Source organism: Mucilaginibacter phyllosphaerae, from assembly GCF_004378255.1.
In the GTDB taxonomy this organism is placed as follows: domain Bacteria; phylum Bacteroidota; class Bacteroidia; order Sphingobacteriales; family Sphingobacteriaceae; genus Mucilaginibacter; species Mucilaginibacter phyllosphaerae.
Genome location: NZ_SNQG01000007.1, coordinates 57,672 through 173,014, shown reverse-complemented (window position 1 = coordinate 173,014; position 115,343 = coordinate 57,672). Strand labels below are relative to the sequence as shown.

Annotated in this window: 106 protein-coding genes and 2 riboswitches (2 of these 108 cut by a window edge); of the genes, 62 read left to right on the top strand and 44 right to left on the bottom strand. The window is 42.3% G+C overall.

Annotated features, from left to right (window positions below):
- The 4 genes from E2R65_RS17930 to lepB all read right to left on the bottom strand — a co-directional run.
- On the bottom strand, nucleotides 1-52 hold the 5' end (the start) of the coding sequence (locus E2R65_RS17930) for a S9 family peptidase (protein ID WP_134337871.1). 2,756 nt of this gene lie to the left of the window's left edge; only the first 52 of its 2,808 coding nucleotides appear in the window; its start codon is at nucleotides 50-52; its stop codon lies off the left edge, out of view.
- A gap of 96 nt (nucleotides 53-148) precedes the next feature.
- A complete protein-coding gene (locus tag E2R65_RS17925) occupies nucleotides 149-478 on the bottom strand; it encodes a hypothetical protein (RefSeq protein WP_134337870.1) in 330 nt (109 codons plus the stop codon).
- Nucleotides 479-756: 278 nt separating this feature from the next.
- A complete protein-coding gene (locus E2R65_RS17920; RefSeq protein WP_134337869.1) occupies nucleotides 757-939 on the bottom strand; it encodes a hypothetical protein in 183 nt (60 codons plus the stop codon).
- A 77-nt stretch (nucleotides 940-1,016) separates the two neighbouring features.
- Nucleotides 1,017-2,117: a signal peptidase I gene (lepB, locus tag E2R65_RS17915; protein WP_134337868.1), complete on the bottom strand. Its 1,101-nt coding sequence runs from the start codon at nucleotides 2,115-2,117 to the stop codon at nucleotides 1,017-1,019.
- Between the two features lie 170 nt (nucleotides 2,118-2,287).
- Between lepB and E2R65_RS17910 the strand changes: the two genes are divergently transcribed.
- Nucleotides 2,288-3,130: a phytanoyl-CoA dioxygenase family protein gene (locus tag E2R65_RS17910; protein ID WP_134337867.1), complete on the top strand. Its 843-nt coding sequence runs from the start codon at nucleotides 2,288-2,290 to the stop codon at nucleotides 3,128-3,130.
- A gap of 23 nt (nucleotides 3,131-3,153) precedes the next feature.
- Here E2R65_RS17910 and E2R65_RS17905 read toward each other — a convergent pair whose 3' ends face one another.
- The 4 genes from E2R65_RS17905 to E2R65_RS17890 form a co-directional block, all read right to left on the bottom strand.
- The gene (locus E2R65_RS17905) at nucleotides 3,154-6,195 is read right to left on the bottom strand and encodes a GH92 family glycosyl hydrolase (RefSeq protein WP_134337866.1); all 3,042 of its coding nucleotides are present in this window, start codon (nucleotides 6,193-6,195) and stop codon (nucleotides 3,154-3,156) included.
- A 200-nt stretch (nucleotides 6,196-6,395) separates the two neighbouring features.
- A complete protein-coding gene (locus tag E2R65_RS17900) occupies nucleotides 6,396-7,175 on the bottom strand; it encodes an amidohydrolase (protein WP_134337865.1) in 780 nt (259 codons plus the stop codon).
- A gap of 53 nt (nucleotides 7,176-7,228) precedes the next feature.
- The gene (locus tag E2R65_RS17895) at nucleotides 7,229-8,374 is read right to left on the bottom strand and encodes a methionine aminotransferase (RefSeq protein ID WP_134337864.1); all 1,146 of its coding nucleotides are present in this window, start codon (nucleotides 8,372-8,374) and stop codon (nucleotides 7,229-7,231) included.
- A 71-nt stretch (nucleotides 8,375-8,445) separates the two neighbouring features.
- On the bottom strand, nucleotides 8,446-9,702 hold the full coding sequence (locus tag E2R65_RS17890; protein WP_134337863.1) for a TPR end-of-group domain-containing protein: 1,257 nt from the start codon (nucleotides 9,700-9,702) through the stop codon (nucleotides 8,446-8,448).
- Between the two features lie 115 nt (nucleotides 9,703-9,817).
- On the opposite strand from E2R65_RS17890, the gene E2R65_RS17885 reads away from it, so the two are divergent.
- The 4 genes from E2R65_RS17885 to E2R65_RS17870 are packed head-to-tail and all read left to right on the top strand — an operon-like array spanning nucleotide 9,818 to nucleotide 12,687.
- Nucleotides 9,818-10,792: an ABC transporter substrate-binding protein gene (locus E2R65_RS17885; RefSeq protein ID WP_134337862.1), complete on the top strand. Its 975-nt coding sequence runs from the start codon at nucleotides 9,818-9,820 to the stop codon at nucleotides 10,790-10,792.
- Entirely contained in the window at nucleotides 10,792-11,658 is an 867-nt protein-coding gene (locus E2R65_RS17880; protein ID WP_134337861.1) for an ABC transporter permease, read from the top strand. Before E2R65_RS17885 ends, E2R65_RS17880 begins: the two co-directional genes overlap by 1 nt.
- A complete protein-coding gene (locus E2R65_RS17875; protein ID WP_134337860.1) occupies nucleotides 11,655-12,404 on the top strand; it encodes an ABC transporter ATP-binding protein in 750 nt (249 codons plus the stop codon). Before E2R65_RS17880 ends, E2R65_RS17875 begins: the two co-directional genes overlap by 4 nt.
- 34 nt (nucleotides 12,405-12,438) lie before the next feature.
- Nucleotides 12,439-12,687: a hypothetical protein gene (locus tag E2R65_RS17870; protein WP_134337859.1), complete on the top strand. Its 249-nt coding sequence runs from the start codon at nucleotides 12,439-12,441 to the stop codon at nucleotides 12,685-12,687.
- 81 nt (nucleotides 12,688-12,768) lie between these two features.
- Here the strand turns inward: E2R65_RS17870 and E2R65_RS17865 are convergent, their stop codons facing one another.
- The gene (locus E2R65_RS17865) at nucleotides 12,769-14,094 is read right to left on the bottom strand and encodes a Gfo/Idh/MocA family protein (protein ID WP_134337858.1); all 1,326 of its coding nucleotides are present in this window, start codon (nucleotides 14,092-14,094) and stop codon (nucleotides 12,769-12,771) included.
- A gap of 141 nt (nucleotides 14,095-14,235) precedes the next feature.
- Here E2R65_RS17865 and E2R65_RS17860 point away from each other — a divergent pair, with 141 nt between their 5' ends.
- From E2R65_RS17860 to E2R65_RS17810, 11 genes are all read left to right on the top strand, one after another.
- On the top strand, nucleotides 14,236-14,721 hold the full coding sequence (locus E2R65_RS17860) for a DUF421 domain-containing protein (RefSeq protein ID WP_134337857.1): 486 nt from the start codon (nucleotides 14,236-14,238) through the stop codon (nucleotides 14,719-14,721).
- A gap of 52 nt (nucleotides 14,722-14,773) precedes the next feature.
- Nucleotides 14,774-15,466 carry a class I SAM-dependent methyltransferase gene (locus E2R65_RS17855; protein WP_134337856.1) on the top strand — a complete coding sequence of 231 codons (693 nt, stop codon included), beginning with the start codon at nucleotides 14,774-14,776 and terminating at the stop codon, nucleotides 15,464-15,466.
- A 162-nt stretch (nucleotides 15,467-15,628) separates the two neighbouring features.
- Complete coding sequence (locus E2R65_RS17850; RefSeq protein ID WP_134337855.1) at nucleotides 15,629-16,186, top strand: hypothetical protein; 558 nt, start codon at nucleotides 15,629-15,631, stop codon at nucleotides 16,184-16,186.
- Nucleotides 16,187-16,414: 228 nt separating this feature from the next.
- A complete protein-coding gene (locus E2R65_RS17845; RefSeq protein ID WP_158285295.1) occupies nucleotides 16,415-17,311 on the top strand; it encodes a hypothetical protein in 897 nt (298 codons plus the stop codon).
- Nucleotides 17,312-17,318: 7 nt separating this feature from the next.
- Complete coding sequence (locus E2R65_RS17840; RefSeq protein ID WP_134337853.1) at nucleotides 17,319-18,872, top strand: phosphatase PAP2 family protein; 1,554 nt, start codon at nucleotides 17,319-17,321, stop codon at nucleotides 18,870-18,872.
- 12 nt (nucleotides 18,873-18,884) lie between these two features.
- Nucleotides 18,885-19,682 carry a hypothetical protein gene (locus tag E2R65_RS17835; RefSeq protein WP_134337852.1) on the top strand — a complete coding sequence of 266 codons (798 nt, stop codon included), beginning with the start codon at nucleotides 18,885-18,887 and terminating at the stop codon, nucleotides 19,680-19,682.
- A gap of 109 nt (nucleotides 19,683-19,791) precedes the next feature.
- Nucleotides 19,792-20,889: a hypothetical protein gene (locus E2R65_RS17830; RefSeq protein WP_204986331.1), complete on the top strand. Its 1,098-nt coding sequence runs from the start codon at nucleotides 19,792-19,794 to the stop codon at nucleotides 20,887-20,889.
- Nucleotides 20,890-21,049: 160 nt separating this feature from the next.
- A complete protein-coding gene (locus E2R65_RS17825; protein ID WP_134337851.1) occupies nucleotides 21,050-21,514 on the top strand; it encodes a RidA family protein in 465 nt (154 codons plus the stop codon).
- On the top strand, nucleotides 21,514-22,635 hold the full coding sequence (locus E2R65_RS17820; RefSeq protein ID WP_134337850.1) for a D-TA family PLP-dependent enzyme: 1,122 nt from the start codon (nucleotides 21,514-21,516) through the stop codon (nucleotides 22,633-22,635). The genes E2R65_RS17825 and E2R65_RS17820 overlap by 1 nt, the downstream gene beginning before the upstream one ends.
- 66 nt (nucleotides 22,636-22,701) lie before the next feature.
- Nucleotides 22,702-23,772, top strand: a complete 1,071-nt coding sequence (locus tag E2R65_RS17815; RefSeq protein ID WP_134337849.1) for a dipeptidase — start codon at nucleotides 22,702-22,704, stop codon at nucleotides 23,770-23,772.
- An 11-nt stretch (nucleotides 23,773-23,783) separates the two neighbouring features.
- The gene (locus E2R65_RS17810) at nucleotides 23,784-26,381 is read left to right on the top strand and encodes an MGH1-like glycoside hydrolase domain-containing protein (protein ID WP_134337848.1); all 2,598 of its coding nucleotides are present in this window, start codon (nucleotides 23,784-23,786) and stop codon (nucleotides 26,379-26,381) included.
- Nucleotide 26,382: 1 nt separating this feature from the next.
- On the opposite strand, the gene E2R65_RS17805 is transcribed toward E2R65_RS17810, so the two are convergent.
- Nucleotides 26,383-27,645, bottom strand: coding sequence for a TlpA family protein disulfide reductase (locus E2R65_RS17805; RefSeq protein ID WP_134337847.1), 1,263 nt, complete (start codon nucleotides 27,643-27,645; stop codon nucleotides 26,383-26,385).
- A 185-nt stretch (nucleotides 27,646-27,830) separates the two neighbouring features.
- Between E2R65_RS17805 and E2R65_RS17800 the strand changes: the two genes are divergently transcribed.
- A complete protein-coding gene (locus E2R65_RS17800; RefSeq protein ID WP_134337846.1) occupies nucleotides 27,831-28,763 on the top strand; it encodes a sugar phosphate isomerase/epimerase family protein in 933 nt (310 codons plus the stop codon).
- Nucleotides 28,764-28,787: 24 nt separating this feature from the next.
- On the opposite strand, the gene E2R65_RS17795 is transcribed toward E2R65_RS17800, so the two are convergent.
- The 6 genes from E2R65_RS17795 to E2R65_RS17770 all read right to left on the bottom strand — a co-directional run bounded on the left by E2R65_RS17795 (nucleotide 28,788) and on the right by E2R65_RS17770 (nucleotide 35,319).
- Nucleotides 28,788-29,054: a hypothetical protein gene (locus E2R65_RS17795; protein WP_134337845.1), complete on the bottom strand. Its 267-nt coding sequence runs from the start codon at nucleotides 29,052-29,054 to the stop codon at nucleotides 28,788-28,790.
- Nucleotides 29,055-29,061: 7 nt separating this feature from the next.
- Nucleotides 29,062-29,604 carry a DUF4251 domain-containing protein gene (locus E2R65_RS17790; RefSeq protein ID WP_134337844.1) on the bottom strand — a complete coding sequence of 181 codons (543 nt, stop codon included), beginning with the start codon at nucleotides 29,602-29,604 and terminating at the stop codon, nucleotides 29,062-29,064.
- A 289-nt stretch (nucleotides 29,605-29,893) separates the two neighbouring features.
- Nucleotides 29,894-31,777 (bottom strand): molecular chaperone HtpG, encoded by a 1,884-nt coding sequence (gene htpG, locus E2R65_RS17785; RefSeq protein WP_134337843.1) that lies wholly within the window; start codon nucleotides 31,775-31,777, stop codon nucleotides 29,894-29,896.
- A gap of 213 nt (nucleotides 31,778-31,990) precedes the next feature.
- Nucleotides 31,991-32,593, bottom strand: a complete 603-nt coding sequence (locus E2R65_RS17780) for a thioredoxin family protein (protein ID WP_134337842.1) — start codon at nucleotides 32,591-32,593, stop codon at nucleotides 31,991-31,993.
- Nucleotides 32,594-32,621: 28 nt separating this feature from the next.
- Complete coding sequence (locus E2R65_RS17775; RefSeq protein ID WP_134337841.1) at nucleotides 32,622-33,971, bottom strand: sensor histidine kinase; 1,350 nt, start codon at nucleotides 33,969-33,971, stop codon at nucleotides 32,622-32,624.
- Complete coding sequence (locus tag E2R65_RS17770; protein WP_134337840.1) at nucleotides 33,961-35,319, bottom strand: sigma-54-dependent transcriptional regulator; 1,359 nt, start codon at nucleotides 35,317-35,319, stop codon at nucleotides 33,961-33,963. The genes E2R65_RS17775 and E2R65_RS17770 overlap by 11 nt, the downstream gene beginning before the upstream one ends.
- A 310-nt stretch (nucleotides 35,320-35,629) precedes the next feature.
- Between E2R65_RS17770 and E2R65_RS17765 the strand changes: the two genes are divergently transcribed.
- The 5 genes from E2R65_RS17765 (at nucleotide 35,630) to E2R65_RS17745 (ending at nucleotide 45,090) form a co-directional block, all read left to right on the top strand.
- Nucleotides 35,630-36,883 (top strand): efflux RND transporter periplasmic adaptor subunit, encoded by a 1,254-nt coding sequence (locus E2R65_RS17765; protein ID WP_134337839.1) that lies wholly within the window; start codon nucleotides 35,630-35,632, stop codon nucleotides 36,881-36,883.
- A 134-nt stretch (nucleotides 36,884-37,017) separates the two neighbouring features.
- On the top strand, nucleotides 37,018-37,695 hold the full coding sequence (locus E2R65_RS17760) for an ABC transporter ATP-binding protein (RefSeq protein WP_134337838.1): 678 nt from the start codon (nucleotides 37,018-37,020) through the stop codon (nucleotides 37,693-37,695).
- Between the two features lie 109 nt (nucleotides 37,696-37,804).
- Nucleotides 37,805-40,240, top strand: a complete 2,436-nt coding sequence (locus E2R65_RS17755) for an ABC transporter permease (RefSeq protein WP_134337837.1) — start codon at nucleotides 37,805-37,807, stop codon at nucleotides 40,238-40,240.
- A 68-nt stretch (nucleotides 40,241-40,308) separates the two neighbouring features.
- Nucleotides 40,309-42,675, top strand: coding sequence for an ABC transporter permease (locus E2R65_RS17750; RefSeq protein WP_134337836.1), 2,367 nt, complete (start codon nucleotides 40,309-40,311; stop codon nucleotides 42,673-42,675).
- A 21-nt stretch (nucleotides 42,676-42,696) separates the two neighbouring features.
- Nucleotides 42,697-45,090: an ABC transporter permease gene (locus tag E2R65_RS17745; protein ID WP_134337835.1), complete on the top strand. Its 2,394-nt coding sequence runs from the start codon at nucleotides 42,697-42,699 to the stop codon at nucleotides 45,088-45,090.
- Between the two features lie 81 nt (nucleotides 45,091-45,171).
- Here E2R65_RS17745 and E2R65_RS17740 read toward each other — a convergent pair whose 3' ends face one another.
- Nucleotides 45,172-45,822: a hypothetical protein gene (locus E2R65_RS17740; RefSeq protein ID WP_134337834.1), complete on the bottom strand. Its 651-nt coding sequence runs from the start codon at nucleotides 45,820-45,822 to the stop codon at nucleotides 45,172-45,174.
- A 288-nt stretch (nucleotides 45,823-46,110) separates the two neighbouring features.
- Here E2R65_RS17740 and E2R65_RS17735 point away from each other — a divergent pair, with 288 nt between their 5' ends.
- The 7 genes from E2R65_RS17735 to E2R65_RS17705 all read left to right on the top strand — a co-directional run bounded on the left by E2R65_RS17735 (nucleotide 46,111) and on the right by E2R65_RS17705 (nucleotide 55,840).
- On the top strand, nucleotides 46,111-48,513 hold the full coding sequence (locus tag E2R65_RS17735) for an ABC transporter permease (protein ID WP_134337833.1): 2,403 nt from the start codon (nucleotides 46,111-46,113) through the stop codon (nucleotides 48,511-48,513).
- 100 nt (nucleotides 48,514-48,613) lie between these two features.
- Nucleotides 48,614-49,642, top strand: coding sequence for a DUF4097 family beta strand repeat-containing protein (locus E2R65_RS17730; protein ID WP_134337832.1), 1,029 nt, complete (start codon nucleotides 48,614-48,616; stop codon nucleotides 49,640-49,642).
- A 263-nt stretch (nucleotides 49,643-49,905) separates the two neighbouring features.
- Nucleotides 49,906-52,374 carry an ABC transporter permease gene (locus E2R65_RS17725; protein ID WP_134337831.1) on the top strand — a complete coding sequence of 823 codons (2,469 nt, stop codon included), beginning with the start codon at nucleotides 49,906-49,908 and terminating at the stop codon, nucleotides 52,372-52,374.
- Between the two features lie 52 nt (nucleotides 52,375-52,426).
- Entirely contained in the window at nucleotides 52,427-53,041 is a 615-nt protein-coding gene (recR, locus tag E2R65_RS17720) for a recombination mediator RecR (RefSeq protein ID WP_134337830.1), read from the top strand.
- Nucleotides 53,041-53,886, top strand: a complete 846-nt coding sequence (locus E2R65_RS17715; RefSeq protein WP_134337829.1) for a glycosyltransferase family 2 protein — start codon at nucleotides 53,041-53,043, stop codon at nucleotides 53,884-53,886. Before recR ends, E2R65_RS17715 begins: the two co-directional genes overlap by 1 nt.
- A complete protein-coding gene (locus E2R65_RS17710; protein WP_134337828.1) occupies nucleotides 53,870-54,685 on the top strand; it encodes an SDR family oxidoreductase in 816 nt (271 codons plus the stop codon). The genes E2R65_RS17715 and E2R65_RS17710 overlap by 17 nt, the downstream gene beginning before the upstream one ends.
- A gap of 69 nt (nucleotides 54,686-54,754) precedes the next feature.
- Nucleotides 54,755-55,840 (top strand): DNA topoisomerase IB, encoded by a 1,086-nt coding sequence (locus E2R65_RS17705; RefSeq protein WP_134337827.1) that lies wholly within the window; start codon nucleotides 54,755-54,757, stop codon nucleotides 55,838-55,840.
- A 57-nt stretch (nucleotides 55,841-55,897) separates the two neighbouring features.
- Here E2R65_RS17705 and E2R65_RS17700 read toward each other — a convergent pair whose 3' ends face one another.
- Both E2R65_RS17700 and E2R65_RS17695 read right to left on the bottom strand, forming a co-directional pair.
- Nucleotides 55,898-57,790 (bottom strand): M56 family metallopeptidase, encoded by a 1,893-nt coding sequence (locus E2R65_RS17700; RefSeq protein WP_134337826.1) that lies wholly within the window; start codon nucleotides 57,788-57,790, stop codon nucleotides 55,898-55,900.
- Nucleotides 57,791-57,794: 4 nt separating this feature from the next.
- Complete coding sequence (locus E2R65_RS17695; RefSeq protein ID WP_134337825.1) at nucleotides 57,795-58,157, bottom strand: BlaI/MecI/CopY family transcriptional regulator; 363 nt, start codon at nucleotides 58,155-58,157, stop codon at nucleotides 57,795-57,797.
- A 218-nt stretch (nucleotides 58,158-58,375) separates the two neighbouring features.
- Here E2R65_RS17695 and E2R65_RS17690 point away from each other — a divergent pair, with 218 nt between their 5' ends.
- Nucleotides 58,376-59,218 (top strand): SDR family NAD(P)-dependent oxidoreductase, encoded by an 843-nt coding sequence (locus E2R65_RS17690; RefSeq protein WP_134337824.1) that lies wholly within the window; start codon nucleotides 58,376-58,378, stop codon nucleotides 59,216-59,218.
- Nucleotides 59,219-59,293: 75 nt separating this feature from the next.
- A complete protein-coding gene (locus E2R65_RS17685) occupies nucleotides 59,294-59,815 on the top strand; it encodes a c-type cytochrome (protein ID WP_134337823.1) in 522 nt (173 codons plus the stop codon).
- A 107-nt stretch (nucleotides 59,816-59,922) separates the two neighbouring features.
- Here E2R65_RS17685 and E2R65_RS17680 read toward each other — a convergent pair whose 3' ends face one another.
- Nucleotides 59,923-61,137 (bottom strand): BaiN/RdsA family NAD(P)/FAD-dependent oxidoreductase, encoded by a 1,215-nt coding sequence (locus tag E2R65_RS17680; RefSeq protein ID WP_134337822.1) that lies wholly within the window; start codon nucleotides 61,135-61,137, stop codon nucleotides 59,923-59,925.
- Here E2R65_RS17680 and E2R65_RS17675 point away from each other — a divergent pair.
- From E2R65_RS17675 to accC, 3 genes are all read left to right on the top strand, one after another.
- Nucleotides 61,136-61,750 (top strand): NADH-quinone oxidoreductase subunit A, encoded by a 615-nt coding sequence (locus E2R65_RS17675; protein WP_134337821.1) that lies wholly within the window; start codon nucleotides 61,136-61,138, stop codon nucleotides 61,748-61,750. The genes E2R65_RS17680 and E2R65_RS17675 overlap by 2 nt on opposite strands.
- Nucleotides 61,740-62,240 carry an NADH-quinone oxidoreductase subunit B gene (locus E2R65_RS17670; RefSeq protein ID WP_134337820.1) on the top strand — a complete coding sequence of 167 codons (501 nt, stop codon included), beginning with the start codon at nucleotides 61,740-61,742 and terminating at the stop codon, nucleotides 62,238-62,240. Before E2R65_RS17675 ends, E2R65_RS17670 begins: the two co-directional genes overlap by 11 nt.
- A gap of 202 nt (nucleotides 62,241-62,442) precedes the next feature.
- Nucleotides 62,443-63,921, top strand: a complete 1,479-nt coding sequence (gene accC / locus E2R65_RS17665; RefSeq protein WP_134337819.1) for an acetyl-CoA carboxylase biotin carboxylase subunit — start codon at nucleotides 62,443-62,445, stop codon at nucleotides 63,919-63,921.
- A gap of 115 nt (nucleotides 63,922-64,036) precedes the next feature.
- Here the strand turns inward: accC and E2R65_RS17660 are convergent, their stop codons facing one another.
- Nucleotides 64,037-64,492, bottom strand: a complete 456-nt coding sequence (locus E2R65_RS17660; protein WP_134337818.1) for an NUDIX domain-containing protein — start codon at nucleotides 64,490-64,492, stop codon at nucleotides 64,037-64,039.
- An 84-nt stretch (nucleotides 64,493-64,576) separates the two neighbouring features.
- Between E2R65_RS17660 and E2R65_RS17655 the strand changes: the two genes are divergently transcribed.
- The 7 genes from E2R65_RS17655 to rplT all read left to right on the top strand — a co-directional run bounded on the left by E2R65_RS17655 (nucleotide 64,577) and on the right by rplT (nucleotide 70,073).
- A complete protein-coding gene (locus tag E2R65_RS17655) occupies nucleotides 64,577-65,074 on the top strand; it encodes an SRPBCC family protein (RefSeq protein WP_134337817.1) in 498 nt (165 codons plus the stop codon).
- A 151-nt stretch (nucleotides 65,075-65,225) separates the two neighbouring features.
- Entirely contained in the window at nucleotides 65,226-65,966 is a 741-nt protein-coding gene (locus E2R65_RS17650) for a hypothetical protein (RefSeq protein WP_134337816.1), read from the top strand.
- Between the two features lie 105 nt (nucleotides 65,967-66,071).
- A complete protein-coding gene (locus tag E2R65_RS17645) occupies nucleotides 66,072-66,656 on the top strand; it encodes a riboflavin synthase (protein WP_134337815.1) in 585 nt (194 codons plus the stop codon).
- A gap of 150 nt (nucleotides 66,657-66,806) precedes the next feature.
- On the top strand, nucleotides 66,807-68,732 hold the full coding sequence (gene thrS / locus E2R65_RS17640; RefSeq protein WP_134337814.1) for a threonine--tRNA ligase: 1,926 nt from the start codon (nucleotides 66,807-66,809) through the stop codon (nucleotides 68,730-68,732).
- 1 nt (nucleotide 68,733) lies between these two features.
- On the top strand, nucleotides 68,734-69,300 hold the full coding sequence (gene infC, locus E2R65_RS17635; RefSeq protein WP_134337813.1) for a translation initiation factor IF-3: 567 nt from the start codon (nucleotides 68,734-68,736) through the stop codon (nucleotides 69,298-69,300).
- A gap of 151 nt (nucleotides 69,301-69,451) precedes the next feature.
- Nucleotides 69,452-69,652 (top strand): 50S ribosomal protein L35, encoded by a 201-nt coding sequence (gene rpmI, locus E2R65_RS17630; protein ID WP_067193247.1) that lies wholly within the window; start codon nucleotides 69,452-69,454, stop codon nucleotides 69,650-69,652.
- Nucleotides 69,653-69,728: 76 nt separating this feature from the next.
- Nucleotides 69,729-70,073 carry a 50S ribosomal protein L20 gene (rplT, locus tag E2R65_RS17625; protein ID WP_067059791.1) on the top strand — a complete coding sequence of 115 codons (345 nt, stop codon included), beginning with the start codon at nucleotides 69,729-69,731 and terminating at the stop codon, nucleotides 70,071-70,073.
- Between the two features lie 132 nt (nucleotides 70,074-70,205).
- On the opposite strand, the gene E2R65_RS17620 is transcribed toward rplT, so the two are convergent.
- On the bottom strand, nucleotides 70,206-71,057 hold the full coding sequence (locus E2R65_RS17620; RefSeq protein WP_134337812.1) for an SRPBCC family protein: 852 nt from the start codon (nucleotides 71,055-71,057) through the stop codon (nucleotides 70,206-70,208).
- 112 nt (nucleotides 71,058-71,169) lie between these two features.
- A riboswitch (cobalamin riboswitch) is annotated at nucleotides 71,170-71,377 on the top strand.
- A gap of 110 nt (nucleotides 71,378-71,487) precedes the next feature.
- Here E2R65_RS17620 and E2R65_RS17615 point away from each other — a divergent pair.
- The 4 genes from E2R65_RS17615 (at nucleotide 71,488) to E2R65_RS17600 (ending at nucleotide 76,041) form a co-directional block, all read left to right on the top strand.
- Nucleotides 71,488-73,521 (top strand): TonB-dependent receptor plug domain-containing protein, encoded by a 2,034-nt coding sequence (locus E2R65_RS17615; RefSeq protein ID WP_158285294.1) that lies wholly within the window; start codon nucleotides 71,488-71,490, stop codon nucleotides 73,519-73,521.
- 9 nt (nucleotides 73,522-73,530) lie between these two features.
- Entirely contained in the window at nucleotides 73,531-74,595 is a 1,065-nt protein-coding gene (locus tag E2R65_RS17610) for a DUF5074 domain-containing protein (RefSeq protein WP_134337810.1), read from the top strand.
- 55 nt (nucleotides 74,596-74,650) lie between these two features.
- The gene (locus tag E2R65_RS17605) at nucleotides 74,651-75,217 is read left to right on the top strand and encodes a DUF6580 family putative transport protein (RefSeq protein WP_134337809.1); all 567 of its coding nucleotides are present in this window, start codon (nucleotides 74,651-74,653) and stop codon (nucleotides 75,215-75,217) included.
- Nucleotides 75,218-75,351: 134 nt separating this feature from the next.
- A complete protein-coding gene (locus tag E2R65_RS17600) occupies nucleotides 75,352-76,041 on the top strand; it encodes an SIR2 family NAD-dependent protein deacylase (protein WP_134337808.1) in 690 nt (229 codons plus the stop codon).
- 316 nt (nucleotides 76,042-76,357) lie between these two features.
- On the opposite strand, the gene E2R65_RS17595 is transcribed toward E2R65_RS17600, so the two are convergent.
- Together E2R65_RS17595 and E2R65_RS17590 are read right to left on the bottom strand one after the other, a co-directional pair.
- Nucleotides 76,358-76,606, bottom strand: coding sequence for a hypothetical protein (locus E2R65_RS17595; protein ID WP_134337807.1), 249 nt, complete (start codon nucleotides 76,604-76,606; stop codon nucleotides 76,358-76,360).
- A 9-nt stretch (nucleotides 76,607-76,615) separates the two neighbouring features.
- Nucleotides 76,616-77,314: a DUF3291 domain-containing protein gene (locus tag E2R65_RS17590; protein ID WP_134337806.1), complete on the bottom strand. Its 699-nt coding sequence runs from the start codon at nucleotides 77,312-77,314 to the stop codon at nucleotides 76,616-76,618.
- Between the two features lie 75 nt (nucleotides 77,315-77,389).
- Here E2R65_RS17590 and E2R65_RS17585 point away from each other — a divergent pair, with 75 nt between their 5' ends.
- The 9 genes from E2R65_RS17585 to E2R65_RS17545 all read left to right on the top strand — a co-directional run bounded on the left by E2R65_RS17585 (nucleotide 77,390) and on the right by E2R65_RS17545 (nucleotide 84,392).
- The gene (locus E2R65_RS17585) at nucleotides 77,390-77,872 is read left to right on the top strand and encodes a GAF domain-containing protein (RefSeq protein WP_134337805.1); all 483 of its coding nucleotides are present in this window, start codon (nucleotides 77,390-77,392) and stop codon (nucleotides 77,870-77,872) included.
- Nucleotides 77,865-78,515 carry an alpha/beta hydrolase gene (locus tag E2R65_RS17580; RefSeq protein ID WP_134337804.1) on the top strand — a complete coding sequence of 217 codons (651 nt, stop codon included), beginning with the start codon at nucleotides 77,865-77,867 and terminating at the stop codon, nucleotides 78,513-78,515. The genes E2R65_RS17585 and E2R65_RS17580 overlap by 8 nt, the downstream gene beginning before the upstream one ends.
- A gap of 58 nt (nucleotides 78,516-78,573) precedes the next feature.
- Entirely contained in the window at nucleotides 78,574-79,200 is a 627-nt protein-coding gene (locus E2R65_RS17575; RefSeq protein ID WP_134337803.1) for an alpha-ketoglutarate-dependent dioxygenase AlkB family protein, read from the top strand.
- Nucleotides 79,197-80,069: a hypothetical protein gene (locus tag E2R65_RS17570; protein WP_134337802.1), complete on the top strand. Its 873-nt coding sequence runs from the start codon at nucleotides 79,197-79,199 to the stop codon at nucleotides 80,067-80,069. The genes E2R65_RS17575 and E2R65_RS17570 overlap by 4 nt, the downstream gene beginning before the upstream one ends.
- Nucleotides 80,070-80,078: 9 nt before the next feature.
- Nucleotides 80,079-80,681 carry a DNA-3-methyladenine glycosylase gene (locus tag E2R65_RS17565; RefSeq protein ID WP_134337801.1) on the top strand — a complete coding sequence of 201 codons (603 nt, stop codon included), beginning with the start codon at nucleotides 80,079-80,081 and terminating at the stop codon, nucleotides 80,679-80,681.
- Between the two features lie 42 nt (nucleotides 80,682-80,723).
- Entirely contained in the window at nucleotides 80,724-81,221 is a 498-nt protein-coding gene (locus E2R65_RS17560) for a pyridoxamine 5'-phosphate oxidase family protein (RefSeq protein WP_134337800.1), read from the top strand.
- A gap of 111 nt (nucleotides 81,222-81,332) precedes the next feature.
- Nucleotides 81,333-82,607 (top strand): kynureninase, encoded by a 1,275-nt coding sequence (gene kynU, locus E2R65_RS17555; protein ID WP_134337799.1) that lies wholly within the window; start codon nucleotides 81,333-81,335, stop codon nucleotides 82,605-82,607.
- A 19-nt stretch (nucleotides 82,608-82,626) separates the two neighbouring features.
- The gene (locus E2R65_RS17550) at nucleotides 82,627-83,484 is read left to right on the top strand and encodes a bestrophin family protein (RefSeq protein WP_134337798.1); all 858 of its coding nucleotides are present in this window, start codon (nucleotides 82,627-82,629) and stop codon (nucleotides 83,482-83,484) included.
- 5 nt (nucleotides 83,485-83,489) lie between these two features.
- On the top strand, nucleotides 83,490-84,392 hold the full coding sequence (locus tag E2R65_RS17545; protein WP_134337797.1) for a histone deacetylase family protein: 903 nt from the start codon (nucleotides 83,490-83,492) through the stop codon (nucleotides 84,390-84,392).
- Here the strand turns inward: E2R65_RS17545 and E2R65_RS17540 are convergent.
- The 4 genes from E2R65_RS17540 to E2R65_RS17525 are packed head-to-tail and all read right to left on the bottom strand — an operon-like array spanning nucleotide 84,381 to nucleotide 87,364.
- Complete coding sequence (locus tag E2R65_RS17540; protein ID WP_134337796.1) at nucleotides 84,381-85,757, bottom strand: MATE family efflux transporter; 1,377 nt, start codon at nucleotides 85,755-85,757, stop codon at nucleotides 84,381-84,383. The two genes, E2R65_RS17545 and E2R65_RS17540, sit on opposite strands and share 12 nt — an antisense overlap.
- A 41-nt stretch (nucleotides 85,758-85,798) precedes the next feature.
- On the bottom strand, nucleotides 85,799-86,422 hold the full coding sequence (locus E2R65_RS17535) for an AlbA family DNA-binding domain-containing protein (RefSeq protein WP_134337795.1): 624 nt from the start codon (nucleotides 86,420-86,422) through the stop codon (nucleotides 85,799-85,801).
- A 9-nt stretch (nucleotides 86,423-86,431) separates the two neighbouring features.
- Nucleotides 86,432-86,875 (bottom strand): GNAT family N-acetyltransferase, encoded by a 444-nt coding sequence (locus E2R65_RS17530; RefSeq protein WP_134337794.1) that lies wholly within the window; start codon nucleotides 86,873-86,875, stop codon nucleotides 86,432-86,434.
- Nucleotides 86,876-86,890: 15 nt separating this feature from the next.
- Nucleotides 86,891-87,364, bottom strand: coding sequence for a DUF4442 domain-containing protein (locus E2R65_RS17525; RefSeq protein WP_134337793.1), 474 nt, complete (start codon nucleotides 87,362-87,364; stop codon nucleotides 86,891-86,893).
- 181 nt (nucleotides 87,365-87,545) lie between these two features.
- On the opposite strand from E2R65_RS17525, the gene E2R65_RS17520 reads away from it, so the two are divergent.
- A complete protein-coding gene (locus E2R65_RS17520; RefSeq protein ID WP_134337792.1) occupies nucleotides 87,546-87,752 on the top strand; it encodes a coproporphyrinogen III oxidase in 207 nt (68 codons plus the stop codon).
- 196 nt (nucleotides 87,753-87,948) lie between these two features.
- Here E2R65_RS17520 and E2R65_RS17515 read toward each other — a convergent pair whose 3' ends face one another.
- The 12 genes from E2R65_RS17515 to mqnE all read right to left on the bottom strand — a co-directional run bounded on the left by E2R65_RS17515 (nucleotide 87,949) and on the right by mqnE (nucleotide 100,748).
- Nucleotides 87,949-89,193: a tetratricopeptide repeat protein gene (locus E2R65_RS17515; protein ID WP_134337791.1), complete on the bottom strand. Its 1,245-nt coding sequence runs from the start codon at nucleotides 89,191-89,193 to the stop codon at nucleotides 87,949-87,951.
- Nucleotides 89,194-89,241: 48 nt separating this feature from the next.
- Nucleotides 89,242-90,351: a tetratricopeptide repeat protein gene (locus tag E2R65_RS17510; RefSeq protein WP_134337790.1), complete on the bottom strand. Its 1,110-nt coding sequence runs from the start codon at nucleotides 90,349-90,351 to the stop codon at nucleotides 89,242-89,244.
- 3 nt (nucleotides 90,352-90,354) lie between these two features.
- On the bottom strand, nucleotides 90,355-92,997 hold the full coding sequence (gene gyrA, locus E2R65_RS17505; RefSeq protein ID WP_134337789.1) for a DNA gyrase subunit A: 2,643 nt from the start codon (nucleotides 92,995-92,997) through the stop codon (nucleotides 90,355-90,357).
- A gap of 252 nt (nucleotides 92,998-93,249) precedes the next feature.
- On the bottom strand, nucleotides 93,250-93,648 hold the full coding sequence (locus E2R65_RS17500) for a hypothetical protein (protein ID WP_134337788.1): 399 nt from the start codon (nucleotides 93,646-93,648) through the stop codon (nucleotides 93,250-93,252).
- A 3-nt stretch (nucleotides 93,649-93,651) separates the two neighbouring features.
- Nucleotides 93,652-94,566 (bottom strand): oxygen-dependent coproporphyrinogen oxidase, encoded by a 915-nt coding sequence (gene hemF / locus E2R65_RS17495; RefSeq protein WP_134337787.1) that lies wholly within the window; start codon nucleotides 94,564-94,566, stop codon nucleotides 93,652-93,654.
- A 122-nt stretch (nucleotides 94,567-94,688) separates the two neighbouring features.
- A complete protein-coding gene (locus E2R65_RS17490; protein ID WP_134337786.1) occupies nucleotides 94,689-95,933 on the bottom strand; it encodes an MFS transporter in 1,245 nt (414 codons plus the stop codon).
- A 117-nt stretch (nucleotides 95,934-96,050) separates the two neighbouring features.
- Entirely contained in the window at nucleotides 96,051-96,248 is a 198-nt protein-coding gene (locus E2R65_RS17485) for a cold-shock protein (protein ID WP_067061679.1), read from the bottom strand.
- 225 nt (nucleotides 96,249-96,473) lie between these two features.
- Nucleotides 96,474-96,947, bottom strand: coding sequence for a hypothetical protein (locus tag E2R65_RS17480; protein ID WP_134337785.1), 474 nt, complete (start codon nucleotides 96,945-96,947; stop codon nucleotides 96,474-96,476).
- Between the two features lie 259 nt (nucleotides 96,948-97,206).
- Nucleotides 97,207-98,013 (bottom strand): SDR family oxidoreductase, encoded by an 807-nt coding sequence (locus E2R65_RS17475; RefSeq protein ID WP_134337784.1) that lies wholly within the window; start codon nucleotides 98,011-98,013, stop codon nucleotides 97,207-97,209.
- A gap of 88 nt (nucleotides 98,014-98,101) precedes the next feature.
- Nucleotides 98,102-98,845 carry a menaquinone biosynthetic enzyme MqnA/MqnD family protein gene (locus E2R65_RS17470; protein ID WP_134337783.1) on the bottom strand — a complete coding sequence of 248 codons (744 nt, stop codon included), beginning with the start codon at nucleotides 98,843-98,845 and terminating at the stop codon, nucleotides 98,102-98,104.
- A 12-nt stretch (nucleotides 98,846-98,857) separates the two neighbouring features.
- Complete coding sequence (locus tag E2R65_RS17465) at nucleotides 98,858-99,484, bottom strand: histidine phosphatase family protein (RefSeq protein ID WP_204986329.1); 627 nt, start codon at nucleotides 99,482-99,484, stop codon at nucleotides 98,858-98,860.
- Between the two features lie 70 nt (nucleotides 99,485-99,554).
- Nucleotides 99,555-100,748 carry an aminofutalosine synthase MqnE gene (gene mqnE, locus E2R65_RS17460; RefSeq protein WP_134337782.1) on the bottom strand — a complete coding sequence of 398 codons (1,194 nt, stop codon included), beginning with the start codon at nucleotides 100,746-100,748 and terminating at the stop codon, nucleotides 99,555-99,557.
- Between the two features lie 196 nt (nucleotides 100,749-100,944).
- Here mqnE and E2R65_RS17455 point away from each other — a divergent pair, with 196 nt between their 5' ends.
- From E2R65_RS17455 to E2R65_RS17435, 5 genes are all read left to right on the top strand, one after another.
- Nucleotides 100,945-102,060 (top strand): trans-sulfuration enzyme family protein, encoded by a 1,116-nt coding sequence (locus E2R65_RS17455; RefSeq protein WP_134337781.1) that lies wholly within the window; start codon nucleotides 100,945-100,947, stop codon nucleotides 102,058-102,060.
- Nucleotides 102,061-102,203: 143 nt separating this feature from the next.
- A riboswitch (SAM riboswitch) is annotated at nucleotides 102,204-102,315 on the top strand.
- 232 nt (nucleotides 102,316-102,547) lie between these two features.
- A complete protein-coding gene (locus E2R65_RS17450; protein ID WP_134337780.1) occupies nucleotides 102,548-103,861 on the top strand; it encodes an O-acetylhomoserine aminocarboxypropyltransferase/cysteine synthase family protein in 1,314 nt (437 codons plus the stop codon).
- Between the two features lie 102 nt (nucleotides 103,862-103,963).
- Complete coding sequence (locus E2R65_RS17445) at nucleotides 103,964-105,019, top strand: homoserine O-acetyltransferase family protein (protein WP_134337779.1); 1,056 nt, start codon at nucleotides 103,964-103,966, stop codon at nucleotides 105,017-105,019.
- Nucleotides 105,019-106,251: a homoserine dehydrogenase gene (locus E2R65_RS17440; RefSeq protein WP_134337778.1), complete on the top strand. Its 1,233-nt coding sequence runs from the start codon at nucleotides 105,019-105,021 to the stop codon at nucleotides 106,249-106,251. The genes E2R65_RS17445 and E2R65_RS17440 overlap by 1 nt, the downstream gene beginning before the upstream one ends.
- A 108-nt stretch (nucleotides 106,252-106,359) precedes the next feature.
- Nucleotides 106,360-107,568, top strand: a complete 1,209-nt coding sequence (locus E2R65_RS17435; protein ID WP_134337777.1) for a glycosyltransferase family 87 protein — start codon at nucleotides 106,360-106,362, stop codon at nucleotides 107,566-107,568.
- Nucleotides 107,569-107,648: 80 nt separating this feature from the next.
- Here E2R65_RS17435 and E2R65_RS17430 read toward each other — a convergent pair whose 3' ends face one another.
- The 3 genes from E2R65_RS17430 to E2R65_RS17420 form a co-directional block, all read right to left on the bottom strand.
- On the bottom strand, nucleotides 107,649-109,178 hold the full coding sequence (locus tag E2R65_RS17430) for a dihydrolipoamide acetyltransferase family protein (RefSeq protein WP_449406717.1): 1,530 nt from the start codon (nucleotides 109,176-109,178) through the stop codon (nucleotides 107,649-107,651).
- 80 nt (nucleotides 109,179-109,258) lie between these two features.
- A complete protein-coding gene (locus tag E2R65_RS17425; protein ID WP_134337775.1) occupies nucleotides 109,259-110,500 on the bottom strand; it encodes a competence/damage-inducible protein A in 1,242 nt (413 codons plus the stop codon).
- Nucleotide 110,501: 1 nt separating this feature from the next.
- Nucleotides 110,502-113,210 (bottom strand): putative LPS assembly protein LptD, encoded by a 2,709-nt coding sequence (locus E2R65_RS17420; protein ID WP_134337774.1) that lies wholly within the window; start codon nucleotides 113,208-113,210, stop codon nucleotides 110,502-110,504.
- A 94-nt stretch (nucleotides 113,211-113,304) separates the two neighbouring features.
- Between E2R65_RS17420 and E2R65_RS17415 the strand changes: the two genes are divergently transcribed.
- Together E2R65_RS17415 and E2R65_RS17410 are read left to right on the top strand one after the other, a co-directional pair.
- Complete coding sequence (locus tag E2R65_RS17415; protein ID WP_134337773.1) at nucleotides 113,305-114,234, top strand: N-acetylmuramoyl-L-alanine amidase family protein; 930 nt, start codon at nucleotides 113,305-113,307, stop codon at nucleotides 114,232-114,234.
- A gap of 21 nt (nucleotides 114,235-114,255) precedes the next feature.
- Nucleotides 114,256-115,200 (top strand): MlaD family protein, encoded by a 945-nt coding sequence (locus tag E2R65_RS17410; protein ID WP_134337772.1) that lies wholly within the window; start codon nucleotides 114,256-114,258, stop codon nucleotides 115,198-115,200.
- Between the two features lie 56 nt (nucleotides 115,201-115,256).
- Here E2R65_RS17410 and E2R65_RS17405 read toward each other — a convergent pair whose 3' ends face one another.
- Nucleotides 115,257-115,343 carry the end of a ribonuclease Z gene (locus E2R65_RS17405; RefSeq protein WP_134337771.1) on the bottom strand. It continues 831 nt past the right edge of the window, so only the last 87 of its 918 coding nucleotides appear in the window; the start codon falls outside the window, past its right edge — the gene reads right to left on this strand; it ends in the stop codon at nucleotides 115,257-115,259.

Genomic DNA, 115,343 nt, shown 5'->3' with positions numbered 1-115,343 from the left:
CCGAAGCGTTTAGGCATAATACTATAAGGGCAGGCAGTAAAAATCTTTTCATAGAGCGTGATTGAGGTATCCAGCCCTAATATCCTAATTTAAATACCTAAACCGGTACTGAAATGAAAAAGTTACATCTTGTTTAATTAAGATGACGTTAATGATGGATAGCAGATGGTGAATTTAATAATACATTAACCATATGGAATATACGATTTAGAAGAGCCTTAATTCTGGCAAGGATATTTTGGTGGGTTACATGTGGCTGGGCTATCATCTGCTGCGCGTTGTTATTAGGTTCAGAATCTTCCAAGTGCTCCATTTCTTCCAGCACAAAACGGCGCACACCCGGGTCTCTGTTAATGATCTCGTCCATTTCAGCCAGGTCGCGCAGGGTTGCCTGCCCTTGGGCACGTTTTTTCCAAAGCACTTCAAAGCGTTCTTGCGATAGGGTACGCCTGATGATATACCTGTGATCTCTGCTCATAGCATTGTTATTGGTTTATTAGCCATCAAACAAAATGCCATACACGCAAAGTTTTAGTTATCAGCAATTTATAGATTGAATTAATAGACTACTGGCCGTTTTTATTACAAATGGTGTACGTAGCCGTACAGTTTAATATTATATGATGAACAAAGGTTACTGGCAGTTATCCCAGAAGCAAATAATTACAATATCTTGTTCGTTTATTTTGTAAAACATTGAACAGTTTATGTAATATGCATCTAAGTCAAAACTTTCTTCAGCTTCTGGTGTGAACCTTATATTAAGATTCCATTTTTTAGAAAAATGCTTGCCGGTAAACTCATCCATAGATATTGTTTGCCCGGCTTCGCATTGACTGATACTTTTATTAATGCTATTTGTAACATAATTAGGTAACCAAAGGGCTTGTGGCTCAAAGGCACCTTCAAAGCCTTTAAAACAGCTTTGATAGCTTTCATCTGATCTGTATTTTCAGGATGTATCAGTGTGCTTTCTATATACAATCCCTGTGAAAAGATTTTTATAAAAATCCTAATTAATGTATTGCCCTAAGTACCCTGTTCCAGCGTATCTTGTTAACTGTGCTTTGGGTGCTGTCTATACTCATCCAGGTTATCATGGCTTTACCTACAATATGGTCTTCGGGTACAAAGCCCCAAAAGCGGGAGTCTTCTGAATTATGGCGATTGTCTCCCATCATCCAGTAATAGTTCATTTTAAAGGTATAGGTATCCGCTTTTTTACCATTGATAATGATAGCATCGCCTTCACGGGTAACTTTGTTATGCTCGTAAACCTCAATAGCGCGGCCATACAAAGCCAGGGTAGAGTCGTTCAATTGTATATTAATACCCTTTTTAGGGATCAATAATGGGCCGAAGTTGTCCTCGTTCCATTTAAATTTTTCGTTATGCGGAAAGATCTGCGGGCTGTATTCGCCTTTAGGCTCAATTACTTCTTTAACAGATACGATGTTAGAATAGCTTTTAAATTCGTTATAACTATCCGGCGGGATGATCATTTCGTAAATAGTTGGGTTATACTGGTACCGCACATCTATTTTAAGGTTATGGATCATTTCGGGGTTCAGATCGGCCGAAGTGGTGGTTACCCGATAGGATGTTTGCGCTTTAGGCGCGTTAGCAACTAACTGACCGCTTGCATAAACTTTACCGTCTTTTATTTCTATGATATCACCTGGCGTACCTACGCAACGTTTTATAAAGTGTGTGCGCATGTCAACAGGGCGGTTAACAAGTTCTGCCGGGTAATTAAATACAACTGCATCGCCTTTTTTTACTTCGCCCAAGCCAGGCAAACGGAAATAAGGAAGTTGTAAACCATCCCAGTAGGTTTTAACTTTAGCATCAAACACGGTCGACTCTAAAAACGGGATAGATATGGGTGTCATAGGCATCCGGGCACCATAAGCCATTTTACTTACAAACAGGTAATCGCCGGTAAGCAGGCTGCCCTCCATCGATGCGGAGGGGATGGCATAAGCCGAAAATAATAAACCGCGTATAATAGTAGATGCAATCAACGCAAATAATATCGCATCGAGCCATTCGCGCGCTGCGCTTTTTTTAGGTTTATTTTCGTCTTTATTTTTGCGTGATAAAAATTTCCAATTCATGGCTGTTTTGGGGTTATGTTAGCTATGGGTGATGCTTGGACTATAGCAACACCATTTTGTTACATGATATGATGATAAAATACCACACAATTACATTAATTATTTAAGCCAAATTATGCTATTAGAACAAATACTTGCTTAAATTTACCTAACCGGTTAAAATTAATATTATGGCAGGTAAAGCATTATCCGCAAAGCAACTAAGCGATTATCATCGCAACGGCTATATTGTAGTGAAAAATTTCTGTTCGGCAGATGAAACAGGCAGGTTGTACAGTACTGCCTTAAATGATGATGCCATGCGCAAGAACGCGCTCGACCTGAACGACCAAAGTGGTAAAAAAACACGTTTGTCGTTGTGGTTTACACCGGGTAACGATGTATTTGGATACCTTACCCGCAGCGAAAGGATGATTATACCGGTAAGGCAATTGCTTGACGGCGATGCGCCGGTTTGCCATTTCCACTCCAAGCTGATGCAAAAGGAACCTAAAGTTGGCGGTGCCTGGGAATGGCACCAGGATTACGGCTACTGGTATAAAAATCAGTTTATGTTTCCGGATCAGCTAATGAGCGTGATGGTGGCACTTACTAAGGCAAACAAGCAAAACGGCTGTTTGCAGGTGATCAAAGGATCGCACAAGCTGGGCCGGATGAATCACGGCTTTTCGGGCGAACAGGTAGGGGCAGATATGACCATGGTAAATAATGCCCTGCAAACTATGGACCTGGTGTATTGCGAATTGGAACCTGGCGACGCCTTGTTCTTCCACAGTAATTTACTGCACCGATCAGAGGCAAATTTATCTGATGAGCCCCGCTGGAGCATTATTTCCTGTTATTCGCTGCAAAGTAACCTGGCTTATAACGAAACTTCCACCTCCTGGAAAACACCTGTTAACGTAGTACCCGATGAAGCCATACTGGAGTGGGATGCGGGCTCGCTTTCTAACAATGATTTTTTGGCTAAAGAAAATGATCCTGCATTAAAAGAAACCGGCTGGGAGAAGTAGGCTATTCTCAAATTAGTAGTTAATTACTCCACCGTTATCTCATCAGCAAATATATATGACGGGCTGCCTTTGCTTTCATGCCATTCAGGTAAAGGGCCAAACTGTTTGGCTACCAGCTTAATATATCTTGATTTTTTATTTATTATGGCCGTGTATTGCTGTGTTTGCGGTTCCAGTTCTTTAACATCTACCTGGCTGTTAACGGTTGCGGCTAATTTATAATTTTTGCCGTCGTCAGATAACCAATACTCCACCTTTGACGGGAAAACTATCCAGGAACGTGTATCTTGCAGGGTGCCAATGCCAACCTGTTTTACCGGCTTTACCTGCCCCATATCTATTATCGCTTCCAAATCATTCCCCTGGTAACCTTGCCAGTTGCCAAGCCGCCAGTTAGCTGTACCATGTATGCCGTTTATCAGCGTTTCATCGCCCTGTGCAGAATAGTTGGGCAGATATTTATTAACCAGCGTAAGTTTAATATCGCCGCGTATTTTAGTAAAGGTGGCCGCATCTACAAAGCTGCTTTTACCATCATGTTTAGCTATGGCTTTTACAGTTGTGTTTACCACTATACCAATGGGCTTAACATATTGTGTAGAGGCAGCCGTAGGGGTGCTGCCATCCAGCGTGTAATAAATTTTTGCCAGGCTGTCGGCACAGCCAATTTCTGCAGTGATGGACTGCTTGAAGGTTTTGGTACCCGATATAATGTATGGGTTCGGAACGATCAGTTCATCGCTGATCTTAGAGGTGGGCATCTCTAACTCCTGCATAAAAAGCTTGTTAGCTAATGAGCCTGTAAACACTTCAAAATCGCCTCCTTTGGCTATATCATCATAATTGATATAAAGTTTATTATAAGGCTTTTTATCGAGGCTGATACCCTGTATATAAAAATTATTGCGGCTAACGGTGGCACCGGGGTTGCTAATAGTGAACTTTTTACCATTCTCCAGGTTAATAACCATTTTGGCAAATTGCGGCGCACCTATCTGGAATTGTTGTTGGCCCGGTGCTATATTATAGATGCCTAAACAACTCATTACATACCATGCCGACATTTGCCCGCAGTCTTCATTTCCAGATAAGCCGTCGGGCTTGTCGGTGTACTGTTCGCGCAGTATTTTGTTTACATAGTACTGCGTTTTATCGGGCGAATTAGTAAAATTATATAGGTAAGCAATGTGGTGGCTTGGTTCGTTACCATGCGCATACTGGCCTATAAGGCCGGTAACATCGTCCTGCTGGCGGCCGCTTAGTTTGGCATTTGTACTAAATAGTTCATCAAGTTTAGCTTCAAAAGCTACTTTACCGCCAAGGCTTTTCGCCAGCCCTTCTACATCCTGCGGCACCAGGAAACTGTATTGCCAGGCATTACCCTCTGTGTAGTTGTTATTGATCTCGGTGGGCTCAAAAGGCGTGTACCAGCCGCCATTATCGCGCGCCTGCATAAAGCCGTTCTGGTTGTTGTGCACGTTTTTCCAATACTGGGCACGTTTAATATATTCGGCGTAGTCCTGCGGCTTGTTAAGCATCTTGGCCATTTGGGCAATACACCAATCGTCGAAGGCGTAATCTAATGTTTTGGATACCGATTCGTGTTCTACATCGGCATTTACGGCACCCGTGGCCCTGTAATTGTCCAGCCCGAACTGGTTGCGGTTTACAGCGGCCTTCATAGCCGTAAAAGCTTCTTCGGCATTAAAATCGCGGATGCCCTTGGCATAGGCATCTACAATAACAGGGATAGAGTGGTTGCCTACCATACAATAAGTTTCGGTAGTGGCCAGCGGCCAGATAGGCAGCAGGCCTCCCTGTTCGTAAATAGCTAAAAAAGTTTTAATAAAGTCGAGTGTCCGCTTACGGTCAATAATATTCAGCAACGGGTTTTCGGCCCGGTAAGTATCCCATAAAGAAAATGCCGTATAATAATTAAACCCTTTAGCGGTATGTATCTGCTGATCCAGGCCGCGGTACTGCCCGTCTGCATCGTTATAAATACTTGGGGCAACCATACAATGGTAAAGCGCAGTATAAAACATGGTTTGCTTCTGATCTGCATAATCCGGAATTTCTACCTTTTTTTTATTGCGTGCAGGCGCAACAGCATTATACCCGTAAGGATTATACATGGTGTTAGTTTCCCGCTGTGAGGATGCATCGGGCGCACCGCCTTCTACCTGAATCCTGGAGAGCTCTTCGTTCCAGGCAATTTTAGCTGCCTTTGCCACTTTTTTAAAGTCGAAATCAGGAACCTCTGCATCCATGTTTTTCAAAGCTCCTTCGGCACTTACCGATGATATAGCCACCTTTGAGATCACTACACCGGGGTCATCAAACCGGATATACATTTTTACATTTTTACCCTGCACCTTCTTTTGTCCTTGCTGCACCTGATCATTCAGGGCGATACCGTAGCTGGTAAATGGCTTAGAAAACTTAGCGTAAAAGTATAGGTGCTGATTGGTAGCCCATGATTTGGAACGCCGAAATCCGCGGATCTCATGGTCGTTAACTACCTCTATCCAGCTATCCAGCACTTCATCACGGTGCTGCAGATCTATCATAATATTACCTTGCGCGGCATTGTTGTAATTGTATTTATGCACGCCAACGCGGGTAGTTGCGGTAAGCTCTACACCAATGTTATACTTATCTAAAAAGGTTGAATAATAGCCGGGTGATGCTGTTTCGTTCTTTTTCTGAAAGCCGGACCGGTAACCGGTATTTTTAAATTGTGGTTCGCCGGTGGTTGGCATAAAAAGCACATCGCAAAAATCGGCTATGCCGGTGCCGCTTAAGTGGGTATGCGAAAAACCGTAAACCACGGTATCGGCATAATGATAACCCGACACACCGTCCCAGCCCTCTAAACGCGTATCCGGACTAAGCTGCACCATACCGAACGGCGCAACAGCACCCGGGTAGGTATGGCCATGGCCACCGGTACCTATAAAAGGATCAACAAACCGGGTAAGATCTTTTTTTTTCTTTTGAGCCGATGCGTTGAACGCAGCAAACAGGTACAGCACAATTATAACACCACGAACGATCACTCTCATTTATAATCCAGGTTTTTAACTTAACGCAAAATAGTAAGATTAGTATGGATATGAAAGGGGAATATCATATCAACTTTCGGCACTATTGCGATCAATCACCTCTTAATATAGATGAGTTGATGGATTTAGAATAATTGATGGATTAGCTACTATGTATATGTTAGTTTGTATCAGGCAAAAATTGCAGGAAGTAAAAATATCTATTCTTCAATTCTGAATTTATCTGCATCCCTCAAAAAAGGCAATGCGCGGCGGGCTTTTTTTACTTCATCGCCAATGATAGAGAAGGTGTACACATCTTCTTCATCGCGCTTATAATACACCACGTTACCATTAGGGTCTATACAGGTAGAGTCGCCGGAATGGTAAATTTCGTTGCCATCGTGGCCAACGCGGTTAACGCCAATAACATACGCCTGGTTCTCTACTGCCCGGGCTGGGATAAGTGTGCGCCAATGCAGTGCACGTTTTTCGGGCCAGTTGGCTACAATCATCAGCAGATCATAATCTTCATCAACGTTACGCAACCATACCGGGAAACGCAGATCGTAGCAAATGGCCGGGCAAATTTTCCAGCCATTTAGTTCAACAACAAGCTTTTTGGTGCCCGGCGTATAAACAGTATGCTCTTTACCCATTGCAAACAGGTGCCGTTTATCGTAATGCTCATACGTGCCATCGGGGCGCACCCAAAGCAGGCGGTTATAAAACTTATCGTCTTCTTTAATAATGATACTGCCTGTAACTACTGCATCAAACTTTTGGGCAGTTTTTTGCATCCATTGCATGGTTTTGCCATTCATGGTTTCGCCCAGTGCTTCGGCATTCATGCTAAAGCCGGTATTAAACATTTCGGGCAGGATAATGAGGTTTGTTTTTTCGCGTATATTAGATAATCGCAATGTTATATTTTGCAGGTTCTTATCTGTGTTTTCCCAAAATAAATACCCCTGGTAAACCGTAATTTTCAGATTATCCATAAACAAGCTTTTAATAGAGCGGCAAATAATTATACGTAAATATTGCTGTAAGGTTAAACCTTTACCAATTTATCAACGGCTTTATCCAGGGTTTCTTGCCTTTTGGCGAAACAAAAACGCAATACATGCCTGTCTGTACCCTTACGGTAAAATGCCGAAACCGGTATCGCCGCAACACCCGTTTCTTTCGTTAAACGTATCGCAAAGTCGGTATCTTTTTCATCTGTAATGGCATCATAAGTAACAGATTGAAAATATGAGCCGGAACAAGGCAACAGCTGAAACCGGCTTTGTTCTAAACCTTTACGAAAATGATCCCGCTTTTGCTGAAAAAGCAGGGGCAGGTCAAGATAGGTGTTTTCATCCTTTAAATACTCGGCAATAGCATATTGTAACGGGGTATTTACGCTGAACACTAAAAACTGATGTATTTTTCTAAACTCTGCCATCAAATAAGCAGGGGCAAGGCAATACCCCATTTTCCAGCCGGTAGCATGGAAGGTTTTACCAAACGATGCCACAATCATGCTGCGCTGCTGCAACTCCGGGTAGCGGGCCATGCTGTGATGCTCCTGCCCGTCAAACACCAGGTGTTCATAAACTTCATCGCTTAAAATCAGTATATCCTGGTTTTTTACCAAAGCGCTTAACTCATCAATATCCTCACGGCTTAAAATTGTAGCTGTGGGGTTATGCGGCGAATTCAGGATGATCATTTTTGTTTTATTATTGATCAGCCTTTTTACCATATCCCAAGCAATACGATAGCTGGGCGGTTCCAGTTCCAATGATTTTACCACACCGCCCATCAGCTTAATAGCAGGCGCATAACAATCATAGGCAGGCTCAAACATAATCACCTCATCATTCGGGTGAATAACCGCGCTGATAGCCGTAAACACCGCCTGCGTGCCGCCGGCAGTAACAGTTATCTCGGTATCGGGGTTATAACGGGCGCCGTAAAGTTTTTCTGTTTTTATTGCAATCTGCTCGCGCAGGGCCATTACACCGGCCATTGGCGCATATTGGTTGTGCCCATTTTTCATGGCTGTGTTCACCAATTCTATTAATTGGGGAGCGCAATCATAGTCGGGGAAACCCTGCGACAGATTAATGGCGCCATATTCGGCAGCCAGGGCAGACATGGTGGTGAATATGTTTGTCCCGGTTTGGGGTAATTTAGAAATAACAGGTATCATGCAGGGGCAAAATTAACCAAAAAACACAAGCAAAAACCGATTGTTTAAAAAATGACAGCAATAAGCAGCCGTTATTTACCTGTTGGCAGCTTCCAAAAAGCATCGGCATTATTGGTGCGGTAACGCTCGATAACCAGGTTTGTCTGGCTGTTTTTATCTTCACTCTTATCCGGCGTTTGCTTAAAGTATTCTACCGGCAAAAGGCTGATGTAGGTGATGGTTTTATCTTTTTCGCGGGTTTCGTAGTTATATTCATTACGCAGCGGGCTGTAAACGCGGTACAGGTTTTTGGCCATATACCTGTCCAGGTAATCGTCTTTGGTTACCTTAAAGCGGTTGTTCCAGTTGGCATCATCGTTTATAAATAACGGCTGGTTTTTAATGAGGCGCTCGCGCACTTCAGCAATACCTAAAAGCTTTTTGTTTTCATCTGTTACGTAGGCATTATTAGTAGGGTCCATCCATACCCATTTACTCAGGGTTGGCAAATAAACCACATTGATCACATGCGAATCGTAATCAACATTCAAACTATCCTTAGGGAAACAATATACCTTGCGCGATTTCCATCCCATGGCCAGATAGCATTCGTTAAGGGTGGTAGCCAGTTCTCCGCATGATACGCCTATATTTTTGGCTGTTGCCTTGCTAATGATCTCGTTGGCGTTTATCATGCTGATACCACTTTCATGCTGCCCGTCGTGCTTAACCGTATTATGCACCCATTTCAGTATATTGATCGCTTTTGAGGCTTCATCACCTTTACCGCCAATAGAATCCAGCTTAAAGTTTTTCCTGATGGCCACTAAATTGCCATTGCTTGCAGGTTGGTAGGTAAAGGCCGGTATTTTACGTGCATCCCGTGCGTTAAATTTTTCTGCTTTTTGCAAAATATATTTATAATCACCCACGGCGCGCATTCCCTGGGCTATCTGCTTAAATTTTGGCTCGTTTTTGATATTGGCAAAATCACTATCCTCCATTAAGTGGCTGTAATTGGTATAGCCGTAATGCACTGCGCTATCTAATGTGCTTAAGGCCTCGGGCTTTTTATTAAGGAGGGAGTAAAGGCAGCTTACGTTGTACCAATTATTGGTTAAGTATCCTTTATACATCCGTTTATCATCCGCGTTTAACTGGTTATATTTAACCATCAGCTCGGTTATTAACTTTAAGCCTTCGGTATCGTTGCGTTGATCATAAGCTTTTTGGATCAGCCCGCCCTGGTTATTGGCAAAACCATCAAAAGGGTTGGTTGATACATTTTGGGCAAACAGGCTGCCTGCCGAAAAATACAGGATGGAGGTTAATGTAAGTTTAAGTTTCATGCTGATGGTATGGTAAAACAAATATAAACGAATATGCTATTTTAAGATGCTTTTTAGTGCTAAAAGGTTGCGTTTATATGTTTTAATTTTTAGGTTGATTACATACCTTAGCAATATGAAATTTGCACGCGTTTTATTTGCAGTAGCAACTGTTGCCATTATCATCATATCCTGCTCATCATCTAAAAAAGGCAATACGCCCGTTGTGGGTTTTGTAGATGCCTTTGAAGATGCAACCATAGCACAAGCTAAATATGGGTTTATTGATGCCCTGAAGAAAAACGGTTTTAACGAAGAGCAAAAAACAGTTAAAATTGAATATCGTAATGCACAAGGGAGTATCCCAACGCTTACTCAAATAGTAAACTACTTTGTATCAAACCAGGTAACCCTGCTGGCTACCTCTACCACATTATCTACTGTGGCGGCCATCCAAAAAACCAAAATCATCCCCATTTTTCAGATGGTATCGCCCACGCCCGAAAGAATGAAGGTAATTAGCGCGAACGGCAAAGCCCCGGCAAACCTGTACGGCACCATGGAGGAATTGAATTATATTGACACTTCGTTTGCTATTATACCCCAGTTATTAAAACCTAAAGGTGCACAGCTCATCATCGGGATGATCTACAATCAATCGGAGCCGCAATCGGCAGATGCTTTGCAGCGCATACAGGGGCTTGCGGCCAAACTGAATGTGAAGGTTATTGCCCTGCCGCTAAATTCATCTGCGGATGCACAACTGGTAACGCAAGCCTTATTAAATAAAAACATCGATGCGTTTTTTGCCAACCCCGATAATACCGTTTTTGCCGCCTTTGAAACGATATTAAAAAGCTGTAATGAAAAGAACATTCCCATTTTTACCAGCGAGGCCGGATTGGTACAGCGGGGCGCGGTAGCCGCCTTTGGTGCCGATATTTATCAGTGGGGCTACCAATCGGGCCTGCAGGCCGCCCAATATCTTAAAACACATAAAACAGACGGATTGAAACTGGAGATGGTGAAAATTCGCAAAAGGGTTTATAACCCGGCTGCCGCCAAAAAGTATCACATCAGTATCCCTGCTGATTTTGAAGCTGTGAAATAATGGATTTTTACCTCACAGCTTTATTACAGGGACTATGCTTTGCGGGGATAGCGTTCGGCATCTATATTTCCATGAAGATATTTAACATTCCAGATATTACCACAGACGGCAGTTACACGCTTGGCGGCGTGGTAAGCGGGGCTATGCTTACACACAATTTATCAGGATACCTTATCTTACCTGCGGTGCTTTTAGCGGGGGCATTGGCAGGCGCGCTTACGGGCATCATCCACACCAAATTAAAAATAAACGCGTTGCTTGCCGGCATTTTGGTAATGACGGCCTTATACTCGGTTAACCTTACTATTCTTGGCCGGTCTAACCTGCCCTTGCTCAACATGCCCAACTTGTTTACATTAATAACATTTACCACTAATATCAATCAAAATTCATTAATTATTTTAACAGGGTTTGTGTTGGTTTTTACGCTGCTTATCGGCTACCTGTTAAAAACAGATTTTGGGATAGCCATGCGCGCCACCGGCAACAGCGAACCCATGATTCGTGCCCTGGGCGTAAATACCGACAGGATGAAGATCACCGGGCTGGCCCTTGCCAATGCCTTAACGGCTTTAAGCGGCTATTTAATAGTGCAATTGCAGGGTTTTGCCGATATCAGCATGGGGATTGGGATTGTGATAGTAGGCCTGGGATCGGTTATTATTGCCGAAACCATTATTAACTGGCTGCGTATCACATCGGTTTGGTGGAGTTTGGTTTTGGTAATGGCAGGGGCGGTAATATTCCAGTTTGTGCTGGCCTTTACGCTAAATATTGGGATAGATGCCAACCTGCTTAAATTGGTTACCGCTGTATTTGTATTACTGATTGTGGGCTTACCGCGTTTAACCGGGAGGCAGGCATGATACAGTTAAGCAACGTTCATAAAACTTTTAATACCGGCAAACCTAACCAGGTTGTTGCTATAAACAACATAAATTTACAAATAAATGCGGGTGAATTTATAGTGATAGTTGGCGCTAACGGTTCCGGTAAAACTACCCTGCTTAATTTACTTGCGGGTAATATTTTGCCAGATTCGGGTTTAATAAGTATTGATGACAATAACGTTACCCGCCTGCCCGAATACAGCCGCAGCAAATGGATAGCCCGGATCTTCCAAAACCCTTTATTGGGTACAGCCGCCGACCTGAGTATTATAGATAATTTCCGTTTGGCTGCATTGCGTACGCAAAACAAGGGCTTATCTATCGGCAAGAACGATAAATTTAAATCCCTGGTGAAAGAGCGGATAGCCACTCTGAACATGGGGCTGGAAGATAAAATTGAACAACCCATCGGTACACTGTCCGGCGGGCAGCGCCAGGCGCTTACCTTGCTCATGAGCGTGATGGATACCTGCAAAATATTGCTGCTTGATGAGCCAACTGCCGCGCTCGACCCACGATCGGCAGAACAGGTGTTGCGCATAGCTGATGACCTCATCAGGCAGTACCAGCTTACGGCGATAATGGTAACGCATAATTTAAAGGACGCCGGTAAATACGGTTCGCGCATCATACAGATGGGAGAGGGAGAGATTTTAAAGGATGTATCGGGCAGCGAAAAACAAAATTTAAAACAAAACGATATTTACGATTGGTTTGGATAATAAATGGCAAAGAAATTGTATTGCCATTTGTAACATGAAAAACACAACATTCGAAAATATATTTGACGCCTACCAATTGGTAAGCGGCGCAAAAATAAAAGCCAAAAAGTATGACGAAGTTTACGAATTGGGGCAGTACGACGGCACCAAACGCGGCTATGTTTTATACGCATTTGAAAACGGTGTACGTTTCGAAGATTTTAGCGTTATCATCTCCGAAAACGAACTGATGAACAACTACCAGATAGAAAAAGGTAACGTAAACCAGGCTATAGCAGCATAATCCATTTATGCTGGATTATGCTATTAAAGCTATAGAGATTACTAATACCGTATCTATTATATATAGAAATTAGCCGGCCTGTTAAAACTCATCCTTTGGTGCCGATCCGCGAAATGCATCGGGCTTATCAATTTTATTAAGTTTTACAGGCTTACCTGTTCTTGCAGATTCATATATAGCCTCCATAATAATATGATCCTGCAGGCCTTCCTCGCCGGGGGTATAGGGCGTTTTGTTTTCAAGAATGCATTGCGCCATATGGTCAAGTTCTAAGGTAAACTGGTCTTTTTCGCCCATATCGGGGCTTTGTTTTACTTCCAGGTTGCCTTGTGCCTGCGATGCCTCTATTTGCAGCCGCTGATAATCAAAGGCAGGGTCGAGGCCAAACCAGCCGCCGTTATCAGCATAGCAACGGTACCTTCTGGATTTATGCGTACCATAAGAGGTAGTTGCATTTACCAATGCGCCGCTGGGGAAGTGCATTTGCCACAATACACTTTCTTCAACCTCTTTAAATCTTGGGTCGCCCGGTGTACTGTAAACAGTGGCCATGACCATCTCGGGTTCCTCGCCCAGTATAAACCGCGAGGTGTTAAGGCAATATAAGCCTATATCAGGTAAAGAGCCGCCACCCGCCAAAGCTTTCTTCAGTCGCCATTGGCCGGGGGCGCCTGCATTTTGCGTATTGGCCAATTCTATGATCTTAACCCTGCCAAAATGCTTATCACGCGCCCATTTCATAGCCAGCCGGTTATGCGGCTCGTATTGTATGCGATAAGCTATCATCAGCTTTTTACCTGCGTCTTTACAGGCCTTTATCATTCGGCGTGCCTGTTCAGCCGAGTTGGCCATTGGTTTTTCGCAAAGTACATGCTTGCCAGCTTTTGCTGCCCTTATGGTAAACTCTTCGTGCATGCTGTTGGGCAACACAATGTACACTGCATCAATATCAGGGTTATTTTTTATCTGATCGAAATTTTGATAGCTGTAGATATTTTTAGGGGCAATACCATACTGCGCTGCAACTTTTTGTGCTTTATCAGGATGCCCGCTTACCAGGGCAACGGGCTTGGCATATTTACTGCTACCAAAAGCGGGCATGATCTGGTTTAATGCCAGGTCGCCCAGGCCTACAATGGCAAAGCCAATACGTTTTTGCGGCGGCAGAAGTGCAGGCGGCCCGCTCAACTTTTGCTCTGAAAGAGCGTCGCGCGGGGGGAGGTTTACGGAGATCGTATCTGCCAGTGATTTACCCCCGTTAACGCTTTGTGCGCTTGACGAGCACGAGGCTAACTCACCAATTACGGTTGCTGCTAAAATGCCTATGCCCGCATCTTCCATAAACCTGCGGCGGTTGTAGCCTATGGCCGGCGTATTATTGGTATTTGTTGGCTCATTGTTTTCCATTGTTGCGTGGTATTTATATAATCACGCATTTTGCAACAGTTTGTTTGCGGTTATTTTATTTATTAGATAATTAATAAATCATTAAGCAATATTTCTATTAAAACAATTATCCGCATCACTTAATTATATCTGATACTGTTTATGGAAACTATTATCAAAATATTTGGCGAGGGGAAAGATCTAACCCTGCTGCAGATGAGTGCACGCGCGTTAGTGGTTTATTTTATTGCATTGGTGCTGATACACATTTCGGGTAAAAGAACCTTTGGTAAAAAATCGGCCTTTGATACTACTATCACCATTATACTTGGAGCCATACTCAGCAGGGCAGTAGCTGGCGCTTCACCATTTTTAGCAACCGTTGCGGCTTGTTTGCTGCTGGTATTGATCCATCGGCTTTTGGAATGGCTGATATTAGGTAGTAAAGGCTTTAGTAAAGTTTTAAAGGGCGAAAAGATTTTGCTTTACGGGGATGGTAGTATTAAAAGGCAAAACCTGCGTAAATGCCTGATGACCGAAGATGACCTGATGAGCGATGTACGGCTTAAAGCCAATGAAGGTACACTCGAAAATATAAAAGAAGTATATATGGAAAATACCGGCGAATTAAGTGTTGTAAAGAAATAGAGTTGACACTTTAATATGCAATGCTTTTCTTTGATTAATAAACTCCCAACTTTTGAAAGATATATTTGGCCAGGCGCTGTTTGATCATTACAAACAAAACGGCAAGCATAAATTATGGATCAACAACACTTACGGCCCTAAAGAAGAAATGCCGCTGGATGTGTACCTGCGCACCGTGGATGAAATGCCAGATCTTGAAATTATTGCCCTTAATAATTGCAGTGGTAAAATACTGGATATTGGTGCCGGAGCAGGGAGCCATGCTTTAGTTTTACAAAACAAAGGCCTGGATATAACCGCAATGGATATATCTGAACTTGCGGTTACCATTATGCTGCAACGCGGCGTTAAGCGGGCTGTTGCCGCCGATATTTTTAGTTACAGGCAGGATACTTATGATACCTTGCTTTTAATGATGAATGGTATTGGCTTGTGTGGCACTGTAGAAGGTTTACGCCGTTTTTTACAGCATGCTAAAATACTGCTGAACAAAGGAGGGCAATTGTTATTTGACTCATCAGATATTGCTTATCTGTATGAGGAAAATTTGCCAGGGGGTAAAACTTATTATGGCGAATTATCCTACCAGTATATTTATAAAGGCAATAAAACCGACTGGTTTAAATGGCTATATATTGATAAGGATAATCTGACAGCTATAGCAGCCGAAGAAGGCTGGATAACCCAGGTTTTATATGAAGATGATATGGACCAGTATCTGGCAAGGCTAACGTGTTTTATTTAGCGTTGCAGAATATCCGTTTACTGTGTTTATAGCCAAACCTTTGTGCAGATGATAATTTTTTTACAATTTAATACACATCTTGTTTTAGATATTTGTAATTTTTTTGCGATAATTAAATATTTATATATATTTACAACTGTAAGTCCCTAATACTAATAACCGGTGAGAAGGTTTTTCGCTTTATTTTTACTAAGCATACATCTATTTAATATAGGTGGTTACAGCCTTGCCTTACAATATTTCATTCACCGGTCCGAAATAACCATCGTAAAAAACATCTACGAAAACAAAGTTGATGCCACCCAGCTTGTGCAAATAAAGGTGCCTGTAAAAAATAAAGTTATTACAGATTGGCCCGACTACGAGCGCATACAAGGGCAGATACAACTTAAAGATGGCTTTTATAACTATGTAGGTGTAAAAATGACCAGGGACACCATGTACCTGGTTTGCGTTGCCAACAGCACCAAAACCAAGCTTTTTAATGCCAATATTATTATGGCTAAAAATGTGAGCGATGCACCGTTAAGCAAAAAAGGTGAACAGGCGCCTGTTAAAAAGCTTTCATCGCCGGCATCATCAGAGTATAATAACCCCGAGGTTAACTTTGTGTTTTTAAGTTTTACAGACGCTGTAGACAAACGTGAAAACCCTATATCTTCCAAACTAACCCATCCTTACATCGAATCTCCGGGCAAACCGCCAAACTATATCGGTTGATTGATATATTCCTTATAATTTATTTTTCTGATTGGGTAAGGTAAAACCTGTGTTTTGTCGTAACGCAGTATATTATCTATACGCCCCCGTCAGAATGAAATTGAGTATCAGCCATTATTTTGTGAGATTTTTAGTGGCTGATGCTTAATTAAAAAGATCATTCCTATCACTTTAAAACTTAATATGAAACACTGTTTACATTATATAAGCAGGTGTTACTTATGCATTTTGGCTTGTGTTGCTTTTACGCAAACGGTTAGCGCACAAACAGAAAATGATGCATTGATGATACCTAAAAATTACTTTTGTGCCGCCGGCGTTTATACCCACAACAGCTGGGATAAATACTGGGAAGGTACTTTTAAACGCGAGAACCTAAATCTGGGCACCATTAGCAGCAATGTTTATGCTGTTGGCGGTAATTATGGTTTAAGCAACAAGATTAACCTGTTGTTTATGATACCTTTTGTTCAATCTAACGCATCTGCAGGTACCCTGAGGGGCCAGCGTGGTGTGCAGGATATAAATCTTGCCGTTAAATGGATGGTCGTAAGGCAGGAGGTAGGTACCGGCTTGCTAAGTTTTCATGCTATTGCAACAGGCAGTATCCCCGTGGGTAATTACCAGGCCGATTTTTTGCCGCTTGCTATAGGTATGCGCAGCAGGAGCATTGGCCTGCGCGGTTTATTTAACTACCAGGTGGGCAGGTTTTTCGTTGCCGGGTCGGGCCAGTATGTGCGTAAAGATAATATCACTATCGACCGCGATTCGTACTACACCACCCAAATGCATTATACCAACCAGGTTGCTATGCCAAATGCAACCAACTTTTTGGCCAGTGCAGGTTACCGCAGTTTAAAGTTTAATGCCGAAGCTACCTTTACTAAGGTTAATACCATTGGCGGGTTTGATATCACTAAAAACAACATGCCTTTTCCAAGTAATAATATGGATGCAACCCTTGCCGGTGCTATTTTTAAATATAGCTTTCAATCGGTTGCCGGGCTTGAATTCACCGCCGGCGGCAATTATGTTTTAAAAGGCCGTAATGTTGGCCAAAACACATCCTTTTTTGGTGGTGTGTATTATGTGTTTTCGGTTAAAAAGGATAAATCTGAAAAATAACAAAGTGATGAAAAAAATTATACACTATATATTGCCCGCGGTATTATTAACGGTATTGTTATTTAATTCGTCATGCAAAAAAACAATTGAAGAACGTAACCAGCAGTTCCCGGCACTGGCGCCGGCTAATATCGATCTGAATGCTGATACCTGGACACCCATTTTAACTGCAGGCACCACTTTTACTGTAGCCACGCCGGATGCCGTTACCACACCCAATTACCTGGCCGATCTTAACGAGATCAAAAGCTATCAGCGTAACCTTACAGGTGCACAAAAGGATATCATCAAATACTGGAGTGCCGGCTCTGTTTTACGCTGGAACGAGATCCTGCGCGAGTTAGTTGCCAAACACAACCTGCCGCCATATCAAAACGCAGATAACACATACCCGTTTCCTAATGCGGCTAACCCGCTGGCATATCCGTTATTTCCATTCTCTAACCCGCCCTATGCGGCACGTGCCTATGCCTATGTAAGCGCAGCGCAATATGATGCATTGGTTGCAGCCTGGAAGTTTAAGAAGCAGTTTAACCGTGCAGCGCCGTACAAAAACGATGCGGCCGTGCAGGCGCTTATACCCAAGTCAGATCTGCCGTCGTACCCGAGCGAAGATGCGGTTGTAGCCGGTGTTACCGCCAAAATGATGGAGCTTTTATTTCCTGGTGACCTGGATTACATCCAGCAAAAAGTTGCCGAAGAGAAATTATACCGCATTATGGCCGGTGCCAATACGCGGTCTGATATGGATGCAGGCGAAAATTTAGGCAAACAGGTTGCTGCCGTATTTTTAGCGCGTGCCCGTGCAGATGGCGCCGGTAAAGCTGCCGGTGCAAAAGAAGATTGGGACAAACTGGAGGCTGATACCAAAGCAGCCGGCAACACCCCTTGGATAAGTTTAGAATTGCCTAAACGCCCGCCAATGCTGCCCATGTTCACAAAGGTTAACCCGTTTTTATTTAACACCGCTACGGTGGTATCCTTACGCCCGCCTGCCCCTTATGCAACCAGCTCGCCGGAGTTTAAAAAGGAAGCGGATGAAGTGTTAGCCATGAGCCAGAACCATAGCCGCGAACACGAACGTATTGTTGCTTTTTGGGCCGATGGTGTAGGTACAGTAACCCCGCCGGGCCACTGGAACAGTATTGCCGCCGAAGAGTTTGTGAAGCACAGTTATAGCGAAGTACGCTGGGCACGCAATTTTGCGTTGTTAAACATGGCCGAAATGGATGCCGCTATTGTTTGCTGGGATGCCAAGTACTATTACTTTAACCCGCGCCCAACACAGATGGTGTTAACTATAAAAACCTTAACAGGCATACCCAACTTCCCGTCGTACACTTCCGGCCACTCTAACTTTAGCGGTGCCGCAGCAACAGTTTTAGGCTACCTGGTGCCAGAAAAAGCATCTGCCTTTATGGATATGGCGCATGAAGCAGCCATGTCGAGGTTATATGGTGCTATTCACTACCGCAGCGATTGCGAGGTTGGTTTGCAAACAGGTATCAAAGTGGGCCAATTTGCAATTGCCAGGGGCAAGGCAGACGGTGCATCAAACTAAGTGAAGGTAACAATGGTAAAAACCGAACAAAAAATACATTACGTTTTACGTTTAGCGGTAGCTATGTGCTTTATAGGGCACGGTGCTTTTGGCATTATTACCAAGCAAATATGGTGTAACTATTTTGCCGTATTTGGCATCGGTACTCAAACTGCTTATAAACTGATGCCCTGGGTTGGGGCAGCAGATATTGCTTTGGGCGTTATGATGCTGTTTCGCCCAATGCGCGCTATCGCGTTGTGGCTGGTTATCTGGGGCGCATTCACAGCGTCGCTGCGCCCGCTGTCCGGCGAGCCATTTGCAGAGTTGATTGAACGTGCGGGTAACTTCGGTGCACCGCTTGCACTTTTAGTTCTTTCTGGGGGTGTAAAGAACTTCCGGCAGTTATTTGAACCGATAGATCCTGCAAAAGATGTTGATGCCAAAACCGTTAGTAATGTTTTTACCTGCTTAAAATTAGTTGGCTTTCTGCTGCTTATGGGGCATGGCTGGTTAAACATCATTCAAAAAAAAGGGCTGTTAAACCAATATGCATTTATTGGGTTTAGTAACCCGGCCAGGGTTGCACAGCTTGCAGGCGTTTTTGAAATAGCTGCAGCCTTTTTAGTTTTAATAAAACCTGTTCGCAGTATTTTATTAGTGCTTATTATCTGGAAGATCTCCACAGAATTGCTGTATCCGCATTATGAAGTTTTTGAATGGATAGAACGTGGCGGCAGCTATGGCACACTGATAGCGTTATGGTTTACAAGTAAACAAATCTCAACAAATCTCAACAAATCTCACTATACCGTTTTTACAAAAAACTAAATACACAAGCGCACTTTAAACCTATTAATAAACCTGTTTACAGGTTACAGCCAGCCTTTGTTGGGTTGGTTGTATGCTTATATTTTACCAATATTAACCTATTATAATTATGAATTTTTTTTACAAATTCCTTACGGGGATTGCTGTATATATACTTTTTTTTAACACATATGTAAACGCACAGGGCTGTGTTGCCATCAGGGGTAATGGCTCATTCCTTACTATGGAGCACCCTATGCTGGATACCACAGTTGCATCAGAATCGAGCTGGTATTTTACCTCTTCTTACCGATACTTTAAGTCCTTCCGCCACTTTAAAGGCACCGAAGAACAAAAGCAAAGGCAAACCCTGCATAATGAAGTGGTTAATTTTCAAAATACAATTGATCTGGCACTTACCCGCAATTTCAACAAATACTGGTCGGTAACGGTGGGCATACCTTATCTTATCAATACCCGCTCATCATTATATGAACACGGCGGAGCAGAACGAAACAGATCCTACTCGCATGGCTTTGGTGATGCGCGCATCGTAGGTAACAGGTGGCTATTTGACAGCCATACAGCTAAACGTGGCAACATACAAATAGGCTTAGGTGTTAAGTTGCCAACAGGCAATTACAATTACATGAGCGAGTTTAAAAATGTTACGCCGTCAGAGCGCCCCGTAGATCAGTCAATCCAATTAGGCGATGGGGGTGTGGGGATCATTGCAGAGATCAATGGCTTCATGAATTTTGGGAGCAGGTTTGGCGGTTACACCAATCTGTACTACATGGCAAACCCGCGTAATACAAATGGCACCCGCACCTACCGCGAAACCCTAAGGGCCACATTAGCCAATGAAAGCATCATGAGCGTGCCAGATCAGTTTTTGGCGAGATTGGGCGTTAATTATACGTTAAGTGGCGCTTTTAGGGCGTTAACGGTATCTGCCGGGGGCCGTATAGAAGGTATCCCGGTACGCGATCTGATAGGCAAAAGTGATGCTTTCCGCCGCCCGGGTTATGTGCTGTCTGTCGAGCCATCTTTAAACTATAGCTTTAAAAGATTTAACCTGTTTGCGAATGTGCCAATTGCTGTAAAAAGAGACCGTACACAAAGCGTAACCGATAAAGAGAACTCTGTTAAATCGGGCACTTATGTTATAGGTGATGCAGCTTTTGCAGATTACTCTTTAAACTTTGGCGTATCGTTTAAATTATAATAATATAGTTATGTGAGTGAGAGGCTGGGGTGGTTCCCGGCCTTTTTTGTTTGATGTTGTTAAAAAACCAATAATTAGCTTTAGGCATAGTAAAGGCCTTTTTTAAATGCTTTGTGTTAAAAAAACACTATGTTTTATTAAAAAATTATAGATTTACAAAATGAACTCACCTGAACAAAATTTTGAAGCATTAGGCTTAAATCTGCCGCCTGCACCCAAACCCCTTGGCGTTTACAAACCTTGTTTAATTGACGGAAAATATCTGTATCTATCCGGCCACGGCACCGTGCAGGATGACGGCAGCCTGATCATTGGCCGCATAGGTGATACCATTAGCCAGGAAGACGGCAAGCTTGCTGCAAGGCAGGTTGGTTTAGCCATGCTGGCAACTATAAAAGCAAATATTGGCAGCCTGGATAAAGTTAAACGTGTTATAAAAGTATTAGGCATGGTTAACTGCACACCCGATTTTGAAAAGCACCCGTTCATTATAAATGGCGCAAGCGAATTGTTTGCTAAAGTATGGGGCGAAGAGAATGGCATTGGCGTACGCAGTGCGGTAGGTATGGGTTCGCTGCCGGATAATATCCCTGTGGAGATAGAAGCTTTATTTGAATTGGTGTAATGAATAGCACTGCATCAGACTGGTATATTATCAGCAATACTGATGAACTGGATACCCCTGCATTGGTGGTATATCCCGATAGGGTGATAAGTAACATCAACCTGTTAAAAACAATGGTTGATGATATATCCCGTTTACGGCCGCACGCTAAAACCCATAAAAATTCGGATGCTGCAAAATTAATGCTGCAGGCAGGCATCACCAAATTTAAGTGCGCTACCATTGCCGAAGCAGAAATGCTGGGCATGGCCGGCGCACCTGATGTGTTGCTGGCATACCAGCCTACAGGGCCAAAACTAAAGCGGTTTGTACAGCTAATAAAGGCTTATCCCCAAACGGCATACTCTTGCCTGGTAGATAACGATGTTACAGCCCATGCCGTTGCTAATGAAGCTACGGCAAGTGATGCGGTAATATCTGTTTATATAGACATGAATGTAGGCATGAACCGTACGGGGATCATCCCCGGTGCGGATGCACTGGCTTTGTATAAAAAGTGCCTGCAACTACCGGGTTTAAATATGGCAGGCCTGCATGCTTATGACGGGCATATCCATGATAGTGATTATTCCGTTCGCCAAAAGCGTAGTGATGAAAGTTTATCGCCGGTATTTAAGTTGATGGATGATATTACGACAGCAGGCTATGCCCGCCCGCAATTGATTGCCGGCGGCTCGCCAACGTTCCCTATCGTATCAAAAATAAAAGGCATACAAGTTAGCCCCGGTACTTTTGTTTATTGGGATAAGGGGTATCAGGCAGCCTATCCCGAACAACCTTTTTTACCCTCGGCCCTGCTGATAGCGCGTGTAGTTTCGTTGCCCGAAGATGGGAAAATATGTATTGATCTGGGCCATAAATCGGTATCGGCAGAGAACGAACTGGCTAAACGCGTGTACTTTTTAAATGCTCCGGAATTAAAATTCATTAGCCATAGCGAAGAGCACCTGGTAGCTGATGCAGGTAAACATCATCACTATAAAGTAGGTGATGTATTGTATGGGTTGCCTTATCACATATGCCCATCAGTTGCTTTATATGAGTGTGCTTTAACTATTGAAGATAAGTTAGTTACCGGTGAATGGAGAACGATTGCCCGCGACAGAAAAATAACTATTTAATCAATCGGTAAAATGATTACACAATCGATGCCATCATTAATCAACCGCAGTAACACCCCTTAATCTATGTTCATAATTGATGCCCATTTAGACCTTAGCATGAACGCGCTGGAATGGAACCGCGACCTGCAAAGGCCCGTTACCGAAATAAACCACCGGGAAAAAGATTTAACAGATAAGCCCGACCGTGCTAAAGCGGTAGTGTCATTACCAGAGCTTCGTAAAGGCAACATCGGCCTGGTAGTGGCTACCCAAATTGGCCGTTATGTAGCGCCTGATAACAACTTACCCGGCTGGCACTCGCCACAACAAGCCTGGGCGCAAACACAGGGCCAGCTTGCCTGGTATAAAGCCATGGAAGATGCCGGGCAGATGACACAGGTAAATGATTTGCAAACCCTGGATAAGCACCTGGCCACATGGTGCAATGGTGAAGATAACACAAACAAACCTGTAGGCTATATTTTAAGCCTGGAAGGTGCCGATTCTATTGTGAACGTAAGTTACCTGGAAGGTGCCTATCAAAACGGGTTACGCGCTATAGGGCCTGCACATTACGGGCCGGGGCGCTATGCCAATGGTACGGATGCAACGGGTAAAATGGATATTAATGGTATTGAATTATTAAAAGAGATGGAGCGTTTGAATATTATTTTAGATGCCACCCACCTATGCGATGATGCCTTTTGGCAGGCGCTTGATAATTTTAACGGGCCTGTTTGGGCCAGCCATAACAATTGCCGTGCGTTGGTGAACCACAACCGCCAGTACAGCGATGAAATGATAAAAGCGCTTATTGACCGCGGTGCAGTAATAGGCGCCGCTTTAGATGCCTGGATGATGGTACCCAATTGGGTGAGGGGGCAATCAACTCCCCGCCAGATGAACTGCAACCTGGAGGTGATGGTAGATCATATCGATCATATTTGCCAGATAGCCGGTAATACGCTGCATGTAGGTATGGGCACCGATCTGGATGGGGCTTTTGGCCGCGAGCAATGCCCTTATGACCTGGAAACCATTGCCGATATGCAAAAAGTGCCCGCTTTATTGCAAAAGCGTGGCTATAATATTACGGATATTGAAAACATGATGCATGGTAATTGGTTACGTTTCCTGAAGAATAGCTGGAAATAAAGATCAAAACTATGGGGACAGAACAGGAACGCTTAAAAGAAACCGGTTGGAAAAAATGGGGCCCTTATGTAAGCGACCGCCAATGGGGTACCGTACGCGAAGATTATAGCGCCAATGGCGATGCCTGGAACTATGTTACACATGATATTGGCCGAAGCAAGGCATACAGATGGGGCGAAGAAGGGATTGCCGGGATTTGCGACCTGGAACAACGCCTTTGTTTTGCCTTATCGCTTTGGAACAAAAAAGATGCAATACTAAAAGAACGCTTTTTTGGATTGAGCAACGCCGAAGGTAACCACGGCGAAGATGTAAAGGAACTGTATTATTACCTGGATAATACGCCAACACATTCTTACATGAAAATGCTGTACAAGTACCCGCAGCAGCGTTTCCCTTATGAGGCTTTGGTAGCCGAGAGCAAAAAACGCAGCCGTACGCAATCAGAATATGAACTGATAGATACCGGCATTTTAAACAACGACGAATATTTTGATATTTTTGTTGAGTATGCCAAGCAGTCGGCTAATGATATGCTGATTAAAATAACCATAAGCAACCGCAGTAAACAACCCGCAAGTATAAATGTGCTGCCAACCGTTTGGTTTCGTAATACCTGGGAGTGGGGCTATGATAATTATAAACCGCAATTATCTGTGGCAAATAATGCTATTCATATCAGCCATAAAGATGTGGGGGAGATGAACCTGGTGGCAGAAGGTAACCCCCAAATGCTTTTCTGCGATAACATAACCAACACCAAAAGGTTTAATAATATCGATGACGGCAAATCTTTTTATAAAGACGGTATAAACGATTATATTATTAATGCGGCTGCTACGGTTAATCCGGCAAATACCGGTACTAAAGCTGCCTTTAATTATGATATAACCGTCCCGGCAGAAGGAAGCACCATCATTCGCCTAAAGCTTATTGAAGGCGAAGTAACAGCGTTTGATGATTTTGATGAGATGGTTTCTTCGCGTGTGCAGGAAGCGGATGAATTTTACCAGGCCCTGCATCCTCAAAATAATCATGAAGATACCGCTCGCATACAACGGCAGGCTTTTGCAGGGATGCTTTGGAATAAACAATTTTATTATTACAATATCCATCAATGGTTAGCCGGCGACCCGGCAGAAGCAGCCCCGCCGGCAGAGCGACAACACCAGCGCAACAGTAAATGGGAGCATTTTAACAGCCAGGATATTATTTCTATGCCCGATAAATGGGAGTATCCCTGGTTTGCAGCCTGGGACCTGGCCTTTCACTGTATCCCGCTGGCCGTGGTTGACATGGCCTTTGCCAAAAAACAGTTAAGCCTGCTGGTGCGCGATTGGTATATGCACCCTAATGGCCAGCTACCTGCCTACGAATGGGATTTTAGCGACGCCAACCCGCCTGTGCTGGCCATGGCTACCTGGAAGATCTATCAGATGGATAAACAGGCAAATAACGGCCAGGGCGACGGCTTTTTTTTAGAGCGCATTTTTCATAAACTGATGCTGAACTTTACCTGGTGGGTAAACCGCAAAGATGAAGCCGGCAATAATATATTTGAAGGGGGCTTTTTAGGGCTTGATAATATAGGCGTGTTTGACCGTAACACACGCTTTGCTAACGGCGCCCATCTGGAACAGGTAGACGGCACCAGTTGGATGGCCATGTATTCGCTGAATTTATTACGTATAGCAGCCGAACTTGCTGTTACCAACAAAGCCTATGCAGATATCGCCTCAAAGTTTTTTGAACACTTTATTTATATATCTGCGGCCATGTCGAGCCTGGGCGAGGGCGGTAACAGCGGCTTGTGGGATGAGGAAGATGACTTTTTTTACGACCAGTTGCGGATGGCCGACGGCACTGCCGAAAAAATGAAGGTACGCAGCATTGTAGGGTTGATCCCGCTGTTTGCTACCGAGGTTTTGGATGATGCGGATATTACCGGTAATCCCATTTTCAGGGACCGCATGAATTGGTTTGCAGCCAACCGCCCGGATCTGGCCGACCTGGTGTCCCGCTGGGATAAAAAGAGTGCTACTGGTAAACACCTTATTAGCTTATTACGCGGCCACCGCATGAAAGGGATCTTAAAATACATGCTGGATGAGAACGAATTTTTAAGCGAATACGGTATCCGGTCATTATCAAAATATCATTTAAATAATCCGTTCAGTGCTAATATCAACGGTACTAAATTCAGCATCAAATATGTACCTGCCGAAAGCGACAGTGATATGTTTGGCGGTAACAGTAACTGGCGCGGCCCGGTGTGGGTCCCAATCAACTATTTGATCATTGACAGCCTGAATGATTTTTACCAGTATTACGGAGACGACTTTAAGGTAGAATGCCCAACAGGATCTGGTAATATGATGAACTTGAAAGATGTTGCCAACGAGATCTACCGTCGCATCTCCAAAATATTTTTAGCCGACGAAAACGGACGCAGGCCGGTTAGCGGAACAGATGAGAAAGTACAAACAGACCCCAACTTTAAAAACCACATACTTTATTACGAATATTTTGACGGAGACACGGGCCGTGGCTTAGGCGCCGCCCACCAAACCGGCTGGACGGGATTAATTGCTAATTGTTTGTATCATTAAATTAATAAAAGGTAATGTTTAACAATTGTACGGTATCTTCTATCCCTACTAATTTTAAACCATGAAATATTAAGTTTTTGTTTAGTGTCTTAAAATCCATAATATTTAGTGACAGATCGTAAAGACTCTTATCTTTAATATTAGTTGTGATTATATAATTTGTATTGCTTTCTAAATATGAGGTTATCTTACTTAAATTATATCCAATAACCTCAAAATTGGGATAATGATCAAAATCGTAACTATGATGCTTAGGGTTAAGAGACTTGAATGTATTCAATTTGGTTGTGTCAACAATAATTAATTCGTAATGCTGAAGTTTTTGAGGCTCAACTTTTACTTCAAATTTAAAAGCTTCACCAACAAGCCCAAGAATAAAGTTCTTTCGTGGAGCATTTTCAAATATCGTGCTTTTATAGTTTTTAAACCGGGAACTGTCTGATCCAATTTTAAAATCTACACCAACATGCTGTCTTAACTTTTCTACGCTATTTGTCTTGAACCTTACTTTACTAACGTTACTTAAAAGTTCAATTAAATCATCCAACGGTTTGTTTTTTGATGTAAATTCAATAATATCATTGTAATAAGAACGATATGTTTCACCATCATCTATATTGCTTATTCCGGTATCAGCTTTGATAGCATTAAAAGAGAAGAATGAGTATTTGTTAATTGGCTTTATACTATTAGGTATGTTAGTTTTAAATGTACTTTTATTTTCATCAATTGGTTTAGATTTAATTATGCCATTTATAATGCTTTCACTAAGATCAAAAGTGTTACCCTGCCATCTCACCACATTATTTTTATCAATTATTACACAATAAGGTATTCCTTGTGATAAAGATGGAGTAAGTACTCCAAAAGCGTTCATTGTATATTTGGTAGTATCAATGAGTTTTAAGGCGTTTAACTTTTTACCTGTTCTTTTAAAAAAGGTTTTTACTGTATGTATTGGCTCGTTTGTAATACTCGCAAATATCACATCACTATTTGAATATTTTCTTGACAGATCATTATATCTTGGAAATCCTGCGATACAAGGAGCACACCATGTTGCCCAAAAATCAAGCACTAAAATTTTATTTCTATAGAAATCGGCACGAATCTGTTTATCTAAAGAATATTGAAATCTTATTTGTACAGCTTTATTATTTATAAGTGTATCTACTTGCGTTGCGGCGAATGAAGTTGAAAAATTAGCCGAATTAAATAATGAAATTAATACAAAGATTATAAGAGACTTACTTTTATGATTCATAACAGAAAGATGTATTTAATTCAAAGAGATTTGAGGCCTTCAAATTAATATAATTATTATAGAATTATTTTTTGTAGTTCAGTTAGTTTTATATGTACTAATGCGTTATTTTGACACAATATATTTCATATTTTGATTTTATTGGTTTAGATTTACTTACCAAGTAAATTTAATAACCAATTAGAATGAATTTTAGCAGGCGCAAGTTTTTGCAAAGCACCGGCACTTTGGTGCTTAGTAGTGCGGTTTTGTCGGGTAAAGCGGCATCTTCTTATCTCAATATGATCAAACACCCGGTTGGGGTACAGCTATTTACATTTTTTAATGTGATAGACAGCGATGTTAAAGGCACTTTAACTAAAATAGCTGCTGCAGGATATAAAGAGTTAGAATCGGCCTTTAGCAAAAAGGGCGGTTATTATGGTATGAAGCCTAAGGAATTTAAAGCCATGGCAAATGGTTTGGGCTTATCGTGGAAATCTCACCATGTACTGGGGGCACCGTTTAAGCTACCTGCAGGCGCTAAAATGCCAACCACACCCGATGGTAAGCCTATGGTAATACCGCCAATGAAAAACTTACAGGATGATATGCAGCAACTGGTAGATGAAGCCGCCGAAGGAGGGGTGAAATACTTGGTTTGCGCCAACACCCCAACAGGCAGTATGGAAGAACTGAAAGCTTCTATAGCGGTATTGAATAAAACTGCCGAGGCGGCAACAAAGGCCGGTTTAATATTTGCCTATCATAATCATGATGCAGAGTTTAGGATATTGAAAGAGGGGGTGATACCTTATGATATGCTGCTGTCAGAAACCGACCCGCAGAAAATGAAAATGGAGCTTGATCTGGCATGGGCAATTAAGGCCGGTAAAAATCCGGTTGATCTGTTTAAACAAAATCCGGGGCGTTTCCCTTTATGGCATGTAAAGGATCTTGACGCAGGCAAAGAGAACATCCTGCCTGTTGGCAGTGGTACTATAGATTTTAAACCCATTTTTGCTGCTGCATTAACCGCTGGCATGCAAAGCTTTTTTGTAGAACATGATATGCCTAAAGATGCTTTTGCAAGCATCAATAGCAGTATGCAGTACATCAGTAAAAATATTAACGTATAATGTAAAATAATGAATTTGTACAGGCTATTGCAGATAAGCCTGTACAAATTCGTCATTAGTTATAGCGCTTACTAAAGCGTTAACACTGGTTTTTTCTGGTGATCCGCCGTCTAATTCCGCTGCGTAATCTTCCAGCTCATCTAAATAGGCTACGGCCTCCGCTTCGTCTTCAAACAGCAGTATCAAATCGCCGTTTATTTCGGTTTCTGTACCGTTAGGCGGTGTTGGCAGGGTTTCTTGTGTAAATACATTGGCAGCTATCGCTGATGACGGAATATCTATCCTTAGCATAATTTGTTTAATTAATTTCTTTAATGATGCCCGAGAAGCGCATCCTCTCGCGGTTATTGCTTAAAACGGTAAGGTCTGCACTGCCGCCCGGCGATATATCTATGCCTATCTGATTGGCATTTCTTACACCTTTGGGCTTAATCAGTACATAAAACATGCCGTTCTTTTTAGCCTGATAGGTGTAGGTAAAATCGGTAGATGTAAATTTAATACCATCATCATTAGGGCTGTTATATCCCGATGCTGAATAAGCAACACCAATAAACGGCAGGTAGGATACAAGGGAATCCTGAGTAATGCGCAGATCATATCCGGGTGTTAAATAGCGCTGCCCGTTTAACGGCTGCCCGTTAAAGGTGGGATAAGTAAAATTGCCCTGTGAAGGGTAAATAAAATTAGCCTGAAAGGTGAACTTTTTTGATTCTACCAGTTGCTTTAATGCAGCTGCCTGCGCTGCTTTTTTATCGCTTTTTTTATTTTGTGCATAAGCCGGGTTTAGCCCCCAATTTGTTATACACAAAACTAAAAGTATGTTGAGTAAACGTTTCATTGTTATAAATTATAATAGCCTAAAACTTATATTATTTAGACATTTAATGAACCAATAAGTTTAATTTATTTGCACGCCAAATTTATAATTGATATACACGGCGGCCCTTTAGTATTAACATAAATCGCCCGGTGAAACGTTCCTTTAAGCTGTGCCTGTGCTACTATCATATTTGGTTTTTATGATAAGATGCAGCTATGTTTAAATTTCCATAAATAATTCAACAAAAAAGCCACCCGTAATAACGGATGGCTTTATATTCAGTCTACTTTTTAAGGAATAAAGCTGATCAGATCAGGCTAACGCTACGGTTAACAAACTCCGTAAGTTCTGCACCGGTCAACAAACCCTGCGACAAAAGGGCCAGATCAAACGCTTGCTTGGCCAGTTGTGCCTGCACTCCTTCGTCTTCGCCATCTAAAATACGGCTGATCAGTTTGTGGTTACCGTTTACAATTACTTTATAATTGTCTGGCATGTTGCCATAAAAGCCCATTCCGCCACCCATGGCAGCCATATCTTTCATCCGGCGCATAAACTCGTCCATAGTTACGGTTACCGGTAACTCATCCGGGCTAAGGCTTTCCAGTTCTACCCGGTAAGCCGGCTTGTTAATAGCTTTATTAAAAATCTCTTTTACTTTGGTTGACTGTTCTTCCGTTAAAACATGCTCAGGTGCGTCATCTTTTTTGATCAGTTTATCAGCAACATCAGCATCAACACGTTTAAGCGAGGTTTTTTCAAGTTTCTGCTCTAACTGGCTGATGAAGTGGTTATCGATAGGAGAGTTCATGACCAATACATCATAACCCTTTTTACCTGCCGACTGGATAAAGGCATCCTGCTTCTCGGCATCATTAGTGTAAATGTATATCAATTGTCCGTCTTTATCGGTTTGTACCCCTTCTACCTTCTCCTTGTATTCGCTAAGGGTAAAGTTTTCTTTAGCAGTATTGGTCACCAAAACAAAATCTTTGGCTTTATCGTAAAACTTCTCTTCGCTTACCATACCGTATTTAACAAACAGGCCAATGTCGTTCCATTTTTCTTCAAAACCTTTGCGGTCTGCTTTAAACAGTTCGGCAAGTTTGTCAGCCACTTTTTTGGTGATATAGCTGTTTATTTTTTTAACGTTGCTATCGGCTTGTAAAAAACTACGGGAAACGTTCAAAGGGATATCCGGTGAATCGATAACACCATGCAGCAACATCAAAAATTCCGGAACGATATCTTTTACCTCATCTGTAATAAATACTTGGCGCGAGTATAATTTTATTTTATTACGGGTTATCTCAAAGTCGTTCTTCAGCTTAGGGAAGTACAGTACACCCGTAAGGTTAAACGGATAATCTACATTCAGGTGGATCCAGAATAACGGATCTTCACTGTAAGGATAAAGTTCTTTATAAAACTTCAGGTAATCCTCGTCCTTCAGTTCGTTTGGTGCTTTAGTCCAGATAGGGTTGGTATCGTTAATGATGTTATCAACCTCAACAGATTTGTATTTTGGTTTGCCTTCTTCGTCAACACCATCTTCTTCCTCTTGTGTAGTTGTACCGAATTTAATAGGTACCGGCAGGAATTTGGCATATTTATCCAGTATCTCCTGTAAGCGGTTCTGGTTTAAAAATTCTTCAGATTCGGCATTAATGTGCAGGGTAATTTCGGTCCCGCGTTCTTCCAGGCTGCCTTCGCTAATTTCAAATTCGGTGCTGCCATCACATACCCAATGGGCAGGGGTGGCGCCGTCCTGGTAGGATAAAGTTTCAATTTCAACCTTATCAGCCACCATAAAGGCCGAGTAAAAGCCTAAACCAAAGCGTCCGATGATCTCGTTGGCATCTTTAGCTTCCTTAAACTTTTCCATAAACTCGGTAGCGCCCGAGAATGCGATCTGGTTGATATATTTTTTTATTTCTTCGGCCGTCATCCCTATACCGTTATCAGATATGGTGATGGTCTTTTTGTCGGCATCAAAAGCAACTTCCACGCGAAGGTCGCCCAGTTCGCCTTTGTATTGGCCTAATGCCGCAAGGCGTTTTATTTTTTGGGTAGCATCAACCGAATTGGACACCAGCTCGCGCAGAAATATCTCGGTATCAGAATATAAGAATTTTTTAATTATCGGGAAGATGTTTTCGGTGTGGATCGAAATTGTTCCTTTTTCTTGCATAGTAATAACTGTTTAGAAAATTTGAAATGATTTACAGCAAGTGAATATCAATGTGCGTTCCAAAGGGGATGGAATTGCCAAATTGGCAGAGAGGAGTAGAAGTGTAAGTGTGCGGATGTGCAGATATGCAGATGAGAAAAAAATGTCAGTCTGAGCATGTCGAAGGCCTATACATTTGGTTGACAGTTCGACAAACTCAGCCTGACTGATATATTATTTAGACCCAACAGTAGCCGGCGAAGTTGGTTCAACAGCTTTTGCAGGGGCAGGGGCATTTTGTGCAAAACGTTTAGCAATTACAGCCAGCTGTGCGTCGGTTAATTTAGAGGTAGATTTAAGTATTTTGGTGAAGAAAGTTACTTCATCCGGTGCACCGGGGCAGCCTACATTCTCTCCATAAGTATCTAATGATGCGCCGGCTGGCCTAATCTGGCTATCGGCTAAAACTTTGCCTTTGGCATCTAATATTACCCAGAAAGGCAAGCCGGATTTTTCGCCTTTCAATTTGGTCATCACTTCTAAAGATCCCGGGTTTTCAAGGTTTTTTTTGGCGGGTTGCTCCATAACGTCAAACGTGGCAATTACATAGTTGGCATCAACCATTGGCTTAATAGCTGGGTCGTTAAGCGAGGCCTCCATTTTTTTACACCAGCCACACCACGATGCATGAAATATCAGCATCACTTTTTTATTTTCTTTAGCAGCCCTGGCATAAGCATCTTTTAAAACGGTTTCGCTGGCAGGTAAGGCAGCAGTTTGTGCAAAGCCGGCTTTGGCAATAAGTACAACAAATAATATAAGCAATGATTTTTTCATAGTGATTGATTTTAAAGCAATTTACTAATTAATTATTAGCAAACTGCAATATAAATGACGAACCCTTACCCTCGGTAGATTGTACCTGAATATTGCCTTTATGCAGCAGCATAATCTGTTTACACAGGCTTAAACCTATACCGCTGCCTGTTTTGCGGGTACTAAAAAACGGGATAAAGATCTTATCCAGCAGTTCGGGCGGCATGCCTAATCCGTTGTCGGTCACTTTTACCAGGGTACGGTTATTTTGTACCTCGGCAGATAGGATGATGCGTGGCTCTTCGCGGTCTTTAACGGCTTCAATAGCGTTTACCAGCAGGTTTATCATCACCTGGTCTAACAGGTTTATGTCTGCTTCTATGGCAAGCCCGGGGTCGCGCAAAATAATATCCAGTTCAATATTTTTCTTGTCCAGCGTTGGGGTCATCAGGCTGTTCAGGTTCTCGAACATATTGCGTACCAGTATCTTGTTCAGGTCCAGCTTGGTTATCTTATTCAGGCTGCGGTAGCTTTCGGTAAATTTAAGCAGGCCTTCGCTACGGCGTTTAATGGTATCAATGCCCAGTTCTATATCTTCCAGGTCAACACCTTCCAGGTTTTCGGTGATCTCCGGACTTTGCAGGCGGTTCTTCAGGGTGTCAGCTAATGACGAGATAGGGGCAACCGAATTCATGATCTCGTGCGTCATTACGTTCAGTAATTTCGACCATGCGTTTGATTCTGTTTCATCCAAAGCTTCGCTCACATTCTGAAAAGCGATCAGCTTATACATTTTATCATCGCTGCGCATAATGCTGGCCGTTACCAGCATTTTAACCTGCTGCTGATCGCGGGTGATAGAGAGCACCTTTGTTTCGCCGGGTTTAAGCTGTATCACATCTTTATACAAAACAGGTTCACGCTTTTCAAGCGAGTGAATGGTTTTTAGATAAGGTATGGTGATCAGCGATTTAAAAGCCTCGTTTATCCAACTGATCTCGCCGGTTTCCTGCTCGTAGGATAGTATGCCGGTATCTACCAGTTCCAGTATCTTTTGCAGGTAATGGAACTGCGTCTCGCGTTCGCGGCTAATGAGTTTAAATGTAGTGTTAATATCATTAAAGCCTTTTCGCAGTGGTTTTAATTCGTTTGGTGCCTTGCGCACATCAAAGTGGCGAGAAAAATCGCGGTAATGTATCGACTCTACAAACTGGTTCACCTCGTCCTGTGCCTTTTTGTTAAAACGGATCAGGTCAAGCACCGAATAAATTACCAGGGGCACCGTAATAACACTATACATGGGCTGGCTGCTTACCACAATTACAGCAGTAGCAGTTAACGCCAAAAACAAGAAAAGCACACGCAGCACCAGCCGCCATTCGTAACGGTTAAATATCATATTTGCTTAATCTGCGGTACAGGGCCGTACGGGTTAATCCTAATTCTTTGGCGGCGCGTGTAATATTGCCGTTATGCTTGTCAATTACACGGAGGATAGCATTTTTTTCTAATGTGCTTAATTGTATGTTATCTTCATCAATAATGCTTTCGCCCGGCGATTCCAGAACCGAGAAGATCAGGTCATCCGCTTTAAGTAAGGCATCATCTGCCATAATTACGGCCCGCTCAATAGTATATTGCAGTTCGCGCACATTGCCCGGGTAGCTGTAGCTTCGCAATTTGTTCAATGCCGTAATATCAAAATCTACGGCGGGCTTAAGGTATTTACCGGCATACATTTTAGCAAAATGCCGGGCCAGTACCACAATATCTTCGGCACGTTTACGTAGCGGCGGCATATTTATTTCTACGGTGTTGATACGGTAAATTAAATCCTTTCGAAATTTATTCTCATTTGCCAGTTCCTGCAAAGGCACGTTGGTGGCACATATCAGGCGGATATTAATATCTACTGCTTTATTGGTACCCAAGCGGGTAACCTGGCGGTTTTGTAAAACGGTTAACAGCTTGGCCTGCTGCTGCAGGCTGATGTTACCTATCTCATCCAAAAACAGGGTGCCGCCTTCGGCTTCTTCAAAACGGCCCATGCGGTCTTCTCGGGCATCAGTATAAGCACCCTTTTTATGGCCGAACAATTCACTTTCAAACAGCGAATCTGTCAAAGCGCCCACATCTACCTTAATAAAAGGTTTATCGGCACGTAAAGAACGTTCATGAATGGCCTTTGCCATCAGATCTTTACCTGTACCGTTTTCCCCCAATATTAAAATATTGGCATCGGTAGGGGCTATCTTATTTACTTTATGAAAGATGTCTTCCATCACATCGCTATCACCCAGTATTGACGTACCGGCGGCACCCTTAACAGATGGTTTGGCTGATTTACCGGCGCCGCCTTCTTTTTTATCCAGCAGATCCTTAATAGTATCTATTAATTTCTCATTATGCCATGGTTTCACAACAAAATCATTAGCGCCTTCCTTTAACGAACGTACGGCCAGGTCAATATCCCCGTAAGCCGTTATCATAATAACACAAACGTTGGGTTTCCATTCCTTTATTTTACGCAGCCAGTAAATGCCCTCGTTGCCGGTATTTATAGCACTGTTAAAGTTCATATCCAGTAAAACCAGGTCAACCTCATTACGCTGTAAAAGCCAGTTCAGGTTTTCGGGGTTCTTTTCGGTAATAATTTCTTTGGTTTCTGTTTTAAGCAATAACTTAACAGCCGTAAGCACATCGGGGTCGTCGTCAACAATTAAAACGGTTGCTTTTTTAAGTATCATTTATGGTGAGTGATTAGTTCCTGGGGTTATAGATCATGGTATATCTGCACGCGCATTATAGCTATGCAATTTAAATATTTTGATACGAAATATCATACCATTTAGCTTATATTAAGTATTATACTGATAATCAACTATCAACTAAAGGCACTTAACTATTTGCAAAAAAACGCACTGTATCATAACCGAACACTTGCTGTAACAGAAGCGTACGGTGTAATTATGGCTTTTGCGCTTAACGTGTTGTAATACAGTAAATTAATTTGTGGCATGTGTTTTTGTATCTGTTTACCAAATATTATTAAACACAGTGGATAGAGTTATACAAAAAAAGAAATGGAGCACTAAGCGCCTGATGACCATAGCCGGTATTGCGGGTGTTGTAGTTTTAGTTGCCGGCAGTATATTTTTTACATCGGGCAAAAGCAAATTAAATGTTGATACCGAGCGCATCACCGTTAGCGAGATCAAAAAAGGGGCTTTCCAGGAGTTTATCCCGGTGAATGGTGTGGTATTACCGCTTACTACTATCTATCTGGATGCGGTTGAAGGCGGCCGTGTAGAAGAAAAGTATGTAGAGGATGGCGCCAGCCTCAAAAAGGGCGACCCGATCATCCGTTTATCCAATACCGATCTGGAACTGAGCCTGGCCAATCAGGAAACTGCGGTTTACGCGGCACAAACCCAAATGCAGATCTCGCATAACAATGCACAGCAAAACACCATCACCAAATTAAACCAGATGGCCGATGTAGATAATGCTTACAAAGAGGCAGAACGCGTTTACAACCTGGATAAAAAACTGTTAGATCAAAAAGCCATCGGCTTGCAGGAATTTAAAGCAGCAGAGAATGCTTACATCTACCAGCTGCGCCGTAAAAAACTAACCACACAGATCTTAAAACAGGATACCACCCTAATACGCCAGGAAGACGAGCAGGCGCGCGAGCAATATGCCCACAACAAAAGCACGCTGCTTTTAATGCGCAAAAAAGTAGCCGACCTAACCGTTCGGTCGCCTATAGACGGGCAATTAACCTCTATGGATGCCGAAGTTGGCCAGAACAAGAATAAAGGTGAGCACTTAGGCCAGATAGATGCACAGGGCGGCTTTAAGGTGCAGGTGGATGTGGAAGAACATTACCTATCCAGAATTTACAATGGCTTAATGGGCGATTTTAGCTTCGCCGGTAAAACGTATAAATTAACCATTAAAAAAGTGTTTACACAGGTTACCAGCGGCCGTTTTAAGGTAGATATGCAGTTTGTAGGCGATGTGCCTAAGGGGATCCGTAAAGGCCAAACCCTGCAGATCCGTTTAGCGTTGAGCGACGAAACGACAGCTACCCTGGTACCTAAAGGTGGTTTTTACCAGCAAACAGGCGGTAACTGGATCTTTAAAGTAAGCGAAGACGGCAAAACAGCCTTTAAAACAGATATACAAATAGGCAGGCAAAACCCTGATTATTATGAAGTACTACAAGGTTTAAAACCTGGCGACAAAGTAATTACATCAAGCTATGAGAATTACGGCGACATACAGGAACTGGTGCTAAAACAATAGCTACGCAAGTGTAACCTTCTTCAACTTGATGCGTCTTGTACAAGAGGATTGAAAGATAAATTAATTATAATAAAAATATAAATCACAATTAAACAAAAGGCACGGAGGCGAAAGCCCCGTGCTGGGGAGGCCAAATGATAAAAATTACAAATCTTGAAAAATTTTACCGCACTGAAGAGGTAGAAACTATCGCGTTAAACAAACTGTCGATGCATGTGGATACCGGCGAATTTGTGGCCATCATGGGCCCGTCTGGTTGCGGTAAATCAACCTTGTTAAACATCCTGGGTATGCTGGATGACCCGGATGAAGGCAGTTATGTTTTCAATGGCATAGAGGTGGCGCAGTTTAACGAGCGTAAACGTGCCGACCTGCGTAAGCACAACATTGGTTTTGTTTTCCAGAGCTTTAACCTGATAGATGAGCTTACCGTTTTTGAAAACGTGGAGTTGCCGCTCATCTACACCGGCGTAAGCGCTGCCGAACGTGTTAAAAGGGTAGAAGAGGTGTTGGATAAAATGCAGATCATGCACCGCCGTAACCACTACCCGCAACAGTTATCGGGTGGTCAGCAACAGCGTGTGGCTATTGCCCGTGCGGTTGTAAACAAACCTAAACTTATATTGGCGGATGAGCCGACAGGTAACCTGGATAGCAGCAACGGTAACGATGTAATGGAACTGCTTACCGACCTGAACGAACAAGGTACTACCATTATCATGGTTACCCACTCCGAGCATGATGCCCGTTACAGCCACCGTATCATCCGCCTGCTGGATGGCCAAACTGTAATGGAAAATATCATGGTATAACCGTACTGATCTTTAGTTAATTAATATAGTTAAGTGTGACTCTTGCTTACCCTCTCTGCCGCCCCACGGCGGAGGGGTTAGCCTGAGAATTGCCTAAAAAATTAGCATTATGTTTAAAAATTACATCAAAACAGCCTACAGAAGCCTTTATAAAAATAAAGGCTTTACTGCTATTAACATATTAGGTTTGGCACTGGGCCTGGCCACCTGCCTGCTTATTGTTTTTTATGTAGTTGATGAATTAAGCTACGACCGTTATAACACCAAAGCCGACCGTATTTACCGCGTAAACGAAGATTTAAAACTGGGCGATAACCAGGTACAATACGCTGTTGCCATGCCGCCCTTAGCCAAAACTTTAAAGGCTGAATATCCTTATGTAGAAGATGCAACGCGCATAAAACCTGCCGGTACCACACATGTAAAAAAAGGCAACAGTAATATTGTAGAGAACAAGGTAGGCTTTGTAGATGCCAGTATCTTTAACGTGTTTACCTTACCCATGATAAGCGGCGACCCTAAAACCGCCTTGCTGGAACCCAACACGGTAGTAATTACCGAAAGCACTGCTAAAAAATATTTTAATACAACCGCTGCTTTAGGTAAAACTATTATATTTAATGATAAAGAGAACTTTAAGGTAACAGGTGTAATTAAAGATGTACCCAAAAACTCGCACTTTAACTTTGATTTTTTTGTATCGCTGGAGTCGTTTCCGGATAGCCGCTCAAACGAGTGGTTACGAAGCAATTATAATACCTATGTGCTATTAAAGGATGCCAAAGACCACACCAAACTGGCCGCAAGCTTCCCGGCGTTTTTGCAAAAATTCAGCGGCGCACAAATGCAGTCGGAACTGGGGATGAATATCGCACAGTTTGAAAAAGGCGGCAGCTATTTCAGGCTTAATTTAACCGCACTTACAGATATCCACTTAAACTCAAACCTTACCGGCGAACTTGGCCCTAACAGCACCAAAGAGTACGTTTATATATTTTCGGCTATTGCCATATTTATATTGCTGATAGCATGTGTAAATTTTATGAACCTTAGTACCGCTCGCTCATCAAACCGTGCGCGCGAGGTTGGTGTACGTAAAGTGTTAGGTTCATCACGTAAAAACCTGATATTCCAATTTTTAGCAGAATCTATCCTGATCACCTTTATCGCTACTATTATTGCTGTGATTGCAGCATCAGTGCTTTTGCCTGCTTTTAACCAGATTTCCGGTAAAGATATCATATTAACAACACAATCGCTTAAATGGCTTGTGCCGGCGTTATTGCTTATAGTATTAGTTATCGGGTCGTTAGCGGGCTCATATCCGGCCTTCTTTCTGTCAGCATTTCAACCAATAGCAGTATTGAAAGGGAAACTAAGCGCAGGTTTTAAAGGAGGTGGCTTACGTAGCTTTTTAGTAGTGTTTCAGTTTTTTGTGTCGATATTATTAATTGTAGGTACTTTGGTTATCTACAATCAGTTAAACTTTATACAAACCAAAAATCTGGGTTATAACCGAAACCAGGTACTTATTGTTCAAAACTCGGGCGAGTTAAATCAGCAAGCAGGTGTATTTAAGCAGGAGCTTGCCCAACTCCCGGGTGTAAAAAGCGCCACAATGACGGGCTTTTTACCAACTAACGGCTGGCGCAATACGCGCATCTATTTTAAAGATGCTTCCTACGATCAAAAGAAATCGCTCTTCCCGCAAAGCTGGGAAGTAGATGCTGATTATATCCCTACTATGGATATGAAATTAGCTGCCGGACGCAACTTCTCCAAAGAAATGCAAACAGATTCATCTGCCATTATTATTAACGAGGCGGCTGCGAAGTTTTTGGGCTTTGCAGATCCGGTTGGTAAAACAGTTTACCAATCTTTAGGCGGAGATCGTAAAGGCAATACACCAAATGTTAAGGAATGCCATATTGTAGGTGTTGTTAAAGATTTCCACTTCAACTCGTTACGTCAAAAGATAGAGCCAATTGTGTTAACTTACGGCCAAAACGCCGGGGCATTAGCTATACGCGTTGGCTCTGCAGATATCCAATCCCTGATGAGCCAGATAAAAGCTAAATGGAACAGCTTATCACCGGGCGTGCAGATCAATTATTCTTTTATGGATCAGGATTTTGATTTATCTTATCGTTCGGAGCAACGTATTGGAAAAATCTTCGTCATATTCACATCACTGGCTATAATCATTGCTTGTTTGGGCCTTTTTGGACTTGCCGCTTATGCTGCCGAACAACGTACCAAAGAAATAGGAATAAGAAAAGTTTTAGGTGCAAATGTAACCTGGATAGTTACCATGTTGTCAAAGGATTTTATAAAGTTAGTGTGTATCGCAATTGTAACTGCATCACCCATAGCCTGGTTTGTAATGAACAAATGGTTACAGGATTTTGCTTACCGTATAACCATACAATGGTGGGTAATTGCAGCTGCCGCTGTAGGATCGTTATTGATAGCATTTATTACGATCAGTTTTCAATCTGTAAAAGCCGCAATTGCCAATCCGGTCAATAGCTTACGCAGCGAATAAAGAGTAAAAGTAGTTTACCTGGCGCTTAACGTTTCGAAATTAGAATTTAGGGATTTGAATTTAATACGATGTTTAAAAATTACTTAAAAATAACCTGGCGCAACCTGTTAAAAAATAAAAGTTTTACCAGCATAAACATTGCTGGCTTAGCAGTAGGTATGGCAAGCGCAGCACTTATTTTGTTTTGGGTGCAAAATGAGATGAGTTACGATCAGTTTCATGAGAAAAAAGATCGCATCTATCAGATGTATAACAGATCGTTTTTTGATGGTAAACTAATTTGTTGGGGCACTACACCAAAGCCTATGATGAAGGCTTTAAAGCAAGACTACCCGCAGGTTGAGCAAGCCGCACGTACTAATAATGCAAACTACCTATTTACCTTAGGTGATAAACGACTTACTTTAACCGGTTATCATACTGATGCTGATTTTTTGACAATGTTTAGCTTTCCACTTATCAAGGGTAACATTAACACGGCTTTAAACAGTATGAAAAATATAGTTATTACCGAAAAAACAGCAAAGAAGCTTTTCGGTGATACAGAAGCAATGGGCAAAACCATAAAAATTGACAGCGTAGATTATTTTACGGTAACCGGCGTAATGAAAGATCTGCCAAATAACACACGGTTTAGCTTTGAATATTTAATGCCGTGGAGCTACTGGGAAAAGATCAATGGGCGTGAGGATAAAAACTGGGGTAATAATTCTGTACAAACCTATGCTTTACTAAAACCGGGCATTACCGAAGCGTATGTAAACAGCAGGGTAAAAGATATTACCCGTACGCATTCAGATATCAAGGATATTGATGTGTTTATGCATCCGCAGACCAAATGGCGTTTATATTCTAAATTTGAGAATGGCAAACTGGTAGGCGGCAGGATAACCATTATCAGGTTGTTCAGTATCATAGCAGGGTTTATATTGCTGATAGCCTGTATCAATTTTATGAACCTGAGCACGGCACGCAGCGAAAAACGGGCTAAAGAGGTCGGGATCCGTAAGGTTGTCGGTGCATCAAAAACCAGTTTAATAGTGCAGTTTCTGGGCGAATCTATTATGATCGCTTTAATATCGGGCGTAGTGGCACTGATACTGGTAGCCGTAAGTTTACCATCGTTTAATCAGCTTACCCAAAAGCAATTATTTATACCATTCGGCAACCCGTTTTTCTGGCTGGTCATGGTATCGTTCATTCTTTTTACCGGGGTTTTATCCGGTAGTTATCCGGCTTTGTTCCTCTCTTCATTTGCACCGGTTAAGGTTTTAAAAGGGACGTTTAAAGCCGCTCAATCGGCGTTTTCGCCACGTAAAGTTTTGGTGGTAACGCAATTTACGTTTGCCATCGTGCTCATCATTTCTACCATTATTGTAAAGCAACAGCTTGATTTTGCCCAAAACCGCGATACCGGTTATAAAAAAGATAACCTGGTGTACACGTTTATGAGCGGTACGGTTGATAAGAACTACGCCCTCATCCGTAATGAATTAATTACCAGTGGGGCAGCTACATCTGTAACCAAAACCAGCGCACCCATGACAGAGGGCTGGAGCGATACCTGGGATTACACCTGGGATGGCAAACAGGAAGGGGCAAAGCTTGATTTTAATATGTTTAACGTGGATGCTGATTTTAGCAAAACCATGAACCTTAAATTAGTTGCAGGCAGGGATATTGATGTAAAGGCATATCCTTCAGATTCTACAGCAATATTATTGAACGAAGCAGCCGTGAAAATTATGGGCTTTAAAGACCCCATAGGGCAAATAGTTAGAAATAGCGATAATGGCGGAAGTAAGTTTAAGGTTGTAGGCGTAATTAAAGATTTTATCTTGCAATCGCCTTATGAACCGGTAAAACCTATGATCATACAGGGGCCCAAAGCCTGGTTCAATGTTATTCACTACAAGCTTAATCCTAAAAATACCACGGCAGAGAACCTGAAACTGGCCGAAGATATATTCAAAAAATATAATTCAGAATACCCGTTTGATTACCACTTTGTTGATGATGAGTACAGCAAGAAATTTGCCGATGAGAAACAGATAGGCACACTGGCTACATTATTTGCCGGATTGACCATATTTATCTCCTGCCTGGGCTTATTTGGCCTGGCAACCTACATGGCCCAAAACCGGATCAAAGAAATTGGAGTGCGCAAAGTGCTGGGGGCATCTGTATTAGGGGTAACCACTATGCTCTCTAAAGATTTTCTGAAACTTGTTGGGGTATCGTTTTTAGTAGCAACCCCACTTGCCTGGTACTTGATGCACATGTGGTTGCAGGGTTATTCGTACCGTGTGGATATAAGTGTATGGGTGTTTGCCATAGCTGCATTCATGACTACGTTGATATCAATTGTAACAGTAAGTTTTCAGGCGGTTAAGGCGGCTTTAACAAACCCTGTTAAGAGTTTAAGGAGTGAATAATCTGTAAATGACTAAAACATCATGTTTAAGAATTATCTAAAAATCGCCCTTCGTAACCTGCAAAAGCAAAAGCTTTACAGTTTAATAAATATTGCCGGCCTTGCCGTAGGATTAGCCGTGTGTATGATGATCATGTTATATGTTACGCACGAAATGACCTACGACAGGTTTCACACCAATGCCAAACGTATTTACAAACTACAGGCAAGCGTTAAGATTGGCGGTAATACCATGAACATGAACTACATGAGCTATGCATCCGGCCCTTTGGTAAAACAAAGCCAGCCCGGTGTAGAAGGCTACATGCGTACTTTAGATTATTTTAAACCGGTTGTTGTAAGTAACCCGCTAACCCCCGAAACTAAGTTTAAAGAAGATAAATTAATATTTGCCGATCCTGCCTTTTTCAATTTCTTCACCTTTAAACTAAAAGAAGGTAGCGCTAACGATGTTTTGAATAAACCCTTCTCGGTTGTGCTATCACAAGATATGGCTAAAAAGTATTTTGGTGACACCGACCCTATAGGCAAAACCATCAAACTTAAAACAGATAGCGTTTACACTTACCAGGTAACCGGTGTTGCCGAAAATACACCATCAAACTCATCTGTAGATTATAACTTTGTAGCATCGGCCAATAGTTTGCTTGCCATGAAAGAGGCAGCTAATTATACAGGCGAGCAACGCATTGCTTCCGGTTCTTTCAACCTATTCCTGCTTCTTAAAAGCCAGTCGGATACATTAGGGATCCGCAATGGGCTGCAACGCATGGCCGATAAAGAAAAAGATGATTTTAAAACATTCTACAATCTATCATCCCTAACCAGCTTACATCTAAGCAACAATTTTGGCGATTTTTCTAATCTTAAATATCTTAAAATATTCCCGTTAGTAGCGGTATTGATATTACTACTGGCATTGGTTAATTACATGAGCTTAACAACGGCTCGTGCCACATTACGGGCTAAAGAGGTTGGGGTACGTAAAGTATCCGGCGCAAGCCGTAAAACCATAGCGGCCCAGTTTTATGTAGAATCGGGTTTGTTCACGCTGATCTCTTTTAGTTTGGGCTACGCGCTTTGTTATGCATTTAAACCCTGGTTCCTAAATATTTTACAGCTTAAAATAGATAATTCATTTTTATACAGCCCTACGGTATTGCTGTTGTTATTTGGCTTGTTATTATTAACAGCATTAATCTCTGGTATATATCCGTCGGTTGTGTTATCATCATTTAAACCTGTTATTACACTTAAGGGCAAAACCAGTAAACAATCTGGCGGCACAGCCGTACGCAAGGTGTTTACCACATTGCAGTTTAGTATTGCCGTTGGTTTAATTATTTGCGGTGTGGTGATAGACAGGCAGCTGTACTATCTGCGTCATGCGGATACCGGCTTAGACCGTGAGAACGTGGTGATGATACCCGTTAGCAACAGCATTGGCAAAAACTACCCGGCATTTAATAAAGATGTGCAGGCATTGGCGGGCATCAGTAATGTGGCTACCTCACACTATGCTATGTATGGCGGGCATGATATGTACTTTATGGAAGGCAAAACTAAAGAAGAAAGTGTTGGCCTGGCAGCACTGTCGGTAGATGATAAATTTATCCCCACGCTTGGTTTGAAGTGGAAGTATGCCCCTGTAGCCGGCAAACAACTGGCTAATGCTAATTCCATTGTAATAAACGAAACGGCTATTAAAGAATTGCACTTGCCGGCCAACCCGGTTGGTAGTTTCATAAACACCGGTAACGGAAAACTTGAAGTAGCAGGTGTGGTTAAAAACTTCAATTTCAGTTCGATGGAAACAACTATAGGGTCGTTGGGGCTATTTATAAAACCAGATACCACACAGGTATGGGGACAGGAAGGTTGTAATTTATTTGCCCGTGTAAAACCGCATACCAATATGCCATCGGTTATTAACGCTATACAGGCCATTTACAAAAAGTATGATCAGGATACCCCGTTCAGCTACTCGTTTATGGATGAGGCTTTTGATAAACAATACAAAGCCGAAGACAGACTTGCATCTATATTTAGCACATTTACTTACATAACCATTTTGCTGGCTACATTGGGCTTATTTGGCCTGGCTGCATTTACCATAGAGCAGCGCACCAAAGAAATTGGCATTCGCAAAGTGTTAGGTGCCAGTATGACTACTATTACCACCTTATTATCAACAGATTTTTTAAAACTTATTGTACTATCGGTTATCGTAGCATCGCCCATTGCCTGGTATGCCATGCATAACTGGCTGCAAAATTTTGCTTACCGTATTGCCGTGCCATGGTGGGTGTTTGTGCTGGCCGGGGCAATGGCCCTTATTACGGCGGTGGTTACTATAAGCTACCATGCCATAAAAGCTGCATTGGCAAACCCGGTGAATAGTTTAAGAAGCGAATAGCATTAAGGATACTATAAAGCAATTAATAGATTACAGGTATTGTACAGAGCCTGTAATCTATTAAATTATGTATGCATCAGGCTATGGCTGGCTTACAATATAAGCATGGTTAAACGGTGTATTCAAGAACCAGGTATGCCAGGCTTCTAAAAACAGCGGTATGGCAATTTTGGTCATTTTGGGGTAATTGGCCACCCAAACCTTATCTGTTTCAATTCTGTACACAATTAACCAATGCGCCCCAAAATTATCGCCGCCAAGTTTGCCTGTATCAACACAGCAAATGGCAGGATGACCCGCATTTACCCATGTTTGCACTTGTTGCCAGCATTTTTCCCAACCGGCTGATGCCAAACCCGAAAAGCCGCAAAAAGCCTTAAATTTATAATGCTGCAGCGCATCCCTGATGCGCATTGGGGAGGTGCCGATAACATCCGGCGGGAAATCCTTTTTAATTGCAGCGATAAGCTGGTTATCATCAAAATGTTTTTTATCATCTCCCGGATCAGGAGGGGAAAGCCGGGGAAGGTTGTATGGGTTTTTATTATAAAAATCTAAAATTGCACCAATGGATGCCTGTCCGCAGGTGTTCCAATCCTTTTGATAATACGTATGTACATAATTGCGGCCGCCTAAAGCATTGGTAGTAATAAGCGTGGCTTCATCGGGTTTCGCCCAGGAGGTTTTTTCTGCTGCATCATTGGTCGCAGCATTAATTGCTTCATTTGTCATATAATTTAGGTTTAGTTTCCTAAATGTACCGATGGTTAAGCACAATAGCAAATTTACCATGTTATATTTATGATTTATAAACACACTCAGCAACATACGCTTTAAATTATCATCCGGTAAAGGTTTGATAATTGTCCGGTCATGATGTAAAATACTGTATCATAACCGAACACCCAACTGTTACGCTTGCGTACGTTTGTTGTAGTAGATTTTATTTTAACTGTTTGATTATTAAATAATTAAATCTGTGGCATTTTATTTAAGTTTATCTGGTTAAACAATAGCGCCATGATCAGAAACTATTTTAAAATAGCATGGAGAAACCTGCAGAAACACAAGGCCTTCTCTTTCATCAATATATTTGGTTTGGCTATGGGCATCGCTGCTTTTTGGCTGATAACCCTTTATGTAACCGATGAGTGGAGTTACGACCGCTATAATACCAAAGCTGATCGTATTTTCCGGGTAGCACAACACGGCAGGTGGAATGGCGGTAAATTTGATATTGCTGTTACGTCACCGCCTTATGCGCCAACGTTAAAGGCCGAGTTTCCGCAGGTTACCGATGCCGTGAGGATAGATGCAGAGGGTGGTGGTAAAATAACCTATCAGGATAAAACCATTAGCGAGGGTAGCATTATGCTTACTGATAATAGTATTTTTAATATTTTTAGCTATCAGTTTTTACACGGCGATGCAAATTATGCCCTGGCAAAGCCGCAAAGCATCGTACTAACCAAAACCTTTGCCGAAAATATATTTGGTGATGCAGCTAACGCCATCAACAAAACAATACAGATTGAGGGCCAACCTACAACTGTAACAGGCGTTATTACCGATGTACCGGTAAATTCACACTTTACCTTTAAAGCCCTGCGCAGTTTCCCGGCAGATTATACGGCTGGCTATGGCGGCAACTGGGGCAATTCCAGTTTATACACTTATCTTTTATTGAAAAATCCGGGCGATCATAAAATCATCGAGGCAGCCGGCGAATCATTTTTTAATAAGCACATCAAAAACGATCTCGGCCCCATGAAGTTTACCATGCAGCTGCAGCCATTAACGGATATCCACCTGCGCTCAAACTTAAGTTACGAGATCGGCTCAAACGGTAACATCACGTATGTGTATATATTCAGCATTACGGCATTGCTGATATTGGTTATCGCCATTATTAATTACGTTAACTTAACTACTGCGCGTTCATCTATCCGTATCAAAGAGATTGGTGTGCGTAAAGTTATCGGGTCGGGCCGGGCACAGCTCATGGCTATGTTTTTTGCGGAATGCATCCTGTTAACCTTTATTGCTACCATCAGCGCGGCCGTTATCATTCAGTTGGTGTTGCCTTATTTTAACCAGCTATCGGGCAAAAGCCTGGTGCTGATGCAGTTTGGTACTTTTAAAACTATAGCAGCCTTTGCAGCGTTTAGTTTAATTGCCGGTGGCTTAAGCGGCATTTATCCGGCCTTATTCTTGTCAGGCTTTAAAACCATACCGGCCATGAAGGGGCAGTTGGGCAACCAGTTCTCCACTATCCTGTTCCGTAAATCGTTGGTAGTGTTTCAGTTTGTGATCACTATCGTGATGATAGCCGGGTCGGTTATTATTTACCAGCAGCTTAACTATTTTCAAAAGCGCGACCTGGGTTTTAATAAAGCGCAAACGCTTACCTTCCACATCAACAACCGCCAGGTTAGGGGCAAAGTGGATGCGCTTAAACAACAACTTTTGTTAAACCCGGCTATCGAAAGTGTTGGTGTGGCCGGTAACCCAATTGGTAATAACAACATTGGCGGCGGCGATTTCAATCTCGGCCCGGATGGTAAGCCAACATCCGAATCTAAAATTGTGCAAAACCTGCAGATAGATGAAGATTTTGTGCCAACGCTTCAAATAAAAATGGCGGCCGGCCGTAACTTCTCTAAACAGGTTACCAGCGATGTTACAAATGCTATTTTAGTGAACCAAACCCTGGTGAAAGAACTGGGCTGGAAAGATGCTGTTGGCAAAACCGTGCGCACCGGTGTAAATGAACAGGGAAAAGTGATAGCGCAAACCATTGTTGGTGTGGTAAAAGATTTTAACACTTATTCGCTGCAGCATAAAATTGCACCCATGGTAATGCAGTTGCCCGCCGAAGCGAAGGACAAAGACAATTTGTACATCCGTATCCGTAAGGGTAACATACAGGCATCGTTGGATTATATCAGCAAGGTTTACAGCACGTTTGATATAGAAGATAAAGCGGAGTTTCATTTTCTGGATCAAAATTTTGCCGCTCAGTATCAAACCGAAAAAAAGCAGGGTACTATTCTGCTGATATTTACCATACTGGCTATCAGCATTGCCTGCCTGGGCCTTTTTGGCCTGGTAACCTTTACTGCCGAGCAGCGCATTAAAGAGATAGGCATCCGCAAGGTATTGGGGGCAAGTATAACCAGCATTGTAAGCCTGCTATCAACAGATCTGATGAAATTGGTAGCCATTGCTGTGCTGATTGCCAGCCCCGTTGCCTGGTTTGCCATGGATAAATGGCTGCAGGATTTTGCTTACAAAATAAGCATAAACTGGTGGGTGTTTTTATTGGCAGGGGGCGGTGCAGCTTTAATTGCATTGGCTACGGTTAGCTTTCAATCTGTAAAAGCAGCGTTAACTGACCCTGTAAAAAGTTTAAGGAGCGAATAAGCTGTTGCCCCATACCACACAGCAATAATGAATGATTTTTTTAAAATACATGCAACCTATTTGCTAAAAAAGCAATCTTGTTATAAACACAAAATAATTTATGAAAAAGTATTTCCTGTTACTCTTACTGGCATCCCCGGTTTACTTTGCATCCGCACAGGATAGCAAAACCCCATATTATAGCCGTTCATTAAGTAATGATGGCATCAAACAGGTATTTGTGAGCACCAGCGGCGGCAGTATATCCGTAAGCGGCGCAGGTGTGCAGCAACCGCACATTGATGTTTATGTAACGGGGAACAATAACCAGGGCCTTACTAAAGACGAGATCAAAAAACGACTGGAGGAAGATTACATACTGGATATCGATATCCACGACGGCGAACTGCATGCTACCGCCAAAAGCCGCAGAAACAACATGAACTGGAGGCGATCATTAAGCATCGGTTTTAAGATCTATGTAAATAAACAAACCGCTACCAGCTTAAACACCAGCGGCGGAAGCCTGCACCTGGATAACCTTACAGGCGAACAAACATTTGAAACCAGCGGCGGCAGTATCAGTGTAGATAAGTTAACAGGCCCCGTAAAAGGCGAAACCAGCGGCGGCAGTATCAGCGTATCAAACACCAAACCGTTAATTGACCTGCAGACCAGCGGTGGCAGCATCACCGCCCTGAACTGCGATGGCAACATCAAGCTGGAAACCAGCGGCGGATCCTTAAGCTTAACCAACCTTAAAGGCAAGGTGAACGCCCAAACCAGCGGCGGCAGCGTACGCGGCAACAATATTGATGGCGAACTTACCGCAGGCACCAGTGGCGGCAGCGTGAACCTATCGGCTATATCCGGCAGTGTAGATGCCTCTACCAGCGCGGGCGGAATGCATGTGCAAATGCTGCGGGTAGATAAATTTGTGAAGATAGATGCCAACTCCGGCCATGTAGACCTGGAATTGCCGGCTAACCAGGGTGTAGATGTCGATCTGCGCGGCAATAACGTTAATTTTAACATTAACGGCAAATTTGAAGGCCATAAAGAAAAAGAGCGGGTAAACGGTAAACTAAACGGGGGCGGCCCAATGGTAGAGGTACGCGGCGACGGTACCGTAAATGTATCATTTAAATAGCAGTTATAGTAATCATACTAAAACCGGCAAAAAACAAGAGGTTAGTTTTAAGTAACTAACCTCTTGTTTTTTGCAGCCGGTTTAAACTTAACAATCTTAGCTGATCATCATGCTTAACTGTATCATAACCGTACAATGGCTGTTACATATGCGAACACTTTTCAGATACCAGTATCTTATTAAATAATTAACTATCAATTACTTATAATTTTGGTAGTTTTTTAGACAATTAAGGTATCATAAGCATTTATTGTTTTAAAAGTATGATAAAGAATTACTTTAAAATTGCGTTTCGCGGGTTCAGGAAACACAAATTGTTCACCCTGATTAATATAATCGGTCTGTCTATAGGAATCAGTGCCGCATTGGTTATCTATCTTATTGTCCATTTTGATTTTACATTTAATAAGTTTAATGGCGATAGTAAGCAGATTTACCGGGTAGTATCTAACTACACTTTTGCGGGCGAACCAAGTTACAATAGCGGCGTTTGTGATCCGCTTACACTGGTGATACAATCTGAAGTGCCTGGTATAGATAAGTCGGCGCCGTTCTATACTATGTACGAAACCAGGGTGCTTATTCCTGTTACAGATAATAAAGAAGTTAAATTAAAAAAAGAAACAGGTATTATACTTGCAGATGGAAGGTATTTTGACATTTTTAAATACAATTGGTTAAAAGGCTCTCCCCGCACTGCACTAAGCACACCATACCAGGTAGTGCTTACCTCCGAAAGTGCCAAAAAATATTTTCCTAAACTATCTTACAGCGAGATGATAGGCAAAGAGATTATTTATGAAGACTCGGTAAAAACAACGGTTTCGGGAATTGTAGAATCATTAAAGCAAAATACTGACTTCATATTTCATGATTTCATTTCTTACAGTACAGGCCTCGCCAGCAAGCAGATGAAGGATTATTTCCAAATGACAAATTGGGGCAGTACCAGCTCTTCGTCTCAGCTTTTTATTAAATTGAATGAGAACACGTCGGCGACCACGGTCACTAAATCATTGAACCGGCTGCTTAAAAAATATGACCCGCCAAAACCGGAAGATAAAGGCAGTACCAAATTGTTTGGCTTGCAGAAATTAGCAGAATTGCATTTCGATCAAAGATACGGTTCTTTTGACAGCACGCGTACTGCAAACCGCAGTACGCTATATAGTTTGTTATTAATAGCTGGCTTTTTGTTACTGCTTGGCTGTATTAATTTTATAAACTTAACCACTGCACAGGCATCACAACGGGCCAAAGAGATAGGTATCCGCAAAACTATGGGTGGCAAACGCGGCCAGTTGATAGCCCAGTTTATGAGCGAGACTTTTTTAATATCCCTTTTAGCAATGCTGATATCAGTTGCGTTGGCCCCGGTTATTCTTAAACTATTTGCAGATTTTATTCCAGAAGGTGTTTCTTTCAATATTTTATCTCAGCCCCACATTATTGTATTTTTAATATTAATTACCTTGTTGGTAAGCGGCATGTCAGGTTTTTACCCGGCACTTGTATTATCCAATTATAAGCCGGTTACGGTGTTAAAAGGCCAATTGGGCAGTAACAGCAGTAAAACGCGCAACGCATGGTTGCGCAAATCGTTAACTGTAACCCAGTTTGTGATAGCACAGTTTTTTATAATGGCCACGCTATTGGTAAGTAAACAGATCTATTATGCACTGCATAAAAATCTGGGCTTCAAAAAAGAAGCTATTTTAAATATATCTACCCCGTATAAAAGTATCGGTACCGGCAAGCAGCAAGTGTTTTTGAATAAGGTGTTTCTGATGCCACAGGTACAATTGGTAAGCATAGGCGGCGCACCCCCATCGTCCGGCGGTACCAATTCAAGCACTTTTGAGTTCAAGGATGGCAAAAAAGAAATCGCCACCGAGGTAGAACTTAAATTTGGTGACGAAAATTATGCTAAAGTGTATGATTTAAAACTATTGGCAGGCCGTAATCTAATCCGGGCAGATACAGCTAAAGCTTTAATTATCAATAATACTTACGCCAGGGTTTTAGGCTTTGGTACCCCTATAGATGCCATTGATAAGCAAGTTATATATAATGGTAAAAAGATGGAGATTATTGGCGTTGCGGCGGATTTCTTTCAAAAGTCATTACGCTCGGCCATTAAACCGCTGGCCATCTTACAACCTGTAAATAACAAGTGGAACAACCGTACATTTCATATTGCGCTAAAACCGCAAAGTGCCGGTGGGGCCGAGTGGAAAATGGCCATAACAAATTTAGAAAAAATCTGGAAAGAAATTTATACCGAAGATGATTTTGAATATGGTTTTTTTGATGAGAATATTAAAAAATATTATGATGCTGAACAAAATACGGCCAAGCTATTAAACTGGGCTACCGGTTTATCCATTTTTATCAGCTGCCTGGGTTTACTGGGGCTGGCCATATATACCACAACCTTGCGCACTAAGGAGATTGGCGTACGCAAAGTATTAGGTGCATCGGTATCACAAATTGTAACCCTCTTATCTGCCGAACTGATCTGGCTTATTGTATTGGCCTTTGTGTTGGTTACCCCAATGGCTTACTACGCCATGCATAAATGGATGGAAAACTTTGCCGACCACACTACCATCAGCTGGTGGATATTTGTACTTAGTGGTGCAGGTATGTTAACCGCTGCGTTGTTTACTTTAAGCCTTCAAACTGTAAAAGCGGCTATTGCCAACCCGGTTAAAAGTTTAAGAAGCGAATAACCGCCATTGTTATTGTAGATGAAGCTTATCTATATTTCCGTATTTTCGTGTCATGAATTTTTCGTCGAAATTGCTGGAGAATGCCGTTGCCGAATTTGCCAAACTACCCGGCGTGGGCCAAAAAACTGCTTTGCGCCTGGTGCTGCACCTGCTAAACCGCGATAAGCAGGAGGTACAGCAATTTAGTACGGCCATCAGCAAATTACGTAACGAAATTCAGTTTTGCCAAACCTGCCATAACATATCCGACCGGCAGATTTGCGAGATCTGTGCATCGCACAAGCGCGATCATAGCCTGATATGTGTGGTAGAAGATACCCGCGATGTAATGGCTATCGAAAACACCAATCAATACAACGGCGTTTACCATGTGTTAGGCGGTTTAATATCGCCTATGGATGGTATAGGCCCGGCCGACCTGCAGGTAGATTCGCTGGTAGAAAGACTGAAGGATAATGCTGTTAAAGAAGTTATTTTTGCCCTTAGCGCTACAATGGAAGGGGATACCACCATTTTTTATTTAAACAAAAAGCTAAAGCAGTTTACAATAAATATCTCAACTATTGCCCGTGGCATAGCTTTTGGAGGTGAATTGGAGTATGTTGACGAGATTACGTTAGGACGGTCTATCGTAACCCGTGTGCCATACGAAAATTCTTTATCCTGATGCTTATGAAACTGTCTGTTGTTGTAGTTAATCATAATATGTGCGCACTGTTAAGGCAGTCTTTATTTACATTAGATAGGGCATGCAGGGATATTGATTATGAGGTAATTGTGATAGATGATGCATCAACGGACAGATCAGCAGCTATGGTACAGCATGATTTCCCGGAAGCCTCGCTTATCCAAAATACACAAATGGCCGGTATGGCTAAAGCCCGCAACCAGGGCATCCAGCAAGCAAGCGGTGAGTATGTTTTACTGGTCAATGCGGATACAATTAGCGGCAAAAAAACAGTAGAGCATGTATTGCAATTTATGGATGCACATGCTGATGCAGGCGGTGTTGGCGTACGTATGCTTGACCCGCGCGGGCGCTTCCTGCCACAATCCAGAACCGGTTTTACAAGGGCCTGGGGCGCTGTATTAAAATTGAGCGGCCTGGCTAAATATTTCCCAAAATCGCGGTTGTATAAAAGTGATGATAACTGGGTAGAGGAGGAGGAATTTGCCACTACGGAGGTTGACGTAATAAACGGTGCCTTTATGCTCATTCGCAGATCGGTACTCAGCCAAATTGGCTTGCTGGATGAGCGTTTAGCCATATTTGGCCATGATATTGATCTGTCGTTACGCATCCGTTTGGCAGGCTATAAAAATTACTATTTCCCCAAAACCTATATTCTTAATTTTAACAGCCAGCTTAAATCTAAATTAAGCTGGGGCTACATCAGGCAATTTTATGGCGCGATGATTATCTTCGCTGCGAAGTATTTGCTGCACATGCCGGAGATAAAAATACCGGGCATCCCGCAGATCTTCGCCCCGAAATATGAAATTGAAAGATAAGGTTATCATCATCACCGGTGCATCATCGGGCATTGGTAAAGCCCTGGCTGCAGAACTTGCCCGGCGCGGCGCTAATTTGGTACTGGCCGCCCGCCAATATGTAACTTTATGCGAAATAGCCCAACAGCTTAATGCCCAACATCCTATAAAAGCTATTGCCGTGCAGTGTGATGTTACTTTAGAAGAAGATTGCGCCGCATTGGTTAAACAGGCTATACTCACCTTTGGTAAAATTGATATACTGATCAATAACGCCGGTATTAGTATGCGCGCCTTGTTTAAGGATGTAAACCTGCAGGTAATGCAAAGCCTGATGGATGTTAATTTTTGGGGTACCGTTTACTGTACCAGATACGCCCTGCCAGAGGTGATCAAAACCCGCGGCAGTATTGTTGGCGTATCCTCAATAGCCGGTTATAAGGGCCTGCCCGGCCGTGCCGGGTACTCGGCATCCAAGTACGCCATGAATGGCTTTTTAGATGCTTTAAGGGTAGAGAACCTGCGCACCGGCATACATATTATGGTAGCCTGCCCGGGGTTTACGGCATCCAACATCCGTAATACGGCACTTGATAAAAACGGCAGGCAGCAAGGCGAAAGCACCCTGGCAGAAGATAAAATGATGCCGGCAGAAGAAGTAGCCCGCATCATTGCCAACGGCATCGAAAACCGCAGCCGTACCCTGGTAATGACATTGCAGGGCAAGCTAACCGTATTGTTAAGTAAATTTTTACCTGCGTTTTTAGATAAGCAGGTATTTAAGGTTTTTGCCCAAGAAAAGAATGCTCTTTTGAAATAAAACATCAGCGCTATAATTCACGCAGCGGTAGCTAAAACTTATCCCTATGTTGCATGTTGTACCTTACACATGAACCGCCTGGTAAAAAAACTCGAAAAAATTGGCCGCGATCCCAAAATAACAGCAAAGGCTGTTGGGTTGAGGTATGTATCAGATGCGATGCCCGGTTATACCCGTAAAAAAAGTGGTAAAGGCTGGTCTTATTTGGATGCTGATGGCAACGTGGTGAAGGATAAGCAACTGATAGATCGTTTCAATAAACTGGTTATACCGCCTGCATACACCAACGTTTGGATCTCGCCGCATGATAACGGCCACCTGCAATTCACCGGCACAGATGCAGCCGGGCGCAAGCAATACCGCTACCATACTTACTGGAACAAGATCCGCAATCAGTCTAAATACTATCGCCTGCAAACTTTTGCAGCCCACCTGCCTGCCATACGTAAACAGGTTGATGAGGACCTTGCGCGCCGCAAGCTCGATCATGAAAAGGTTGTTGCCCTGGTGGTAAGGTTAATGGAGCTCACCAGCATCCGTGTGGGTAATGAATCGTATAAAAAGCTTTACGGCTCGTTCGGCTTAACCACCCTGATGGATAAACATGTGAAGATAGAAGGCAGCAAAATGAATTTTGAATTTAAGGGCAAAAAAGGCGTAATGCACAAAGTAGCCCTGCAAAGTAAAAAGCTGGCCAAACTGGTTAAGCAATGCCGCGACATCCCGGGGAAGGAGTTATTCCAGTTTTATAATGACGATAACGAACGCTGCACCATCGGTTCGGGCGATATCAACACCTATCTTAAAAAAATAACCGGCGAAGATTTTACCGCTAAAGATTTCCGTACGTGGGCGGGCAGCGTAAGCGCCTTGTATGCCTTTAAAGAAGCCGGGCAGTTTAGTACCGTATCTGAATGTAAAAAGAAGATTGTAAGTGTGCTGGATGAAGTGGCTGTTAATTTAGGCAACACCCGCACAGTTTGTAAAAAATATTATGTGCATCCAACGGTGATCAAAAGCTACGAAGAGGGTACCATTTTTAAATATATTGATAAACTGGACGAAGATAAAGACGTTAGATCTGCCGAGTTGAATTTGGCAGAAAAGGCCCTTTTAGAAATACTGGACAAAGAAAAACTGGCAGAAGCAAGTTAAAAAAAAGGTTGACCAGGCTTGCCCCGGTCAACCTTAAACTATTAACTGATCTGATTATTATTTCCCTTTTTTAGTGTAGATGTAAACCACACCGTATTTAGCCTTATCGCCATATTTTTTTACCGTATCTGCGCTGTTGCTTACACTCATCCGGTCAATATCAAAGGCCGATAACTTTTTCATTTCTTTCTCGCTGGCAACTTTGCCGTCAATCATGATCAGCTTATCAGATATACGGTTAACGTTGGTGGTGTTAATGTCATATACAAAGCTGGCGTTGGTGCGGTAGCCTTTTACAGCCACTGCATTGTTGCTGTTGGTAGAAGATAATGCTATAACATTACCATTACCTGCGTTATTTCTTATTTGTGCCCCCATACGGCTAACAACCGAACTTTTAACACCATTTACGATCACTGTACCCGAATCCAGCACAACCTCCCTTATTTGGTTTGCCGGGGTAGTAGATGCGCTGCTGTAACCTGTAATAACAACGTTATTTACAGATCCTTTTGTACCAGGCAAGGCATTGATAATGGCCAGTTCCTTTTCAGTCAGGTTTTTAGTGGCTTTATTTACACCATTTATCCTGATGTTGGTTAACTGGTTGTTAGTACCAAGCTGATTTGCCAGGGCTTGCCCCACTCCGGAGCCTTTTGTAGTTATAAAAACTACTTTATCACTGTTAGGAGATGAAGAACCATAATTCAGATTAAGCTTATTTTTAACATCATCTACCGACATGATATTGACAGACGCAATTGTACTTGGGTCGAGGGCGTTTAATTCGTTCTTTGTTATCTTTTTACTGTTTAATATTATATCCATCGAATCCAGGCTGTGGTTTTTGTCGAAACTGAAGGAGAAAGCCTGTTTTTTAAGTGTATCAAGTTTAATGGTAAAGGGCTGCACAGATTTTTGTTTAAAAGTATCGGTATAAACAGGTTTGGTGGCCGGTTTTACTTTTTCAGATGGTACCGTATCCGAAAATGTTACCGCATTTTGGGCCGCAATTTTTAGAGCAAGGGTAACCGGCTTTATGGCAATGGCAATTTTATGGGTAATAGGTTTGGCAATATCTGCCTTTGATAAGGTGAAAACCAATAACAGGGCAATAACTGCCGGTACAACAAACGCATAACGCGTTAGTGTAAACTTCGAAGATCTTTTAGCGTTCATCATAATAATGCGTTTTTTTATGGTTGATATATTAAAGTGATTTACAATGCCGGGGGTGCTGGTATTAAAGCTTACGTTAACCAGGCTGTACTGATAGGTTTTACTGTCAAAGCCTTTGGTTAATATTTTACGGTCGGTTATAAATTCTATATTCTCGCGCACGGCCTTTTTCATCAGCCAGATACCGGGGTTAAACCAGTAGAATATGCTGCTTAGTTCGGCCAGTAAAATATCAATGGTATGCCAGCCGTTTACGTGTACCTGCTCGTGCAGTAAAATAGCTTTAAGATCGGCAGGGGTGTGGTTGGCCGGGTTTACATATATATTACGCCAAAAAGAGAATGGGGCAACCTCACCCTCGATGATCCTCACATCATGCTCATGGATCCGCGCCGGCCACGACCGCCTGTACAGCATAAATAACGAGAACAGCTGCATCAGCAAACGCACCCCCAGCAAAGCGGCGCCAAACCAGAATATCGCCGTTGCCCATTGCCAGTAATTGGGTTGTGCAAGGGGCTTTATCAGGCTTACTGCCGGGGCTTGCCAGTTTAAAATTACATTTTGCACGGGCTTGGCAAGGGTTTCGTGCCGTTGGGCAAAATCGCTCAGGTCTATTTTAGGGTAAAGGGTGGCAAATATAATGGCAGCCACCAGGTATGCCCTGTTTAAGGTGTAAAAAGTAAGGTGGCGTAACACCAGGTAATAGCCCGCGCAAAATAGCAGCAGTGCAATATTCACTTTAAGCAAAAAAACAAATAAGGCAGGCATATTATTAAGGTTTAGGTTTTTCGATAAGGTTAAGTATCTCTTTTAGTTCGCTGGCGCTGATCTTTTTTTCGTTGGCAAAAAAGGTAACCAGTTCTTTGTACGAGTTTTTAAAGTAGTCGCTTACAAAGCCGCTCATAAAACGTTTTTTATATTCTTCCTCTAAAATAGCAGGGGTGTAGCGATAGGAATTCCCCATTTTTTCGCCGCTTACAAAACCTTTGCGTTCCAGGTTTTTTATGGTCGATGCCAGGGTGGTATAGGGCGGTTTAGGGTCGTTTATAAGATCCAGAAAATCCTTAATAAAACCTGCACCTGCCTGCCAAACCGCCTGCATGGCTTCTTCTTCCTGTTGTGATAATTTCTCCATTTCAATCTACGATTATTTCGTAAATATACGACACTTTCGTAAATATGCAAATATTTTAATAGAATTTAACAAAAATATTTTTGAATGCATATTAACCGTTGCCTGGGTTAAACATATCTTTTTAAACATCATTACCTTTAAATAGAAAGATTTGTTGCTTTAACAGATTATAGTAAATTTGGATACCAGTTTCCCTGAAAACCCAATTATTTGAATTTATGCCGATCACAACTACTGTTATAACCGGTGCAACATCCGGCATAGGTAAAGAGACCGCATTGGCGCTTGCCAAAAAAGATCATGCCATTTATATGCTTGTGCGCGATACGCAAAAGGCAGAAGAAATAAGGCAGGAGATCATAAGCATTACCAAAAACAAAAATATATACATAGTACCCTGCAACCTGGCCGATATGGAAAGCGTATGTAACGCTGCCAATACTTTAATGCATAGCGTTACGGCCATTAATGTGCTGATAAACAACGCCGGCGGCATTTTTGCCGATCGGCTGGAAAGCAAAGACGGCTACGAAATGACCTTCGCGGTGAATCATTTAAGCCATTTTTTATTGTTTAATAAGCTGCTGCCCTTGCTGCAAAAGGGGCAGGCGCGCATTATTAATGTAAGCTCGGAAGCACACCGCATAGGCAAGCCGGATTTTAATGACCTGCAGTGGACAAAACGCCCATACTCTGCCTGGAAAGCTTACGGTATGGCAAAACTTTTTAATATATACTTTACCAGGGCCGTAGCTACCAGGTTTGGGCCCAAGGGTATCAGCGCATTTGCCTTGCACCCGGGGCTGGTGAATACCGGCTTTGGCACCGGGCTTACTGGCATGGGTAAAGTATTGATGTGGCTGTTGCGCCCGTTTATGATCTCGGCAGAAACCGGTGCGCGCACAACCATTTACCTGGCAACCGCCAGCCGGATAGATTCAAAAAGCGGGGGATACTTTAAAAACCGCCATGTGGCCTCTACATCGGCAACCGATGAAAATGGCCGCAACATGCTGTGGGACCTGAGTATGGAAATGATAGCCCCCTTTTTAACCGCCTGAGTAATATTTTTGTGGCGTGTTGCGGTTACAAAATAATGTGTATAGATTAGAACTTTATATCTGGCTTACATTATAATGACAATTAATAAAAAACTATTCGTAACAACCGGGCTTTTATCTGCCGTATTATTTATGGCAATGGCACCTGTGGGCAAGCCTGCGGATGATGAAAAATTCAAAAACCTGAAAGTTTTACCTAAAGATATTTCTAAAGAAGAAATGCACAAGGTGATGGAGGAGTGGGAACATGCCTTAGGTGCACGCTGCAGCTTTTGCCATGTGCGTAATGAGGATACTAAAAAAATGGACTGGGCCAGCGATGCCAAACCCGAAAAAGAAATGGCCCGCGATATGTATAAAATGACGCAGGATATCAACAAAAAGTATTTCCATGCGCAAAAAGATAGCACCGGCGTAATTGTGGAAAGCAGTGTAAACTGTTATAGCTGCCACAGGGGGGTACAGCACCCGGAATTGGTAAGGGCATCTGAATTGCCCAGCCAGCCGCGTACCCCACCCGCACCGGGCCAGCCGGCATGGGCGCCAGGTACAACGCCGGCAGCAGTACCAGCGCCAGCACCAGAAAAGAAACCTTGATAAAATATCATTTCGATAGAGCAGGCGGATGGTTGTAGCGGGGCGAAAGAGAAATCCCTAACGCCATGCATCAGTTTATGCCTGTTCATTAATTGATCCGGATCAAACTACAAATTCTGCGCTATTACAAAACCGCTGGCCCAGGCCCATTGAAAGTTATAACCGCCAAGCCAACCGGTAACATCCACACATTCGCCGCCAAAGAAAAGGCCCGGCACTTTTTTACTTTCGAGGGTTTTGGATGATAGTTCGTTGGTATCTACGCCGCCTGTCATCACTTCGGCTTTATCATAACCCTTGGTACCCGCCGGTTTTACCTTAAATTCGTGCAGCAGGGCACCTATGTCTTCCAGTTCAGTTTTAGTTAAGGATGCCAGGTTTTTATCCGCCGGGATGTAATCAACCAAAGCCTCGGCAAACTTGCGGGTAAACAGGTTAGATAGATAAGCCAGCAGCATTTTTTTGCCGTTCTGTTCGCGTTCTTGCAGTATCAGTTCAATAATATCTTTGCCGGGCAGCAGGTCTATAAAAATGCTTTCACCCGGTTTCCAGTACGATGAGATCTGTAATACAGCCGGGCCGCTTAATCCCCAGTGGGTAAATAAAATATTCTCTTCAAAGCTTGCCCTGTCATTCCACACACGGCAAAATATGCTGTTGCCCGATAGCTGCTCGTACCAGGGCTGTTCTTTGCCGGTAATTGTTAGCGGCACCAGGGCAGGGTAGGTTTCGGTAACCAGCATATCAAATTTACGGGCTATGCGCAGGCCAAAATCTGTAGCGCCCATTTTTTGTATAGGCAGGCCGCCGCTGGCAATAACTACCCTGGGGGCAAATAATATTTGTGTTTTACCATTCCGTGTAACCGTAACGTTAAAGCCATCTTCGGTTTGCGCTACGGTGGTTACTTCGGTATCGCACCATATCTCCTGATCCAGATCGTTACAAAGGCCGGTAAAAACGTTCACCACATCCTTTGCCTTGTCGCTCACCGGGAAAAGCTGCCCCAAAGTTTTTTCTTTGCCTTCTATACCGTAAGCTTCAAAAAAATTCACCGTATCATCCACCGTCCACTGCGCTAATGCCGAGCGGCTAAAATGTTCGTTTTGCGAGATGAATTGCTTATGGGTAGCATACAGGTTGGTGTAATTACACCTGCCGCCGCCGCTAATCAGGATCTTAGCGCCCACCTTATCGTTCTTCTCTAAAACCAGTGTGCGCTTGCCTAAAAAACCTGCCTGCACTGCGCACATCAGTCCGCATGCGCCGCCGCCAATAATTATAGCGTCAAAGTTTGATTGTTTTGTTAAATTTGCTGTCATGAATGATGTTGCGCAAATATCAGAATTTGGAAAGATACTTATCTTTTTAATTACAGGCGTTTTAGCCATTGGCGGGTTATTTTTTGTGAACCGCCTTTTAGCGCCCCGTAACCCTAATTATGATAAGCTAACCACCTATGAATGTGGCGAGGAGCCAACCGGCAATGCCTGGTTGCCCTTTAACTCGCGTTTTTATGTGATAGCGCTGGTGTTTTTGTTGTTTGATGTAGAGATGGTATTCGTTTTTCCGTGGGCAACGGTATTTGGCAACCGCGAAATATTAGCTGCGGACGCCCGCTGGGGCTGGCTATCGCTAACAGAAATGTTTATTTTTTTAGGGATACTGATCTTAGGCCTGGCCTACGTTTGGTTAAAAGGCGACCTGGACTGGATAAAGCCAAATGTTACCCTGCCGCAAACAGACGTCCGCATACCACAGTTACTATATGATAACGTTAATGTTAAACAAGGCAATTTTAAGGTAAAAGAATTTACTTCAGAAGTTTTGATACCTGCTGCGGCTACTACAACTTCTGATACAGTTACCGCCGCGCCCGAAACCCGGAAGCCTATGTTTAAACCATCATTTAAAAAACCAGCTAATGACGCCTGATCTGACTAACGAAACCGGTGGAATTGTTGTCACCAGGATGGATGACCTGCTTAACTGGGCAAGGCTGTCGTCGCTGTGGCCACTAAGCTTTGGTATTGCCTGCTGCGCCATTGAAATGATGGGCGCTATGGCTTCTACCTATGATCTGGATAGGTTTGGGGTATTTCCACGCCCTTCTGTCCGCCAGTCGGATGTGATCATCATAGCCGGCACGGTTACTTTTAAAATGGCCGAGCGTATTAAACGCCTGTACGAGCAGATGCCCGATCCTAAGTATGTCATCTCTATGGGCTCGTGCTCTAACTGCGGCGGGCCATACTGGCAGCACGGTTATCATGTGGTAAAAGGGGTTGACAGGGTTATCCCGGTTGATGTTTATGTACAGGGTTGCCCGCCCCGCCCCGAAGCATTGATAGGGGCCATACTGGAATTGCAGAAGAAAATAGAAAAAGAACACATCGTTGCGGGCCAGCAAATCTCACCTTTATAAAAACCAACGATTCGATATTAATTTTTAGTTAATAAATTAAACTTTAATATTATGTTATTACCTGTTGCATTTGTATTGATCATAGCGTTTGTAGTACTTGCCTTGTTTTTGATCCTCAGAAAAAATAATGGCAAGCAAGAAAAACGTTAATACACTGCTACAATATTTTGGCCTTTGTATAGATTAATTACATTTGTTGTCTATGCAAAAAATATTGGTAGCTAACCGGGGCGAGATTGCTTTGCGCGTAATGCGTTCTGCCCGCGAAATGGGTATAAAAACGGTGGCCGTTTATTCAGAAGCCGACCGCAATGCACTCCATGTGCGCTATGCAGATGAGGCGGTATTTATTGGTGAAGCGCCATCCAGCCAATCTTATCTGGTGGGCGATAAAATTATAGCCGCCTGCCAGCAAACCGGTGCAGCAGGTATCCATCCCGGTTATGGCTTTTTAAGCGAGAATGCCGCTTTTGCCAGGCAAGTGCGCGAAGCAGGTTTGATCCTGATCGGCCCATCGCCCGAGGCGATGGAAGTGATGGGGAATAAGCTATCTGCCAAAGCTGCAGCCTTAAAATACAATATCCCTATGGTGCCCGGCACCGAAGAAGCCATTACAGATGTAAATGAGGCTAAACTGCGTGCGGTTGAAGTAGGCTTCCCTATCCTCATCAAAGCGGCTGCCGGCGGTGGCGGTAAAGGGATGCGTATTGTAGATACCCCCGAAGATTTTGAAGAGCAAATGGGCCTGGCCGTATCCGAAGCCATATCTGCCTTTGGTGATGGCGCGGTTTTTATAGAACGTTATGTTTCTTCGCCAAGGCATATCGAGATACAGATACTGGGTGATACGCATGGTAATATTGTACACTTATTTGAGCGTGATTGCTCGGTGCAGCGCCGCCATCAAAAAGTGGTAGAAGAGGCACCATCATCTGTACTGACGCCGGAGATTCGCGAAGCTATGGGCAAATGCGCCGTGGATGTAGCCCGGTCTGTTAATTATACCGGCGCAGGCACGGTAGAATTTATTATGGATGAAAAGCTGGATTTCTTTTTCCTGGAGATGAACACCCGTTTGCAGGTAGAGCACCCGGTTACGGAATTGATAACAGGCATCGACCTGGTGAAAGAACAGATCCGCATAGCCCGCGGCGAAGCCATCAGCTTTAAACAAACAGACCTGAAGATACAAGGCCATGCCATGGAATTGCGCGTGTACGCCGAAGACCCCGCCAATAACTTTTTGCCTGATATTGGCACCCTGCAAACCTATGTTACCCCAAAAGGACCGGGCGTTAGGGTGGATGACGGGTTTGAACAGGGGATGGAGATCCCGATCTACTACGACCCGATGATAGCCAAACTGATAACCTACGGTAAAGACCGTACAGAGGCTATAGAACGCATGGTACGCGCTATTGATGAATACACCATAACGGGCATCACTACAACGCTTGGTTTCGGCCGGTTTGTAATGGGGCACGAGGCTTTTACATCAGGTAACTTTGATACCCACTTTGTAAAAAAATATTTTACGCCCCAGTCGCTGGAAAACGGCAACGACACCGAGGCCTTGATAGCTGCTTTGGTAATGGAAAAATTATTAGCCGGCAAAAAGGCAACTATTACGCAGCCGGCCGCTATAGCAGAAAGCAATTGGGTAAAAAACAGAAAAGGCTAATTATTAACAATCTGATTATAAGATATTTATAAAATGTTCACGATGTTCATACGTCGTGAACGTGAACAGTTTTTTAAGAAACCCCGTGAAGCCTTAAATTCGCCAGATCACGGGTTCAGGTTAACTTTTCCAACTCGTCGATCAAACCAACCTGCCCGGGGATGATCTTCAGTTTTGCCACATCGGCACTAAACCAACCGGCCCTGTCAATCTCCGGGAAACTGGCACGCTTGCCGGATCTTGGCGGCCACTCTATCTCAAAGGTATTGCTTACGATAGTTTCATGGTCTATATCGCCTTCTACAGCCCAGGCATGCACCACTTTGCCGCTTTTTTGTTTAACGGGCTGTAGTTTTATAAAATCACCGGTAACGGGCTTGCCCACTTCTTCCTCAAACTCGCGCTTTGCAGCAGCAAGCGCATCTTCATCATCCGTAAATTCACCTTTGGGTACCGACCACGCGCCATCGTCCTTCTTGCGGAAGAAGGGGCCGCCGGGGTGTACCAAAAAAACCTGCAGCAAACCATTTTTGTGCCTGTACAGCAATATCCCCGCGCTTTGCTTCGTCATAAAATTGTTTTGATAGTAAATAGCTAAACATAAACTATTTTGGTTAGTTTTATATGCATACAAATCTGTATAAACCTTTTACTTATGGACCAAACCCGCTGGAGCAAATTTAAACTTTGTGGCGATTATAATGTCGACCTGCGTTCCCTTTACCTGGCCTGGACAACTCCCGCCGGTTTGGAGAAATGGTTTTTGCGCAAAGCGGATTTTTTTACCGTACCGCAACGCCTGCGTGAAGCCGGCGAGCAGATCTTGAAAGAGGATACCTATTCGTGGTACTGGCATGGTTATGATAACAGCATGGTGCAAACGGGCAGCATATTAGAAGCCAACGGGCACGACTTTGTGAAGTTCACTTTTAGCGGCGGCAGTATGGTAAGCGTAAACTTTAGTACCCGCAATGGTTTAACCATTATTGAACTTGAGCAAACGAACATACCACCGGAAGATGACCCTGAGAAAAATTTGCTGGTGCAGTGCCAGGTAGGGTGGGTGTTTTATCTTGCCAACCTAAAATCTGTATTTGAAGGTGGAAAAGATCTGCGCAATAAACGCGTTGATTTGCCAGGATGCTTTAAGTAATGAGCAATCTTTTAATTGAAGATGGTATTAATTAACTATTGCTTTTGTTTTTAATTTTCGCGTTCCGTTATACGCGAAAGTGAAAAAAAAGTTGCATAAATATCTGCAGATAAGGTATTTTTGTTGAAAATATTATAAACCTTATTACGTTATGTTCACTAAATTCAAATCACCGGCTGCTGCAGCCCTTATAGCATTAACCGTTTTAGTTTATTCGTCTTGTAATAAAGAGGCAAAGGTAGCTAATACCAATACTGATAAAGAGATGGCTACTTCAATAGCTGTTAACCTTTACAACTCCATTGGTAATACTATTGCCAGCAAAACCACCTCTGGTTTACCTGCTACCAACAGCGTGCGTAACGGTAAAAAAGTTAACGATCTTACCTGCGGCCAGTACATCGAGGTACCTTATGACAATACTTACACCAAAGGCGATACCGTTAAAGATGTAATGACCGGTTCAAACAAATATGTTGTTAGCTGCGATGCAGGTAATCAGCCCAATGGTTATACTTACACAGGCAGTTACGTAAATACCGGTTTTAGCCCGTATGCTGTTTACGATATAAGCGTTAAAGAATACTACACATTAAAAAGCTTACTGCCCGAATTTGTAAAGATGGAGGTTAACGGTAACCAAAGTTCTGTTTACAAGATCACCACTAAAAAAGATGGTGATTACATTGTTCAAAACAACACCTATGTATTAAAGGGTATTATTATAGATGCTGCTAACAGGCCGTTTGATATTACTGCCGGTACCGCCAATTTTACATCAGCCGGTAATAATGCCGGTAAGGATTTTAACTTTACAGGTACCATTAAGTTTTTAGGCGAGCATAAAGCTACCGTGTCATTCAACGGACAAGTGTTTGATATCACCTTATAGTACTTTAAATATTTATTAAAAAGCGGATAGCTCACAAGCTATCCGCTTTTTTTATGATGCTGTGATAACATAACCCACATCTAAAATTCTGTACTTTTGCGCACGATGTTTACAGGAATTATAGAAACTTTAGGAAAGGTAACCAATTTGAGGCAGGAGCAGGGCAACCTGCACATCACCGTACAATCGGGCATTGTTAACGAGTTAAAGATAGACCAATCGGTAGCGCATAACGGCGTTTGTTTAACCGTTGTGGGTTTAACCGATGATACGCACACGGTTACAGCCATTGAAGAAACGCTGAATAAAACCAATATAGGTTACCTTAAAGTTGGCGAACCGGTAAACCTGGAACGATGCATGCAAATGAATGCCCGGCTGGATGGCCATATTGTGCAGGGGCATGTAGACCAAACCGCCACCTGTACTAAATTTATCCAACTGGATGGCAGCTGGGAATATACCTTTGAGTATGATGCTGCCGGTGGTAATGTAACGGTAGAGAAAGGCTCGATCTGTGTGAACGGCATTAGCCTTACGGTGGTAAACTCGGGACTGAATTATTTTTCGGTAGCCATCATTCCATACACTTACGAGCATACCAACCTGCATAACGTGCGCGAAGGCTCGGTGGTAAACCTGGAGTTTGATATCATTGGTAAATATGTAGCCAGGTTAATGAACAGATAGCCAGGAACGATTACCTGCATTAGGTCTGCAAAACACATAATTTCCTTTCCTGGTATAAATAAAATTCTATTTTTGCGCTAAGTTCAAATCGCGGTAGTATGCGATTCGTTTTTTATTCATTATTTATTAAAATTTAAATCATAGTTGTAGATGATTAGCATTACACTTCCCGATGGTTCCGTTCGTCAGTACGACAAGGGGATCACTTCTATGCAGATAGCGCAGTCTATCTCTGAAGGTTTAGCACGTAACGTATTAGCTGCCGAAGTTAACGGCGAGGTTTGGGATGCCAGCCGCCCTATCGAAGAAGATTCGGCCGTTAAGCTCTTAACCTGGAACGATGCAAAAGGTAAATCAACTTATTGGCATTCATCCGCCCACTTACTGGCCGAGGCTTTAGAAGCCTTATATCCGGGCACTAAATTTGGTATAGGCCCGGCCATTGAAACCGGCTTTTATTATGATGTTGATTTTGGCGACGAGCCATTCTCATCAGATGATTTTAAGAAAATTGAAGACAAGGTAATCGAACTGGCTAAAACCAAAAGCGAATACATTCGCAAACCGGTTAGCAAGGCAGATGCTGTTGCATATTTTACCGGGAAAGGGGATGAGTATAAACTCGACCTGATCAAGGACCTGCCCGATGGCAGTATTACCTTTTACACACAGGGTAACTTTACCGACCTTTGCCGTGGCCCGCACATCCCTAATACAGGAAGTATTAAAGCTGTAAAGCTGATGAGTGTTGCCGGCGCCTATTGGCGCGGCGATGAAAGCCGTAAGCAACTTACCCGTATCTACGGCGTAACTTTCCCTAAGGCAAGTGAACTTACAGATTACCTGCACCTGATAGAAGAAGCTAAAAAACGCGATCACCGTAAATTAGGTAAGGAATTGGAACTATTCGCCTTTAGCGAAAAGGTGGGTATGGGTTTACCGTTATGGTTGCCAAAAGGTACTGCTTTACGCGAGCGATTAACTAACTTTTTACAAAAAGCACAGGTAAAATCTGGCTACGAACAGGTTATTACGCCGCATATCGGCCATAAAAACCTGTATGTAACTTCTGGCCACTATGAAAAATATGGTGCCGATTCGTTTCAGCCGATAAAAACCCCGCAGGAGGGAGAGGAGTTCTTTTTAAAACCGATGAACTGCCCGCACCACTGCGAGATCTATAAAACAAAACCACGTTCGTATAAAGATCTGCCGGTGCGTTTGGCAGAGTTTGGCACTGTTTACCGTTACGAGCAAAGCGGCGAGCTGCATGGCTTAACCCGTGTACGCGGCTTTACACAGGATGACGCGCACTTATTTTGCCGCCCCGATCAGGTAAAAGAAGAATTTAAAAAGGTTATTGACCTGGTGCTGTATGTATTTGGCGCTTTGGGTTTTGATAATTACACTGCACAGGTATCCCTGCGCGACCCAAACAACAAAACCAAATATATTGGTACCGACGAGAACTGGGCTTTAGCCGAGAGCGCTATCATCGAGGCTGCTGCCGAGAAGAACCTGCCAACCGTAGTAGAATATGGCGAAGCGGCTTTTTACGGCCCTAAGCTTGATTTTATGGTGAAGGATGCCCTGGGCCGTAAATGGCAGTTAGGTACTATACAGGTAGATTATAACCTGCCCGAGCGTTTTGAGCTGGAATATACCGGCAGCGATAACCAAAAGCATCGCCCGGTGATGATACACCGTGCGCCGTTTGGCTCATTGGAGCGTTTTGTAGCCGTACTGATAGAGCATTGTGCCGGCAATTTCCCGCTTTGGTTATCTCCCGAGCAGTTTATTATCCTGCCGATATCTGAAAAGTATGAAGAATATGCAAAAAAACTTTCAGATGAGTTAAAAGATTCCGATATTTGCGGGCTGATTGACTTTAGAGATGAGAAAATCGGTCGTAAAATACGCGACGCTGAAGTTAAAAAGATCCCATATATGCTTATTGTGGGCGAAAAAGAAGCAACCGAAGGGCTGGTTTCTGTTCGTAAACATGGCACGGGCGATTTGGGAAGTATGAGCATACAAGAATTTAAAGAACAAATAATTAAAGAAATAACAGTATAACTTGGCTTTAAACAAACCTTTCAATAGAGGACCAAGGCTACCTTTTAAGAAAAAAGAAGCCGAACACAACATCAACCAGTTTATCAGGGCACAGGAAGTGCGCCTTGTAGGTGATAACGTTGAGCAGGGGATATTCTCGTTAAGAGATGCGCTTGCTATCGCACAGGAACAGGAACTTGACCTGGTTGAGATCTCTCCAAACGCAGTACCTCCCGTTTGTAAAGTAACCGATTATAATAAATTCGTTTACGAACAGAAGAAAAAGCTTAAAGAGATCAAAAGCAACGCCAAGCAGACAGTTATTAAAGAGATCCGTTTCGGGCCGAACACTGATGACCATGACTTTGAATTTAAATTAAAGCATGCGCAAAAGTTTTTGGAAGCCGGCGAAAAGGTAAGGGCTTACGTGCACTTTAAAGGCCGTGCAATTGTTTACAAAGAACAAGGTGAGATATTATTGCTGCGTTTTGCACAGGCATTAGAAGATTTAGGTAAGGTAGAGCAATTACCAAAGCTGGAAGGTAAAAGGATGTTTTTAACTGTTGCTTCAAAGGCACAGAAAAAATAAGATCTGAGACGTTGGATTGGAGATTAGAGACATTCTCTAACTTAGATCTTTGACATATTTAAAATGCAATCACAAGAAATGAGGTGTGGCTAATGAGATTTTTTCTCCTATCTCACATCTCAAATCTTATATCTAAATAAATAATAGAGTTATGCCAAAAATGAAAACCAATTCCAGTGCAAAAAAGCGTTTTAAGCTTACTGGAACCGGTAAAATTGCCAGAAAAAACGCATTCAAAAGCCACATCTTAACCAAGATGTCGACTAAACGCAAGCGTAACCTTAGTCACACCAGTTTGGTATCAAAAGCTGACTTAGGCAACGTAAAACGTATGCTTTGCATAGGCAAGTAATTAAACAAATTTTTTAACCAGGTATTAGAGTACAGAAGCTTCCGAAAGGGACACTCACTACCAAAAACAACACAACATGCCACGTTCAGTTAACGCAGTCGCGTCGAGAAGACGCCGGAAAAGGATCATGAACCTCGCCAAAGGTTATTGGGGTTCAAGAAGCAAGGTTTACACCGTTGCTAAAAACACAGTAGAAAAAGGTTTACAATACGCATACCGCGACCGTAAGACCAAAAAACGCGAGTTTAGGGCTTTATGGATCCAACGTATCAACGCAGGTGCACGCCAGCACGGTATCTCTTACTCTCAATTAATAGGTAAGTTAGCTGCTAAAGAAATTGGTTTAAACCGTAAGGTATTAGCTGATTTGGCGATGAACCACCCTGATGCTTTCAAAGCTATCATTGATGCTGTGAAATAATCAAGAGCATAATTATAAGAAAAGGCCTTCTGTTTATTCAGAAGGCCTTTTTTTGTATTTTTATTTTGTCAGCCTATCTAATACTTAACAAAGCGATTAATGGTTCGATAGCGTCAGCATCAATAAATGATACTATAATCCCGTACTTTCAGCCCCGTTACCTTGCCTGCCATCCAACAGATCCGTATTTGTTTGGGAACGGGAATTATCCTCACCGGATCTATTATCCTCAATAATTGTTTCTTCAATTATAATAGCTACCGGCTCATCAAAAGATGTTGGTTCGCCGCCATCAATATCCATGTACTGCTTAAAGTTGCGCACATCGCTATCAACCATACTTTTAAAAACCGGGTTTATTATATGTGCAATACCGCCTCCAAAACCTCCTGCGGGCGGCCTGTAGCTAATCACAATATCTACCAGTGTGCCGTTACCATCAATACTATCCTGAAAACGTACTTTGCCGGCATTATCTATCAATGAATCCGGTAACGAACTCCATCCGATAGCGTAACCCGGCTCATCGCGTACGATCTCTGCATCCCAGCTTACTTTGGCAACGCCTGTAGGCAATTTAAGCACCCAATGCGAGCGTTTATCATCTATGACCTCTACACTCTCCAGATGCTTCATGAATAAAGGGAGGTTATCCAGCTTGCGCCAAAATGCGTAAACCTCTTCGCGCGGCTTATCAATATGGTAGGATGAACGGATATTTACGTTTACCGGTTCGGTGCTGTTGCGGCCCATGCGCGCGTACAGATCGCAATGGCCGGTAAAACCACGATTGAGCAGGTAACCGCCCGCACCCAGTTTTATGATACTTGCAAAGGGGCTTTTAAATAAACCCTTAAAGCCCGATAAGGCCAATTTTACACCTGTTGCTATAGATATGGTACGTTCGGCGGTAGATAGGTTTAGGGTTGGTTGCTGGCTTTCGGCAGGCCCCCGGTATCTGTTTTGCAATGCTGCTGTTGTCATGTTGATGTGTATTTATATCATAAATAAACACCTGATCATTAAGCGGGTTTTCTTTTATTGAAATTAATTTAACCGGTGCTAATTTTAAACTTTGCGGTTAACAAAGCTAATACTACATTTGCAGCGCTTTAGGTTCCTGTTAAAAGTGTTTTTTAACAGGATTAAAAGGGAATACGGTGTAAATCCGTAACTGTCCCGCAGCTGTAAGCTCCGTTTAACCAATGTCCGATCAAAAAATGTCACTGTGCCGGTTACACCGGGATGGGAAGGCAGGGCAAAGGGGAGCAAGTCAGAATACCTGCCTCAGCATTATATTATTCATAGCTTTCGGGGATTGAAGCTTGGATGTGAATGCTCTCTTTTCGTTATTAAGCGCGTATTTTCATTCCTGCATATTTTTCTGTTGATAGCTGTGATGTTTTATCAGAACATGAGGCACGGTTGCATATCCATTTCAAGAACGTTAAACTTTCCATTTTTGGGGAAGGTGATAGGTATGGCAAGCACCTGCCTGATTGCTTCTAATTTTGTTTTGGCACAAACTGATTCTACCAAACGGTTAAAAGAAGTACCCGTTACGGCAACACCTGCACCCAAAGTGCAGTCGCTTACCCCGGCTCAACAATTAACCCGTAAGGATTTTGCCAGGTATAGTGCGTTTAACATTGCTGATGCTGTTCGCAGCTTTGCAGGTGTTAACGTTAAAGATTATGGCGGTATAGGTGGCTTAAAAACCATATCTGTGCGCAGTTTGGGTACTAACCATACGGCGGTGTTGTTTGATGGTGTGCAAATAAACGATGCCCAAACCGGGCAAATAGATCTGAGCAAGTTTAATCTGAATAATGTAGAAGAAATAACGCTTTACAACGGCCAGCCAGACAACCTGCTGCAGCCGGCGCGTGCTTTTGCCTCTGCCAGTGTGCTGAGTATTAAAACCATTCGCCCGGATCTGACACCCGGTAAGCCATACCAGGTGCAGGTGGGTGTAAAGGGAGGGAGCTTTGGCTTGATCAACCCGTATCTGCAATGGCAGCAGCACATTAATCATAACTGGCAACTGGTTTTAAATAGTAATTACATAGGTGCCAATGGCCGGTACAAATATAAAGTAGATGGCGATGCATCTGATACGCTGGCTATCCGCAGGAACGGTAATGTACAATCTTTGCAAACCGACGTAGCATTATACTACAGTAAAACCGATAGCAATAAGTTTAATATCCACCTTAATTATTATAACGCCAAACGTGGCTTGCCCGGGCCGGTTGTATTTTACAGCGAATTGCCGGGGCAACACTTAAATAATAACGACCTGTTTGTGCAGGCCGGTTATCAGCACATCTGGAAAAATAGTTTAAAACTGTTACTTAGCAGCAAGCTTTCGCAACTTAAAACCCGTTATCTGGATTCGCCTTACTTTAATACCAAAGGTTATATTTTAGAGAATTATAAGCAACGCGAGGCATATCAGTCGGCAGCGCTATCTTATGCTATAACTAATGCTTGGGAAGTATCTTACGCCGTTGATGCATCCTACACCACAGTAGATGCTTATATAGATAAATATGCTTACCCCGCAAGATTTACCCTGTTAAATGTTTTGGCCAGCAGCTTTAAATTGGGTAAGTTGCAGCTACAGGGTAATTTGCTGCATACTAATATTCACGAGTCGGTGCAAAAAGGGACGGCCTTTCAACAGAAAGCAGTTTTATCGCCAACCCTGGTAGCAACCGTTCAGCCTTTTAGCAGCCCCAACTTTAAATTGAGGGCGTTTTACAAAAATGCTTTTCGTGCCCCAACTTTAGACGAGTTGTATTATTATGCTGCTGTTAAACGTGTTATAAAGCCCGAGTTTGTTTATCAGTATGATCTGGGTACAACGTATTCCAAAAATCTGAATGGCTTTTTAGAATACATTGTACTAACAGCTGATGCTTATTATAATAATGTGCACAATAAAATACTGGCTGTGCCAAGCCGTAACCCCGCGGTATTTTCGTTCAGTAATTTAGGTAAGGTGGATATTAAGGGGCTTGATGTTGGCTTCAGATCACAAACCAGGCTATATAAAGGATGGCAGGCATCTTTAAATATAAATTACACCTATCAGTATGCAGTTGATGTAAGCGACCCTACAGCGGCAACCTACAAGCAGCAAATACCTTATACGCCTAAAAATACATTCGCTTTAAATGCAGGGGTAAATTACCATGATCTGGGCATATACTTTAACCAGGTATTATCTGCAGGCAGGTATTACACCGGTACCAACCAACCAGAGTACCTGGTGCCGGGATATGCCTTAAGTGATGCATCCGCAGTTTATAAATTTATTAGCGGGAAAACACCGGTAACAACCTCGTTAGAAGTAAGTAACCTGTTTAATAAAAATTACTCCATTATCAGGAGTTACCCCATGCCGGGCCGGTCATATCGTTTATCATTTCAAATAACCATATAACATACCATCATGAAACAATTTCAACTTAAAACCATTTTTGCTGCTGCCACAATACTTGCAGTGCTATCTGCCTGTAAAAAAGACAAGGTAAACATCACAGAGGTACCTCAAACAGGTGTTTACATACTTAGCCAGGGTAATATCGGCAAAAACAATAGTGTGCTGTCCTTTTATAATTCCATCACTAAAAACACTACCGGTGATATTTTTAGCAGCGTGAATGGCCGTGGTATTGGTGATACCGGTAATGATGCCAGGATCTACGGCTCAAAAATGTATATCACCGTAAACTATTCCAGCACATTAGAAATAGTTGATGCTAAAACCGCAAAATCCATTAAACAAATAAAAATGGATAATGCCGGCACCAACCGCCAGCCGCGTTATGTGGTGTTTGATAAAAACAAAGCCTATATCTCTTCGTATGATGGTACAGTTGCTGTGCTGGATACCGCATCTTTAACTATCGAAAAATATATTTCGGTAGGCCGTAACCCCGAGCAAATGGTGGTATCAAACGGCAAAATATATGTAGCTAACTCTGGTGGTTTAGATTTTGCCAATCCGGATAAAACGGTATCTGTTATTAATATAGCTACAGGTGCCGAAATTAAAAAAATAGACTTGGCTACTACTAACCCGGTTAATATTGCTGCCGATGCTTACGGCGACGTATATGTAATATCTTACGGTACAGATTACCCGGCACACCCTAAACTGACTACAATTAATAACACTACAGATGTTGTTAAAACTACCGTAGATATTGATGCCGGTTACGGTACCTCTTTTATAGTTGTTGGCGACCTGGCTTATTACTTATCAGACGCGGGTAAAGTGAAAGTGTACAATGTTAAAACCGAAACTATTGCAAACGAGGGCTTTATTACAGATGCCACAGCAATTAAAGTACCGTACGCAATAACGGCTGACCCAACCACAGGCGAAGTATTTGTTACGGATGCCGTAGATTATACCAATAACGGCAAATTATATGTTTTTAATAAAACAGGTAAACTGGAATATGAGGTTACAACAGGTATTAACCCGGGCGCTATTGTAATTCTTAAATAAATAGCATTTTACTTTACAGGGTATTATCAATAAATTTGCGCAACAATCATCAAACATGTCATTACAAACAAAAAACACCCGCACTACCGTACTTATATTAATGGTGCTTGCTGCTATAGCTATGCGCCTGGTAAACACACAAGTGCCGGCACTAAGTAACTTTACACCGGTGGGTGCGGTAGCTTTATTTGGCGGTGCTTATTTTACAGATAAATGGAAAGCTTACCTGGTGCCTTTAGTGGCGCTTTTTGCAAGCGATGTTATTATCAACTATATCTATGCAGGTAAATTTACTTTTTACAGCAGTTCGTTGGTGATGTATGTTTGCTTTATGCTGATGGTGTTTGTAGGTACCTTTATTAAAAAGGTAAATGTGCTTCATGTTGCGGCAGCATCATTAGTTTCGGTTTTGATACACTGGCTGATCATGGATCTGCCGTTTTTATACGGCCAGCCAAACACATGGGCCAACTACACCACCTTATTAGTTAAGGCTATCTATCCGTTTGAAACCAACATGCTGCTATCTGATGCCATTTATGGCGCTATATTGTTTGGTGGGTTTGAACTGGCGAAAAGCAAATACACGGTTTTGCAAGGCAAAAGGCAACTGGCTCTGTAGTATTGCTGATATTGATAAAAGCGGTTGATCTAATGGTTAACCGCTTTTTTTGTTTGTGAGGCGCGAAGTATCGCATTTCTAAAATTGTTATTTTTATTGTAGAAGCGCGATAGTCGCGCCTAAATGCTATTATTATGAAAAAGGTAATCGTACTTACCGGCGCCGGAATAAGCGCCGAGAGCGGCTTAAAAACGTTTAGGGATAGCGATGGGCTATGGGAGGGATATAACATTGAAGATGTAGCCACACCCGAAGCCTGGGCGCGTAACCCCGAACTGGTGCAGGATTTTTATAATCAGCGCCGCAAATCGGTATTGGAGGCCGGGCCCAATGCCGCCCATTATGCCTTGGCTAAATTGGAAGAGAAATATGATGTAACCATTATCACCCAAAATATTGATGACCTGCATGAGCGGGCAGGGTCAACCAAAGTAATTCATTTGCATGGCATTATTACCAGGTCGCAATCCGGCATAAAGGCAAACCTTACCTACCCGATTGAGGGCTGGGAATTAAAGATGGGGGAGCAGTGCGAATTAGGCTCGCAATTAAGGGCCCATGTGGTTTGGTTTGGCGAGGCCGTACCCATGATAGAAACCGCGGCAAAGCTTTGCGCACAAGCAGAATTATTTATATTGGTCGGCACATCTTTAGCCGTGTACCCTGCCGCCGGATTGATCAATTACATACCACGCGATGTAACCAAATATATTATCGATCCCAACATCCCAACGGCAAGTAATAGCAGGATAGTAGAAATGCCTTACCAAGCCACGGTAGGGGTGCCCATGGTGGTGGATGAACTCATGGAAAATGACGTATAATGCGGTCTGTTTAACTTATTGTGTTGGTGTAATTTGTTTACCAAATTTAAAACGGCTTAAGGTTTTTTAGATATATAGTAGCCCTAAATGGCCCTAATATTCTGCCAAATATAATTTTGTTTGATTGTTTTTTATCCTATAAATAATTAATTATCAATTATTTATGTATTTTATATATTATGGGTATTTATAAATGATATCGACACCGAGATTAGGAATGTTTAATTACACATAAAATATTACCAAATATAATTTGGTTTAGATTTTTAATTTTTATAAATATATGTATTACAAGTATTTATAAAATTCAACTCTACTAATAATTATACCTGTAATAGCTTTCCCTAAAGTCTTTACCCATCTCGGCAAATCGGGCCGAAACCGTTTTTAAAAACGGTTCATCTAGTAATTCAAAAACGCTGTTCACACCTTCGGTCAGGTCCATATCAGGGATCTTGTAGGTTTGCTCCAGCGTGCCTTGTTCTATCTTTACAATAAACTTTTGGTTCATGCTGAGGATGGAGATCTTAAAATCCGGGTGGGGTAATTCTGCAATTATTCTCATAACGTAATTCTATTTGATTAAGCCGGCTAATGGGTCAGTTCCGTTGATCGTACCGCTGCTCTCTATGATCCGGAAACGGGCAAAAAGTTCTTCGCTGTACCAGCCTTCGCTGCGTGTTTTTTTAATTACTTCGGCGTGTTGTTTACTGCCATAGGCAAAAGCTTTCATTTGCTCAAAGCTCTCCCACACCGAGAAGGTGGCCTGCCGAAACACCGGCGCTTCGCCAACCCCAAAAGAGGTAATATAACCGGGTGCATTAACCATCAGGTTGGCCACCTCATCCACATGCGACCAGAAATTTTTAAGCCGGCCCATTTTAATGGTGGCGCGGGTAAGCACAGCCATTGGCCCGTTTGCGATCTTTTCGTTTGGCTTACCAAATGGCTCCCTGCCGTCCCATTGGCCATGGCTTTGCATGGGTTCGCATAAAAGGGTCCAGCTTTCCGTGGCTAAAGTGTTCCACCATTTTTTTATAACAGAAGTTTTGGTAAAGCGCTGGTAAGCATCACGGTCATCCCATACGGCTAACAGGCCCCATTGCTGCCAGTCGGGCTGCAGGTCGAACGTGCCGTTGCGGCCGCTGCCCAGTAATTTCCAAAAGCTGCAGCCCTGCTGCAGCCACATGGGCAGCCGGTGTACCGCCATGGCCAGCAGCGCAAAAGGGATTAAAGCTTTACGGTAACGCACTATAGTGAGGCTAACGATCATATACCTGCGAAAATAAAATTTTAAATATGAGATTTAACTTATTTACTTTCCACACAGGCACGTTACATTTGCTTTATGGCAGAGGATTTACAAATCATAGCATCAGCTAATAAAAAGGAGCGTTATCAATCGCTTATTCCACAGATAGAGGCTTTACTTTATGGTGAAACCGACCTGGTGGCAAACCTGGCAAATATTGCTGCAGCGCTTAAAGAGCAGTTTAACTGGTTTTGGGTAGGCTTTTACCTGGTAAAGCAGGATGAACTGGTTTTAGGTCCCTTTCAGGGCCCTGTTGCCTGCACGCGCATTGCCAAAGGCAGGGGCGTATGCGGCACGGCATGGGCTAAGGCCGAAACGCTGATAGTGCCCGATGTAGAAGAATTCCCGGGGCATATTGCCTGCAGTTCGTTGTCGCGGTCAGAGATCGTATTACCGCTTACACACCGCAACGAGGTTATTGGTGTACTGGATGTGGATAGTTCGGCATTGAATGAGTTTGATGAAACAGATGCCCGGTACCTTAACCAGATCATCGGCTTAATTAAATTCAATGCCTAAAATATTTTTGATAGCCGGTTTAGGGGCCGATAGCCGTCTGTATAAAAACATAAAATTGCCTGCCGGGTATGATGAAGTACTGGTAAACTGGCTGATCCCGGACGTTTCAGATACTTTAAGTGATTATGCACAAAGCCTTATAGATCAATTTTATATAAAGGATAACTCCATTGTGATCGGGGTATCCTTAGGTGGGATGTTAGCTGTAGAAATTGCCAAACGTGTAAAACTTGCCAAGGTGATCCTGATATCAAGCATTAAAGCCGACAGCGAAGCCCCCTGGTACTTTAAATTATTCAGAGGGCTACCGGTGTACAGGGCTATCCCCGGTAAATTAATAACTTATCTGGGTTTCCTGGTTAAGCCTATGTTTGGCAGTATGAGTGCCGAAGATCTGGCTTTGTTTAAAAGTATGCTGCGTAATTCTTCGCCTGTATTTTTGAAATGGGCCATGCGCGCCGTGCTCTACTGGAAAAACGATGCGGAGGTCTCCAACCTCTATCATATCATTGGCGATAAGGACTTGGTTTTCCCTTACCAAAACATTAAAAACCCCACAGCAGTTATTAAAGGCGGCACCCACATTATGGTGTTTGACAGGGCTGATGAAATAAACGTCCTGCTGGCCGGTATCCTGAAATAATACAATGAAATTTTGTTAGGCTTTTTATATTCTTTACATTGTATTACAATTCATCTATATGACAACATTATCATTATTTGAAGCATCGGAGCCTCAAAAAAAACCGGGGCAAAATATTCTTCCAAAAGAAGGAGAAGCGCTGTTTTATCCAGCCTTTTTTAGCAAAGCAGATAGTGACAGGCTTTATAAAGATTTGTATGGGAATATCAAATGGCAGCAGGACAAAATTGTTTTTTATGGAAAACTGATGGACCTGCCTCGGCTGACTGCATGGTATGGGGATACGGATAAGCCTTACAAATATTCCGGCATACCTATGGCGCCCAATCCCTGGTCTCCGGAGTTATTAGAAATAAAAAATAAAATTGAAGAAATAGCTAAGGTTAATTTTTCGAGTGTATTGTTAAATCTTTATCGAAATGGGAAAGATAGTGTATCCTGGCATTGCGATAATGAAAAAGAACTGGGAATTAATCCTACCATAGGCTCGGTAAGTTTTGGCGAGGAAAGAACTTTTAAATTAAGAAACCTGCAAGATAAATCGCTTGTTGAAAAAATACAACTTTCTCACGGTAGTTTTTTATTGATGAAAGGCGAAACACAACATAAATGGGAGCATGAGATCCCCAAAACAAGCAGGGACCTGAAACCAAGGATCAATTTAACTTTCAGGGTAATCAAATGATCTATCCATTGATGCTGGATGCGTTATTTGAACTGAATAATGCCAACACAGACGCCGAGAAACAAGCTTATTTAACATCGTTAAAAATCCCGGCCAAGAATTTATGGGATGCATACAGAAATGAAAAGGTATCTGTAAATTATTCGGACAGGTTAACCCAGGCGGCATATTTTTTACGTTATTTTCCACAGTATAGTGAACTGATAGGGCTGGTTTTAGATAATTTGGCGGACAGAGATATAAACCTGCCCGCAGAAATTTTAAGGTGCGGTTTATTTGGTTCGGGCTCGTGCCCCGAGGCTTATGGCATAATACAGTTTGCCTTAGCTAACAACCTGCCAATAAATGATTTTAGGTTTGTTTCCTTTGATATTAATGCAGGCGGCTGGGAATATACCAGGCATATAAACCGCGACAAAATTCTCCCTGCATTTTTAAACAACGGCCAAAAACTTCTGTTAGGCGGGCATCCTTTTGATATAACGGTAGAGATTCCTGTTAAAGTTAATAGCCTGATACCGCTATTTGATATTGTTGTATTTCAGAATTGTTTAAATGAAATCAGCTCCAAACATTATGATCTGGTAATGGCCAACCTGGCGCATATATTTAGTTTATTAAAGCCGGGAGCCTTGATGATATTTATAGAACTGTCTAATTATATTTCTGCTTTAAAGCTTTTAGCTGATTTTCAGATCACCATAGATGAAGCTAATATAATTACCCCGATTGGAAGCGAATTTCACCATAACGCATCTGAAGTTGTGAATACGATGCCGGATATAATAATAAGTAACTTTTTAAATAATACGAATAAACTATGGCCGCGCAGAGTGATCAATTATTATACTTTGGTTTTAAGAAAGTAAACTTGGAGAATGAAACTATCTACTGAATTTTATCAGAATAATGATGTTCTGCAACTTTCAAAAAGCCTTTTGGGTAAATACTTGTTTACCTGTATTGATGGTGACTTAACAGGTGGTTACATTGTTGAAACAGAGGCTTATAATGGGGCTATTGACAAAGCAGCTCATGCGTATGGAAATAAGTTAACACCCCGTACAAAAACGATGTTTGAGCCGGGCGGGATAATATATGTGTATTTGTGTTACGGCATTCACGAAATGCTAAATATAGTCGCTTCTACAGAGGGCGACCCAAGGGTTGTTCTGATCCGAGCCATTGAGCCTACCGATGGTTTAGATGCGATGCTGTTAAGGCGCAATATGGAGGCGCTTAAACCCAACATCACCAAAGGCCCGGGGTCTGTTGCCAAAGCACTGGGTATATCGCGCAAAATCAACGCCATGAGTTTGCAAAGCGAAGTGATCTGGATAGAGGACAGGGGTTTAAGCTTCCCGGATGAGGAGATAGCTGCCGGCCCGCGTATCGGGGTTGATTATGCCGGCGAAGACGCCCTGCTGCCTTACCGCTTTTATGTTAAAGGAAATATTTATGTGAGTAAGCCCAACAAATAATTTTATTGTTGGTTTATACTGCATCTATATAACAAACATACTATGAGCGATTGGTCAAAAACAGAGAGCCTTAAATATTTTAAGGACAAGGTGAACGAGGTTAAAACAGCCATGCTTACTACCTACACTCCCGAAAAAGGATTCCACAGCAGGCCTATGGGTACCGCAGATGTGGATAATGAAGGTAATATATGGTTTTTTACAAATGAATACTCGCCAAAAGCGAGCGAGATCTCGGTAGAAAACACCGTATCATTAACCTACTCGGATGTTAAGAATCATACTTATTTAAGCGTTGTTGCCGAAGCCGAACTGGTGGATGATAAAGCAAAAATGAAGGAATTGTGGAATCCGTTTATCCAGGCTTTCTTCCCCGAAGGTGTAGACGACCCCAAACTGATCCTTTTAAAAGTTAAACCAACCGATGCCGAGTACTGGGATAGCAGCAGCAGCAGTATGGTAGTGTTGTTTAACATGCTGAAAGCTGTTGTTGGCGGTAAACAATACGATGAGGGTAAACACGGTAAAATAGACCTGTAATATTCTTTTAAGTACTAATAGTTTTTCTGCAAAAGCCATGGGGATAGCCCTGTGGCTTTTGTGTTTCAATTAAATGATATATAACAAACAGCTTTTTTGTAATATTGACCGATGATTTACCAGGACAACTTACAATTTGCTTTACAGCTGGATGAACAGGATGCTTTAAGAAGTTTCCGGAGCGAGTTTTTGATCCCGAAACATAATGGGGAAGATGCCGTTTATTTATGCGGCAACTCATTAGGCCTGCAGCCCCGGTCGGCCAAAAAATACATTCAGGATCAGTTGAACGCCTGGGAGACTAACGCGGTAGAGGGCTGGTTTACGGGGGATGAGCCGTGGCTTAATTACCATAAGCAATTGCTGCCGGCTTTATCCAACCTGCTCGGCGCCAAACAAACCGAAATCACAGTAATGAATTCACTTACAGTAAATCTTCATTTACTGATGGTAAGTTTCTATAAACCAACAGGTAAAAGATACAAAATACTAATGGAGGCGGGCGCCTTCCCGTCAGATCAATATGCGGTTGAAAGCCAGGTTCGTTTCCACGGTTTTGACCCAAATGGTGCTGTAATAGAGGTAGCCCCGCGTGCAGGCGAAACCACCCTGCGTACCGAAGATATATTAAAGCAGATAACAGATAATGCCGATGAACTGGCACTGGTGCTATTTAGCGGCATAAATTATTATACAGGTCAGTTTTTTGATCTGGAGGCCATTGCCAGGGCCGGGCACGCGGCAGGGGCCATGGTTGGGTTTGATCTGGCGCATGCTGCCGGCAACGTACCTTTGAAACTACATGATTGGGGCGCTGATTTTGCCTGCTGGTGTTCATACAAATATATGAATTCCGGCCCGGGTGGTATCAGTGGCATCTTTGTGCACGAAAAGCATTTTACCGATACCTCACTAAACCGCTTTGCCGGCTGGTGGGGTTACCGCCGCGATAAGCAATTCCTGATGGCGCCCGGTTTTGAGCCCGAAAATGGGGCAGAAGGCTGGAATGTAAGCACCAGCCCTATTATCCTGATGGCCCTTCACCGCGCATCATTGGATATTTTTGAGCGTGCAGGCGGTTTGCAGGCGCTCCGGGCTAAAAGTGAGTTACTTACCGGCTACCTGGAATACCTGATCAGCGAAGTGAACAAAAAGCATGGTGAAGAAGTTTACCATATTATCACCCCGGCAGATAATAGCCGGCGCGGCTGCCAGCTATCTGTAGTTTGCAAGCGCAAGGCAAAAGAGATATTCAATTACCTGGCCCAAAATGGGGTGATTGGCGACTGGCGCGAACCGGATGTGATCCGTTTGAGCCCCGTGCCGCTTTATAACTCATATGTCGACGTTTACAGGGCGTCTGAAAGTCTTTTTAGGGCGATTTAAGGTCGTTAAATAGTGCAAAATGATATACTACAACACCAGGCAATGGTTCTCGCTTATATTCAGGTTTAACAAGGCGGATACGTTGCGTGAACTTTTCCCGCTGATGCTATCGGTTAGCTTATATGCAGGCGCCATAACCTTTTTACTGATCGATTTTTGGAAACTGGAGGAAACCAGTATCCTGCGTAAGGTGATCTATGTGCATCAAACCATTGGTTTTGTATTCTCTTTACTGCTGGCATTCCGCATTAATTCGGCTTATGACCGCTGGTGGGAGGGCCGCAAGATCTGGGGTAGCCTAACCAATAATAGCCGCAACCTGGCCATCAAGCTAAAACACTTGATTAGCGATAAGGACGCCGTATTTTTTAACTATGCTATACCGCTATATGCCAGATCGTTAAGGGATCATCTGCGTGATGAATACGTACCCGGCGACCAAACCATTTTGCCGACAGACGGCAGTAAGCATGTGCCTAACCAGGTGGCATCCGCCATCATCAAAAATATTTATCGTTTAAACAAAGAAGGGCAGATAAACCCCGAGCAATTAATCAGTATAACCACAGAAATCACCTCATTTACAGATATTTGCGGCGGTTGCGAACGTATCAGGAAAACGCCTATACCTTTCTCCTACAGCGTGTTTATCAAAAAATTTATCTTTACTTATATCATGACCCTGCCTTTTACCTGGGCCTTTGATCTGAAGTATTTTATTATGCCGATAATTGGTTTTATACTATTTGTTTTTGCCAGCATTGAATTGATAGCCGAAGAGATAGAAGACCCATTTGGGTATGATGCCAATGACCTGCCGCTGAACAACATCTGCGAAAATATTGAAAAGCATGTTGGCGAGATCTTTGCCGAATAGCCATTATGCTTAAAATAGCCTTCGACCCTATATATGCCCACCCGTTGCCTCCGGGGCATCGTTTCCCGATGTTAAAGTACGAACTGATTCCCGGCCAGCTACTCCATGAAGGCGTTATTACGCAGTCTAACTTGTTTTCGCCGGTATCTGTTGATGAAGAGAACATTTTACTTACCCACGATGCAAATTACTGGCAGCAATTACGCGATTTAACACTATCATCGAAGGAACAGCGAAGAATTGGGTTCCCACTTTCGGCACAACTTGTTGAGCGGGAGGTGCGTATAGCGCAGGGTACTATTGATGGATGCCTTTATGCCTTTGAATATGGCGTTGCCTTTAACGCAGCAGGAGGGACGCACCATGCAGGTACCAACTGGGGCGAAGGCTTTTGTATGCTAAATGACCAGGCAATAGCCGCTAACTATTTGTTAAATAATAATTTAGCTAAACGGATCTTAATTGTTGATTTAGATGTACACCAGGGTAATGGCACAGCACAGATCTTTAAAGATGAGCCGCGTGTGTTCACTTTCTCTATGCATGGCGATAAGAATTTCCCATTCAGAAAAGAACGATCAGACCTGGACCTTTCGTTAGCGGATGGGATAGGGGATAATGAGTATTTAAACTTGCTGAGTAGTACATTACCCGGTTTGATAACAAACCACCAGCCCGATCTTATATTTTACCTTGCCGGTGTTGATATACTTGAATCGGATAAATTAGGAAAACTCGCCCTAAGTAAAGATGCCTGCAAACAGCGTGATCTGTTTGTATTTGAGCAGTGTAAATCAAATAATATACCTGTTCAGGTTAGTATGGGCGGCGGTTATTCTCCGCAGATAAAAGACATTGTAGAAGCACATTGTAATACCTACCGCGCAGCAAACGATCTATATTTTTAGATCTTTGATCATCATCAGTTTATTACTTTTACTGATCTTTTGAAACCTTAAAAACAGCATCAAGGATGCGGACGCCAAACCGGCGACCAGCCCGAACCAAACGCCAATTACACCAATATGCAATATAATGCCTAAAAGGTAACCAACAGGCAAACCTATAACCCAGTAAGATATAAATGTTAATATTGTTGGTATTTTTACATCGCCCATGCCACGCAGTATGCCTAAACCTACAACCTGCGTACCATCAAATAATTGAAAAAATGCAGCTACGATAAGCAGCTGTTTTGCTATTGTGATTACCTGTATATCTGATGTGTAGATCCAGGGAAGCAGATGGTTAAACAAGGTGAAAATAATAGCCGTACAACTCATAAACACAATTACGATATGGTAATTGGATATTGCCGAAAAGCGTAATTGATGATGATCGCCCGAACCAAAATAATTGCCAGACCGTATGGCCGATGCAGATGAGATGCCTGCAGCCATCATGTAGCTCATGCTGGCAAGATTTAAAGCAATCTGATGGGCAGCCTGTGGTACTGCCCCAATAGTACCAATTATAATAGATGCACCGCCAAATGCGCTTACCTCGAAAGTTGATTGCATAGCTACCGGTGCACCAATTTTTAAAAGCTGTTTAATTCTTTCCCTGTCAATGTTTTTAAATTCAAAATCATTTAAATATTTTTTAAAGTGAGGTGAACGGAACACATAAATACACATAGCTGCAGCCATCAGGCAACGATCTATAAGTGTGCTGTAACCAACACCTTTTATACCCATGGGGGCAATGCCAAACATCCCTTTTACCAAAACTATCCCAACTAAAATATTTATTACATTGCCAATAATGGTTATATACATAGCTTGCCGGGTTAAGCCCAACCCTTCGGCAAATTGTTTAAATGTGTTGAACACCATTAAGGGCATCAATGAGGATAGCAACAATATTAAAAATGGCTTTGCCTGCACAACAACATCGGGTGATTGATGCAGTTTACCTATAAAAAACAGCACCCCAAGATAGAATATCACAAAAAGTATAACACCGGTTATCGCATTCAGCAATAAACTATTACTTAGTAACCTGCCGCATTCAGTATAATTTTTTCTGCCGTTATGCTGTGCAATCAAAGGTGTTATACCATAACTAATGCCCAGGGCTATTACAAAAGGAACAATAAATAAACTGATAGATAAGGATACGGCAGCAAGCGCCGCGGTACCTGCAAATTGCCCGATGATAATGGTATCTGAAAAATGCACAAGGGTATGCCCGATCTGCGAAAGCACAATGGGTATAGCCAGTTTCAGGCTATCGCGATAGTAAAAACGGTATTTTTGATAAAGGGCTTTCATTGGCTTACACGGCTGGCAAAAGTAAGCAATAGCCCGCTAAATCAGGAAGCTGTGTAAAACTCTTCTTTTTCGGTAGTATGCACGCGCAGTATGCCGGATAATACCAGATCAACCAAAATACGTTGTGCGCGCCTGCGGCCAATATTTAACAAAGTGCAAAACTCTTTTACAGTGATGCGTTCTTCTTTATCCAGATGCTCAAGCAAAGCCTTTTCTTTAGATGAATATTCTATCAATACGCCTGTATCATCAGCTGATCTTTTAAGCACATCAACCACCACTTTACTGGCCAGCACACTTTTATCTTTCACGCGGATATAGACCCACCATTTACCATCTTCGGCCAAAGCGTAGTGGGGTTTATCATTGCTTTCGGGTATATCAACAACCAATACCAGCTTATCATCAAAATAAACCTCTTCAAAAACAGGCTCAAGCGCCGGGCGGGCAAAAAAATGAGCGGCCTTGGTGATCATATACTGCTCCTCGTCCTCGGCTTTAACACCTTTTATGGTACCGTCATCAAGCACACCAATAAGCAGCCTGCCGCCAACGTTGTTGGCAAAAGAAACCATCGTTTTGGCTATCTTTTCGCAACTGGTTATGGTTTTCTTAAAATCAAGTGATACGCCTTCGCCCTCAAAAATCTGTCGCTTTAAATTCATGCAATCTCGTCAATCTGTATTATAAGGCGTAAAAATCTGCATCCATCGCTCAGGGTTATTTATTTCGGTAAAACCAAACTGCTTATACAAACCGTGTGCATCCAGCGTAGCTAACGACCATCTGCGCAGCCCCTGCAAATCCGGGTGTGCCACTATGGTTTGCATCAGCCATTTTGATAAACCAACACCTTGGTAATCTGGCAAAATAAAAACATCGCACAGGTAAGCAAATGTTGCTTTATCAGTAATTACGCGTGCAAAACCCACCTGTTCGTCGGCCTTGTAAACGCCAAAACATAATGAATTTGTTATGGCTTTCTTCAGCTTATCAGCTGGTATGCCTTTAGCCCAGTAGGATTGCCCGTCAAGATAGTTGAATATTGTATCAAAATTAAGCAAATGCCGGTCTGTTGATATTTTATAACCCTTTTTTACAAAGAGTTCATCGTTCATAAATACGGGCATTGGTTAAATTGCTTGTTTAAAATTAAGGTCGCGCACATATACTTCATTTAATAACGATGCACATATCTCATTGTTGTTATTGTAGATATCTACCGGGAATGTATTTTCATACTTACCTGTATTGCTCAAAGCTTTTACAGCCATATCAATATCCGCCTCATTTAAAATGATATGAAATGATAAGGCGGATAAGGCAGGCTTTAAAAAATCTATTTTTGCCGATTTTGACCATACGCGTAAATCTCTGCCGGGTTTATTTAAAACCTGGTAAAGCAAAACCGGATAAAAAGGATCTGCCGCTGCAAAAATAGTCCCGCCAAAAACAGACCCGTTATAATTTTTATTAAAAATACTCTTACTTACCCTTACCTTAACACCCCTAAAGCCTGCATCAAACCCTATAATCCAAATCCGTTGAAACAGCAGTGGAGGGTAGAAGCGCATGGCCCATTTCAAAGTGTTTTCTGATACTACCATTGCGATAAATATCAACAATAAATTGTTTAAATAATAGACCGGATCAACCAAAATTATATTTATGACATTTTAAGCATATGCAACTCTTTAAATAATAACGAAAGTTTATTAAACAACTTTGAGCTTTACGGGTTAATAATGCTAACAAACATTTGATTAATACTTTTAAATTATATCTAATATGAAAAAGCAAATTTTAAGTTTCGCGTTAGTCGCGACAATGGTTGGTACAATTGCCACAGGCTGTAGTTCAGAAAAAAAAGCCGGTACTGGTGACAGTACTTCAACAGATTCAACCGCAACAATGGCTGCACCAACAGATAGTGCCAAAACGGATACTATGAAAAAAGATACTACAACAACAGATACTACAAAAAAACCTATGTAATTTGTTTTTCGTAATGTCATAAGCCTCATGAAACTTCATGGGGCTTTTTCGTGCTATAATTATTTTAAATTGGCTTGTATTTAGAATAGTCTCTTCAGCAAATTTAAATAATAAATAATTCCTATAATTAACATTATGTTAAGTAGTATTGATATAAATTAAGCCCTATTTTTTTTATAGGGCTTAATTTATAATATTATTGGGGTAGTGCTGCTATTAATGCATTAGTTTTAGCAATGTTTGCATTATCCCTTTTGCCTTTATAATAAGTAAGCAAATTATTAAGTGCGTCGGCTGATTTTGGATTTAATTCTACAGCTTTAAGTAAATATGGCTTTGCAACATCAAATTGTGTGTTTGCTTTTGCAACCGCAACCTCATAAGCTTTTTGTTGATTTGCCGGTAATTTATTAGCAGCATTATAAGTATCAATTGCCGGTGATAACAATACATAACCCATGTTTAAATTGGCTTCGAAATAGTTTGGATCTATCTCCAGGGCTTTTTTATACATTTCAGCTGCTTTTTGCATGTTTTGTGTCTTTTCAGCTTGTAATGCGGCTTTTCCTGCAGCAGGTGCTTTGATCAGTTTCTGCCCTGCATCATCGGCTGTATTGGAGTAAACTAAACCTGCATAATAATACAGGTTTTTGTTTTTTGGATCATTTGCAATGGCACTTGTAATTTTATCAAGCACTTCTTTTTGTTTGCCCTGTTGCAGGCTGATCTCTATTTCAGTCCTTCTTAGGTCGGCATTGTTTGGGAATTTAACCAAGCCGTCAGTAATTGTTTTTAAAGCACCGGTGGTGTCTTTAGTAGCTAAATATATACTTGCTAAATCACTATATAACGTTTCTGCTTTAGAATATTTTAACGTTGTAAGTTTACTGTAGTTAGTAATCGCTGCCGGGTAATTTTTGGAATTATAAGCTGCAAGTGCGGTGTAAAGTACAGCGTTTGTATCTTCCGGGAAAACATTACGATAATAATCGAAAGATTTATAAGCAAGATCATATTTCCCTGCCTGATATTCTTTTACACCTTTGTTAGATTGATATGCTGCTAAAATAGATTGTGCATTATCAATAGATTTTTTATTATCGCCTTTATCCAACTCTTTCGCCTTAGCCAGTGCTTCTGCGGCTGTGTTGAATTTTGGTAATGATGTAGTTGAAACGGTATCTAACTCGGCAAGAGCACCGTACACGTTTGCCTTTACAGCATAGGTTTGCGGTAAATTAGCTGTTTTAGGGTTTGCAGCAGCTTTATCAATAGCTTCTTTTGCTTTATCAAGGCTTGGCATTGCCAGCTTAGGCTGCGCTGTTTTTAAACCATCGTATTTTTCATATTCAGATTGAGCCGTATTCAGCTCCCCTTTTTGGGCAAAGCAAGTTGCAGAAATGAGACCCAATAGCCCCACCATTAAGAATTTAATTTTCATTTGATACTGTTTTAAATTGGTAATGCTTATGTGTTATTTATTGTTTTATTAGTTTGATAATTGCTCTAACTTATCACTTACCCTATCCAGCTGATTTTGATTGCCGGTTTTATTGTAGGCAAGCTGTAAAAGTTCGAGGCAATTTTTATCCCGAGGCGCCATTTCATTTGCTTTTTCGAGCCATAAAATAGCGCTTGTAATATTTTTATCGTCGTTGTTGTTTTTAAGTGTGCTTTTTTTGAAATATAATAATCCTAAATTAAATACCGGCTCGTAAGCTGTGCCATTCAATTCAATTGTGCGCAGGTACAAGGATTCTGCTTTATCATATTGGTTTAAATTATCATAACAATTTGCCGCAACAAAACTAACATCCGGGTTATTAGGGTTGTTATCAATTAAGGATATTAACAAAGGTTCTAACGCTTTATAATCTCTTTTGTTATTGTAGATGTTTGCCTCATCATTTAAAAGCTGCTTATTTTGTGGCAGCAGGCGCCTCCCCTTTTTTACAATTTGTAATGCTTTGGCCGTATCACCAATAGATTTATAAATCGTAGAAGCAGTTTCCAGATATTCCAGCTTGGTGCTATCGGTATTTACCAGGTTATTGTAGTACTTGGCAGCATCCTGCAGGTTGCCTAACCGATTGCTGGCATAAGCAATATAGGCGTTGATCTGTTTTTGTGACGGAGCGTATTTTTTTGCTTTTTGGAAAGCATCTACAGCATTCTTAAAATCGTTGTTTTTAGTAAAAATAAATCCTTTACGAATATATACGTTTGCCAGGCATCGCTTGGCATAATCAATTTCGGGCTGGTATTTATATATTTTGCTTCTATCTTCAAATTTGTCCAGTAAGGTTGCTGTTTTATTAAGAAAATCTTCCGGCTGACCAAGTTTATTTAAAGAATCTGTGTACAATATGCTGGAATTTACAATAATGCGGTAAACATTTTTGTCCAGATCGGCCGAATCTTTACGGGTAACCACTAAACTATCGGCAGATTTTTTAGCGTTGGCTAAAAATTTAAGGTCGCCTTTTTGCTTATAAAAAGCAAGGTTGTTTACCACAACCTTTAACGCTTCGGATTGGCCAAAGGCAAAGGATGTAGTAAACAACGCTAAAATTATTAACCCGATCTTTCGGTTTTGCATTTATTATTCAGTTTTGTCATCATCAGCAGGCTCGTCGTCTGCATTAGCTGTATCAATATCTGTATCCGGTTTTATTGGTACATCAGTAGTTTCTGAAGCTATATCAGCGTCCGTTTGTTCAGCAATTTCTTTATCAGCTATCGCCTCTTCTATTATCGCTTCATCTAATACTTCATCCTCTTCATGGGCTACCGTAGCAACCGAAGCTATTTCATCGTTACCTTTAAGGGTAATTAGCCTCACCCCTTGTGTAGCACGTCCCATTGTGCGCAATTCGCTGATAGCCATTCTAATGATAATGCCCGATTTATTGATGATCATCAAATCCTCCGTATCAGTAACACCTTTTATGGCTACAAGGTTTCCGGTTTTTTCAGTAATATTTAGTGTTTTTACACCTTTACCACCACGATTAGTAACGCGGTAATCCTCAATATCGGTACGTTTACCGTAGCCTTTTTCAGAAACAACCAACACGGTGGTCTCTTTATCGTCAATGGCTATCATACCCACAACCTCGTCATTATCACTATCTAAGTAAATACCACGTACCCCTGTAGCCGTACGCCCCATAGGCCTAACGGTAGATTCGTTAAAACGAATAGCACGGCCAGATTGCAGCGCCATCACAATTTCACTTGTTCCGGTTGTTAAGGTTGCTTCCAGTAACGAATCGCCTTCGTTGATATTAATAGCATTGATACCATTGGCACGCGGGCGCGAATATGCCTCTAAAGATGTTTTTTTGATAACACCTTTGCGGGTACACATAATAATAAAGTTATTTTCCAGGTATTCTTTATCCTTGAGTGATTTAAGCTTGATGTAAGCCTTAATATTCTCTTCCTTAGGTATATTGATGATATTTTGAATGGCACGTCCTTTAGAGGTGCGTGTGCCTTCCGGAATTTCAAATACCCTTAACCAGAAACACTGGCCAGATTCGGTAAAGAACAGCATGTAATTGTGGTTACTTGCTATCAGTAAATGCTCAATAAAATCGGCATCGCGGCTATTGCTGCCTAAAGATCCCTTCCCACCCCTGCCCTGGCGGCGGTATTCGGTAAGCGAGGTGCGTTTGATATAGCCTTCGCGAGAGATAGTGATCACAACGTCTTCATCCTCAATAAAATCTTCGGTTTGCATTTCTGCTGATGAGTGTACCATTTCGGTTTTACGTTCATCACCGTATTTGTCTTTTATTTCGTTCAGTTCGTTTTTGATAATCTGCATACGCAGGCCTTCATCAGCCAGGATAGATTTTAAGTAATCGATGGTTTTCATTAAGGCATCGTACTCATCGCGGATCTTATCACGCTCAAGCCCGGTTAAGCGCCTTAGGGTCATATCCAAAATAGCGCGTGCCTGTATATCGCTTAAGCCAAACTGTGCCATCAGGCCCTCACGTGCCTCATCCGGGGATGAAGATGCGCGGATCAACCGGATAACTTCTTCAATATGATCAAGCGCGATAAGCAAACCTTCTAAAATGTGTGCGCGTTTTTCTGCCTCGGCCAGCTCATATTTAGTGCGGCGGATAACAACCTCGTGCCTGTGCTCTACAAAATGATGAATAAGGTCTCTTAAGTTAAGCAGCATCGGGCGGCCATGCACCAGTGCAATGTTATTTACACTAAAGGATGTTTGCAGTGCCGTGTATTTATATAGGTTGTTTAATACGATAGCGGCGTTTGCATCTCTCTTAATTTCATAAACAACACGGATGCCCTCGCGGTTACTTTCATCGCGAATGGCAGAAATTCCTTCAATTTTTTTCTCGTTAACCAGTTCGGCGGTACGCTCGATCATCAGCGCCTTGTTTACCTGATAAGGTACTTCTGTTACAATGATACGCTCACGGTCATTATTATAAGTTTCTATTTCGGCACGTGCACGGATAACAATACGGCCACGGCCGGTTTCCAATGCCTGGCGTGGGCCCTCGTAACCATAAATGATACCACCTGTAGGGAAATCAGGGCCTTTAACGTAAGTCATCAGTTCGGCAATCTCTATCTGGCGGTTATCGATCAAAGCTATGGTAGCATCAATGATCTCTGATAAGTTGTGCGGCGCCATGTTAGTTGCCATACCCACCGCAATACCCGATGCACCGTTTACCAGCAGGTTAGGGAATTTTGCAGGAAGCACGGTCGGCTCCTGCAGCGAGTCGTCAAAGTTCAGCTGAAAATCTATTGTGTCTTTGTTGATATCAGCCAGCATCTCTTCGGCTATCTTCTCCAACCGGGCCTCGGTATAACGCATTGCCGCCGGTTGGTCGCCATCTATCGAGCCGTAGTTACCCTGCCCTTCAACAAACGGATATCTCAGGCTCCAGTCTTGCGCCATACGTACCATGGCATCATATACAGATGTATCGCCATGCGGGTGATACTTACCCAAAACCTCACCCACAATACGGGCCGATTTTTTATATGGTTTGTTATTTGCCAAACCCAGGTCTAACATACCGTACAATACACGCCTATGAACGGGTTTTAAACCGTCGCGTACATCGGGCAGCGCCCTTGATACAATAACCGACATTGAATAATCAATGTAAGCGGCACGCATCTCTTCATCAATATTTATCGAAATTATCCTGTCTTCTTTGTGCGAATTTTCGTCTTCGGTTTCTTCAGCCATTGGTTTTTCTTAGTGGAAAATCTTAACAGTAAATGCGTATAAAAATATTTTTATATGACCTGCGAAGTTATGAATTTATATGATTTTTAGGGCAAGTTTTTGCTAACATTTATACTTGTTTTCCACGTTTTTTATGCCAGAATCAGAACTTGATGAATTAAAAACTTTACTGAATTGAAGTGGGAATAATTGAATGGTCTAAAGCATCAACAAATTTAAAAAATCTAAATTTTTCAATTTGGAAAGGGTATTTTATTTAATCCTTTTCCAATACTCCTGTACTACAGTTCCGTTGGGTAATACGCCATTAAGAGTAAGCGTGTCGTTTTTAAGCCGGTAACGGTATCTAAGCGTTATGCTAAGTAATTTGGATGGCTGTGCGCTAAAGGTTTGGGTTTCCAGGCAGGTATCCTGTTTTAAAATGTAATCACCTTTTTCGTAGGTTATTGGCTCTGCATCTTTTTCTATAAACAAAGCCGTATAATGGGCATCATCATACTGCCTTAGCAGTTTATAATCTTTTGAAGGTGCTTCTGGTTTGCCGTTGTAAATACCGCCGCTGTATTCCCAATTGCCGTTTAATTTATTATCTGCACCAAATGCGCAAAGTATAAAAGCCAGTAATGCTACAAAAAGTATCTTCCTGATCATAACTTAAACCCAGTTTATGCCTTTTTTTAGTAAAGATAAGGTTTTCTCTTCTTTGCTGCCCGGTTGTGCCTGGTAATTATACACCCACTTGGCCGTTGGCGGCAGGCTCATCAATATAGATTCTATTCGGCCGTTGGTTTCCAGGCCAAATTTTGTACCTGCATCATAAACCAGGTTAAATTCGGTATAGCGGCTGCGGCGCTGGTATTGCCATTGCTGCTGTTCATCTGTAAATGGTTTATCCCTGTTACGGTTAACCAGTTCGAGGTATGTTGGTGCAAAGGTGCGGCCAACAGCCTTAGAGAATTCGAAAACAGTTTCCCAGGTGATATCGTCCGTAGCGGTCAAGCGGTCATAAAATATACCGCCGATACCACGGGTTTCTTCGCGGTGTTTAATAAAAAAATAATTATCGGCCCAGGTTTTAAAGCGGTGGTAAAAATCGGTATTAAACTGGTCGCAGGTGTTTTTTAATTGCTGGTGAAAATACCGGGCATCATCATCAAATACATAATGCGGGGTTAGGTCTATCCCGCCGCCAAACCAGCGTACAGGCGGCGTATCGTTATTGAAAGACGAGGGCATTTCAAAATACCTGATATTCATATGAATAATAGGTACCAGCGGATGGTTTGGGTGAATTACGATAGATACGCCGGTTGCAAAAAAATCGTCCTGCTCTACGTTAAGCGCCTTTTTTATGGTGTGTGGGAGTTGCCCATGCACAGCCGAAAAATTTACACCGCCTTTTTCAAATATATTACCGTTTTGAATAATACGGGTACGGCCGCCGCCGCCGCCGCCGCGCTCCCATACTTCCTGTTCGAATGTTGCTTTGCCATCGGTAGCCTCAAGCGCAGTGCATATCTCATCCTGTATCTGTTGGTAATCTGCGGCTATTTGTTCCTTTGTTATCATTAATCAGTAATTGGCTGAAATAGTGTATCTGTAGTTTATACTGTGCAAAATTAATAAACTATTACGTAGAGCGGCTGCTTTTAAAGCACTAATTCATCAATCAGCTAAATCACAAATTTCGATTAGCTTACCCCTGTTTCTTCCTCAATATAATTAAGATCTTTACCAAAGGTTTCTTTGAGCTGGCTTAACGAGAACAGGGATATAAGCGTTAATAGTATCATCATGATGTATCCGCTTGTAACCATACCGTAATGTACAACAAATGCGTTAAAAGCCATGTTGATGGGAATAAGCGAGCCTCGGACAAAATTGGGTACTGTAGTAGTTACCGTAGAGCGGATATTGGTACCAAACTGCTCGGCAGCTATTGTAACAAATGTTGCCCAATAACCTACAGTACAACCCATAAAGAAACAAATCCAAACGAATTTATCGTGTGTAATGCCTTTTGAGCCTAAATAAATAAACGCGCTTACTAAAGACAGCGTTAAAAAAACTGCCATAGTAAGTTTACGCGACTTGGTAATTTGTGCAAGCAGGCCCGCAAAAATATCTCCTATAGAAATTCCTATGTAAGTGTAAAGCACTCCTTCCCCTGCACTTAATGGTACAGTTGAGCCCAATGCCTTACCAAACTCCGGCGAAAGCGTAACCAATACACCTACTACATACCATAGTGGTGCGCCTATTAAAATGCAATACAGATATTTTTTAAAACGTTCGGCATTAGTAAACAGCATAAAAAAATTACCTTTTGATACACCACTTTCTTTCACTTTATTAAACATGCCCGATTCAAAAGTACCTACACGTAATAGCAGCAATATGATACCAAGCCCCCCGCCCACTTTATAGGCTGTTTGCCAGCCGTATTTAGCAGCCTCATAAGCCGCTGCAGCACCAAACAAACCTATTACGGCAACTATCATGGTGCCGTAGCCGCGTTTTTCTTTACTCAGTGTTTCGGTAACCAAGGTGATACCGGCGCCCAATTCGCCGGCAAGTCCTATACCTGCAATAAGGCGGATAATAGCGTAAGTATTTACATCGGTTACGTAAGCATTGGCAAAATTTGCAACAGAATAAAGAAGTATAGACCCAAATAAAACTTTGATACGGCCCAGCTTATCGCCTATAATGCCCCATAGCAGACCGCCCAGCAGCAGGCCAAACATTTGTACATTGATAATGAATTGCCCTTTAGGCAGCATATCAGCTTCGCTCACGCCAATATCATGCAGGCTGGCCTTGCGCACTATCGAAAAAACTAATAGATCATATATATCAACGAAATAGCCCAGAGAGGCTACAAGTACCAGGAAAATAACATTCCGGGAGTTTTTTGCTGAAGTTATATCAGTCATAAATAAGGTTTGTAATATTTGTGAGGCTAAGGTATAAAATGCCCGGAAGATGTGAGGCTATTGTATAAAAAAAGCCCTCCGTTTGTTTGGAGGGCTCATATATTATAATCTGGCTGATTAAACTTTTTTAACATTAACAGCTTGCAGGCCTTTTCTGCCTTCTTCTTCTTCGTATTCTACGTTGTCGTTATCTTTTATTGCATTCACACCACCCTGTACATCTTTAAAATGTACAAACAGATCTTTACCATCATCAGTGATAATAAAACCGTAACCTTTTTGTGTGTTAAACCATTTTACTTTTCCAGTTTTCATAATAATAATATAATCGTATTAAAAATTGTGTTAAGATCAGTAAGTAATTCAACTGAATAAAAAATGGTTTAATAATCAATATAGAATGTACAACTATCTGTATCAAATATATAAAATTATTAATAATCAAATAAATTATTATTAAGCCAAAATAAATTTAAAATCACAAAAAAAAGGTTGCTGGTATAAACCGGCAACCTTAGGCTAATTAATATTTTTAATGAATTATTTTACTTGCTGAAAGAAGTAAACACCGGCAGATGGCGTTACCCTAACCAAAACTTCTTCTTTATCGTTTTTAAGATCAACAAAATATGCTGTTGAATCAAAACCGTTATCACCATTATCAAATTTAATTACTTCGTTAGCAAAGTAACCCGCGTATTTAAGGCCTATTTCTTTTTTTGCTTTTGTAGGCAATTCTTTGAATTGTACATTTTCTGTAACACCTATAAGCTCGCCTCTAAGATTATAAAATGCTGCTTTTTTTACACCATCAAGCGTAAAGGTAGCCTTTTGAAATTTAGGGGTAACTTTCCAGGTTACGTTTTCAGCTCTTACAAAATCGCTGTTAAATTTAGAGTTCACGATGTATGATACATTATCGCTACCTTCTTCTGATTTTGTTATGGTGTTTGCAGCAAAAATATTTGCGGTAAACAATGCAGCAATTGCGGTTGATATAAATAATTTTTTCATGATCTTTTATTTTAATTTATATAACAAAAGTAAGCTTGTATTAATAATATTCATAATTATTGAGAACTTTTATGAGTATTTAATAATTAATACCGCTTTATCATCAAAATTTAAAAATCACCGCATGAAGATAGTGTACTTTTAACAATATGTCAATAAAAATACACCATGCTTATTGTAAATATTACACTAAGTTAAATTGATGTAAAGAGCTGTGTGTTTTCTGACCTTACCATGACAATTATTTTTTACAGATCTTTTATCCGTTATCGGCAAAGCCAGGGTAAAGCGTCATCCCACCATCCGCAAAAATTGTTGTACCGGTAATATAATCTGCATCATCAGATGCTATCCAGGCAGCAAGTTTGCCGATATCGTCTGTTTGCCCAATGCGGCCATAAGGTATAAGCGTTAATAATTTATTAAGTGCTTCGCGTGTTTCCCATGCATCTTTATTTATAGGGGTTTGTATAGCACCGGGGCCAATACCTACAACGCGAATTTTGTGCGGTGCCAGTTCCTGCGCAATGCTTTTCATAAACATATTAATACCCCCTTTGCTGGCTGCATAATTAACGTGCCCTGCCCAGGGGATAACCTCGTGTACGCTGCTCATGCAAATGATCTTGCCTGCGGCATTGCTTACTTCATTTTTTACACCTTGTTTAATAAATAATTTTGCGGCTTCGCGCGAGCAGAGAAATTGCCCGGTTAGGTTAATGTTGATAACGGTGTTCCATTCGTCCAGGGTCATATCTAAAAACTTTGCATCTTTTTGCAAACCGGCATTGTTCACCAATATGTTTATAGATCCAAATGTTTCTATATGTTTGGCAAACATAGCTTGCACATCATCTTCAATGCTTACATCTGCCTTAAATGCAATAGCCTCGCCGCCGGCTTCCTTTATTTCATGAACAACCTCATCTGCCGACTCCTGGTTATGCACGTAATTAATCAGCACTTTTGCCCCTGCTCTGGCCATAGCTATCGCTACGCCTTTACCTATACCACTATCTGCACCGGTTATCAGGGCTGATTGCCCCATCAATTTTTGTGATTCCATATTCAATTAAGCTATGCTATATGCAATGCCAATTTTTAAATATGGTTTTATAATTATGAAATATATTTGATTGATCTCCGGGCAAACGTTATAATGCATTTATATAATCCAGAAAAAGGTACAATGCCTTTCTTTTATCCTCTGTTAAGTCAAAATCCAATTTATGCATCAGGTAATCTTCCAGATCAAAATCGGCCCGCCGTGGCAGCGTTTCTAAAAGTTCATGCCTGTGGGCAAGGCCATGGCGCAGGGCGCTGTCAAACTCTTTGATAAAACCTGCAGGGATAGGCTTATTAGCTATCCAGGCAGCAAATATAAATGGCAGGCCGGTAAACTTTTTCCACTCGCCGGATAGGTCGTAAACATATTTATATTGCTCGGTTTTACCAAAGGTACGGTCGCCTATTTGCACAAAGGCAGTTTCATGATCGGTAGATTGGGCGTAATCAGCCGCGCCTGTGATCAGTTCCGGTTGAATTTTCCAGTAGTTTTTAAGCAGCACACGCGCCAGGTTGTTTGAACTGCGCGACTCCGGATCTAATTGCAAGCGTTTTACATCCTTGATATCACAATTACTAAAAATAAAAACCGAGTTTACAGGCCCTTCGGCACCAATGCAATAAGCCGATACAATTTGCCATTGCGGCAGGCTTAAGGCAGCGGCTACAGGTATCAAACCAATATCAGCCTTATCGTCAATGAGTTTTTGGGCACAGTCTGCCGGCATATCCAGGCTCAGGTCTATCTGGTCTTTTATTGCTGAGTGCTGCAGGCCGTATAAAAAGGGTTTGGTGTTAGTATAACTAACAGCAGAAATTCTTATCTTATTCACTTATCGTTCGCGCTAATCGTTTATTAAATGTTTGGCGTTGTTGGCTTCAACAATTTCAAACTTGCTGCCATTGTAGGCAACTTTATACAGCACCAGGTTTTGGTGCGGAAAGGTGTCCATTTTGGTAAGTGGCTGTTCTGTTAAAATGCACATTAGTAAACGTAAAGCACGCCCATGCATACATACCAGCACTGTTTTTTCTTCGGGATGGCTCATTATGATGTCAAGTGCCTCAAGTTGCCTTGTTTTTACCTCGTTAGGGCTTTCGCCGCCATCAAACTTAACATCCAGGTTACCATCAAGCCAGTTACGCATCAGGTCTAAAAAAGCGGCTTTTGTTTCGGGCGTGGCGGGCTGGCCTTCGTGTACGCCCCATGCCAGCTCGTCCAGGCCCTCCAGTTTTTCAAATGGAATCCCCAGATCTATAAATTGCTGTATGCTTTGTTGCGTGCGCTTTAATTCAGATATGTAGATCTTATCAAAAGGTACATTTTTATAAGCTTCAAAAAACTGATTAGCCTGTCGGCGGCCTTCATCGTTCAGGTCTGTATCACGGCCCCGTCCCTGCACAATGCCTTGTTTATTAAGATCTGTTTGGCCGTGGCGTACAATATATAATGTTTTTTCTATTTGGTTCATTTGTTCATTAGTTCAATTGTTCATTGGTGCATTGTCCACTAATAAAATAAATGGATAGTGCATCAATCAACTAATTAATAACCGGCAGCTTATAAAACCGCGGTTTTACTTCTTCCTCAAACTGATAATCGTTATAATCGGTAACTACATTATAAAGGGTATCACGTTCTATCGGATAACGGCCTGCGGTTTTGATCAGGTCTACCAACTCTTTGGTGCTCATGGCCGGTGTTTGCTCTTCGGCACCTGCCATCGAGTAGATCCTGGTGGTATCATCCAGCGTACCGTCAATATCATCTACTCCAAAATTAAGGGACAATTGCGCGGTTGTACGGCTTATCATGGCCCAATATGCTTTGATATGGTCAAAATTATCCAGATAGATCCTTGCAATGGCGTAATTGCGCAGATCCTCTATCACGGTTGATTCTGGCACATTACTCATCTGGTTATCCTGATTACGGAATTTGAGCGGTATAAAGGTCTGGAAACCGCCGGTTTTATCCTGCAATTGGCGAAGTTGCTCCATATGGTCAACCCGGTGATGAAATTGCTCGATATGGCCATAAAGCATCGTAGCGTTTGAGCGCATACCCAGTTTATGCCATTCCTCGTGAATAGAAAGCCATTGATCGCCGGTACATTTATCTTTTGCTATCAGGTCGCGCACCTCGGGGTGAAAGATCTCTGCACCGCCCCCTGGCATTGATTCCAGGCCGGAGTCTTTCATCAACTTCATGCCTGTGGCATAATCTATCTTGGCCTTTTTAAAAATGTAATGATATTCTACCGGGGTTAGGGCCTTTACATGCAAATCCGGCCTGTGGGCTTTAATCCTGCTAAACAGCTGGGTGTAAAAGGCAACATCGTATTGTGGTAAAACGCCGCCAACAATATGTACCTCGGTAACCGGCTGCCCGTCGTATTTTTTAACGATATCCAGCATTTCATCCATCGTGTATTCCCATCCGTCGGCACGTTGTTTTATCAGGCGCGAGTAGGAGCAAAATTTACAGTCGTACACACACAGGTTGGTTGGTTCGATATGAAAATTACGGTTAAAATATGTTTTGTCGCCGTGCTTTTTTTCGCGTATGTAATTAGCAAGTACTCCCAGATAGCCTAATTCTGCTTCTTGGTAAAGCAAAACGCCTTCATCAAAAGTGATGCGCTGGTTATGGAGTACCTTCTCAGCAATGTTCTTTAGTGCTGATGAAAGCTGTGGATTATTCAGCAACACCAGTAAATTATCTGATACTTCCATTTGGAAAAATATTTGAGCAAATGTAGCAATTTGCTTTAGTTTTAAAATCAATGTACAGATATAACGGATGTTTGAACATATAGTATGACAATCAATTTACAGTAAGCGGGATAATAACATAATTGCAACAGATTTACAGCACAGCCATGAATAATAAATTTTTCTTAGTTAATTTGGCGGCATACATTTCCTGTTCATGAAAATAGAAACCATCGCCATACATGCCGGTAACCACACCGATGCCTCAACAAAAGCAGTTGTACAGCCTATAGTTATGGCAACTACATTTGAGCGGGACGAGGATGGTGGTTTTTCGTCGGGTTATTCTTACAGCCGGGCGGCTAACCCCAATCGTGCAGCGTTAGAGCAGGTGCTGGCCAAACTGGAAAACGGTGCAGAAGCCGCTTCCTTCTCATCCGGTAATGCCGCAGGTATGTCGGTATTTCAATCCCTGGATCCAGGTACGCACATTATTGCCCCCGATGATATGTATCATGGCCTTCGCAACCAGCTGAAAGCACTTTTTGCGGGGATACTGGAGTTTGATTTTATCGACGTAAATGATAGCGATGTTTTACAAGCCCACATAAAACCTAATACAGGTATTATTTGGATAGAAACGCCATCTAACCCATTGCTTAAAATAACAGATATTAAAAAGGTGGCAGGCATAGCAAACAAACATAACCTTAAAGTAGTATGCGATAATACTTTTGCCACGCCTGTTTGTCAAAGCCCGCTGGCCTTGGGTGCTGATATGGTAATGCACTCGGCCACCAAGTATTTTGGCGGCCATAGCGACCTGATGGGCGGCGCTTTAATAACAGCAGAAAAAAGCGATTGGTGGGAAAAGATCCGCAATGTACAAACCATGGGCGGCGCCATACCCTCTCCTATGGATTGTTATTACCTGGTGCGCAGTATTAAAACCTTGCCCTACCGCGTACGCGGCCATGTGCACAATGCACAATTATTAGCCCAATTTTTAGAAAGCCATCCACGCGTAGACCGTGTGCTGTATCCTGGTTTATCATCTCACCCGCAGCATGAAATTGCCAGGGCGCAGATGCATGCATTTGGGGCCATGCTATCATTTACCCTTAAAGGCGGCGAGGAAGAGGCCAAAAAGGTGGTGAATGCTGTTAAAATATTTACGCGTGCCACCAGCCTGGGCGGTGTAGAAAGCCTGATAGAACACCGTTCGTCGGTTGAAGGGCCGGATACCAAAACCCCTTTGAATCTGTTAAGGGTATCGGTAGGTTTAGAGCATATTGATGATTTGATTGCTGATCTGAAACAGGCGATGGCGTAATTGCTATTATTACAGATTAATAGTTTTTACAGCATAATTATAAATAATTAAAAATATTATTTGGATTATAAAATTCTATTACCCTATATTTGAAACATTATTTGGTAGTGATACCACGATCAATTTTCCCTCACACGGATTTTGGTTTATAAAGAAGCGGCGAGAGATCAGGCTCAGAGAACCGCTGGCAACCCTACAAGGTGTAGAAGGTGCCAATTCCTGTCCCGGAGAATAGTTAACCGGGGGATATAAATTTTTAATCATGAAAAGTTTAACTTACCTACAACAAAACACATTACAAGGCCAACCGGCCCTATCTTTATACACCCTATCTTCTGGCTGTATTTGTATGTGTTGCTGCTGCTGTTGATTCAGTAACACGTTCCCTTTTTCTTTTTCCTGAAAAAATACGTGATCTGCTTAACGGGATAGTTCTATCCTATCGTAATCTTTAACTTTTCAATTAAATACCCATAATCTACAGAACATGTCTAACTTAAAATTCGAAACACTGCAATTACATGCCGGCCAGGAAGTTGACCCAACAACCGGCTCTCGTGCTGTACCTTTATATCAAACAACTTCTTACGTGTTTAACAATGCCGAGCACGGCGCAAACCTGTTTGCCCTTAAAGAATTTGGCAATATTTACACCCGTTTAATGAACCCCACTACCGATGTTTTTGAAAAGCGCATTGCTGCGCTTGAAGGTGGGATTGCAGCCTTGGCAACGGCATCTGGCCAGGCAGCACAATTTATTGCATTAAACAATATTTTACAGGCCGGCGATAATTTTGTTACCTCACCCTATTTATATGGCGGTACCTATAATCAATTTAAGGTAGCTTTTAAACGCTTAGGAATAGAGGTACGTTTTGCAGAAGATGATAATGCAGAAAGTATAGAGAAACATATTGATGATAAAACCAAAGCTATTTATACCGAAACCATCGGTAATCCCGGCTTTAATATTCCTGATTTTGAAAAACTGTCGGCATTAGCTAACAAGCACGATCTGCCGCTTATAGTAGATAATACTTTTGCAGCAGGCGGATACCTGTTTCGCCCGTTACAGCATGGGGCCCATATCGTAGTAGAATCTACCACCAAATGGATAAACGGGCATGGCACCAGCATTGGCGGCGTAATTGTAGATGGCGGCACATACGATTGGGGTAATGGCAAGTTCCCCCAGTTTACCGAACCAAGCGAGGGTTACCACGGTTTGATATTTAACGATGTATTCGGCGTTAACGGGCGTTTTGGCAATATTAACTTCATTATCCGCGCCCGTGTGGAGGGTTTGAGGGACTTTGGCCCATCACAATCGCCATTCAACTCCTGGTTAAACATACAGGGGTTAGAAACTTTATCCCTGCGCGTACAACGCCATGTAGATAACGCACTTGAACTGGCCAAATGGCTGGAACAGCACCCACAGGTAGAAACCGTTAATTACCCCGGGCTGGAATCATCACCTCATTATACGCTTGCCAAAAAATATTTAAAAAATGGGTTTGGAGCAGTTTTATCCTTTAAAATTAAAGGTGATACAGAGTTAGCCAACAATTTGGTTGATAACCTTAAACTGGTTAGCCATTTAGCTAATGTTGGCGATGCCAAAACGTTAATTATACAACCGGCCGCTACCACGCATCAGCAATTATCAGATACTGAACAGATCTCTGCCGGTGTTTTGCCGGGCCAGTTGCGCGTAGCTGTGGGGATAGAACATATTGATGATATAAAAGCTGATTTTGAACAGGCATTTGCTAAAGTAAAACAGCTTGAATTTACATAACGATTTTTTTAGTTTTTTTTTAGTTTTTTTTTAGTTTTTTAAGTGATGTTATCAGGGGGCGGTTGTTTTAGCCGATCGCCCCCGAAATAACAGGAATAACCAATGAGCATACAAAGTTTTACCTATAACGGAACGTTCGAACTGGAATCCGGCCAGAAACTGCAAGGGCTTGAGATAGGCTTTAACACCTATGGCAGCCTCAATACAAACCGCGATAATGTGGTATGGGTATGCCATGCCCTTACTGCAAATTCTGATGTTTTTGACTGGTGGAAAGGCCTTTTTGGCGCCGATGATTACTTTAATCCGGATGAGCACTTTGTGGTTTGTGCCAATGTGCTGGGTTCGCCATACGGTACGGTTAACCCGCTAAGTACTAATCCGGGTACCGGCCAGCCTTATTACCTGGCTTTCCCGGAATTTACCATTCGTGATATGGTGAAGGCTCATAAACTATTGGCCGATCATTTAGGCATTGGGCAGGTAGAAATTTTATTGGGAGGGTCATTAGGTGGGCAACAGGCTGTAGAATGGAGCATTATTGAACCCGAAAGGATCAAAAACCTGATACTGATAGCTACCAATGCCAACCACTCGCCATGGGGAATTGCCTTTAACGAATCGCAGCGTTTAGCCATTAGCGCCGACCGTACTTTTTACGCCGGTGCGCCGGATGGGGGTAGCAAGGGTTTAAAAGCAGCACGCAGCATAGCGCTCCTATCCTACCGCAGTTACAAAACCTACGGCATCACCCAGCAGGAAGATAGCGATACCCTGACTGATAATTTTAAAGCATCAACCTACCAGAGTTATCAGGGGCAAAAGCTGGTTAATCGTTTTAATGCGTACAGTTACTGGTACTTATCAAAGGCCATGGATTCGCACAATGTGGGGCGTGGCAGGCATGGTGTGGATAAAGCTTTAAGCCTGATCAAAGCCCGCACACTGGTTATAGGTATTAAAACGGATGTATTATTCCCAATTGAGGAACAGCAATACCTTTTCAGGCATATCCCCAAATCGGCCTTTGCCGAACTGGATTCATTTTACGGGCACGACGGATTTTTAATTGAAACAGAAGATTTAACAAATATTATCACATCGTTTTTTAAAACCGATGTAAAAGGAAAAATAATAGAACTGCAAAAAATAGCTTAATGAGCAAGAAACTGAACATCGGCCTCTTCGGATTTGGAGTTGTAGGCCAGGGATTGTACGATATCATCAAAACAAAAAACCTGAACTTAGAAATAGTTAAAATAGCGATCAAAAATCCTGAAAAGGACCGTTCGCTACCAAAAGAACTTTTCACTACGGATAGAGACGAAATACTGAATAACCCGGATATTAATACCGTGGTTGAACTGATAAATGATACCGAGGCGGCTTTTGAGATCGTATCCCGCGCGTTAAGCTCCGGTAAGAATGTTGTATCGGCCAGTAAAAAGATGATCGCCACTTATCTAAATGAATTGATAGAATTACAGGAGAAATATGGCACTTCGCTATTATACGAAGGGGCCGTATGTGGCAGTATCCCTATCATTCGTAACCTGGAAGAGTATTATGACAATGAATTACTGCATTCTATCAGCGGTATTTTCAACGGTTCGTCAAACTATATCCTTTCTAAAGGATATTTAGAGAACCTTGACTACAACACCGCACTTAAGCAAGCACAAGATCTTGGTTTTGCCGAAACCGACCCCACAATGGATGTTGGCGGGTATGATGCCAAGTATAAATTGATCATAGCGGCAGCACACGCATACGGCGTAGTGATTGATCCTGAAGAGGTGCTGAATATCGGGATCCAAAACCTGGCGCCGAATGATCTGCAATATGCCCGCGAAAAGAAATTAAAGATAAAACTGGTACCGGTTGCTAAAGAATTGGATGACAAACACGTTACCCTGTTTGTATTACCAAAATTTGTTAACGAAACCGAATTTTTATACAACGTAGAGTATGAATATAACGGGGTAACGGTACAGGCGGCATTTGCCGATCAGCAATTCTTTTTTGGCAAGGGCGCAGGCGGCCATCCTACAGGTTCGGCTGTGCTATCAGATATTGCAGCGCTTAGGTACGATTATCAGTATGAATATAAAAAAGCTAAAGCGGTAAATAACCTGCAATTTACCAATAATGTTGCTATTAATATATACCTGCGTTATGAGGATGAGGCTTTGGTAGAGGCTTTGGAATTTGAATACATTCAGGAGCGTTTTTATTCTGGCAATTATAAATTTGTGATAGGTAAGATAAATCTGCAGAAACTAATTTATAACCAGCAACGTATAGCAGAAAACAAAGCTTTTGTGGCCTTTGCCGATCAGCTAACGGGGGTTAGTTTAGCTTCGGCAAAGCTACAGGCTGCTGAAGTATAGTAGCACTATATTTCGTTATCTGAAAGAGGCTGCCAAAAAAAGGCAGCCTCTTTTTGTTATCATATATTGCGTATCTTATTTACTTTTATCGCCAACTCAAAATACTACATGGAAAAAATCAAACTCATACTTTTTAACAGGCCATTTATTCTAACACTTTGGTTTGGCCTGAGTTTATTTGCAGTGGCTAAAGATGTAGTAACTCATTTTTCAAACAAGGAAACAACGCATAATAACTACATCATTTATAAGCATAACTTTTTAAACCTGATTCACCAGCAAAGCTTATTTGGCCCCGAGCCGCAATATTATTTTGACCTTAACCACTATGGGCCCGTATTCGGGTTAATTATTGCGCCTTTTGCTTTACTCCCCAACCAAATTGGTGTGGTACTTTGGGTGCTGTTTTTAGCTTATATATTATTTTATTCGATAATTAAGCTGCCGATAAATGATTTTCAAAAAACTGTGATCCTGCTACTCAATATAAATAGTATGATGGGCTCATCAGGCAATACACAGGTAAACCCTCTTATTACCGCGCTTGTAATATTCAGCTTTATATTTATAAAAAATAAGCAGGATTTTTGGGCAGCTCTGATGATCGTTATAGGTACTGCAATAAAGTTATACGGCGTTGTTGGCCTGGCATTCTTCTTTTTTTCAGATAATAAAATCAAGCTTATTTTAAGCCTTATATTCTGGTCGGCCGTGTTGTTTGTATTGCCTATGCTGGTTTCATCACCTGCTTATGTCCTGCAAACCTATCATAACTGGTATCCCGATCTTTTAGCTAAAAATGCCGCTAACCTTGTTTCAACAAGGGGCAATATAAGTGTAATGGGTATGATCAGTAAGATATTTCTGATTAAAAACTTATCTAACACGTTGATATTAGCCCCTGGGCTACTGCTGTTTGGTGCATCTGCTTTACGAATAAAATACTGGCGAAACACACAATATCAGTTACTGTTATTAGCTTCAACATTGCTTTTTGCCACATTGTTCAGCACCGGTTCCGAGCCGCCAACCTATATTATAGCTTTTATTGGCGTAAGCATATGGTATGTAAACCTAAACAGGCCAATTACAGGTTACGAGCGTTTTTTACTAATATTTGCATTGGTGTTAACAAACTTTTCTCCGTCAGATCTTTTCCCACGATATTTAAGAGATAAATACGTTATCCCCTATGCCCTGATAGCGCTCCCCTGTCTTTTGATCTGGTTGAAGATAGTTTATGAAATGCTTACCCGTAATTTTGGATCAGAAACAGCAGAGAGTAGGTTACAAACCCGTGTTGCAGTTGCAGATTAATACAAAAACAAAAGGCTTCCGGTTAGGGAAGCCTTTGTTTTTGTAGAACTCACAAATTAAATTAACTATATATTACTGTACTATAAATTCCTGTTAGTGTCCCAATTTTCCAGGTAGTGGGCTACCCTGCTTACAAACGAACCTCCTAATGCGCCATCTACCACGCGATGGTCATAAGATAACGACAGGAACATCATATGCCTGATGGCTATGGCATCGCCTTTGGGAGTTTCTATTACGGCAGGTTTCTTTTTAATGGCGCCTACAGCTAAAATAGCTACCTGCGGCTGATTAATAATGGGTGTACCCATTACGTTACCAAAAGAGCCAACGTTGGTAATGGTGAACGTACCATCGCGTACATCATCGGGCTGCAATTTATTATTACGGGCCCGGTTAGCAAGGTCGTTTACAGCTTTGGTAATGCCTATCAGGCTCAACTCGTCTGCCTTTTTAATAACCGGCACAATAAGGTTACCGCTTGGCAGGGCAGTTGCCATGCTGATATTAATATCTTTTTTCTTGATGATCTGCGTACCGTTTACTGATACATTGATCATCGGGAAATCTTTAATAGCCTTTACTACGGCCTCTATAAATATCGGGGTAAAGGTTATTTTTTCGCCCTCGCGTTTTTCAAATGAGTTTTTAACCTTCTCACGCCATAAAACAAGTTCGGTTACATCAGCCTCAACAAACGAGGTTACATGCGGCGAAGTATGTTTACTGTAAACCATATGTTCGGCAATAAGCTTACGCATGCGGTCCATTTCAATAATTTCCTGCCCGCCAGAAACTGATGCCGCCGCAGGTTGCTGCGGTGCTGTTTTTGGCTCTTCGGCAGCCGGTGCTACAGCCTGTGCAATATCGTTAACCTGGGGTACAGGCTCTGCTTTTGGCTGCGGTGCCGCTTTTGGCTCCTCAGCAACCGGTGCTGATGGTTGAACGGGCGGTGCAACGTTTTCAGTTGCATGCTGTTGTGGTGGCGATGCTATGGTTTGGGGTGTAGCGCCGGTTTTTGAGCTACGCTTTTGGATGTATTCTAACAGATCATCTTTTGTTAAGCGGCCCTCGGCACCCGTACCCGGTATGTGATCAAGCTCATCGTTGCCTATCCCTTCCTGGTTGGCTATGTTTTTGACTAATGGCGAGTAAAAACGATTCTCGTACTTAATGCCGTTTGCCGGTGTCTCTTTTTCTTCTATCTGGCTGATGCCCGGAATTTCATCAATAGCTGCGCTAACCGGATTGTGTTCAGGCTCCGGCTCATCAGTTGCGGGTTGTGGTGTATCTTGCTGTACAGGCTGTTCTTCTGCAGCAATAGGTTCGGTATGTGGTGTCGAGTCTGCTGCAGTTTCAGCTTTGGGCGCAGATGCAGGTGCATCATTGCTCTCGGGTTCGTCAGTTTCTATAATAGCAATTACAGACCCTACCTGCACCACCTCATCTTCTTTACAAAGCTGTTCAACTAATTTCCCCGAAACCGGCGACGGTACTTCTGAATCAACCTTATCGGTTGCAATTTCCATAACTGCCTCATCTGCTTCTATATAATCTCCGGGTTTTTTATTCCATTTGATTATCGTTGCTTCTGCAACGCTCTCACCCATCTTTGGCAATAATAATTGGTATTTGGCCATACGCAAAACTATAGTTCGTTGGTCAAAATTATACAATAAAAGCGTTACTGCTAACTTTCTTTTAGTAAAGTAATCAACATAAAAAAGGCCGCTACAGCGCTCCTTTCAATGTTTTGCATTCGCTTATTACCAAATGTGAATTTCTTTGCTACTGTTTTATTTGCCTTTGCCGCCGCAATCCAAACGGTGCCTACCGGCTTATCTTCAGATCCTCCCCCAGGGCCTGCTATACCTGTTACGGCTATTGAATAATCGGTACCAAAACGGCTTAAAACCCCCTCTGCCATTTCCCTGGCAGTTTGCTCGCTAACTGCGCCAAATGTCTCTAAAGTTTGATGGTTAACACCCGCTATTTTTTCTTTTATACGATTATCATAGGTTATGGCGCTGCCTAAAAAAACGGCAGATGAACCGGCATGCTGGGTGAGCAGATGTGAGATGTAGCCACCCGTACAACTTTCAGCAGCAGACAGTTTTAATCCGCGCTCTTGCATATAATTTAATACCACCTTTTCCAGGGGGGTATCTTCCAGTGCAACTACATTATGCCCAACACGTTCTGCAATACGGCCGGCAAATTCTTCCAGTTTATCCTGCAGGGATGCTTCGCCGTTGCCATAGGCACTCAGCCTTAAACGCACCTGCCCCATTTTTGGCAGGTAGGCTAATTTAATATTGTGCGGTAGATCGTTTTCAATATCAGCGATCTTTTCTGCCAGGTAAGATTCGCCCTCGCCCACTGTCAGTATCGTTTTGTGGATAATAACCGGCAGCTTTAAGCTTGCTTTTAGTTTGGGTATAACCGTATCTTCCATCATATACATCATCTCAAACGGTACCCCCGGCATCGATACATAGATCTTCCCCCCGGTATTAAACCACATACCCGGCGCAGTGCCGTTATTGTTTAATATCACCTCACAATTTTCGGGCACTTCTGCCTGTTTGCGGTTAACATCCAACATAGGCCTGTTATAACGCTTAAAAATATTAAACACATTATTTAAGGCATCCTCGTTTAAAACAAGCTTTACATTAAAATATTCGGCAAGTGTTTGTTTGGTGATATCATCTTTTGTAGGGCCCAGGCCGCCGGTAATAAAAATAATATCGGCACGGGTTGCTGCCTCGGTTAGGGCGTTTAAAATATGCTGTTTATCATCAGATACTGACGAGATCTGCTTTACCCTGATACCCTGTTGATTTAACTTTTGGGCCATCCAGGCAGAGTTGGTATCTACAATCTGCCCAATTAATATCTCGTCGCCAATAGTGATAATTTCTGCAAGCATATTAGTTAAAGCTTTGGTTGTTGGTGTAATCGCTTCGTTTACTCAGTTTCAGATCCTGTAAGATAGATGCCTTAACCTTTAAGGTAACGTTGTATGATTTGTAAAAGCCGAATGGCAGCCATTGTACAGACAGGTCCCAGCAATGCAGATCACGGTATATGGCGAAAGAAGTTGCATCTGTTATCTTGCGGGCTTTAATATCGTATGAACTGTTATACTGTATTTTCCACTTACTGGTAAGGCTAACATCACCGCTCAACATCACCGTATTACTTGATGAGGTGTTTACGATGTTATTGCTGTAGGTAAAGTTGTAATTGATGGCCAGGTTCCAGGGGATATTAAAATCAATGTATGCCCCCGGGTCGCTGTTGATCATAGCCAGCCTTTGTGCCTGGTTAGGGTCCATCGTTTGTAAGGTGGATCCGGGCGGCGGCACAGCCTTTGGCCTAAATGTGGTTGAGTTTAAACTGCCGCTCATCGAGAAGCTGAAAGATTGCAGCAACGGGAATTTACCATCCTGCCAGCTGTAGCGGTTAATGCGGCGTGTATAATTGGTTACCTGCCCGTTTGAAATGGAATCGCGCACACGGGTGACATACGGATCAAAAGATCCGCTGAAGTTGATATTTACTTTTTGATTCAGGATAGCGGTATGGCCCGAAAAATTAATGTTTGACAGCTTTAACGAATCGGCTGCAAAGTTATAAAAGGTAGAAAAAGTTAAGCCCTGTAAAATAGGGATCTTCCTGTCAATACCGGATGTATCGGTGCTTTTAGGTTTTACTTTTGCTTCGATGGTATTATCTAAAGAAAAACCGATACCTGCCTGTTTACCCGGTGACGGGCCGCCATAAACCGATTGCTCGAAAATTGAATATCGCTGCGCATAATACGGATAAGGTACGGTTGCACTGCTCACAGCAGTACGATAGTAACCGTAGCTTGGGTCGCCAAAATCGGGGCGGTAGTTAAAGCTTATAGATGGTGTAGATATATGCCTGATAGCTTTTATATTACCTTTTTTGAATGGTATAGTACCATATATTTTAGTAGAGAAGCCTGCATTTAAAGTGTACTCGCCTGCGCGTGCAAAACCCGGCACGGTATCGGTAACCGGTAATACCTGGCCTGCAACGGTGCCTCTGTCAAAACGCCTGCGGATGCTTTGCAGGTACCAGCGTTCGGTATAGTTGGCGCCGGTGTTAAACTGAAAATACTTTAAAAAAGTTGAGTTGAATGCAATAGGTATCTGGTGCTGTAAACCGTTTTGCAGGCGCTTAGTCAGTGTGTTTGCTTTAAAAAGTTCGGTCTCAGGCACATCTGTTAATTTGTTGGTACCAACAAGGCTGTAACCTACGGTGATACGCTGATACCATTTTTGCTCGCCTACCCGGCTTTTAGAATCAAACGGACTAAGTGTAGCCATGTTAAAACTGAAGGTTGGCAGCTCCAGCGTTACTGTTTTTTTACTCAGATCCTGGCTATGGCCCAAACTTACGGTTAGGTTAAACGGCGAATTAGGCCATGTTTTACCGTATGATATGCTCGATCTTAGGTTATTTTGGGTAAGCTGTGTAAGGTTATAATTGTTTTGCCCGGGGCTGTTTCTGTAAAAGCTTGATGTACCGGCATTAACCGATGCACTAAATGTAGTACCCGGGTTAGCGTTAGGATCCTGCTGGTGCGACCAGGTGATGTTAAAATCCTTTACGGCAGGATCACCCGCAAGGCCGTAATTGTGCGATCCATAACTCAGCGTCAGGCTGCCGCCATATTTGTAGCGTTTTAAATAACGCGCGTTGGTGTTGATCTCGTAAGATCCCTTTGAGTAAAGGGTGGCCATTGTGGTAAGGTCCAAATTATCATTAAGGCCGATGTAATAACCAAAATTACGCAGGTAAAACCCCAGTTTCTGGTCTTCACCAAACGTGGGTAAGATCACTCCGGAACTTTTTGAATCGGGTTTTGGAAAAAAGCCGAAGGGTATGGCAAGCGGCAAGGGTACACCGGCTATTTCCAGGTATGCCGGGCCGGATATGATCCTGTTTTTTTGGCCTATTCCTTTGGTTATCACAATGCCAAAATGTGTTTCGGGAAAAGGGAGGTCGCAGGTACTAAAAATAACGTTTCGGTAAGCTACCTCGTTTTCGTTAAGGCGTTTAGCCTGCCCGCCCGATATAAAGTTCCCCTCCTGCTCGGATGCCGGGTTCCAGATCTTACCTTTCTTTGTTTTGTAATCAAACAGCAGCGAATCTGATGCCACCGGCTTTTCTTTGCCCGATTTTGATAGCGGCCTGCCAATATACCGCCTTGTTTTGGGGTCGATTGCACCACGGGCAAAAATGAGGTGCTTTTTTTCATCAACACGTATATATTCGGCATCAAGCTCAAAGTCTTCATAAGTAACCCGGGCCTTACCATACCAGTAGGATATTTTATTTTCGTTATCTACGTAAGATGAATCTTCTGCTACGGCCTTTACAACAGATTTTAAGCCGCCTGCACTTGGCGTTGTGTCTCTTTTTGCTGTTAGCGGATTGGCATTAGGCGCGGTGAAATTACGGGCTGTATTTTTGGTATTTGCTGCTTTAGCACCCGGCTTTATCTTCAGGAGTTTTTTATCCCTTACCGAATCAAGCTTTATAATGGTATCTTTAACAGTTATATAACGATGCCCCGCCCTTGCAGGGGTCATTATGTTAACCATTAATATAAGTGCAAGTAGAAAAAAAAGTTTATCCGATTTCAAAATTGATTATGAATACTATTTTTGCAGATACAGTTAACAGCCCTCAAACATAATGAAAAATAAACTATTGAACAGGTTGAAACGACCGTTTTTTGCTTCGTTAACCCTCCTCATTTGCTCTTCATTTTTTTCATTTAAAGCGGCAATCGCTAAAACAAATAACTTAAATGACACTATTACAAACAGCTTTAAACTACGTACTGTTATTATTGATGCAGGCCACGGTGTAAAGCCTGATAACGCCCCTCCGGGCCATTATTCGCGCGGGGCCAGTGGCTCGTTTTCGTCTGAAAGGAATGTAACGCTTGCTATTGCATTAAAATTGCAGAAAGCGATTGAAAAAGATGTGGAAGGCGTAAAGGCCGTATTAACCCGCACTACCGAAGAGGATGTATCTTTTGAAAGGAGGGCACAAATAGCCAATCAGAATAAAGGCAACCTTTTTATATCTATCCATTGTAATTCGTTACCAGACAGGGTGGTGCGCGAGCGTGTTGGCACCAGGCGCGGTAAGCCTGTTTACAGATCTGCCCGTGTGGCCGATCGATCGGGCAAGGGTGCGCTGATGCTGGTATATGGCTTGCACCGCTCGCGCGAGGAACAAAACGCGATCAAAAACAACCAGATTGAGGGTGATGCCGGTTTAGATGGGGACGCATTAGACCCCAACGACCCGGTAGTTATTATACTTACGGATGCCTACATGCGTAAATTTCGTAAACAAAGTGTAAAAATGGCAAACTTAATTAGCGATGAGATTGTTCAGACTGACGGCAGACGTAGCGAAGGCTTAAGAGAACAGGGCATTTATGTACTTTGCCACAGCGCAATGCCATCTGTACTGGTAGAAACAGGTTACATTAACAACCCGGATGATGAAGAATATCTAAACTCAGAAACAGGGCAAAATGAGATCGTAAACTCGATAGTACGGGCAATATTAAAATACAGGAACCAAATAGAACAAACTACCGTAAATTAAAATTAAACTTTATCTGCTTATATGAAAATTTCTAACGAAACAAAGATCGGCGCGCTCACTGCAGTAGCGATAACTATACTGGTATTAGGCTACAGCTTTTTAAAAGGTAACGACGTTTTTTCCGGTTCAAATAAATTTTATGCTATCTATGGCAGCGTAGAGGGCTTAACCGTTTCCAAGCCGGTGCTTGTAAACGGTTTTCAGATCGGCCGCATCTCTAAAATGCAATTACAGGGCGACGGCCGTACCATTGTAGAATTTAAAGTTGATAAAAAGTATAACGTACCTGATAACACTTTGGCTAAATTAGAAAGTACCGACCTTTTAGGCGGCAAAGCTGTTGTATTTGAGTTAGGTAACAGCATGAAATATGCCGACGACCAGGATACCCTGCGCGCCGATATACAGGGCAGCCTTGCAGAAAGCCTGCAACCTATTCAAAGAAAAGCAGAAGTGCTGATAACTAAGGTAGATTCTGCATTAGGTGCTATCAATAAGATCATGAACCCAACCTTCCAGAAAAATGTGGACAGGAGTTTTGCCAGCATTGCTAATTCGCTGCAAACGTTAGAAAGCACTACTAAAAAAATAGATGCTATTGTTGGTGCGCAAAGCACCCATATTAACGGTATCATGACCAATGCCGAAGCCGTATCCGGCAACTTAAGAACAAGTACCGCCAAACTTAACGGCATATCCGAAAACTTTGAACGCTTTAGCAATGACCTGGCTAATTCAAACATTAAGCAAACAATGGAAAACGCCAACAAAGCTACTGCAGATTTACAGGCCACTATGGCAAAAATAAACAGTACACAAGGTTCGCTTGGTTTATTGATGAACGATACCAAAATGTACGATAATTTGAATGCAGCATCAGGTAATTTAAACAACCTGTTCCTGGATATTAAGGCACATCCAAGCCGCTATGTACATTTCTCTGTATTCGGTAAAAAAGGAGATTGATTTTAGAGATCAGAGGTTAATAATCAGAGATCAGGTGAATAGAGGTTAACTAATCTCTACTCGCTAATTACAAACGTTTTTCCTTCTACAGCAAGTTCTGTATTCGGGAAAACGTTTTTTGCTTCATCTAAAAGCTCATTAAG

Coding starts and splice junctions, on each gene's coding strand:
- E2R65_RS17925 (WP_134337870.1), bottom strand. CDS start 478: ATGAGCAGAGATCACAGGTATATCATCAGGCGTACCCTATCGCAAGAA.
- E2R65_RS17920 (WP_134337869.1), bottom strand. CDS start 939: ATGAAAGCTATCAAAGCTGTTTTAAAGGCTTTGAAGGTGCCTTTGAGC.
- lepB (WP_134337868.1), bottom strand. CDS start 2,117: ATGAATTGGAAATTTTTATCACGCAAAAATAAAGACGAAAATAAACCT.
- E2R65_RS17910 (WP_134337867.1), top strand. CDS start 2,288: ATGGCAGGTAAAGCATTATCCGCAAAGCAACTAAGCGATTATCATCGC.
- E2R65_RS17905 (WP_134337866.1), bottom strand. CDS start 6,195: ATGAGAGTGATCGTTCGTGGTGTTATAATTGTGCTGTACCTGTTTGCT.
- E2R65_RS17900 (WP_134337865.1), bottom strand. CDS start 7,175: ATGGATAATCTGAAAATTACGGTTTACCAGGGGTATTTATTTTGGGAA.
- E2R65_RS17895 (WP_134337864.1), bottom strand. CDS start 8,374: ATGATACCTGTTATTTCTAAATTACCCCAAACCGGGACAAACATATTC.
- E2R65_RS17890 (WP_134337863.1), bottom strand. CDS start 9,702: ATGAAACTTAAACTTACATTAACCTCCATCCTGTATTTTTCGGCAGGC.
- E2R65_RS17885 (WP_134337862.1), top strand. CDS start 9,818: ATGAAATTTGCACGCGTTTTATTTGCAGTAGCAACTGTTGCCATTATC.
- E2R65_RS17880 (WP_134337861.1), top strand. CDS start 10,792: ATGGATTTTTACCTCACAGCTTTATTACAGGGACTATGCTTTGCGGGG.
- E2R65_RS17875 (WP_134337860.1), top strand. CDS start 11,655: ATGATACAGTTAAGCAACGTTCATAAAACTTTTAATACCGGCAAACCT.
- E2R65_RS17870 (WP_134337859.1), top strand. CDS start 12,439: ATGAAAAACACAACATTCGAAAATATATTTGACGCCTACCAATTGGTA.
- E2R65_RS17865 (WP_134337858.1), bottom strand. CDS start 14,094: ATGGAAAACAATGAGCCAACAAATACCAATAATACGCCGGCCATAGGC.
- E2R65_RS17860 (WP_134337857.1), top strand. CDS start 14,236: ATGGAAACTATTATCAAAATATTTGGCGAGGGGAAAGATCTAACCCTG.
- E2R65_RS17840 (WP_134337853.1), top strand. CDS start 17,319: ATGAAAAAAATTATACACTATATATTGCCCGCGGTATTATTAACGGTA.
- E2R65_RS17835 (WP_134337852.1), top strand. CDS start 18,885: ATGGTAAAAACCGAACAAAAAATACATTACGTTTTACGTTTAGCGGTA.
- E2R65_RS17830 (WP_204986331.1), top strand. CDS start 19,792: ATGAATTTTTTTTACAAATTCCTTACGGGGATTGCTGTATATATACTT.
- E2R65_RS17825 (WP_134337851.1), top strand. CDS start 21,050: ATGAACTCACCTGAACAAAATTTTGAAGCATTAGGCTTAAATCTGCCG.
- E2R65_RS17820 (WP_134337850.1), top strand. CDS start 21,514: ATGAATAGCACTGCATCAGACTGGTATATTATCAGCAATACTGATGAA.
- E2R65_RS17815 (WP_134337849.1), top strand. CDS start 22,702: ATGTTCATAATTGATGCCCATTTAGACCTTAGCATGAACGCGCTGGAA.
- E2R65_RS17810 (WP_134337848.1), top strand. CDS start 23,784: ATGGGGACAGAACAGGAACGCTTAAAAGAAACCGGTTGGAAAAAATGG.
- E2R65_RS17805 (WP_134337847.1), bottom strand. CDS start 27,645: ATGAATCATAAAAGTAAGTCTCTTATAATCTTTGTATTAATTTCATTA.
- E2R65_RS17800 (WP_134337846.1), top strand. CDS start 27,831: ATGAATTTTAGCAGGCGCAAGTTTTTGCAAAGCACCGGCACTTTGGTG.
- E2R65_RS17795 (WP_134337845.1), bottom strand. CDS start 29,054: ATGCTAAGGATAGATATTCCGTCATCAGCGATAGCTGCCAATGTATTT.
- E2R65_RS17790 (WP_134337844.1), bottom strand. CDS start 29,604: ATGAAACGTTTACTCAACATACTTTTAGTTTTGTGTATAACAAATTGG.
- htpG (WP_134337843.1), bottom strand. CDS start 31,777: ATGCAAGAAAAAGGAACAATTTCGATCCACACCGAAAACATCTTCCCG.
- E2R65_RS17780 (WP_134337842.1), bottom strand. CDS start 32,593: ATGAAAAAATCATTGCTTATATTATTTGTTGTACTTATTGCCAAAGCC.
- E2R65_RS17775 (WP_134337841.1), bottom strand. CDS start 33,971: ATGATATTTAACCGTTACGAATGGCGGCTGGTGCTGCGTGTGCTTTTC.
- E2R65_RS17770 (WP_134337840.1), bottom strand. CDS start 35,319: ATGATACTTAAAAAAGCAACCGTTTTAATTGTTGACGACGACCCCGAT.
- E2R65_RS17760 (WP_134337838.1), top strand. CDS start 37,018: ATGATAAAAATTACAAATCTTGAAAAATTTTACCGCACTGAAGAGGTA.
- E2R65_RS17755 (WP_134337837.1), top strand. CDS start 37,805: ATGTTTAAAAATTACATCAAAACAGCCTACAGAAGCCTTTATAAAAAT.
- E2R65_RS17750 (WP_134337836.1), top strand. CDS start 40,309: ATGTTTAAAAATTACTTAAAAATAACCTGGCGCAACCTGTTAAAAAAT.
- E2R65_RS17745 (WP_134337835.1), top strand. CDS start 42,697: ATGTTTAAGAATTATCTAAAAATCGCCCTTCGTAACCTGCAAAAGCAA.
- E2R65_RS17740 (WP_134337834.1), bottom strand. CDS start 45,822: ATGACAAATGAAGCAATTAATGCTGCGACCAATGATGCAGCAGAAAAA.
- E2R65_RS17735 (WP_134337833.1), top strand. CDS start 46,111: ATGATCAGAAACTATTTTAAAATAGCATGGAGAAACCTGCAGAAACAC.
- E2R65_RS17730 (WP_134337832.1), top strand. CDS start 48,614: ATGAAAAAGTATTTCCTGTTACTCTTACTGGCATCCCCGGTTTACTTT.
- E2R65_RS17725 (WP_134337831.1), top strand. CDS start 49,906: ATGATAAAGAATTACTTTAAAATTGCGTTTCGCGGGTTCAGGAAACAC.
- recR (WP_134337830.1), top strand. CDS start 52,427: ATGAATTTTTCGTCGAAATTGCTGGAGAATGCCGTTGCCGAATTTGCC.
- E2R65_RS17715 (WP_134337829.1), top strand. CDS start 53,041: ATGCTTATGAAACTGTCTGTTGTTGTAGTTAATCATAATATGTGCGCA.
- E2R65_RS17710 (WP_134337828.1), top strand. CDS start 53,870: ATGAAATTGAAAGATAAGGTTATCATCATCACCGGTGCATCATCGGGC.
- E2R65_RS17705 (WP_134337827.1), top strand. CDS start 54,755: ATGAACCGCCTGGTAAAAAAACTCGAAAAAATTGGCCGCGATCCCAAA.
- E2R65_RS17700 (WP_134337826.1), bottom strand. CDS start 57,790: ATGCCTGCCTTATTTGTTTTTTTGCTTAAAGTGAATATTGCACTGCTG.
- E2R65_RS17695 (WP_134337825.1), bottom strand. CDS start 58,157: ATGGAGAAATTATCACAACAGGAAGAAGAAGCCATGCAGGCGGTTTGG.
- E2R65_RS17690 (WP_134337824.1), top strand. CDS start 58,376: ATGCCGATCACAACTACTGTTATAACCGGTGCAACATCCGGCATAGGT.
- E2R65_RS17685 (WP_134337823.1), top strand. CDS start 59,294: ATGACAATTAATAAAAAACTATTCGTAACAACCGGGCTTTTATCTGCC.
- E2R65_RS17675 (WP_134337821.1), top strand. CDS start 61,136: ATGAATGATGTTGCGCAAATATCAGAATTTGGAAAGATACTTATCTTT.
- E2R65_RS17680 (WP_134337822.1), bottom strand. CDS start 61,137: ATGACAGCAAATTTAACAAAACAATCAAACTTTGACGCTATAATTATT.
- E2R65_RS17670 (WP_134337820.1), top strand. CDS start 61,740: ATGACGCCTGATCTGACTAACGAAACCGGTGGAATTGTTGTCACCAGG.
- accC (WP_134337819.1), top strand. CDS start 62,443: ATGCAAAAAATATTGGTAGCTAACCGGGGCGAGATTGCTTTGCGCGTA.
- E2R65_RS17660 (WP_134337818.1), bottom strand. CDS start 64,492: ATGACGAAGCAAAGCGCGGGGATATTGCTGTACAGGCACAAAAATGGT.
- E2R65_RS17655 (WP_134337817.1), top strand. CDS start 64,577: ATGGACCAAACCCGCTGGAGCAAATTTAAACTTTGTGGCGATTATAAT.
- E2R65_RS17650 (WP_134337816.1), top strand. CDS start 65,226: ATGTTCACTAAATTCAAATCACCGGCTGCTGCAGCCCTTATAGCATTA.
- E2R65_RS17645 (WP_134337815.1), top strand. CDS start 66,072: ATGTTTACAGGAATTATAGAAACTTTAGGAAAGGTAACCAATTTGAGG.
- thrS (WP_134337814.1), top strand. CDS start 66,807: ATGATTAGCATTACACTTCCCGATGGTTCCGTTCGTCAGTACGACAAG.
- rpmI (WP_067193247.1), top strand. CDS start 69,452: ATGCCAAAAATGAAAACCAATTCCAGTGCAAAAAAGCGTTTTAAGCTT.
- rplT (WP_067059791.1), top strand. CDS start 69,729: ATGCCACGTTCAGTTAACGCAGTCGCGTCGAGAAGACGCCGGAAAAGG.
- E2R65_RS17620 (WP_134337812.1), bottom strand. CDS start 71,057: ATGACAACAGCAGCATTGCAAAACAGATACCGGGGGCCTGCCGAAAGC.
- E2R65_RS17615 (WP_158285294.1), top strand. CDS start 71,488: ATGAGGCACGGTTGCATATCCATTTCAAGAACGTTAAACTTTCCATTT.
- E2R65_RS17610 (WP_134337810.1), top strand. CDS start 73,531: ATGAAACAATTTCAACTTAAAACCATTTTTGCTGCTGCCACAATACTT.
- E2R65_RS17605 (WP_134337809.1), top strand. CDS start 74,651: ATGTCATTACAAACAAAAAACACCCGCACTACCGTACTTATATTAATG.
- E2R65_RS17600 (WP_134337808.1), top strand. CDS start 75,352: ATGAAAAAGGTAATCGTACTTACCGGCGCCGGAATAAGCGCCGAGAGC.
- E2R65_RS17595 (WP_134337807.1), bottom strand. CDS start 76,606: ATGAGAATAATTGCAGAATTACCCCACCCGGATTTTAAGATCTCCATC.
- E2R65_RS17590 (WP_134337806.1), bottom strand. CDS start 77,314: ATGATCGTTAGCCTCACTATAGTGCGTTACCGTAAAGCTTTAATCCCT.
- E2R65_RS17585 (WP_134337805.1), top strand. CDS start 77,390: ATGGCAGAGGATTTACAAATCATAGCATCAGCTAATAAAAAGGAGCGT.
- E2R65_RS17580 (WP_134337804.1), top strand. CDS start 77,865: ATGCCTAAAATATTTTTGATAGCCGGTTTAGGGGCCGATAGCCGTCTG.
- E2R65_RS17575 (WP_134337803.1), top strand. CDS start 78,574: ATGACAACATTATCATTATTTGAAGCATCGGAGCCTCAAAAAAAACCG.
- E2R65_RS17570 (WP_134337802.1), top strand. CDS start 79,197: ATGATCTATCCATTGATGCTGGATGCGTTATTTGAACTGAATAATGCC.
- E2R65_RS17565 (WP_134337801.1), top strand. CDS start 80,079: ATGAAACTATCTACTGAATTTTATCAGAATAATGATGTTCTGCAACTT.
- E2R65_RS17560 (WP_134337800.1), top strand. CDS start 80,724: ATGAGCGATTGGTCAAAAACAGAGAGCCTTAAATATTTTAAGGACAAG.
- kynU (WP_134337799.1), top strand. CDS start 81,333: ATGATTTACCAGGACAACTTACAATTTGCTTTACAGCTGGATGAACAG.
- E2R65_RS17550 (WP_134337798.1), top strand. CDS start 82,627: ATGATATACTACAACACCAGGCAATGGTTCTCGCTTATATTCAGGTTT.
- E2R65_RS17545 (WP_134337797.1), top strand. CDS start 83,490: ATGCTTAAAATAGCCTTCGACCCTATATATGCCCACCCGTTGCCTCCG.
- E2R65_RS17540 (WP_134337796.1), bottom strand. CDS start 85,757: ATGAAAGCCCTTTATCAAAAATACCGTTTTTACTATCGCGATAGCCTG.
- E2R65_RS17535 (WP_134337795.1), bottom strand. CDS start 86,422: ATGAATTTAAAGCGACAGATTTTTGAGGGCGAAGGCGTATCACTTGAT.
- E2R65_RS17530 (WP_134337794.1), bottom strand. CDS start 86,875: ATGAACGATGAACTCTTTGTAAAAAAGGGTTATAAAATATCAACAGAC.
- E2R65_RS17525 (WP_134337793.1), bottom strand. CDS start 87,364: ATGGTAGTATCAGAAAACACTTTGAAATGGGCCATGCGCTTCTACCCT.
- E2R65_RS17520 (WP_134337792.1), top strand. CDS start 87,546: ATGAAAAAGCAAATTTTAAGTTTCGCGTTAGTCGCGACAATGGTTGGT.
- E2R65_RS17515 (WP_134337791.1), bottom strand. CDS start 89,193: ATGAAAATTAAATTCTTAATGGTGGGGCTATTGGGTCTCATTTCTGCA.
- E2R65_RS17510 (WP_134337790.1), bottom strand. CDS start 90,351: ATGCAAAACCGAAAGATCGGGTTAATAATTTTAGCGTTGTTTACTACA.
- gyrA (WP_134337789.1), bottom strand. CDS start 92,997: ATGGCTGAAGAAACCGAAGACGAAAATTCGCACAAAGAAGACAGGATA.
- E2R65_RS17500 (WP_134337788.1), bottom strand. CDS start 93,648: ATGATCAGGAAGATACTTTTTGTAGCATTACTGGCTTTTATACTTTGC.
- hemF (WP_134337787.1), bottom strand. CDS start 94,566: ATGATAACAAAGGAACAAATAGCCGCAGATTACCAACAGATACAGGAT.
- E2R65_RS17490 (WP_134337786.1), bottom strand. CDS start 95,933: ATGACTGATATAACTTCAGCAAAAAACTCCCGGAATGTTATTTTCCTG.
- E2R65_RS17485 (WP_067061679.1), bottom strand. CDS start 96,248: ATGAAAACTGGAAAAGTAAAATGGTTTAACACACAAAAAGGTTACGGT.
- E2R65_RS17480 (WP_134337785.1), bottom strand. CDS start 96,947: ATGAAAAAATTATTTATATCAACCGCAATTGCTGCATTGTTTACCGCA.
- E2R65_RS17475 (WP_134337784.1), bottom strand. CDS start 98,013: ATGGAATCACAAAAATTGATGGGGCAATCAGCCCTGATAACCGGTGCA.
- E2R65_RS17465 (WP_204986329.1), bottom strand. CDS start 99,484: ATGAACCAAATAGAAAAAACATTATATATTGTACGCCACGGCCAAACA.
- mqnE (WP_134337782.1), bottom strand. CDS start 100,748: ATGGAAGTATCAGATAATTTACTGGTGTTGCTGAATAATCCACAGCTT.
- E2R65_RS17455 (WP_134337781.1), top strand. CDS start 100,945: ATGAAAATAGAAACCATCGCCATACATGCCGGTAACCACACCGATGCC.
- E2R65_RS17450 (WP_134337780.1), top strand. CDS start 102,548: ATGTCTAACTTAAAATTCGAAACACTGCAATTACATGCCGGCCAGGAA.
- E2R65_RS17445 (WP_134337779.1), top strand. CDS start 103,964: ATGAGCATACAAAGTTTTACCTATAACGGAACGTTCGAACTGGAATCC.
- E2R65_RS17440 (WP_134337778.1), top strand. CDS start 105,019: ATGAGCAAGAAACTGAACATCGGCCTCTTCGGATTTGGAGTTGTAGGC.
- E2R65_RS17435 (WP_134337777.1), top strand. CDS start 106,360: ATGGAAAAAATCAAACTCATACTTTTTAACAGGCCATTTATTCTAACA.
- E2R65_RS17430 (WP_449406717.1), bottom strand. CDS start 109,178: ATGGGTGAGAGCGTTGCAGAAGCAACGATAATCAAATGGAATAAAAAA.
- E2R65_RS17425 (WP_134337775.1), bottom strand. CDS start 110,500: ATGCTTGCAGAAATTATCACTATTGGCGACGAGATATTAATTGGGCAG.
- E2R65_RS17420 (WP_134337774.1), bottom strand. CDS start 113,210: ATGGTTAACATAATGACCCCTGCAAGGGCGGGGCATCGTTATATAACT.
- E2R65_RS17415 (WP_134337773.1), top strand. CDS start 113,305: ATGAAAAATAAACTATTGAACAGGTTGAAACGACCGTTTTTTGCTTCG.
- E2R65_RS17410 (WP_134337772.1), top strand. CDS start 114,256: ATGAAAATTTCTAACGAAACAAAGATCGGCGCGCTCACTGCAGTAGCG.